99 protein-coding genes, 2 tRNA genes, 1 other RNA gene and 1 riboswitch (1 of these 103 only partly in view) are annotated in these 113,703 nt (G+C 67.9%); of the genes, 44 read left to right on the top strand and 58 right to left on the bottom strand.

The window, feature by feature from the left end:
• On the bottom strand, positions 1-173 hold the 5' end (the start) of the coding sequence (locus tag LWW96_RS06465; protein WP_291485182.1) for a TetR/AcrR family transcriptional regulator. It extends 451 nt beyond the left edge of the window; the window shows 173 of its 624 coding nt (coding positions 1-173); the start codon lies at positions 171-173; its stop codon lies beyond the left edge, outside the window.
• 131 nt (positions 174-304) lie between these two features.
• On the opposite strand from LWW96_RS06465, the gene LWW96_RS06460 reads away from it, so the two are divergent.
• The 5 genes from LWW96_RS06460 to LWW96_RS06440 all read left to right on the top strand — a co-directional run bounded on the left by LWW96_RS06460 (position 305) and on the right by LWW96_RS06440 (position 6,391).
• Positions 305-1,138 carry a metal-dependent hydrolase gene (locus LWW96_RS06460; RefSeq protein WP_291485181.1) on the top strand — a complete coding sequence of 278 codons (834 nt, stop codon included), beginning with the start codon at positions 305-307 and terminating at the stop codon, positions 1,136-1,138.
• A gap of 129 nt (positions 1,139-1,267) precedes the next feature.
• Positions 1,268-2,686: a TolC family protein gene (locus tag LWW96_RS06455; protein ID WP_291485179.1), complete on the top strand. Its 1,419-nt coding sequence runs from the start codon at positions 1,268-1,270 to the stop codon at positions 2,684-2,686.
• 5 nt (positions 2,687-2,691) lie between these two features.
• Complete coding sequence (locus LWW96_RS06450; RefSeq protein WP_291485178.1) at positions 2,692-3,675, top strand: efflux RND transporter periplasmic adaptor subunit; 984 nt, start codon at positions 2,692-2,694, stop codon at positions 3,673-3,675.
• 50 nt (positions 3,676-3,725) lie between these two features.
• Entirely contained in the window at positions 3,726-4,898 is a 1,173-nt protein-coding gene (locus LWW96_RS06445) for an ABC transporter permease (protein WP_291485177.1), read from the top strand.
• 335 nt (positions 4,899-5,233) lie between these two features.
• The gene (locus LWW96_RS06440; RefSeq protein ID WP_291485175.1) at positions 5,234-6,391 is read left to right on the top strand and encodes an ABC transporter permease; all 1,158 of its coding nucleotides are present in this window, start codon (positions 5,234-5,236) and stop codon (positions 6,389-6,391) included.
• Between the two features lie 22 nt (positions 6,392-6,413).
• Here LWW96_RS06440 and LWW96_RS06435 read toward each other — a convergent pair whose 3' ends face one another.
• Entirely contained in the window at positions 6,414-6,950 is a 537-nt protein-coding gene (locus LWW96_RS06435) for an Mpo1-like protein (protein WP_291485173.1), read from the bottom strand.
• Between the two features lie 141 nt (positions 6,951-7,091).
• Here LWW96_RS06435 and LWW96_RS06430 point away from each other — a divergent pair, with 141 nt between their 5' ends.
• From LWW96_RS06430 to LWW96_RS06415, 4 genes are all read left to right on the top strand, one after another.
• Positions 7,092-7,820 carry a Crp/Fnr family transcriptional regulator gene (locus LWW96_RS06430; protein WP_291485171.1) on the top strand — a complete coding sequence of 243 codons (729 nt, stop codon included), beginning with the start codon at positions 7,092-7,094 and terminating at the stop codon, positions 7,818-7,820.
• 93 nt (positions 7,821-7,913) lie between these two features.
• A complete protein-coding gene (locus LWW96_RS06425) occupies positions 7,914-9,347 on the top strand; it encodes an aldehyde dehydrogenase family protein (RefSeq protein WP_291485169.1) in 1,434 nt (477 codons plus the stop codon).
• Positions 9,348-9,438: 91 nt separating this feature from the next.
• Complete coding sequence (locus LWW96_RS06420; protein WP_291485167.1) at positions 9,439-10,050, top strand: DUF2889 domain-containing protein; 612 nt, start codon at positions 9,439-9,441, stop codon at positions 10,048-10,050.
• A 50-nt stretch (positions 10,051-10,100) separates the two neighbouring features.
• Positions 10,101-10,862: an SDR family oxidoreductase gene (locus LWW96_RS06415; protein ID WP_291485165.1), complete on the top strand. Its 762-nt coding sequence runs from the start codon at positions 10,101-10,103 to the stop codon at positions 10,860-10,862.
• 46 nt (positions 10,863-10,908) lie between these two features.
• Here LWW96_RS06415 and LWW96_RS06410 read toward each other — a convergent pair whose 3' ends face one another.
• The gene (locus LWW96_RS06410) at positions 10,909-11,754 is read right to left on the bottom strand and encodes a type IV pili methyl-accepting chemotaxis transducer N-terminal domain-containing protein (protein ID WP_366117932.1); all 846 of its coding nucleotides are present in this window, start codon (positions 11,752-11,754) and stop codon (positions 10,909-10,911) included.
• A 187-nt stretch (positions 11,755-11,941) separates the two neighbouring features.
• Between LWW96_RS06410 and moaA the strand changes: the two genes are divergently transcribed.
• The 4 genes from moaA (at position 11,942) to LWW96_RS06390 (ending at position 15,703) form a co-directional block, all read left to right on the top strand.
• Positions 11,942-13,078, top strand: coding sequence for a GTP 3',8-cyclase MoaA (gene moaA, locus LWW96_RS06405; RefSeq protein WP_291485163.1), 1,137 nt, complete (start codon positions 11,942-11,944; stop codon positions 13,076-13,078).
• Between the two features lie 105 nt (positions 13,079-13,183).
• Complete coding sequence (mobA, locus tag LWW96_RS06400; RefSeq protein WP_291485161.1) at positions 13,184-13,816, top strand: molybdenum cofactor guanylyltransferase MobA; 633 nt, start codon at positions 13,184-13,186, stop codon at positions 13,814-13,816.
• A gap of 58 nt (positions 13,817-13,874) precedes the next feature.
• A complete protein-coding gene (glp, locus tag LWW96_RS06395) occupies positions 13,875-15,230 on the top strand; it encodes a gephyrin-like molybdotransferase Glp (protein WP_291485159.1) in 1,356 nt (451 codons plus the stop codon).
• Between the two features lie 146 nt (positions 15,231-15,376).
• Positions 15,377-15,703 carry a thioredoxin family protein gene (locus tag LWW96_RS06390; RefSeq protein ID WP_291485157.1) on the top strand — a complete coding sequence of 109 codons (327 nt, stop codon included), beginning with the start codon at positions 15,377-15,379 and terminating at the stop codon, positions 15,701-15,703.
• A 92-nt stretch (positions 15,704-15,795) separates the two neighbouring features.
• On the opposite strand, the gene rnhA is transcribed toward LWW96_RS06390, so the two are convergent.
• Positions 15,796-16,245, bottom strand: coding sequence for a ribonuclease HI (gene rnhA / locus LWW96_RS06385; RefSeq protein WP_291485155.1), 450 nt, complete (start codon positions 16,243-16,245; stop codon positions 15,796-15,798).
• On the bottom strand, positions 16,242-17,120 hold the full coding sequence (locus tag LWW96_RS06380) for a methyltransferase domain-containing protein (RefSeq protein WP_291485152.1): 879 nt from the start codon (positions 17,118-17,120) through the stop codon (positions 16,242-16,244). The genes rnhA and LWW96_RS06380 overlap by 4 nt, the downstream gene beginning before the upstream one ends.
• Between LWW96_RS06380 and gloB the strand changes: the two genes are divergently transcribed.
• Together gloB and LWW96_RS06370 are read left to right on the top strand one after the other, a co-directional pair.
• A complete protein-coding gene (gloB, locus tag LWW96_RS06375) occupies positions 17,119-17,895 on the top strand; it encodes a hydroxyacylglutathione hydrolase (protein ID WP_291485150.1) in 777 nt (258 codons plus the stop codon). The two genes, LWW96_RS06380 and gloB, sit on opposite strands and share 2 nt — an antisense overlap.
• Complete coding sequence (locus LWW96_RS06370; RefSeq protein ID WP_291485148.1) at positions 17,892-19,460, top strand: transglycosylase SLT domain-containing protein; 1,569 nt, start codon at positions 17,892-17,894, stop codon at positions 19,458-19,460. The genes gloB and LWW96_RS06370 overlap by 4 nt, the downstream gene beginning before the upstream one ends.
• A gap of 59 nt (positions 19,461-19,519) precedes the next feature.
• Here the strand turns inward: LWW96_RS06370 and LWW96_RS06365 are convergent, their stop codons facing one another.
• The 6 genes from LWW96_RS06365 to dnaX form a co-directional block, all read right to left on the bottom strand.
• Positions 19,520-19,672, bottom strand: coding sequence for a DUF3096 domain-containing protein (locus tag LWW96_RS06365; RefSeq protein ID WP_291485146.1), 153 nt, complete (start codon positions 19,670-19,672; stop codon positions 19,520-19,522).
• Between the two features lie 141 nt (positions 19,673-19,813).
• Entirely contained in the window at positions 19,814-20,872 is a 1,059-nt protein-coding gene (locus LWW96_RS06360; protein WP_291485144.1) for an ABC transporter substrate-binding protein, read from the bottom strand.
• A 156-nt stretch (positions 20,873-21,028) separates the two neighbouring features.
• Positions 21,029-21,454 carry an MAPEG family protein gene (locus LWW96_RS06355; protein WP_291485142.1) on the bottom strand — a complete coding sequence of 142 codons (426 nt, stop codon included), beginning with the start codon at positions 21,452-21,454 and terminating at the stop codon, positions 21,029-21,031.
• A 98-nt stretch (positions 21,455-21,552) separates the two neighbouring features.
• Positions 21,553-22,143, bottom strand: a complete 591-nt coding sequence (recR, locus tag LWW96_RS06350; protein WP_291485140.1) for a recombination mediator RecR — start codon at positions 22,141-22,143, stop codon at positions 21,553-21,555.
• Positions 22,144-22,390: 247 nt separating this feature from the next.
• Positions 22,391-22,723 carry a YbaB/EbfC family nucleoid-associated protein gene (locus tag LWW96_RS06345; protein ID WP_291485138.1) on the bottom strand — a complete coding sequence of 111 codons (333 nt, stop codon included), beginning with the start codon at positions 22,721-22,723 and terminating at the stop codon, positions 22,391-22,393.
• A gap of 219 nt (positions 22,724-22,942) precedes the next feature.
• Entirely contained in the window at positions 22,943-24,904 is a 1,962-nt protein-coding gene (gene dnaX / locus LWW96_RS06340; protein WP_291485135.1) for a DNA polymerase III subunit gamma/tau, read from the bottom strand.
• Between the two features lie 96 nt (positions 24,905-25,000).
• Here dnaX and LWW96_RS06335 point away from each other — a divergent pair, with 96 nt between their 5' ends.
• The 3 genes from LWW96_RS06335 to LWW96_RS06325 all read left to right on the top strand — a co-directional run bounded on the left by LWW96_RS06335 (position 25,001) and on the right by LWW96_RS06325 (position 26,668).
• Positions 25,001-25,552, top strand: coding sequence for a cytochrome b/b6 domain-containing protein (locus LWW96_RS06335; protein ID WP_291485133.1), 552 nt, complete (start codon positions 25,001-25,003; stop codon positions 25,550-25,552).
• Positions 25,553-25,637: 85 nt separating this feature from the next.
• Positions 25,638-25,734: signal recognition particle sRNA small type (gene ffs, locus LWW96_RS06330), an RNA gene on the top strand.
• 232 nt (positions 25,735-25,966) lie between these two features.
• Positions 25,967-26,668: a hypothetical protein gene (locus LWW96_RS06325; protein WP_291485131.1), complete on the top strand. Its 702-nt coding sequence runs from the start codon at positions 25,967-25,969 to the stop codon at positions 26,666-26,668.
• 136 nt (positions 26,669-26,804) lie between these two features.
• Here the strand turns inward: LWW96_RS06325 and LWW96_RS06320 are convergent, their stop codons facing one another.
• The 3 genes from LWW96_RS06320 to LWW96_RS06310 are packed head-to-tail and all read right to left on the bottom strand — an operon-like array spanning position 26,805 to position 34,323.
• A complete protein-coding gene (locus tag LWW96_RS06320) occupies positions 26,805-28,160 on the bottom strand; it encodes a TIGR03862 family flavoprotein (protein WP_291485129.1) in 1,356 nt (451 codons plus the stop codon).
• A 56-nt stretch (positions 28,161-28,216) separates the two neighbouring features.
• The gene (locus LWW96_RS06315; protein ID WP_291485127.1) at positions 28,217-31,720 is read right to left on the bottom strand and encodes a UvrD-helicase domain-containing protein; all 3,504 of its coding nucleotides are present in this window, start codon (positions 31,718-31,720) and stop codon (positions 28,217-28,219) included.
• The gene (locus tag LWW96_RS06310) at positions 31,717-34,323 is read right to left on the bottom strand and encodes a PD-(D/E)XK nuclease family protein (protein WP_291485125.1); all 2,607 of its coding nucleotides are present in this window, start codon (positions 34,321-34,323) and stop codon (positions 31,717-31,719) included. Before LWW96_RS06310 ends, LWW96_RS06315 begins: the two co-directional genes overlap by 4 nt.
• A 110-nt stretch (positions 34,324-34,433) precedes the next feature.
• On the opposite strand from LWW96_RS06310, the gene trxA reads away from it, so the two are divergent.
• The 5 genes from trxA to LWW96_RS06285 all read left to right on the top strand — a co-directional run bounded on the left by trxA (position 34,434) and on the right by LWW96_RS06285 (position 39,920).
• Positions 34,434-34,766 (top strand): thioredoxin TrxA, encoded by a 333-nt coding sequence (gene trxA, locus LWW96_RS06305; protein WP_291485123.1) that lies wholly within the window; start codon positions 34,434-34,436, stop codon positions 34,764-34,766.
• A gap of 255 nt (positions 34,767-35,021) precedes the next feature.
• Positions 35,022-36,284 (top strand): transcription termination factor Rho, encoded by a 1,263-nt coding sequence (gene rho / locus LWW96_RS06300; RefSeq protein ID WP_291485121.1) that lies wholly within the window; start codon positions 35,022-35,024, stop codon positions 36,282-36,284.
• Between the two features lie 207 nt (positions 36,285-36,491).
• On the top strand, positions 36,492-36,746 hold the full coding sequence (locus tag LWW96_RS06295; RefSeq protein WP_044396829.1) for a type B 50S ribosomal protein L31: 255 nt from the start codon (positions 36,492-36,494) through the stop codon (positions 36,744-36,746).
• 106 nt (positions 36,747-36,852) lie between these two features.
• On the top strand, positions 36,853-38,553 hold the full coding sequence (locus LWW96_RS06290) for a hypothetical protein (protein WP_291485116.1): 1,701 nt from the start codon (positions 36,853-36,855) through the stop codon (positions 38,551-38,553).
• Positions 38,553-39,920: an MATE family efflux transporter gene (locus tag LWW96_RS06285; protein WP_291485114.1), complete on the top strand. Its 1,368-nt coding sequence runs from the start codon at positions 38,553-38,555 to the stop codon at positions 39,918-39,920. The genes LWW96_RS06290 and LWW96_RS06285 overlap by 1 nt, the downstream gene beginning before the upstream one ends.
• Here LWW96_RS06285 and phoR read toward each other — a convergent pair.
• The 7 genes from phoR to pstS form a co-directional block, all read right to left on the bottom strand.
• Positions 39,874-41,217 (bottom strand): phosphate regulon sensor histidine kinase PhoR, encoded by a 1,344-nt coding sequence (gene phoR, locus LWW96_RS06280; protein WP_291485112.1) that lies wholly within the window; start codon positions 41,215-41,217, stop codon positions 39,874-39,876. The genes LWW96_RS06285 and phoR overlap by 47 nt on opposite strands.
• 81 nt (positions 41,218-41,298) lie before the next feature.
• Positions 41,299-42,006, bottom strand: a complete 708-nt coding sequence (gene phoB, locus LWW96_RS06275) for a phosphate regulon transcriptional regulator PhoB (protein ID WP_291485110.1) — start codon at positions 42,004-42,006, stop codon at positions 41,299-41,301.
• Positions 42,007-42,029: 23 nt separating this feature from the next.
• Entirely contained in the window at positions 42,030-42,731 is a 702-nt protein-coding gene (phoU, locus tag LWW96_RS06270) for a phosphate signaling complex protein PhoU (RefSeq protein ID WP_291485108.1), read from the bottom strand.
• Positions 42,732-42,822: 91 nt separating this feature from the next.
• Positions 42,823-43,605, bottom strand: coding sequence for a phosphate ABC transporter ATP-binding protein PstB (gene pstB / locus LWW96_RS06265; RefSeq protein ID WP_291485106.1), 783 nt, complete (start codon positions 43,603-43,605; stop codon positions 42,823-42,825).
• A 68-nt stretch (positions 43,606-43,673) separates the two neighbouring features.
• Complete coding sequence (gene pstA, locus LWW96_RS06260; RefSeq protein ID WP_291485104.1) at positions 43,674-44,528, bottom strand: phosphate ABC transporter permease PstA; 855 nt, start codon at positions 44,526-44,528, stop codon at positions 43,674-43,676.
• Between the two features lie 43 nt (positions 44,529-44,571).
• A complete protein-coding gene (pstC, locus tag LWW96_RS06255; protein WP_291485103.1) occupies positions 44,572-45,591 on the bottom strand; it encodes a phosphate ABC transporter permease subunit PstC in 1,020 nt (339 codons plus the stop codon).
• A 93-nt stretch (positions 45,592-45,684) separates the two neighbouring features.
• Positions 45,685-46,707: a phosphate ABC transporter substrate-binding protein PstS gene (pstS, locus tag LWW96_RS06250; RefSeq protein WP_291485101.1), complete on the bottom strand. Its 1,023-nt coding sequence runs from the start codon at positions 46,705-46,707 to the stop codon at positions 45,685-45,687.
• Positions 46,708-46,982: 275 nt separating this feature from the next.
• Between pstS and LWW96_RS06245 the strand changes: the two genes are divergently transcribed.
• Positions 46,983-48,461 carry a Ppx/GppA phosphatase family protein gene (locus LWW96_RS06245; protein WP_291485099.1) on the top strand — a complete coding sequence of 493 codons (1,479 nt, stop codon included), beginning with the start codon at positions 46,983-46,985 and terminating at the stop codon, positions 48,459-48,461.
• 55 nt (positions 48,462-48,516) lie between these two features.
• Positions 48,517-49,017: a hypothetical protein gene (locus tag LWW96_RS06240; RefSeq protein ID WP_291485097.1), complete on the top strand. Its 501-nt coding sequence runs from the start codon at positions 48,517-48,519 to the stop codon at positions 49,015-49,017.
• Positions 49,018-49,067: 50 nt separating this feature from the next.
• On the opposite strand, the gene LWW96_RS06235 is transcribed toward LWW96_RS06240, so the two are convergent.
• Genes LWW96_RS06235 through LWW96_RS06215 form a run of 5 tightly spaced genes read right to left on the bottom strand, consistent with a single transcriptional unit; the run spans position 49,068 to position 54,493 of the window.
• Positions 49,068-49,532, bottom strand: a complete 465-nt coding sequence (locus LWW96_RS06235; RefSeq protein ID WP_291485095.1) for a histidine phosphatase family protein — start codon at positions 49,530-49,532, stop codon at positions 49,068-49,070.
• Positions 49,529-51,700 carry a polyphosphate kinase 1 gene (ppk1, locus tag LWW96_RS06230; RefSeq protein ID WP_291485093.1) on the bottom strand — a complete coding sequence of 724 codons (2,172 nt, stop codon included), beginning with the start codon at positions 51,698-51,700 and terminating at the stop codon, positions 49,529-49,531. Before ppk1 ends, LWW96_RS06235 begins: the two co-directional genes overlap by 4 nt.
• Before the next feature lie 38 nt (positions 51,701-51,738).
• Entirely contained in the window at positions 51,739-52,827 is a 1,089-nt protein-coding gene (locus LWW96_RS06225) for a glycosyltransferase family 1 protein (protein WP_291485090.1), read from the bottom strand.
• Entirely contained in the window at positions 52,824-53,684 is an 861-nt protein-coding gene (locus tag LWW96_RS06220) for a UDP-2,3-diacylglucosamine diphosphatase (protein ID WP_291485088.1), read from the bottom strand. Before LWW96_RS06220 ends, LWW96_RS06225 begins: the two co-directional genes overlap by 4 nt.
• Positions 53,684-54,493: a GNAT family N-acyltransferase gene (locus LWW96_RS06215; protein ID WP_291485086.1), complete on the bottom strand. Its 810-nt coding sequence runs from the start codon at positions 54,491-54,493 to the stop codon at positions 53,684-53,686. Before LWW96_RS06215 ends, LWW96_RS06220 begins: the two co-directional genes overlap by 1 nt.
• A gap of 336 nt (positions 54,494-54,829) precedes the next feature.
• Here LWW96_RS06215 and LWW96_RS06210 point away from each other — a divergent pair, with 336 nt between their 5' ends.
• Positions 54,830-57,055: a bifunctional diguanylate cyclase/phosphodiesterase gene (locus tag LWW96_RS06210; RefSeq protein WP_291485084.1), complete on the top strand. Its 2,226-nt coding sequence runs from the start codon at positions 54,830-54,832 to the stop codon at positions 57,053-57,055.
• 23 nt (positions 57,056-57,078) lie between these two features.
• On the opposite strand, the gene glmM is transcribed toward LWW96_RS06210, so the two are convergent.
• The 4 genes from glmM to LWW96_RS06190 form a co-directional block, all read right to left on the bottom strand.
• On the bottom strand, positions 57,079-58,413 hold the full coding sequence (glmM, locus tag LWW96_RS06205; protein ID WP_291485081.1) for a phosphoglucosamine mutase: 1,335 nt from the start codon (positions 58,411-58,413) through the stop codon (positions 57,079-57,081).
• Positions 58,414-58,505: 92 nt separating this feature from the next.
• Complete coding sequence (gene folP, locus LWW96_RS06200; RefSeq protein ID WP_291485079.1) at positions 58,506-59,336, bottom strand: dihydropteroate synthase; 831 nt, start codon at positions 59,334-59,336, stop codon at positions 58,506-58,508.
• Positions 59,337-59,457: 121 nt separating this feature from the next.
• Positions 59,458-61,377: an ATP-dependent zinc metalloprotease FtsH gene (ftsH, locus tag LWW96_RS06195; protein ID WP_291485077.1), complete on the bottom strand. Its 1,920-nt coding sequence runs from the start codon at positions 61,375-61,377 to the stop codon at positions 59,458-59,460.
• Between the two features lie 175 nt (positions 61,378-61,552).
• Positions 61,553-62,215, bottom strand: coding sequence for an RlmE family RNA methyltransferase (locus tag LWW96_RS06190; RefSeq protein ID WP_291485075.1), 663 nt, complete (start codon positions 62,213-62,215; stop codon positions 61,553-61,555).
• A 33-nt stretch (positions 62,216-62,248) separates the two neighbouring features.
• Between LWW96_RS06190 and LWW96_RS06185 the strand changes: the two genes are divergently transcribed.
• Positions 62,249-62,722: a YhbY family RNA-binding protein gene (locus LWW96_RS06185; protein ID WP_291485073.1), complete on the top strand. Its 474-nt coding sequence runs from the start codon at positions 62,249-62,251 to the stop codon at positions 62,720-62,722.
• Positions 62,722-63,492, top strand: a complete 771-nt coding sequence (locus LWW96_RS06180) for a glycosyltransferase (RefSeq protein ID WP_291485071.1) — start codon at positions 62,722-62,724, stop codon at positions 63,490-63,492. The genes LWW96_RS06185 and LWW96_RS06180 overlap by 1 nt, the downstream gene beginning before the upstream one ends.
• Before the next feature lie 48 nt (positions 63,493-63,540).
• Here the strand turns inward: LWW96_RS06180 and LWW96_RS06175 are convergent, their stop codons facing one another.
• From LWW96_RS06175 to rpsB, 21 genes are all read right to left on the bottom strand, one after another.
• Positions 63,541-63,990: a DUF4149 domain-containing protein gene (locus LWW96_RS06175; protein ID WP_291485209.1), complete on the bottom strand. Its 450-nt coding sequence runs from the start codon at positions 63,988-63,990 to the stop codon at positions 63,541-63,543.
• A 15-nt stretch (positions 63,991-64,005) separates the two neighbouring features.
• The gene (greA, locus tag LWW96_RS06170) at positions 64,006-64,482 is read right to left on the bottom strand and encodes a transcription elongation factor GreA (RefSeq protein WP_291485069.1); all 477 of its coding nucleotides are present in this window, start codon (positions 64,480-64,482) and stop codon (positions 64,006-64,008) included.
• A 185-nt stretch (positions 64,483-64,667) separates the two neighbouring features.
• The gene (gene carB / locus LWW96_RS06165) at positions 64,668-67,913 is read right to left on the bottom strand and encodes a carbamoyl-phosphate synthase large subunit (RefSeq protein ID WP_291485067.1); all 3,246 of its coding nucleotides are present in this window, start codon (positions 67,911-67,913) and stop codon (positions 64,668-64,670) included.
• 14 nt (positions 67,914-67,927) lie between these two features.
• Positions 67,928-68,353, bottom strand: coding sequence for a hypothetical protein (locus LWW96_RS06160; RefSeq protein ID WP_291485065.1), 426 nt, complete (start codon positions 68,351-68,353; stop codon positions 67,928-67,930).
• A 21-nt stretch (positions 68,354-68,374) separates the two neighbouring features.
• Positions 68,375-69,547, bottom strand: a complete 1,173-nt coding sequence (carA, locus tag LWW96_RS06155; protein ID WP_291485064.1) for a glutamine-hydrolyzing carbamoyl-phosphate synthase small subunit — start codon at positions 69,545-69,547, stop codon at positions 68,375-68,377.
• Positions 69,548-69,788: 241 nt separating this feature from the next.
• Positions 69,789-70,562: an RNA methyltransferase gene (locus LWW96_RS06150; RefSeq protein WP_291485063.1), complete on the bottom strand. Its 774-nt coding sequence runs from the start codon at positions 70,560-70,562 to the stop codon at positions 69,789-69,791.
• Between the two features lie 19 nt (positions 70,563-70,581).
• Positions 70,582-71,211 carry a ribonuclease HII gene (rnhB, locus tag LWW96_RS06145; protein ID WP_291485062.1) on the bottom strand — a complete coding sequence of 210 codons (630 nt, stop codon included), beginning with the start codon at positions 71,209-71,211 and terminating at the stop codon, positions 70,582-70,584.
• Complete coding sequence (gene lpxB / locus LWW96_RS06140) at positions 71,177-72,322, bottom strand: lipid-A-disaccharide synthase (RefSeq protein ID WP_291485207.1); 1,146 nt, start codon at positions 72,320-72,322, stop codon at positions 71,177-71,179. The genes rnhB and lpxB overlap by 35 nt, the downstream gene beginning before the upstream one ends.
• Before the next feature lie 23 nt (positions 72,323-72,345).
• Positions 72,346-73,134, bottom strand: a complete 789-nt coding sequence (gene lpxA, locus LWW96_RS06135; protein WP_291485061.1) for an acyl-ACP--UDP-N-acetylglucosamine O-acyltransferase — start codon at positions 73,132-73,134, stop codon at positions 72,346-72,348.
• 18 nt (positions 73,135-73,152) lie between these two features.
• On the bottom strand, positions 73,153-73,593 hold the full coding sequence (fabZ, locus tag LWW96_RS06130; protein ID WP_291485059.1) for a 3-hydroxyacyl-ACP dehydratase FabZ: 441 nt from the start codon (positions 73,591-73,593) through the stop codon (positions 73,153-73,155).
• 16 nt (positions 73,594-73,609) lie between these two features.
• Positions 73,610-74,593, bottom strand: a complete 984-nt coding sequence (gene lpxD, locus LWW96_RS06125) for a UDP-3-O-(3-hydroxymyristoyl)glucosamine N-acyltransferase (protein WP_291485057.1) — start codon at positions 74,591-74,593, stop codon at positions 73,610-73,612.
• Between the two features lie 33 nt (positions 74,594-74,626).
• Positions 74,627-75,145 (bottom strand): OmpH family outer membrane protein, encoded by a 519-nt coding sequence (locus LWW96_RS06120; protein WP_291485055.1) that lies wholly within the window; start codon positions 75,143-75,145, stop codon positions 74,627-74,629.
• Positions 75,145-77,442, bottom strand: coding sequence for an outer membrane protein assembly factor BamA (bamA, locus tag LWW96_RS06115; protein ID WP_291485053.1), 2,298 nt, complete (start codon positions 77,440-77,442; stop codon positions 75,145-75,147). Before bamA ends, LWW96_RS06120 begins: the two co-directional genes overlap by 1 nt.
• Before the next feature lie 45 nt (positions 77,443-77,487).
• Positions 77,488-78,852: an RIP metalloprotease RseP gene (gene rseP / locus LWW96_RS06110; RefSeq protein WP_291485051.1), complete on the bottom strand. Its 1,365-nt coding sequence runs from the start codon at positions 78,850-78,852 to the stop codon at positions 77,488-77,490.
• A 31-nt stretch (positions 78,853-78,883) separates the two neighbouring features.
• Complete coding sequence (gene ispC / locus LWW96_RS06105) at positions 78,884-80,062, bottom strand: 1-deoxy-D-xylulose-5-phosphate reductoisomerase (protein ID WP_291485049.1); 1,179 nt, start codon at positions 80,060-80,062, stop codon at positions 78,884-78,886.
• The gene (locus LWW96_RS06100; protein WP_291485046.1) at positions 80,062-80,916 is read right to left on the bottom strand and encodes a phosphatidate cytidylyltransferase; all 855 of its coding nucleotides are present in this window, start codon (positions 80,914-80,916) and stop codon (positions 80,062-80,064) included. Before LWW96_RS06100 ends, ispC begins: the two co-directional genes overlap by 1 nt.
• Before the next feature lie 50 nt (positions 80,917-80,966).
• Positions 80,967-81,698 (bottom strand): polyprenyl diphosphate synthase, encoded by a 732-nt coding sequence (gene uppS / locus LWW96_RS06095; protein WP_291485045.1) that lies wholly within the window; start codon positions 81,696-81,698, stop codon positions 80,967-80,969.
• A gap of 23 nt (positions 81,699-81,721) precedes the next feature.
• Complete coding sequence (gene frr / locus LWW96_RS06090) at positions 81,722-82,282, bottom strand: ribosome recycling factor (protein WP_291485043.1); 561 nt, start codon at positions 82,280-82,282, stop codon at positions 81,722-81,724.
• A gap of 49 nt (positions 82,283-82,331) precedes the next feature.
• Complete coding sequence (pyrH, locus tag LWW96_RS06085) at positions 82,332-83,054, bottom strand: UMP kinase (protein ID WP_291485041.1); 723 nt, start codon at positions 83,052-83,054, stop codon at positions 82,332-82,334.
• A gap of 66 nt (positions 83,055-83,120) precedes the next feature.
• On the bottom strand, positions 83,121-84,050 hold the full coding sequence (gene tsf / locus LWW96_RS06080) for a translation elongation factor Ts (RefSeq protein WP_291485040.1): 930 nt from the start codon (positions 84,048-84,050) through the stop codon (positions 83,121-83,123).
• Positions 84,051-84,155: 105 nt separating this feature from the next.
• On the bottom strand, positions 84,156-84,908 hold the full coding sequence (gene rpsB, locus LWW96_RS06075) for a 30S ribosomal protein S2 (protein WP_291485038.1): 753 nt from the start codon (positions 84,906-84,908) through the stop codon (positions 84,156-84,158).
• Between the two features lie 242 nt (positions 84,909-85,150).
• Here rpsB and LWW96_RS06070 point away from each other — a divergent pair, with 242 nt between their 5' ends.
• The 3 genes from LWW96_RS06070 (at position 85,151) to LWW96_RS06060 (ending at position 89,425) form a co-directional block, all read left to right on the top strand.
• On the top strand, positions 85,151-86,509 hold the full coding sequence (locus LWW96_RS06070) for an amidase (protein ID WP_291485036.1): 1,359 nt from the start codon (positions 85,151-85,153) through the stop codon (positions 86,507-86,509).
• Positions 86,510-86,558: 49 nt separating this feature from the next.
• Positions 86,559-87,791 (top strand): FAD-dependent oxidoreductase, encoded by a 1,233-nt coding sequence (locus tag LWW96_RS06065; RefSeq protein ID WP_291485034.1) that lies wholly within the window; start codon positions 86,559-86,561, stop codon positions 87,789-87,791.
• Between the two features lie 74 nt (positions 87,792-87,865).
• Positions 87,866-89,425, top strand: a complete 1,560-nt coding sequence (locus LWW96_RS06060; RefSeq protein WP_291485032.1) for an NAD(P)H-hydrate dehydratase — start codon at positions 87,866-87,868, stop codon at positions 89,423-89,425.
• A gap of 189 nt (positions 89,426-89,614) precedes the next feature.
• On the opposite strand, the gene rnr is transcribed toward LWW96_RS06060, so the two are convergent.
• Complete coding sequence (gene rnr / locus LWW96_RS06055; protein WP_291485030.1) at positions 89,615-91,951, bottom strand: ribonuclease R; 2,337 nt, start codon at positions 91,949-91,951, stop codon at positions 89,615-89,617.
• 19 nt (positions 91,952-91,970) lie between these two features.
• Between rnr and LWW96_RS06050 the strand changes: the two genes are divergently transcribed.
• Both LWW96_RS06050 and LWW96_RS06045 read left to right on the top strand, forming a co-directional pair.
• Positions 91,971-92,055, top strand: a tRNA-Leu gene (locus LWW96_RS06050).
• Between the two features lie 198 nt (positions 92,056-92,253).
• Positions 92,254-92,338, top strand: a tRNA-Leu gene (locus tag LWW96_RS06045).
• 149 nt (positions 92,339-92,487) lie between these two features.
• Here the strand turns inward: LWW96_RS06045 and LWW96_RS06040 are convergent.
• Entirely contained in the window at positions 92,488-95,208 is a 2,721-nt protein-coding gene (locus LWW96_RS06040; protein ID WP_291485028.1) for a DUF349 domain-containing protein, read from the bottom strand.
• Between the two features lie 929 nt (positions 95,209-96,137).
• Between LWW96_RS06040 and LWW96_RS06035 the strand changes: the two genes are divergently transcribed.
• From LWW96_RS06035 to nrdR, 3 genes are all read left to right on the top strand, one after another.
• Complete coding sequence (locus LWW96_RS06035) at positions 96,138-96,977, top strand: lytic transglycosylase domain-containing protein (protein WP_291485026.1); 840 nt, start codon at positions 96,138-96,140, stop codon at positions 96,975-96,977.
• Positions 96,978-97,040: 63 nt separating this feature from the next.
• Positions 97,041-97,192, top strand: a riboswitch (ZMP/ZTP riboswitch).
• Between the two features lie 35 nt (positions 97,193-97,227).
• On the top strand, positions 97,228-98,472 hold the full coding sequence (gene glyA / locus LWW96_RS06030) for a serine hydroxymethyltransferase (RefSeq protein ID WP_291485024.1): 1,245 nt from the start codon (positions 97,228-97,230) through the stop codon (positions 98,470-98,472).
• Between the two features lie 18 nt (positions 98,473-98,490).
• A complete protein-coding gene (gene nrdR / locus LWW96_RS06025) occupies positions 98,491-98,940 on the top strand; it encodes a transcriptional regulator NrdR (RefSeq protein WP_291485022.1) in 450 nt (149 codons plus the stop codon).
• 156 nt (positions 98,941-99,096) lie between these two features.
• On the opposite strand, the gene LWW96_RS06020 is transcribed toward nrdR, so the two are convergent.
• A complete protein-coding gene (locus LWW96_RS06020) occupies positions 99,097-100,902 on the bottom strand; it encodes a bifunctional metallophosphatase/5'-nucleotidase (protein WP_291485020.1) in 1,806 nt (601 codons plus the stop codon).
• Positions 100,903-101,043: 141 nt separating this feature from the next.
• The gene (aroC, locus tag LWW96_RS06015) at positions 101,044-102,141 is read right to left on the bottom strand and encodes a chorismate synthase (RefSeq protein WP_291485018.1); all 1,098 of its coding nucleotides are present in this window, start codon (positions 102,139-102,141) and stop codon (positions 101,044-101,046) included.
• 125 nt (positions 102,142-102,266) lie between these two features.
• Between aroC and LWW96_RS06010 the strand changes: the two genes are divergently transcribed.
• Positions 102,267-104,504 (top strand): EAL domain-containing protein, encoded by a 2,238-nt coding sequence (locus LWW96_RS06010; protein ID WP_291485016.1) that lies wholly within the window; start codon positions 102,267-102,269, stop codon positions 104,502-104,504.
• A 33-nt stretch (positions 104,505-104,537) separates the two neighbouring features.
• On the opposite strand, the gene LWW96_RS06005 is transcribed toward LWW96_RS06010, so the two are convergent.
• Complete coding sequence (locus tag LWW96_RS06005; RefSeq protein WP_291485014.1) at positions 104,538-104,987, bottom strand: CBS domain-containing protein; 450 nt, start codon at positions 104,985-104,987, stop codon at positions 104,538-104,540.
• Positions 104,988-105,091: 104 nt separating this feature from the next.
• On the opposite strand from LWW96_RS06005, the gene LWW96_RS06000 reads away from it, so the two are divergent.
• From LWW96_RS06000 to LWW96_RS05990, 3 genes are all read left to right on the top strand, one after another.
• The gene (locus LWW96_RS06000) at positions 105,092-106,405 is read left to right on the top strand and encodes an O-acetylhomoserine aminocarboxypropyltransferase (protein WP_291485012.1); all 1,314 of its coding nucleotides are present in this window, start codon (positions 105,092-105,094) and stop codon (positions 106,403-106,405) included.
• Positions 106,406-106,490: 85 nt separating this feature from the next.
• Positions 106,491-107,309 carry an alpha/beta hydrolase gene (locus tag LWW96_RS05995; protein ID WP_291485010.1) on the top strand — a complete coding sequence of 273 codons (819 nt, stop codon included), beginning with the start codon at positions 106,491-106,493 and terminating at the stop codon, positions 107,307-107,309.
• 152 nt (positions 107,310-107,461) lie between these two features.
• Complete coding sequence (locus LWW96_RS05990) at positions 107,462-107,821, top strand: Mpo1-like protein (RefSeq protein WP_291485008.1); 360 nt, start codon at positions 107,462-107,464, stop codon at positions 107,819-107,821.
• Between the two features lie 61 nt (positions 107,822-107,882).
• On the opposite strand, the gene LWW96_RS05985 is transcribed toward LWW96_RS05990, so the two are convergent.
• Positions 107,883-109,154: a YihY family inner membrane protein gene (locus LWW96_RS05985; protein WP_291485006.1), complete on the bottom strand. Its 1,272-nt coding sequence runs from the start codon at positions 109,152-109,154 to the stop codon at positions 107,883-107,885.
• Between the two features lie 21 nt (positions 109,155-109,175).
• Between LWW96_RS05985 and LWW96_RS05980 the strand changes: the two genes are divergently transcribed.
• The 3 genes from LWW96_RS05980 to LWW96_RS05970 all read left to right on the top strand — a co-directional run bounded on the left by LWW96_RS05980 (position 109,176) and on the right by LWW96_RS05970 (position 111,693).
• Positions 109,176-109,577 carry a DUF2069 domain-containing protein gene (locus LWW96_RS05980; protein WP_291485004.1) on the top strand — a complete coding sequence of 134 codons (402 nt, stop codon included), beginning with the start codon at positions 109,176-109,178 and terminating at the stop codon, positions 109,575-109,577.
• A 193-nt stretch (positions 109,578-109,770) separates the two neighbouring features.
• Complete coding sequence (locus LWW96_RS05975) at positions 109,771-111,192, top strand: FAD-binding oxidoreductase (RefSeq protein WP_291485002.1); 1,422 nt, start codon at positions 109,771-109,773, stop codon at positions 111,190-111,192.
• Positions 111,193-111,225: 33 nt separating this feature from the next.
• Complete coding sequence (locus LWW96_RS05970) at positions 111,226-111,693, top strand: GNAT family N-acetyltransferase (protein ID WP_291484999.1); 468 nt, start codon at positions 111,226-111,228, stop codon at positions 111,691-111,693.
• 122 nt (positions 111,694-111,815) lie between these two features.
• Here LWW96_RS05970 and LWW96_RS05965 read toward each other — a convergent pair whose 3' ends face one another.
• Positions 111,816-112,361, bottom strand: coding sequence for a GNAT family N-acetyltransferase (locus LWW96_RS05965; RefSeq protein ID WP_291484997.1), 546 nt, complete (start codon positions 112,359-112,361; stop codon positions 111,816-111,818).
• 192 nt (positions 112,362-112,553) lie between these two features.
• Between LWW96_RS05965 and LWW96_RS05960 the strand changes: the two genes are divergently transcribed.
• Positions 112,554-113,318, top strand: coding sequence for an SDR family oxidoreductase (locus LWW96_RS05960; protein WP_291484996.1), 765 nt, complete (start codon positions 112,554-112,556; stop codon positions 113,316-113,318).
• The last annotated feature ends 385 nt before the right edge of the window (positions 113,319-113,703 follow it).

Raw genomic sequence — 113,703 nt, 5'->3', positions numbered from 1 at the left:
TCGTAGAAGGTGCGCCGCGAGACACTGGCCTCGCGCACGATGTCGGCAATGGTGGTCTCGGCATAGCCCTTGGTGGCCACGGCGCGGGCCATGCCGTCCAGCAGACGGGCGCGGTGTTCCGTTCCCGCACTGGCGCCGCCGCCTGGGCTGGCATCTTCTTCAACAGCAGTCATCACACCCAAAGTTCCTGATTCTTATCAAGGTACTTGACAGTACCACACCAGGCCTGCATCATTCAAACCCACTCGGTACTGCAACGTACCAATTGCAGCCCCCACGCCGTCCGCCCCCCCGGAGAACGCCCATGACCGAACTTGTTGTCCGACGCCTGCTGATCGACCTGGAGACGCCGTTCGCGCGGCGCTGGTGCGGTGGTGACGCATTTCGCACAGCGCTGTTCAACGCCCTGTCCATGAGCTTTCCAGTGGGCGAGCAGTTTTTTATCGACGCGGTGCGCGCGGGCCACAAGGCCCTGCCGCCCGAAAAGCAGGCGCAGTTTGCCGACGAAGTGCGCGGCTTCATCGGCCAGGAGGCCACGCACCGCCGCCTTCACGCCCTGTTCAACGGCCACCTCGAACAGCAGGGCCTCGTCAATGCCTGGGCACCCCGCGCGCAGGAGCGCATGAAGCTCTTCGAGGGCGCCGACCCGCGCCATCCCCTGGCCGTGACGGCGGCCAATGAGCACTTCACCGCCCTGCTGGCCGAATGGCTGCTGGCCCACCCGGACGTGCTGCAGGGTGCCGAGCCGCGCCTGGCCACGATGTGGCAATGGCACTGCGCCGAGGAGGCCGAGCACAAGAACACCGCGTTCGACCTGTACCAAGCGCTGGGCGGCAACCACGAATGGCGCATCATCTGGTTCCGCCGCATCACCTGGGTGTTCCTGGCCGACGTGCTGCGCCAGACCCTGAGCAACCTGCGCCGCGACGGCGCCCTGGGGCAGTGGCGCACCTGGGCCAGCGCGGCCCGCACCCTGTTCGGCAAGGGCGGCCTGGTGCGCGAGACCTGGAAGCCCTGGCGCCAGTACCTGCAGCCCGGCTTCCACCCCCGCCAGCACGGCAGCGACCGCTCCGAGCGCTGGCTGGCGGAGCACCGCGACGCTTACACCCCGGTGGGATCTCCCGTGGGCGCGGCGTGAAGGCCGGCAGTGCGCGGCCCACCACGGCCGGCCTTTGACCCTGGCAGTCCGTCCTGCTACAACGCCCACTCCTCTGCATCGAACCCTGCTGCCGGCACGGCTGGCGCGCAAGACATCCACCGCTGAACCATGATCTTATTCCCCACGCGCCGGCGCAGCCGCCGCGCAGGCGCTGCCCTGCTATGCCTTGCCGCCGCCACCGCCGTGCCCGCACGGGCAGAACCGCTGGCCTTTGATGCCGCGCTGCAGCAGCTGCAGCAGCGCTCGGACCACCTTGCCGCGTCGCGCTACGCGGTGGAAAGCGCGCAGCTGCGCCGCGACGCCATGCAGCGCCTGGGCGGGCCGGTCGTGAACCTGAGCGGGGCGGCCTACACCTACAACGCCAACCTGGACGTGGACCTGAACCCGCTCAACCGTCTGCTGCCGGGCGTGCTGTCGCAGTTGCCGGCGCCGCTGGCGGGGTCGCTGGCGCAGATGCCGCACCTGCCGTCCAGCTACACCCTCAACCGCAGCAAGAGCGACACCACGGCCTCCGTGTCGGCGGTGTGGCCCCTCTACCTGGGCGGCGCCACGCAAGCGGCGCGCGGCCTGCTGGACGCGCAGACCCAGGAAGCCGGCGCAGACGCCGACAAGACCCGCGACGAGGTCACCACCGTGCTGGTGCAGCGCTACTTTGGCGCCCAACTGGCCGAGCGCGCGGCCGCGCTGCGCGAGGCGGCGCTGTCCACCATCGAACAGCACGACGCCGCGGCCCAGAAGATGCTGGATGCCGGCGTGATCGCCCGCGTGGAGCGCTTGCAAGCCCGCACCGCCCTCGAAGAGGCCCGCCGCAATGCCCGCAAGGCCCGGGACGACGCCGAGCTGGCGGCCACCGCCCTCACGCGCACGCTCCAGGCCGGCGACCGCGTCACGCCCACCAGCCCGCTGTTCGTGCTGAACGGGCCCGTGGAGCCCCTGCCCTACTTCATCGACACCGCGCTGGCGCGGCACCCGGGCCTGGCCAAGGTGGCCGCCAAGAAAGAGCAGGCCACGCAGCTGCACGCCGCGCAGGAGGCGCTGCGCAAGCCCCAGGTGTTCGCCTTCGGCCAGCGCCAGCTCAAGACCGGCCGCGATGCCGACTGGGTGGCCGGTGTGGGCGTGCGCTGGACGCTGTGGGACTCCATCGACCGCAACACCCTGGCCGAATCGTCCAACCGCCAAATCGAACAGGCCGAGCGCACGGGCGCCCAGGCGCGCAGCGACATCGCCCTGCTGGTGGAAAAGCGCTGGCTGGCGCTGGAGCAGGCGCGCCGCGCCTACTTGGCCCAGGCCCCCAGCCTGGAGCTGGCCGACGAGGTGCTGAAGCTGCGTACCGCGGGCCTGAAGGCCGGCACCAGCACCACGCTGGATTTGATCGACGCGCAGGTCAACCAGGCCAAGGCACAGACCGAACGCGCCCAGGCCGCGCACGACTACGTGAAGGCCCTGGCCGACCTGCTGGAGGCCTGCGGCTTGTCGGAAGACTTTGGCAAATACATGGCGCGTGCCGACGCGTTGAGAGTGGAGTGAACACCATGAGCAAGAACAACAAGAATGCCGCCGTCATCGGCACCATCGCCTTCGCGGCCGTCGCTGGATTTGTGGGCTTCGGCCTGTGGAAGGCGTCCCAGCCCGCCCCCGAACTCTTCCAGGGCCAGATGGAGGCGCAGGAGGCTGACATCGCGCCTAAGGTCACCGCGCGCATCGCGCAGATCCTGGTGAAGGAAGGCGAACAGATCGCCGTGGGCGCGCCGCTGATCCGCATGGACAGCCCGGAAGTGAAGGCCAAGCTCGCCCAGGCCACTGCCGCCCAGGAAGCCGCCCAGGCTGTGGCCGCCAAGGCCGAGAGCGGCGCGCGCCCGCAGGAGGTGGAGATGGCCCGCCTGAACTGGCAGCGCGCCGTGGCCGCGGCCGACCTGGCGGAAAGCTCCTTCAAGCGCGTGGACGGCCTGGCGCGCGACGGCCTCGTGGCCGCGCAAAAGCGCGATGAAGCCGAGGCCAACTACAAGGCATCGCGCGACCAGGCGCTGGCCGCCAAGGCGCAGTACGACCTGGCCCGCTCGGGCGCCCGGGCCGAAGACCGCTCGGCCGCCAGCGCGCAGGCGCGCCAGGTGGCGGGCATGGTGGCCGAAGTGGAGGCCGCCCAGGCCGAAACGGAACTGAAGAGCCCCGTGGCTGGCGAAGTGGCCAAGGTGCTGGCCCGCACCGGCGAACTCTCGCCCCAGGGCGTGGCCGTGGTCACGGTGGTGGACCTGAAGGACCAGTGGGTGGTGCTGAACGTGCGCGAAGACCGCCTGGAGCGCTTTGCCATCGGCAAGGAATTCGATGCCACCTTGCCAGCGCTGGGCGGCAAGGCGGTGAAGTTCAAGGTCTACCACACGGCCGCGCTGCCCGACTTTGCCACCTGGCGCGCCACGCGCGCGGGCCAGGGTTTTGATGCCCGCACGTTTGAAGTGCGCGCCCGGCCGGCTGCGCCCATTGAAGGCGCACGCCCGGGCATGACCGTTCTAGTGAACTGAAGTTTGAATAAAAAGTGCCTCCAGCGCTTATCTGACAAGCGCGAGCAGCTATGAATTCAATAGTAAGAAGTTTCCACCGCGAAGCACGCCGCCTGGCAGCCGACCCGTGGGACCTGGCCATGGTCACCTGGGTGCCGCTGCTGGGTGTGGCGCTCTTGTGGTGGATCTTCTCGGCCGGCCTGCCGCGGCACCTGGCCGTGGGCGTGGTGGACGATGACCACTCCAGCCTGTCGCGCCAGCTGGTGCGCATGCTGGACGCCACGCCCGGCATGCAGGTCCGCCGGGAGTTCACCAACACGGCCGAGGCCGAGCGTGCCCTGCGCGCCGTGGAGGTCTATGCCGTGGTCAGCATCCCGCGCGACTTTGCGCGCACGGTGAAGCAAGGCCGCGCCGCCCAGGTCACGCTGCTGCACAACGCGCAGATGGGCACGCATTCGGGCCTGCTGCAGCGCGACGTGCGCGCCGCCGTGGGCACGCTGTCGGCCGGCATTGAGATGGCCGCGCGCAACAAGCGCGGCGAGGCTGCCCAGGCCGTGCACGTCAGCATGGAGCCCATCCGCACGCAGATGGTGGCGCTGTTCAACGTGTCCAGCAACTACGAGCAGTTCCTGGGCGCGGCGCTCATCCCGGCGCTGCTGCACATCCTGGCCATGACGGCCGGCGCCTGGACGGTGGGCCGCGAGCTGCGCGACCGCACGCTGGGCGCGTGGCTGGGCGCAAGTCGGTTCGCGGGCACGGCCGGTGCGCTGCTGGGCAAGCTGGCGCTGCCCTGGGCATCACTCACGCTCACGGGCCTGCTGGCGCTGGTGGGTATCACCTGGGGCCGCGGCTGGCATCCGCCGGGCAACCTGGCGTGGGTGGCGTGCGCGCTGGCGCTGCTGGTGGCCGTGTCGCTCGCCGCCGGAGCAGCCCTGGCAGCGCTGACCCGCTCGCTGCGCACGGCGCTGTCCGGTGCGGGCTTCTTTGCAGCGCCAGCGTTTGCCTTCAGCGGCGTGGCGTTTCCGCTGGCCGGCATGCCCGCCAGCGCCCGCGCCTGGGCCGAGGCCATGCCGTTCACGCACTACATCCGGCTGCAGATCGAGCAACTGCAGATGGGGGCGCCGCTGGCGACCAGCGTGCCCACCATGGCGGGCTTGCTCGTCGCCACGGTGGTGCTCTGGCTGGTGGCGGCCCTCGGGCTGCGCAGTGCCGCCCACCACCCTGCCACGTGGGGGGGCCGCTGAGATGGCGGGGAAGCACGGCCGGCTGAGGGTGGCCCCCTCTCCCCAACCCTCTCCCGCGAGGGGAGAGGGGGTAATGCCTGAGGGCGCCCACAAAGCCCCTTCCCCTCGCGGCGAGAGATTGGAGACAGGGGGGCAATGCCTGAGGGCCTGCAGATGGCGGTCACGCCCACAAAGCCCCTCCCCCCTCGCGGGGGAGGGGTTGGGGAGAGGGGGCAGCCGTGCCCTAGCCGCGCCCGCCACCAGCCCCTCTCCCCGACGCTCTCCCACCAGGGGAGAGGGAGTGAAACCCCAGCACCGCGCGCAAGACACGCGGCGCGCAGCCATCGAAAGCTGAAATGACGGCCCCAGACCCCCACTCTGCTCCGCCCAGCCTGCTGCACGCCTGGCTCGCCGCCCTGGCCGCCGTCGCGCGCGACAAGGGTGTGCTGCTGCTGCTCATCGGCGCGCCCGTGCTCTACGGCTTCTTCTACCCCTGGTTCTATGCCGACGAGGTGCTCACCCATGTGCCCGTGGCCGTGGTGGACCTGGACCACACCAGCCTGTCGCGTCAGATCACGCGGTTTGCCGATGCCGACCCGCGCATCGCGGTGCGCATGGTCACCGGCAGCGAGCGCGACGCGCAGGAGGCCCTGTGGCGCGGCGAGATCGAGGGCTATGCGGTGATCCCTGCCCAGCTCAAGCGCAACGTGGTACGCGGCGAGAACGCCGTGGTCAGCATCGAGGCCAACGGCGCCTACGCGCTGCTCAACAAGGCCGTGCAATTCGGCTTTGCCGAGGCCGTGGGCACTGCATCGGCAGGCATCGAGATCCGCAAGCTGCAGGCCAGCGGCCAGAGCGCACTGCAGGCCCGCGCCAGCCGCGCCCCGGTGCAGTTGCAAACGGTGGCGCTGTTCAACCCTACTGAGGGTTATGGCAGCTTTGTGGTGCCGGCGGTGGCGCTGCTCATCTTGCAGCAAACGCTGCTCATGGGCGCCGCGCTGCTGGCCGGCACCTGGGTGGAGGCCGGGCAGCACCGCGCCAGCGCCACCACCTGGCTGGGCCGGCTGCTGGCGCTGAGCACGCTGGGCTGGGCCAGCGGGCTGTTCTACTTTGGCTGGATCTTCGTGCTGCACGACTACCCGCGCGGCGGCAACCCGCTGGGCGCCCTGGCGCTGCTGGCCTGCTATGTGCCGGCGGTGGCCGCGATGGGGTCACTGCTGGGGCTGTGGTTTGGCAACCGCGAGCGGGCGCTGCAGGTGCTGCTGTGGACCACGCTGCCCATTGCGTTCGTGGCGGGTTTCTCGTGGCCGGTGGAGGCGCTGCCCCAGCCGCTGCAGTGGCTGCGCTGGCTGCTGCCCAGTACCTCGGGCGTGCAGGCCTCGCTGCGGCTCAACCAACTCGGGGCACCAGTCTCGGCGGCCCTGCCCTACCTGTGCGCGCTGGTGGCGCTGTGCGCCGTGTGCACGGCGGCGGTGCTAGCGAAGGCGCGGCCTGTGAACGCAGCGGCGCGGTAAGCCGCGCCGCCGAGCCGTTATTTCATTGCGGATGGGCTGCCGCTTGCGCCCCCGTGCGCAGCCGCACCGGGCCGCTGCGCTGCTCGACGGCCGCTTGCACCTCCTTGCGCAGGCCCAGGGCAAACGCCCACTCGGCCACCACGAAGAGCGGGCCGACGATGAGGCCCACCAGATCGTCCACAAAGGCGGGCTTGCGGCCCTCGTAGTAGTGGCCCACGAACTGGATCACCCAGCCCACCACGAACAGGCCGACGCCCGCGCCCAGCCACACGGCCAGGGGCTGCGCGGCCAGCCACTGCGCCACCGCCAGCATGGCGGCCAGCAGCCCGGCCATGGCCAGGCCGAAGCGCGCGTCCAGCCGCCAGTAGAAAAGGCTGGCCGCCAGCGCGCAGAACAGCGCCGGGCTCACGGGCACGCCACCCAGCATCCACGCGGGGCGCGACAGCAGCACCACCACGGCGAACATGATCATGGGCACGCCCACGAAATGCGTGTGGATATTGCGCGGGTCGCGGTGGTAGTCGGCGTACTGGGAGAGATGATCGATCAGGGTTTTCATGGGTGTCTCCGTCATGGGTTTTGAGCAGGATCAAATGTGGCCCCGCGCGCCAGCCACCGTCTGTCGGACACACGACAAAACCGGCCGCGGCGACGACGCCCCGTTCCCTCGCACACCGCCCGCCCCAACGCCTTGCCCACCGTGACCGCCGCCGCTTTTGCCCCCCTGCCCGCTGCCGAGGCGTTTGCGCCCATCCTGCAATCGGGCCGCTGGTTTGCCCAGTTGCCCCCCGACTTTGCGCAGGCGCTGCTGGCGCTGGGCCAGCTGCGCCAGCTGCACGCGGGCGAGGTGCTGTTCCTGCGCGGCGATGCGCCCTGCGGCCTGTACGCCGTGGTGCGCGGCGCCGTCAGCATCTCGGGCACAGGCGGGCGGGCCGACGAGGCGCGCGCGGCGCTGCTGATCCGGCTGGAGCCGCCGCACTGGTTTGGCGAGATCTCGGTGTTCGACAACTCCGCCCGCACGCACGACGCGCACGCCACCGAGGCCACCACGCTGCTGCACGTGCCGCACGAGCGGCTGCAGCAGTGGCTGCAGGCCCACCCGCAGCACTGGCACGCGCTGGCCCTGCTGCTCACCGACAAGCTGCGCTCGGCCTTCGTGGCCATGGAAGAGCTGGCGCTGCTGCCCGCGCCGCAGCGCCTGGCCCGCCGCCTGGTGATGATGGCCGAGGGCTACGGGCAGTGGACGGCAGGGGGCCGTTCGCGCCGGGTGATCGGCATCTCGCAGGAACAGCTTTCGCTGATGCTGGCCATCTCGCGCCAGACCACCAACCAGATCTTGAAGGACCTGGAGTCCCGCCAGCTGGTGCGCGTGCAGCGCGGCGAGGTGGAAATCCTGGACCTGGCGGCCCTGCGCGCGGCATGCTATTAATTCAATAGCTGCTTGCGCTTGTCGTATGGGCCTCAGAGCCGGATTTCACACAAATACTAAGCACACATTTCATTTCCAGGCACAATCGCGACCATGCAGCTGAACTTCATTGCCAACGCCTCCGTTCCGTCCGCTTCGGGCCGCACGATCCCGGTGATCGACCCGTCCGACGGCCAGCCCTTCGACGAGATCCAGCGCAGCAACGCCGACGACATCGACGCGGCGGTGCATGCGGCCCGCCAGTGCTACCACGCGGTGTGGCAAAAGTTGGCCCCGGTGGAGCGCGGCCGCCTGCTGCAAAAGCTCTCGGCCAAGATCCTGGAACATACGGACGAGCTGACGGCGCTGGAGCAGCGCGACTGCGGCAAGCCCACCAAGCAGGCGCGGGCGGACGCGATTGCACTGGCACGCTACTTCGAGTTCTACGCCGGTGCGTGCGACAAGTTCCACGGCGAGACCATTCCCTACCCCGACGGCTACAGCGTGCTCACCTGGCGCGAGCCCCACGGCGTGACGGGCCATGTGATCCCGTGGAACTACCCCATGCAGATCTTTGGCCGCAGCGTGGGCGGCGCCCTGGCGGCGGGCAATGTGTGCGTGGTCAAGCCGGCCGAAGACGCGTGCCTGTCGCTGATCCGCGTGGCGCAGCTGGCGGCCGAGGTGGGCTTTCCCTCGGGCGCGCTGAACATCGTCACCGGCTACGGCCATGAGGTGGGCGACGCGCTGGCACGCCACCCGGGCATCGACCACATCAGCTTCACCGGCAGCCCCAAGATCGGCACGCTGATCCAGCAGGTCGCCGCCGAGCGCCACTGCCCCGTGACGCTGGAGCTGGGCGGCAAGAGCCCGCAGATCATCTTTGCGGATGCCGACCTGGACGCCGCCATCCCCGTGGTCATCAACGCCATCGTGCAGAACGCGGGGCAGACCTGCTCGGCCGGCTCACGCGTGCTGATCGATTCGCTGATTTATGAACCGCTGCTGGAGCGCCTGGGCAAGGCGTTTGAAAAGCTGCGCGTGGGCCCCGCCGCCATGGACCTGGACGTGGGCCCGCTGATCCGCCAGACGCAGCAGCAGCGCGTATGGGATTTCCTCTCTGACGCACAGGTCGCCGGCATCCCCATGGTGGCCCAGGGCGTGGTGGTGGACGAAGCGCCCGAGACCGGCTACTACCAGGCCCCCACGCTGCTGCGCGACGTGCCGGTGCAGCACCGTCTGGCGCAGGAAGAAGTCTTCGGCCCCGTGCTGTCGGCCATGGCCTTCCAGGACGAAGACCATGCCGTGGAGCTGGCCAACGCCACGCAGTTCGGCCTGGTGGCCGGCGTGTGGACGCGTGACGGCGCCCGCCAGTTCCGCATGGCCAAGCGCGTGCACAGCGGCCAGGTGTTCATCAACAACTACGGCGCGGCGGGCGGCGTGGAGCTGCCGTTTGGCGGCGTCAAATCCAGCGGCTACGGGCGCGAAAAGGGGTTTGAGGCGCTGTACGGCTTCACCACCTTGAAAACCGTTGCCATCAAGTACGGCTGAAGAAGCACGGCAGGGTGTCCCGCCCGCGCACGACGGCGTGGGCAGGCCCCGGTAACCTTGGCCGCTTCTGTACGACGTCTCTTCTTTTGCCATGCCCCTGAGCCCTCCCGCCCCCCGCACCCTGAAGCACGTCCGCCGGGTGAACTACCAGGGCTTTGAACGCGACGATGGTCTGTGGGACATCGAAGGCGAGCTGCACGACAGCAAGGCCTACGACGCCGCATCGTTCCGCGACCCCAGCCAGCAGCGTCTGGCGGGCGAGGCCATCCACCACATGTGGCTGCGGGTGACCGTGAACCGCCAGCTCGTGGTGCAGGCTGTTGATGTGGCCATGGATTCGCACCCGCTGCAAGGCTGCACCGAGGCCCAAGCAGCCCTGCAGCGCATGGTGGGCTGCAGCATGGCGCACGGCTGGCGGCACGCCATCCAGAAGCACCTGGGCGGCGTGGCCAGCTGCACGCACCTGCGCGAGCTGCTGTTCAACCTGGCCACGGCCGCTTTTCAGTCGGTGCCCGCGGTGTTTACTTCGGCCCACCCGGATGAGCCGCCGCGCCATCTGGGCCAGTGCACAGGGTGGGACTTCAACGGCCAGGGCGTGAAGGAGTTCTTCCCCCAGTTCTACGGCCGTGTGCCGCAGGCTGCCAGGGCTGCAGAACCAGCGGCAGCTACAGAAAATTTTGCCAAATCGGCCTCTAGCGCTTGATAGTCAAGCGCCAGCAGCTATCAATTTTGAGTCATCCAAGGAGCCATCCCATGCGCGTGCAGAACAAATCCATCATCGTCACCGGCGCCGGCAACGGCATTGGCGAGGGCATCGCCAAGCGCCTGGCCGCCGAGGGCGGCCAGGTCATCGTCAACGACATCAACGAAGCCGGCGGCCAGCGCGTGGTGGCCGAGATCACCGCCGCGGGCGGCACGGCCGCTTTCTTCAAGGCCGACGTGACGAAGTCCGCCGAGGTGCAGGCCCTGGTGGAAAAGGCCGTGCAGCTGTACGGCCGCCTGGACGTGGTGGTGAACAACGCCGGCTGGACGCACCGCAACCGCCCCATGCTGGAGGTGAGCGAGGAAGAGTTCGACAAGGTCTATGCCATCAACATGAAGAGCATCTACCTCTCGGCCATCCACGCCGTGCCCGAACTGCGCCGCGCGGGCGGCGGCAGCATCATCAACATCGCCTCCACGGCCGGCCTGCGCCCCCGCCCGGGCCTGACCTGGTACAACGGCTCCAAGGGCGCGGTGATCATCACCAGCAAGTCCATGGCCGCCGAGCTGGGCCCCGACAACATCCGCGTGAACTGCATCAACCCCGTGTTCAACCCCGACACGGGCCTGGCCGCCGATTTTGCGGGCGGCCCCATCGACGAGGCGCGCCGCGCCAAGTTCCTGGCCACCATCCCGCTGGGCCGCTTCTCCACCGCGCTGGACGTGGCCAACGCCGCGCTCTACCTGGCCAGTGACGAGGCCGCCTTCGTCAGCGGCGTGTGCATCGAGGTGGACGGCGCGCGCTGCGTCTGATGTCGCGGCGCCCCGCGCCGTCCGCGGCGCGAGCGCGGGGACGGCCCTATCCCAGCACTTCCCGCAGGGCCGCTTCGTACAGGCTGGTGAGCTTGTCCATCACCGTCAGCAGGCGCTCGCTGGTGGTGGCCACGGCGCTCAGGCCCTGCTCGTCGGCGGGGCGGCGCAGGGCCGACTCGAAGAACAGCCATTGCGAGCCCGCCAGCTCCAGCTCGTTGCGGATGGCCGCGGTGGACACGGGCGTGGCGCCCAAGGTCTGCAGCGCCTGGCGGAAGTCGGCCGCGTCGGCAGCCAGCTGGGCTTGCACGATCTTGGACTCCGCCTTGGCTGCGGTGAGGAAGTAGTTCTTGGCCAGCCGCTGCGACAGCATGCGCTGGCGGCCTGCCAGGCTCACCAGGCGGGCGCTGGGCGCCTGCGCCAGCTTCTCGATGGCTTCGGTCACCGCCTGGGCGATGAGCAGCGTGCGGTCGGCCTGCTCGGACGCCGCCACCACCGCCGCCGTTGCTGTGGCGGGTGTGGACGTCATCTGGTTGAGCAGGGCAAACTGCTTTTGCACCTCCTGCAGCTGGCGCCCGACTTCGGCGGGCCACTGGCCGGACTGCATGCCCTTGGCCAGCTCGCTGCTGCCCACCTGGACCATCTTGCGCGCCAGGCCCATCACGTCCACCGCCGCGCTGGGCAGCACTTGCAGGTATTGCTGGCAGTAGGCCTTGGCCATGCGCTGCGACAGCGCGCGGAACCAGCCTGCGTAGTTGATGGCGCCCGACAGGCCCATTTGCGCCTGGGCGCCGGTGGCCCAGGTGGGCAGCAGCACGCTGGCCGCCACCCATTGCACCGCCGTGCGGCGCTGGCATGTCGCGCCCAGCACCGGTACGTCGCGCATTTCCTGCATGTTGTTCTCCTGAAACGAGGTGCGCCCATTGTTGCGACGCAGCACCGGCGCCTGGCTGCGCCATGTCAAAGGCCGCTTCTGCGCCCTCGGCGCCCTTCCGTGCCCGCTGCGCATAACTTGACCGCGATCAACTTTCCCCATGGGGTCTTGTCCCTGCCGGAAGGGGCCATGCGGCAAAATCCGGGGCATGTCCGAACGTGTGATTCCCCTGGTGGACCAACGCCTTGCCGCCTTGGCGGCGCAGGTGCCCGCGCATGCCGCCGCGCCCACCGGTGTGCTCACCGACACCCTGGGCCGCCCGCTGCGCGACCTGCGCATCAGCGTGACCGACCGCTGCAACTTCCGCTGCAACTACTGCATGCCCAAGGAAGTGTTCGACAAGGACTATCCCTACCTCCCGCACGGCGCGCTGCTGAGCTTTGAAGAGATCACGCGGCTGGCGCGGCTCTTCCTGGCCCACGGCGTGCGCAAGATCCGCCTCACGGGCGGCGAGCCCCTGCTGCGCAAGAACCTGGAAGAGCTGGTGGCCCAACTGGCCCAGCTGCGCACGGTGGACGGCGTGGCGCCCGACCTCACGCTCACCACCAACGGATCGCTCCTGGCGCGCAAGGCCCGGGCGTTGAAGGACGCCGGGCTGAGCCGCGTGACGGTGAGCCTGGACGGCCTGGACGACGCCGTGTTCCGCCGCATGAACGATGTGGACTTTCCGGTGGCCGACGTGCTGGCCGGCATCGACGCGGCGCAGGCCGCGGGCCTCACGCAGATCAAGGTCAACATGGTGGTCAAGCGCGGCACCAACGAGCACGAGATCCTGCCCATGGCGCGGCACTTCCGCGGCACGGGCACCACGCTGCGCTTCATTGAATACATGGACGTAGGCGCCACCAACGGCTGGCGCATGGACGAGGTGCTGCCCTCGGCCGAACTCATCGAGCGCCTGCGCGCCGAGCTGCCCCTGGTGCAGCTCGACCCTAGCAGCCCCGGCGAGACCGCCGAACGCTGGGGGTACACCAACGCAGCGGGCCACCACGACCCGGCGCTGGGCGAGATCGGCGTGATCAGCAGCGTGACCCAGGCCTTCTGCCGCGACTGCAACCGCGCCCGCCTGTCCACCGAGGGCAAGCTCTACCTGTGCCTGTTTGCCACGCAGGGCTACGACCTGCGCACCCTGCTGCGCGGCGGCGCCACGGACGAGGCCATTGCCTCGGCCATTGCACCCATCTGGCAGCAGCGCAGCGACCGGTACTCGGAGCTGCGGGGCAGCCTGCCGGCCGACGAATCGCGCGGCGTGCGCCGGGTGGAGATGAGCTACATCGGCGGATAGCACGTGACCCCTCCCCCTGAGTCGCCTTCGGCGTGCGCCGGCCGGCGCCGTGCCAGTTCCAAGACCGTCAAAAGCCCCCCGTCCACGCCCCTTTGAAGATCACGAATGATTGATACCCAAGACATCACCGGCCTGGTCCTTGCCGGGGGCCGCGGCTCCCGCATGGGCGGGGTGGACAAGGGCCTGCAGAACTTTCGCGGCATTCCGCTGGCGCTGCACACGCTGATGCGGCTGCAGCTGCAGACCGGCGCCGTGATGGTCAATGCCAACCGCAATCTGGCCGCCTACGAAGCGTTTGGCGCACCGGTGTGGCCTGACGTGCTGGCCGACTATGCCGGGCCCTTGGCCGGTTTTCTGACGGGGCTGGAGCGGTGCGAAACGCCCTGGCTGCTGACGGTGCCCTGCGACACGCCGCTGTTTCCGCTGGACCTGGCGGCGCGCCTGGCCGCGGCGGCCGACGCCCAAGGTGCCGACATCGCCATGGCCGCCGCGCCCGAGGACGATGGCACGGGCCGCACCACCGTGCGCACCCAGCCGGTGTTCTGCCTGCTGCGCGTGGGCCTGCTCGAAAGCCTGGTGGCCTTCACCCAGGCCGGCGGCCGCAAGATCGACGCGTGGACAGGCCAGCACCGCTGCGCCATCGTGCCCTTCGACCAGCCGGGCGACGATCCGCAGGCCTTCTTCAACGCCAACACCCTGGCCGAGCTGCAGGCGCTGGAAGGTGCCGCTTCGCAATGACCCGGGCGGGCCACCAGTCTGCCGCCGCCCACACCACCGCCCTACTTCGCCTATCTCCATGAAGACCATTGCCCAGATCGCCGCCGAGCTGCAAGGCTACGACCCGCAGGCCCTGCGTGCGGACGATGTGAACGCCTTTTTGCACCACCTGGTGGAGCCCGTGCGCGCCACCGAGGAGCTGCCCCTGTTCAGCGCCCTGGGCCGCGTGCTCGCGCGCGACGTGGTGTCGCCCGTGAGCGTTCCGCCGCACGACAACTCGGCCATGGACGGCTATGCCTTCGCCGGCGCCCAGCTGGTGCCGGGCCAGCCCCTCACGCTGCGCGTTGTGGGCACGGCGCTGGCCGGCAAGGCCTGGGCAGGCACGGTGGGCGCGGGCGAGTGCGTGAAGATCATGACCGGCGCCATCATGCCCGCGGGGCTGGACACCGTGGTGCCGCAGGAGTTCACCACGGCGGCCGCCGAGGGCCACGTCACCATCGCCGCCGATGTGCTGCGCCCCGGCGACAACCGCCGCTTCAAGGGCGAGGACCTGGTGGAAGGCGGCGTGGCGCTGGCCCAGGGCGCGCTGCTCACGCCTGCCGCGCTGGGCCTGGTGGCCAGCCTGGGGCGGCCCACCGTGACCGTGTTCCGCCGCCTGCGCGTGGCGTACTTCTCCACCGGCGACGAAATCCTGAGCCTGGGCGAGCCGCCGCGCGAGGGCGCGGTGTACGACAGCAACCGCTACACCGTGTTTGGCCTGCTGACCCGCCTGGGCGTGGAGGTGGTGGACCTGGGCGTGGTGCGCGATGAGCCTGCGTTGCTGGAAGCCGCGTTTCGCGACGCGGCGCAGCGTGCCGACGCCATCATCACCAGCGGCGGCGTGAGCGTGGGCGAGGCCGACCACACCCGCACCATGATGAAGCAGCTGGGCGACGTGGCCTTCTGGCGCATCGCCATGCGCCCGGGCCGGCCCATGGCCGTGGGGCGCATTGCGGGGGAGCCATCTCAAGAAAAATCAGCGTCCAGCGCATATGCAGCAAGCGCTAGCAGCTATCAAAATGATAGTAATCGCACACCCGGCGGCGCCGTGCTGTTCGGCCTGCCCGGCAACCCGGTGGCGGTGATGGTGACCTTCCTGGCCTTTGTGCGCCCCGCCTTGCTGCGCATGATGGGCTGCACGCACCCCGCGCCCCCGCTGCTGCGGGCCACCTGCACCGAAGCGCTGCGCAAGAAGCCCGGCCGCACCGAGTACCAGCGCGGCTGGGTCACCACGGCCGCCGACGGCACGCTGCAGGTGCGCACCACGGGCAACCAGGGCTCGGGCGTGCTCAGCTCCATGGTGCAGGCCAACGGGCTCATCGTGCTGCACCACGGCCAGGGCAACGTGGCGGCGGGCGACGGCGTGGACGTGATGATGTTTGACGGAATGATCTGACGTGGCCCCGGGCGGGCGCCCGTCACCGCCGGCGGCGGGTTTTTGGTAAGGTCAAGCCCAGCACTTCCGCGCAAACCTAACCTGCCTGACGCGCCCCGCACCTCGGCTTGGTCCGCGCCGCCGTCGGCTTCACACCTCTGCACGCCATGCCCTACTCCGCCCAGCACCTTGCCCAGCCCCCTTCCCGCGACGATGTGGACCGCCTGCCCGGCGCCACGGTGGTCGAATTCGGCACGCCCTGGTGCGGCCATTGCCAGCGGGCCCAGCCGCTGATCGAGGCCGCCTTGAAGGACCAGGCCGGCGTGGCCCACGTCAAGGTCGAGGACGGCCCGGGCCAGCGCCTGGGCCGCAGCTTCGGCGTCAAGCTCTGGCCCACGCTGGTGTTCCTGAAAAACGGGCAGGAAGTGCAGCGCCTGGTGCGCCCGCAGGACGGCCAGGCGCTGCAGGAGGCCGTGCAGGCACTGTCTGCCTAAGAACGTGTTTACGGTCTAAGCCTCCCCCGCGACGAAAAAAATAGGGCCCGGACGGGCCCTTTTTGCTGCTGGTGGGTGCTGCTTCCGCCCGGCTACCGGCGGCCCAGGGCCTGGTCCACGCCCCGGTTGGCCAGCGCGTCGGCGCGCTCGTTGCCGGGATCGCCGGAGTGCCCGCGCACCCAGCGCCACTCAATGCGGTGGCCGGCCGTCGCCACCAGGGCATCCAGGCGCTGCCACAGCTCGACGTTCTTGACGGGCTGCTTGGACGCCGTGCGCCAGCCCTTGGCCTTCCAGCCATGGATCCACTCGGTGATGCCCTTGCGCACATATTCGCTGTCCAGGTACAGCGTCACGGCGCAAGGCCGCTTGAGGGCGGACAGCGCCTCGATGACGGCCATGAGTTCCATGCGGTTGTTGGTGGTGCCCAGCTCGCCCCCGAAGAGCTCTTTCTCTGTCGTGCCCGAGCGCAGCAACACCCCCCATCCGCCGGGGCCGGGGTTGCCTTTGCAGGCGCCATCTGTGTATATCTCTACCTGGTTCAAATCGAAGTCCTGTTTCTGGTTCTGGTTCTGGTTCTGTCGGTGCCGCCGCCCGCCACCGCTCGCGGCAGCCGGGCGGCGCTGTGGGGCGCCGGGGTCCGGTTGGCAACGGGCACGGTGGCGGCGGACCGCTGCCGTGCCGAGCGCCACGCGGGCTCCAGCAGGCGCATGCCGTGCACCCGCTTGACCGCCACGAGGAAGTAGGCGGCGCCGAAGATCGGCCACCACTTTTCTCCCAGCGGGTCCATGAAGCCGAAGCGGTCCAGCCACTGGGTGCTGCGCACCGCGGGACGATAACAGCCAAACCGGGCCGATTCGACCTCGAAGTTCAGCAGGCGCAGCCAGTCGCGCAAACGCCGGTACCCGATGAACTCGCCCAGGTCGGGAAGGTACAGCGTCCCCCGGCCGGCCCGCCGCAGCAAGCGCGCGCGCCACTGCCGCAGCCCCCAGAGGCTGGTGGGGTTGAGCCCGCTGATCACCACCCGCCCTTCGGGCACCAGCACCCGCTCCACCTCGCGCAGGGCCGCGTGGGGGTCGCTGCTGAGCTCCAGCGTGTGGGGCAGCACCAGCAGGTCCAGGCTGGCCGGCGCAAACGGCAGCGCCGCGGGCTCGGCCAGCAGGTGCACCGCCCGCAGCGGCGGCGGCTGTGCGCCCGGCATCCCCGCTTCCCGCGCAAGCCCTTCCTGGCCGAGCGCGAACCACTGGTGCGGCATGCGGTTGGCGCGCAGCCCGTCCAGCAGCGGCATGCCCAGCTGCAGGCTGTGGTAGCCGAAGATGTCGGCCACCGCCTCGTCAAAGCGCGCCTGCTCCCACGCCAGCAGGTACCGCCCGGGGGGGGAGTCAAACCAGTGGTGCAAACCTATAATTTGATCGCTCATGAACTTGCTGCCGCTACCTGCCTTTACCGACAACTACCTCTGGATGCTGCATGACGGCCGCCAGGCGATCGTTGTGGACCCGGGGGACTCCGTGCCCGTGCTGCAGGCGCTGCAGCAACTGGGCGTGCAGCTGCAGGCCATTCTAGTCACGCACCACCACCCCGATCATGTCGGCGGCGTGGACGTGCTGCGCAACGCCACCGGCGCGGTGGTCTACGGCCCGGCGCGCGAAGACATCCCCGCGCCCGTGCGCCCGCTGGCCCACGGCGACACGGTGGAGGTGCTGGGCCTGCGCTTTGAAGTGATCGACGTGCCAGGGCACACGGCGGGCCACATCGCCTACTTCTGCGAGGCCGTGGACGCAGAGCCGGTGCTGTTCTGCGGCGACACGCTGTTTTCCGGCGGCTGCGGGCGGCTGTTCGAGGGCACGCCGGCGCAAATGCTGGCGTCGCTGGACCGCCTGGCCGCCCTGCCCGGCAACACCCGTGTGTGTTGTGCGCACGAATACACACTTTCCAACCTTCGGTTTGCCCGCGCGGTGGAACCCGACAACGCAGCACTGATCCACTACACCGACCAGTGCGAGGCACTGCGGTCCCGCCACCAGCCGACGCTGCCTTCGCGCATCGCGCTAGAGCGGGACATCAACCCCTTTCTGCGCGTACGCCAACCCGCGGTGGCCCAGGCCGCCCGCAATCACGACGTGCAGGTGAACCCAGGCGATGCCGTGGCCGTCCTGGCCGCGCTGCGCCAATGGAAGAACGAGTTTCGATGAAAATTCTGCACATTGCCTGCGTGGCGTGCATGCTGTGGCTCACCGGCTGCGCGACCACCACGCCCTCGCCCGACGAAGCGTCCGGCAGCACCCCCACCTCAGGAAGCACGCCCCCCTACCGCAGCGGCCACACCCCCATCATCCCCAACGGCCCCCTGAAACCCATCACCGCCGCCCAGGCAGCGGGCGGCGAGGTGGCCTCGCTGTCGGCCCCCGCGGACCTGTGGGACCGCATCCGCCGCGGCTTTGCCATGCCCGACCTGCAAAACGAGCTGGTCCAGGACCGGGAGCAGTGGTATGCCACCCGGCCCGACTACATGCAGCGCATGACCGAGCGCTCCAGCAAGTACCTCTTCCACATCGTCGAAGAGCTGGAACGGCGCGGCATGCCCACCGAGCTGGCCTTGCTGCCCTATATCGAAAGCGCCTTCAATCCCCAGGCCGTCTCCAGCGCCAAGGCCGCGGGCATGTGGCAGTTCATGCCCGCCACGGGCAACTATTTCGACCTCAAGCAGAACGCCTTCCGCGACGACCGGCGCGATGTGCTGGCCTCCACGCGCGCCGCGCTGGACTACCTGCAAAAGCTCTACAACATGTTCGGCGACTGGCACCTGGCCCTGGCTGCCTACAACTGGGGCGAAGGCAGCGTGGGCCGCGCCATTGCGCGCAACCAGAAGCTGGGCCTGGGCACCAGCTACACCGACCTGAACATGCCGGCCGAGACGCGCATGTACGTGCCCAAGCTGCAGGCGGTGAAGAACATCGTGGCCAACCCCGACGCCTTCCGGACCGAGCTTCCGCTCATCGAGAACCACCCCTATTTCCAGACGGTGGACATCACGCACGACATCGACGTGTCGCTGGTCGCCACGCTGGCCGGCATCCGCGAGGAGGACTTCCGTGCGCTCAACCCGTCGTACCACAAGCCCGTGATCCTGGCCGCCGGCACGCCCCAGATCCTGCTGCCCTGGGACAACGCCAAGGTCTTCCAGCGCAACCTGGAGGCGCGCCGCGACGGCCAGTACGCCAGCTGGACCGTGTGGTCCGTGCCCACCACCATGACGGTCGCCGAGGCCGCCCAGCGCGCCGGCATGAGCGAAAACGACCTGCGCAGCATCAACAACATCCCCCCGCGCATGCTCATCAAGGCCGGCTCGGCCCTGATGGTGCCGCGCTCGGCCGCCATCCGGGAGGACGTGTCCTCGCACCTGGCCGACAACGGGCAGGTGGCTTTTGCCCCGGAAATCGTCACGCGGCGCACCACGGTGCGCGCCCGCAAGGGGGAAACCGTGGCCAGCATTGCCCGGCGCTACCAGCTGGCCGCCGCCAGCGTGGCCGACTGGAACGACGTTCGCGCCACTGCGGCCTTCAAGGCCGGGCAGCAGGTGGTCGTGTACCTGCCCGTGCGGCAGGGAGCGCAAGCGCGCGGACCGAGCCCCCAGGCACGGGGCCAGAACGCGCACGGCCGCAGCAGCCCGGCGGCACGGCCCGCCACCGCTGGCAAACGCCCCGCCGTGGTGCCCACCCGCCGCGGGGGCACCCCCTCGAAGGTCAAGCGCCGCTAAGGAGGCTGGGGGGGCGCCAGCGGTCCCCCTCGCCCCATCGGCGGGGCTGCGGTGCCGGCTCAGAGCTTCAACGCGTGCATTCCCAGCAGGCCCAGGATCCCCATGATGATGAGGTACAGCGCCACGATGGTGCTGAGCAGCCGGGGCATGACGAGGATGAGGATGCCCGCGATGAGGGAAACGAGCGGGCCGATGCTGAGGGAGAAGGTCATGGTGCAATCCTTGGAAGACACAGGGGTCGGCCAAGACTAAGGCCAACCGGCAGCGGCCGAATGTAAGTCATCGGCGCGATTGCACGGACGAACCCCGCGCAGCGCCTTGCCGCTCGGGCGGCCCTCCTCAGAAGACGCCGATCAGAGGGTGAATTTCTGGCGCGCCTTGCGCACAAAGTCGTTGGTGTAGGTGCGCGCAAGATCCGCCTTGAGGTCCGCCAGCTCCGCATGGGCCCGCGGCAGCACGCGCAGCGCCGTGGCGGGCCCTTCCTCCGGCATGGCTCCATTGGGAGAATAGGTCTCGCGCACGCGATTGAACGCGGCGAGGTACAGCCCGCGGTCGCCCATCAGGTAGCCCGTGGGCACGGCCTTGGCCAGATCGGCCGGCGCGGCGGTCTGCAGCCACTTGAGCGCGTGCACGATTCCGTTGGCCAGCGCCTGGGCCTGGGCCGGCTGCTTTTGCAGAAACGCCTGGGGCGCGTACAGGCACCCGGCGGGCATGGCGCCGCCAAACGCCTCCTGGGCCGACTTGAGCGAGCGCATGTCGGCAACGATGCGGGTGTCGGCCTTTTGCTCCAGCAGCGTCATGAGCGGGTCGGCGTGGCACAAGGCGTGCACCTGGCCCGAACGCAGGGCGTTCATGGCGCCGACGCCGGAGCCCACGCTGACAAAATTGACCTCACGCGGGCCCAATCCTGCGCGACCCAGGACAAGACTGGCAGCCATGTGGGTGGACGACCCCACGGACGACACGCCGATGCGCCGCCCCTGCAGGTCGCCAAGATCCTTGTAGGCGGGAACGGCCCGCAGGGACACCCCCAGCGCCAGCTGGGGCGCCCGCCCCAGCACCACGAACGAGCGGAAGGCCTGGCCCCGCGCCTGCTGGCGCAGCGTGTGTTCGAACGCTCCGGCGCACACATCGGCCGTGCCGTCCTGCACCGCCTGCAGCGCCAGCGCCCCCGCCGGCAGGTCGCGGATGGTGACGTCCAGCCCCTCGGCGCGGAAGTAGCCCAGCTGGTCCGCCAGCACCAGCGGCAGGTGGTACAGCACGCCCTGCCCGCCCACGGCGATGGTCACGCGGCCCAGCGCGGCTTCGTCCGCCTGGGCCCGCACCAGGGCGGGCGCAAGCACCGCCGCTGCGGACAGGGCGGATACGGAGCCGAAGGCACGGCGGGTCAACAGGGGCGAGCGGGGGAGCATGGAATGGGGCAAAACGGGCAATGCTGCACCGCAACAATCGTGCCGCAGAGCGGGGAAACCCGCATCAGGGTGAATCCCAGCGGGTTTCTACGTACCCAGAGCGGCAGAGCAAGGCGCCCGGACTGCCCGGGCTGTCCGGGCGGGGACGGCCGCCGCTCAGCGGTATCCGATGAAGAGAATGGCAATGTTCACCAGAAAGCCCGCGGCCCACACGGCGCTGCGCACCGTGGGCATGTCGGACACGTACATCAGGATGTAGAAGATGCGCAGCATCACGTACAGCAATGCCAGCATGTCCAGCAGGGTTTGGCCCGCCCCGAGCAGGTGCGCAATGATGACGGCACCGATGAAAAACGGCAGGCCCTCGAAACTGTTGGCCTGGGCGGCATTGGCCCGGGCCCGCCAGTCGGTCTGCCGGGCCATCCAGGCGCGCGGGTCATGGTTGTCGAAACCGCCGTCCTTGCGGGACTTGCCGAAGCTGCCGCTCTTGGCGAGCCAGGCGCAGCCCATGGGCAGCAGTGCCGCGATCAGCACGCACCAGTAAGCCACGGTAAACCTTGCGAGGTGCAGGGTGGTGTTCATATTTTGAGCCTTTTTGGCCTCCAGCGCTTGATGGGTAAGCGCTGGCAGCTATCAATTTGTGAGTTTTCCCGAGGGGCGGCTGCTTGCGTGCCGGCGCGTTAGCGGCGGTCGACCAGCGCATGGGCGATCGTACCCAGGTCCACGTATTCCAGCTCGCTGCCCACCGGCACGCCGCGGGCCAGCCGCGTCACCGGCACGCCCCGCGCCTTCAGCGCCTCGCTGATCACATGGGCCGTGGCTTCTCCCTCCGCGGTGAAGCTGGTGGCCAGAATCACCTCCTGTACCGCGTCCTCGCCAGCCCGCTCCAGCAGCTTCTGGAGACCGATGTCCTTGGGCCCGACACCGTCCAGCGGACTGAGCCGGCCCATCAGCACGAAGTACAGCCCCTTGAACGCCCCGGTGCGCTCCAGCGCCGCCAGGTCGGCCGGGGTCTCCACCACGCACAGCCGGGTGGCGTCGCGCGCGGGATCCAGGCAGGTGCTGCAGACCTCGGCCTCGGTAAAGGTGTGGCAGCGCGCGCAGTGGTGCACCGTCCCCACGGCCTCGTGCAGCGCCCGGGACAACAGCTCCGCCCCCGCGCGGTCATGCTGCAGCAGATGGAACGCCATGCGCTGCGCAGACTTCACCCCCACGCCCGGCAAACGGCGCAGTGCCTGGATTAGAACGTCGAGGGAGTTGGTGGTGGACATGGACGGGGTGGTGAAGGCAAACAGCTTGGGAGAAGGGGGCGGCGGAGCCGGGCGTCGACAAGCTCCGCCCGCACGGACTTACGAAGAACCACGGGAATATGCCCTGCTGTCAGCCCCCATCCTCCAGGGCGTAGCGAGCGGGATCAGCTGCCAGGCGGACGGAGCACAGGAACCGGAACGTACTTCCTGTACGTGAGGATTCCGGGCACCGCCCAACGACGCAGATGACCCGCGCAGTAGCCAGCCCTCAGAAAGGGAACTTCATGCCGCCGGGGAGGCCTGGCATCCCCGCCGTGAGCTTGCCCATCTTCTCGGCCGACGTTTCCTCGGCCTTGCGCACGGCGGCATTGAAGGCCGCCGCCACCAGGTCTTCCAGCATGTCCTTGTCGTCGGCCAGCAGGCTGGGGTCGATGGTGACGCGCTTGACGTCGTGCTTACAGGTCATCAGCACCTTGACCAGGCCCGCGCCCGACTCGCCTTCCACTTCGATGAGTGCCAGCTCGTCCTGCGCCTTCTTCAGGTTGTCCTGCATCGCCTGGGCTTGCTTCATCAGGCCGGCGAGTTGTCCTTTGTTGAACATGGTGTGTTTCCTTTGCTTTCTTGCTTTCTGGTGGATCGGTTCCCACAACGGGGTTGAATTCGGTCTTTGCGGTATTCGCGTTCACGTCACGCCACATCACGCCACATCACGCTATTGTGCGCAACGCCAGCAACCTTCAAAACGGGCGCGCCCAAATCCCGGGGGCCCTCCCGCACAGCGATAGAGGGGGAAGGCGCCAAAGGCGACTCAGGGGGAGCTTTATACCGGTTTAATGCTGCCCGGCACGATTCTGGCGCCGTAGTCGCGCACCAGGGACTGCACGTAGGGATCGTTGTTCACGATTTCCTCCGCCCGCCGCTGCCGCTCGGCTGCAGCGGCCGCATTGCGCCGCGCCGGGCTGTCGATGACCACGCCCACTTCCACGCTGATCTGGGTGGCATGGCCCGCCGCCTCCAGCGCGGTGCGCAGGCGTTCGCGCGCCGTGGGCTGGTTCAGGGACTCGCGCTCCACGCGCAGCAGCCAGTGCCCGCCGTCGCGCGCCACCAGCTGCGACTGCAGGGCCAGCTCGCGCACCAGGGCGGTGATGGCCTCGGCCGCCACGAGCTGCTGCACCGTGGCATGCCAGACATCGCCCTCGGGGGTGGGCGTGTAGCGTGCGGACACCGGCGCCGGAGACGACAGCGGCAGGGGCTGCAGCCGCTCCCCGGGCTCGGGCACCTCACGCACCGGGATTGCTACAAACTGAGGAGCACCCGGCGCTTTCTGGGCGGGCTCTGCGTGCTGATTTTGCTGCGAAAGGTCGTCCACCGTCCGCACCGGCAGCGCCGTGGCACCGGCGGCCGCTGGCGCCGCGGGAGACCGGTCATCGGGCTCCTCCGGTCCGGGCCAGGGGGGCGGCTCGGAGTCGCCAACCGCCTCGGCGGGCGGCGGCGACACGGCAGGCGCGGCCACTGCGGCTGGCGCTGGTGCCAAAGCGGCAGGAGGGACCGCCGCGGGCGGCACCGTTGCGCCCGGCGCGGGCATGCGCGTCCCTGCAGACGCGGGCGCAGCCGCCGCGGACCCGGGTTCAGGCCGCGTCAGAGTTTTTTTTTCAGCCGGGGCGCTGGAGGGGTCTTGAGGCTTGAAAGCCAGCAGCCGCAGCAGCACCATGGTCAGCGCGGCATATTCGTCGGGCGCCAGGCCCAGTTCGCCGCGCCCGTGCAGGCACAGGCTGTAGAGCAGCTGGGTTTCGTCGGCAGGCATCAGGCCGGCCAAGCGGGCGGTCTCGGCGGCCTCGGGGTCATCGGCATCCACCGCGCCTGCCATCTGCGGCACGGCCTGGAACACGGCCATGCGCTGCAGCACGGCACTCATCTCTTCCAGCGTGGACGCGGCCGACAGGCCGTTCATGCGCAGCGCGTCCGAAGTCTCCACCACGGTCTTGCCATCGCCCTGGGCGAGCGCATCGATGAGGCGGAACACGTACGAGCGGTCCACCGCGCCCAGCATCTGCCGCACGCCGGCTTCCTGCAGCTGGCCGCTGCCAAAGGCAATGGCCTGGTCGGTGAGCGACAGCGCGTCGCGCATGGAGCCGCGCGCCGCCCGGGCCAGCAGGCGCAGGGCCTGGGGCTCGGCAGGCACGTTCTCCTGGGCCAGCACGCGGGTCAGGTGCTCCAGCACGGTCTCGGGCGCCATGGGCCGCAGGTTGAACTGCAGACAGCGCGACAGAACGGTGACCGGCACCTTCTGCGGATCGGTGGTGGCCAGCACGAACTTGAGGTACTCCGGCGGCTCCTCCAGCGTCTTGAGCATGGCGTTGAACGCCGTGTTCGTGAGCATGTGCACTTCGTCGATCATGAAGACCTTGAAGCGGCCCTGCACCGGCTTGTACACCGCCTGCTCCAGCAGGCTTTGCACCTCGTCCACACCGCGGTTGGAGGCCGCGTCCAGCTCGGTGTAGTCCACGAAGCGGCCGCTGTCGATGTCGGTGCAGGCCTGGCACACGCCGCAGGGCGTGGCGGTGATGCCGCCGTTGCCATCGGGCCCCTGGCAGTTCAGCGACTTGGCCAGGATGCGCGACACCGTGGTCTTGCCCACGCCGCGGGTGCCGGTGAACAGGTAGGCATGGTGCAGCCGCTGCTGCGTGAGCGCGTTGGACAGCGCCTGCACCACATGCTCCTGCCCCACCATTTCGGTGAAATTGCGGGGGCGGTACTTGCGGGCGAGCACGAGGTAGGACATGGACGTGATTCTATGTTGCGCCCGCGCCCGCTCGCCTGCGGCTTCAGGCAGCTTTCAGGATCGGGAACCATCATGTTTCCTTTACCTGGAACAGAAATGACACCTCGACTCCCTTCCTCGCGCTTCAACGGCTGGTCCATTGCCCTGCACTGGCTCATGGCGGCGCTACTCGTGGCCACAGCAGCCACCATGGAACTGCGGGGCATGTACCCCAAGGGCAGCGACGCCCGCGAGCTCATGAAAACGGCCCACTACACCCTGGGCGTGGCGGTGTTCGCGCTGGTGTGGCTGCGCCTGCTGGCACGCGCGCTGCAGGCGACCCCGCCGATCACGCCCGCGCCGCCCGCGTGGCAGTCCGGGATGGGCCGCGCCATGCATGGAGCGCTCTACGCCCTGATGATCGGGTTGCCCTTGCTGGGCTGGCTGGCGCTGAGCGCCAAAGGCACGCCCGTCGGCTTGCTCGGCGGCCTGCAGTTGCCGTCCGTCCTGGCGGAGAACCCCGACACCTCGCACTGGCTCAAGGAAATCCACGAAGCAGGAGCCACCGCAGGCTACGTGCTGGTGGCGCTGCACGCTGCTGCGGCACTGCTGCACCACTATGTGGTGCGCGACAACACACTGCTGCGCATGCTGCCCGGCCGGCGCTGAGTTGGCCTGGCTGCAGACCCCATGATGGCTCGGATTCACGAGGGTTATGCCGGCCGCACCTGGGCTATGGCTTACAATTGGCGGTGACGGGCCTCCCCGCATGGTGAAGCGGCCAACCGGGTCAGGTGGGGAACCAAGCAGCCCTAACTGTGGAGCCAGTGCCGGGGGTAAGGCTCGTCAACTTTCTTTTCTTGCGAGCGCGACTCACGCCCACGGCGGCTGACGCGCCTGCGGGCACATCGCCCCAACCCTCCCCCTCCCATCAGCATTCCCTGCACGGCCGCACTGGCGGCCGCCGGCACGGCTGTCAGTGCGTTCCCACGCCATGTTGAGGTTTTGAGCCGCTTGGCACCGGCGGCACGGCGGGCACACTTTGTTGCAGCCCCACTGCCCCTTCCTGTTGCCGGTGCCGCCATGCCCCAGCCCCTGTCCTTCCGATTGGTTTGCTGTTCCCGCCGCTCGCCGCTGGGGCTCGGCTGCCTGGCCCTGGCGGCCGGTGCGGCGTGGGCCGAGGAGGCTCCGCTGGCCGAGGATGCAAAGGTCGCCCTGCAGCACGAAACCGCCGCCCTCGGCGCCGCGCAGAACGTCGAGATCAACAGCCGCATCCTGCCCATGGCGGCGGACTCCGCGCCAGCGGCCCATGGGGTGCCGCCGGGCTATGCGGGTAGCGGTGCCACCCAGACCCAGCACCTCGACATCACACGCTGGCTGACGCCCGCGTCCTCCGGCGCGTGGGGCCAGTTCGGCCTGTCCCTGGGGGTGAGTGCCCCCAGCCCCGGCGCCGCCGCGCCCGCACTCGCGCCAGGCAGCGGCTCCCCCGCCAGCCTGGATCTGGGCATGCGCTGGCGATCGCGCCTGGACAATGGCCGCCACCTGGACATCGCAGCCTGGGCCCAGGCCCCGCAGTGGGGCCAGCCGCAGGATGCGATGAACCTGATCTGGCAATCGCAGCAGCCGGCGTACGGCACGCGGGTGGAGATGCAATGGGCGTCGTCGCGCACCCGGGGCCTGGTGCCCGAGTTTGGCGCCATTGGCGTGCAGCTACAGGGCGGATCGCGCCTGGTGCTGCGGGCGCGCAAAGGGGGGCCGATGCTGTACTACCGGGCGAAGTTTTGAAGCCCCCCTGAGCCGCTGCGCGGCTTCCCCCGCAGGGGGACGCCTCCAGGGGACCGGCAAGGCGGGATCCACGGAGGCCCGGCGTGGAATGCGCCAGTTGCGGGCGCCGCACACACCCGGAGAACCGATGGCCTGTTCAATCTCCGCTGCGACGCAGCCAGCGGAGCGCGCCTTCTCCCGCCACGCGCCCGCTGGCCATGCTGGCCGTGAGCAGGTAGCCCCCGGTCGGCGCCTCCCAGTCCAGCATTTCGCCCGCGCAGAACACGCCCGGCACGGCGGTCGCCATGAGGTGGGCGTCCAGCGCCTCCAGCGCCACGCCGCCGGCGGTGCTGATGGCTTCGTCCAGCGGGCGGGCTGCCACCACGGTGATGGGCAGCGCCTTGATGGCCTGGGCCAGTGCCACCGGGTCGTTCATGCCGTCCTTGCCCAGGTGTTCGTACAGCACGCCGGCCTTGATGCCGTCCAGGCCCAGCCGGCCCTTGAGGTGGCTGGACAGCGAGCGCGAGCCGCGGGGGTGGCGCACTTCCACCAGCACACGCTCGGGCGTGTGGTCTGGCAGCAGGTCCAGGTGGAACGTGGCGTGCCCATGTGCTTCGATCTCGTCGCGCAGCAGGTGCGACACGGCGTAGACCAGGCTGCCTTCCACGCCCGTGGCCGTGGCCACGAATTCGCCGCGGCGGTGGAAGGCGCACCCCTGGCTGTCGGTGAAGGACAGCGCCACGGTCTTGAACGGCTGGCCGGCAAAACGCTGGGCGAAATGCGGCGTCCAGCCGACGGCCGGTGCCGGCGACTGCCCCAGGAGCTCCTGCAGGAAGGCGCGGCGCGTCTCCCCAGCGGGCGCCTGCGCACACAGCACGTCGAACCCGCAGTTGGCGGGCCGCAGGGGTGCGATGGCAATGCCGCGCTCGGCCAGCAGGGGCACCCAGGCCCCGTCCGAGCCCAGGCGCGACCAGCTGCCGCCCCCCAGCGCCAGCACCGTGGCGCGGGCAGGCACCCGCACCTCGCCCGCGGGGGACTGGAACCGCAGCGCGCCGTCGCCCGCCCAGCCCAGCCAGCGGTGCCGCATATGAAAGGCCACGCCCTGCCCGCGCAGGCGCTGCAGCCAGGCGCGCAGCAGCGGCGCAGCCTTCATGTCGGCGGGGAAGACGCGGCCCGACGTGCCCACGAAGGTCTCGACGCCCAGGCCCTGGGCCCAGGCCCGGATTTCCGGGCCGCCAAACGCCGTGAGCCACGGGGCCACCTGCGCCTGCCGCACGCCATAGCGCTCGGCAAAGGGCGCGAGGGGCTCCGAGTGCGTGAGGTTCAGTCCCCCCTTGCCCGCCAGCAGGAACTTGCGCCCCACCGAGGGCATGGCATCAAAAAGATGCACCGCCACCCCCGCCTGCGCCAGCACCTCGGCAGCCATCAGCCCGGCCGGGCCGCCGCCGATGATGGCCACGTCGCAGGACGCGGCAGGAACGGTGGGCAGTGCGGATGAGGGGGCTGAGGACACGGGGAGAACCTTGTAAATGAGGGGCGACGGAGAGAGGCGAAACGGGAGTGGCCCGCTCAGAACAGCGAGCCCTGCCGCGGCGGGGCGGCATCCGCCACGGAGGAGGCCGGTGCGGGCGAGCGGGCACGGGTCGACGCCGGCTGCACCCCCTGCGCCAGGGCGCCGGGGGCGGGAGTATGCCCCAGCCCGGGCGGCACCGCGCCGTCCACCGGCACCAGGCGCCCGTCGCCGGTGAGGAAGGCGGCATGCACCGCCTCGCCCGGCATCAGGGCCGCCACTGCCTCACGGTAGCGCTGCAGCTGCGCCACCAGGGCCTGCTGGCGCTGGGGCTGCGTGGCGCTTTTGTAGTCCAGCACCCACCAGCCCGCCAAGGCATCGCCGGCCTGCACGGCGCGGCGCTGTACCAGCCGGTCGATGCGCAAGCTCTGGCCCTGGTAGTGCAGCGGGGCTTCGTTGATCGCGGTCTGGACCAGCGCCGGGTCCCACGCCCAGGCGCCCTCGCCCGCCAGAATGGCCTGCGCCATCCGGGCCGCCTGCTCGGCGGCGGCGGGCGTGATGTCGTGGTCGGCGGCCAGGCGGGCCAGGCGCGCGGCGGGCCAGCCGTGCGCGCGCGCATCGGCCAGCGGGGCACCAGCCACGCCCGCCTGCTCCAGCAGCTGGTGCATGGCATCGCCCTGGCGCGAGAGCGGAGTCGATTCCGCATCGCCCGGCATGGCCACGGGCGCGTCGCCCGCCAGCCCGGCGGCGGTGTGCACGCGGGCGGTTTGCAGCGCCTCGGGCAGCGCGGGCAGGCTGGGGATGGTGAAGGTCGCGGCGGGAACGGCGGCTTCTGCGCCGTGCTCTGCCGGGGCCAGGGCTTGCAGATCAACCTCCGTGACCAGCGGGGCGAGCCGGTTCCACCAGCTGCCGGGGGCCGGGTTGCCGGGTTGCACCGACGACAGCGCCAGGCAGTGCTTGGCGCGCGTCATGGCCACGTAGAGCATGTTCAGCTCCTCGCGGCTGCGGGCCTGCTGCTCGGCGGCCAGCGTGGCCTCGGCGCTGGGCGGCGGGTTGGATTCGCTGGCCAGAAAGATGAAAGCCGAGGGCGCGGGCTGCTCGCCGGGCCAGTCCACCAGCACGCCCATGGTTTCAGCCTTTTGCGGGCGGGTGTCGGTGTCCAGCAGCAGCACGCAGTCGGCCTCCAGACCCTTGGCACCGTGCACCGTCAGCAGGCGGATCGCCTGCGCATCGGCCCGACCGGGGGCGCGCACGCCGCCCTTCTTCATGGCGCGCACAAACGCATAGGGCGTGAGGTAGCGCCCCCCGTCGTGTTGCAGCGCGGCGGCCAGCAGCGCGCGCAGGTTGGCCTGCACGGCCTGGCGCTGCGTGACGGGCGCGGCAGCGGCAAAGCGGGCCAGCACGTCGCCCTGCTCATAGATGGCGTGCAGCGCATCGTGCGGCGGCAGGCGCTGCACCCAGCCCTGGTATTGAACCAAAACAGGCCCCAGCGCTTGTAAATCAGGCGCGAGCAGCTCACTTTTCAATAGCAAATCAAACCAGCTGCAGCCCGCATGCTCAGGCTGGCGGCGCAGCACGGCCAGCGCCACCAGGGCGTCATCGCCCAAACCAAACAACGGCGACTTGAGCGCGCGCGCCAGCGACAGGTCGTGCGTGGGCGAGACCAGCGCATCGAGCAGCGCCACCATGTCCTGCACCTCAGGCGCGTCGAACAGGTCCGACTTTTCGGGCTGCACGCAGGGCAGGTGCAGGGCGCGCAGGGCCTCTTGCATGGTGGCCAGGCGGTCGCGTTTGCGGGCCATCACCAGCACCTCTTTGGGCGGGGTGCCGCTGGCGATCTGCGCGGCCACCCAGGCGGCGGCCTGCGTGCATTCGCGCATGCGCTGGGTTTCTTCGGCTTCGTGGCGGGGTTCGGTCAGGCTGTCGCGCCAGGCCAGCGGGTCGCGGGCGGTGCTACCTCCATCGCCCGCATCGTCGTCATCGGTGATGGCGGGCAGGCGCAGCAACTGGCCCGTGTGTTTCGATTCAGTGGTGTGGTCACGGAAGCCTGTGGTCTCGTGCTGCGCCTGGGCCTGCCCCATGACGGCGTTGACGGCGGCAATCACACCCTGCGCGTTGCGGCGCGTGTGGTCGCAGCTCAAGAGGTCACCACCCAGGCCATCGCGCACAAAGGCCTGCGCGGCAATGAACACCTGCGGCTCAGCCCGGCGAAAACGGTAGATGCTCTGCTTGGGGTCGCCCACGATGAACACGCTGGGCGCAGCCGACCCGCCGCCCGAGCCCGCATAGCCCGCCAGCCACGCATGCAGCGCCTGCCACTGCAGCGGGTTGGTGTCCTGAAACTCATCGACCAGCAGGTGGCGGATGCGCGCATCCAGACGCTCCTGCACCCAGCCGGAGAGGACGGGGTCGGCCAGCATGACCAGGGCCGTGCGTTCCACATCGTTCATGTCCACCCAGCCGTGCTGCTGCTTGACGGCGGCAAACTGCCCGATCAGGCAGCGCGCCAGCCGGGCCATGCGCTGCTGGTGCTGCCAGGCCTCGTGCTGGCGGCGGGCCGTGAGCAGGCGCTGCAGCTCGGGCTCGGCATCCTGCGCGGCGGGGCACTTCTCCAGGTTCTTCGACAGGCGGTCTTCCTTGGCGACGAACAGGGCTTTGCGCAGCATGTCCAGGCGCTGGTTCAGGTCAGCGCAGGCCAGCGCGTCGATGATGGCGTCCGCCGCCTTTTGCGGGGTCTTGTTGGGCTCGGCCCCCAAAGCGCTGGCACGGCTGCGCCAGCGTTGCAACGCGGCGTCGGTCTGCAGGGCCTCGGCGGGCTCGGCCAACGCAGCCAGTTCGGGGTACGCCTGCTGGAAGGGCGGCACCGAGGCATCGACCACGCCTTCCGCATCGGCCAGGTCAAACTCCACCCGCTTGGCCAGTGCCGCTGCCAGCGCCTTGTGCGTTTGCGAGCGGCCATGGCGGGCCACCACGGCTTCGTAGTCGGCACGCAGGCTGGCGCTCTCGGCCACGGCCTGCAGGAACGGCGGCCAGACTTCGCGCACCGCCTCGGCATCGTCTTCGAGCAGCTCAAAGTGCGCGGGCAGGCCTTGCTGCTGCAGCAGCGCCAGCGGGGCGGTGCCCAGCAGCGCGGCAAACCAGCTGTGAAAGGTGCGGATCTGCACCGGACGCCCCGCCTCCAGCAGCTGGCGGTATAAATTTTGTAGCGCCTCGCGCTTGTCCAGAGCGCCTTGGGGGCTGATTCCGCGTGCAATCAGCTCGGCGGTGAGTTCCTCCAGCGGCTTGTGGCTGAACTGCTCCAGCCACTCTTGCAGGCGCTGGCGCATCTCGCCCGCGGCCTTTTTGGTGAAGGTGATGGCCAGGATTTCGTGCGGCGCGCAGCCGTCCAGCAGCGCCCGCAGCATGCGCGAAACCAGCATCCAGGTCTTGCCCGCGCCCGCGCAGGCTTCCACCGCCACGCTGCGGGCCGGGTCGCAGGCAATGGCGTAGAAGGCCTCGCGGGAGACGGTGCGGCCGTTGTGCTCGTAGGCGGCCTGCATGGGTTGGGAAAGGCTCTCGGTCATGGCATCTCTGGCGCGGGCAACGCCTGCTCGGCATCTGCCCAGTAGTCTTTGCGGCACAGGCCGCGCACGGCGCAGAACTCGCACACCGAGCCCTCGCCCAGCGCGGGCAGCGGTGCACCGGCAGCAATGCGGGCCATGTCGTGCTGGATGCCTTCGACCAGCACGTCGCGCAGGTGCACCACCTCGTCCTGTTCATGCAGTTGCGTCTCGCCGCGCTCCCCCACGTTGACGTAGGCGGCGCGCAGCGTGTCGTGGTGCAGCAGGGCGGCGTAGAAGGGCAATTGCGTGTCTTCCGCACCGCTCTTGACGCGCTGGCGGGTGACGCTGTCGCTTTCGGTTTTGTAGTCAATCACCAGCACCGTAGGCTCGCCGGTGCTGGAGACCCCGTCGATGCGGTCGATGGTGCCGATCAGCTCCAGGTCGCCCAGCGGCTGGCGGGCCTTGACCTCGGCCTGCCGGAAGGTCGCGCCCTGCTGCTCGTGCCCGGCCAGCCAGTGCAGGTAGCCGTCGCGCAGCTGCGCCCAGCCTGCGGCATAGGGCAAAAAGTCGCCGTCCTGCAGGCGCTGCTCGCGCGTGACGGCCTCGGCGGCGGCATCCATGCGGGCGCTGCGCTCGCCCGCGTCGTCCGTGGGCTGATCGCGCAGGTCTTCGTGAAAGCGCTGCAGCACCGCGTGCAGCCAGTTGCCAAAGTCGCGCTTGTCCACTTCGGCGTCCAGCTCATCAGCCTCGCGCAGGCCGAGCTGGCGCTGGGCAAAGAAGCGGTAGGGGCAGTGGCGCAGGTCGGAATAGGCGGTGGACGAGAGTTGCAGCACGGGCAGGGCCTGGCCCACGGGCAAGGGGCGCAGCGTGGGCGCGGCCTGCACCGTGCGGGGCGGGCGGGCGTCGGTGCCCTGGGCCGCGTCGCCTTGCAGTTGCAGGGCCAGCACCAGGGCACTGGCCAGCAGCGGCTCCCCGCCCTCATCGCTGGTGCGCCACAGCACGTCCACCACGGGCGTGCGCAGGGCGTTGGCCCAGGCGGCGCGCTGGGCGGCCTCCAGCGTCTGCCGCGTGGGCAGGCCCCAGGCCTCGCGCTGGGCCTGCGACCAGTCGCCCGAGGGCTCGGGCGCAGGCTGCAGGCGCTTTTCATCGCTGCCCGGCAGCACGGCGGCGGCAAACGGGCGGCCCAGCAACTGGGGCATGGGCAACACCACCACGGGCGCGTCGGCGGATTGGGACGCCACGTAGCGCCCGGCCTCCAGCACGTCCTTCACCCAGCGCGTGAATTCGGCCAGCGCCATGCGGCGGCCGGCGCTCTCGCCCCAGCCCGCCAGCTCGGCCTGCTGGCCGTCTTGCAGGCGCAGTGCGGCCAGCACGCGCATGCCCGCCGGGTCGGCCTGCAGGCCTTGCCACTGGCCCGCCTGCTCCAGCACGGAGCGCAGCGCCGTCAGCCACTGCGGCAGCGGCCGTGCGGCGCGCAGGGCGTCGCGCCAGCCCTCCACCGTGGCCACGGTGCGGGCCAGGGCGGGCTGGGTGCTGACATCACGCGCGGCGGCGGCGCTCCACTGCGGCACCACGTTGCGGCGCAGCCATTGCTCCAGGCGGTTGACGTCGCCCGGAGTCAAGGCGGGGGTGTGCTTGAGCCAGTCCAGCACCACGTTGGACGATGCGTTCCACGCAGCCGCTTCCAGCGCGGCCATCAGGCGCGCGGCCGAACGGGTGGTGGAGAGAATCCAGCCGCTTTCATCGCGCACCAGCACGCCCTGGCTGTCCAGGTGGGCCAGCACGCGGCGGACCAGGGCCCGGTCGGTGGCCGCCAGCGCCACCGGGATGCGGCCCTGCTCGACGTGGCGCAGCACACACGCAGCGGCGCGGTGGGCTTCGTCCTCGGCATCCGCCGCCGCATGCAGTGCAACGTGGGACGGGGCCGGCGCGAAGACATCGCCCGGCTCGGCCTGCCACAGCGCCACGCAGCAGGCGCTGGCGCCCCAGTGCTGCACCAGGGCGCGGTTGAAAGCATCGGACTGGAAGCCCTCCAGCACCACCAGCGCGTCCACCGCGGCACGCACGCCGGGCTCGAACAGCACATCGGTGGCATGGCGCGAGGCCAGCACCCATTCCAGCGCCAGGCGGGCCACCAGGGCTTCGTAGTGCAGCGCACTGCCCGCCTCGGCCGCGGGCAGCAAGGCGCGGGCGGCATCGCCCCAGGCGGCGCGCCGCTCGGGCGGCACCGCCGCCACCACCGGGGCCAGCTGGGCCGCGGCCTCCTGCAGCGGCGTGGCCAGCACATCGCGCTGGGCGCCCTGCCCCACGCGCTCCAGCAAGGCGCGCGCAGTGAGCGTGTCGCGCGCCACGTCGCCGGCAAAGTCGTCGCCGGCGGGCTCAAACCCTTGCAGCTGGGCAGCCCAGTTGCGCGTGGTTTCAAAACGCGGTGCAAACCCCTGCGGAAACTGCTGCGCCCAAAAGCGTTGTGCCCAGGGCATGAGCTGGGCGTAGGGCACCAGCACCACGGTGCGCGCAAGGTGGGCCTGCAGCGCCCCGGCGTGGGCCGCCACCTGCGCCAGGGCACGTTGCCACACTGCGGCGCACGGCGCGCTGTACTGATCGCTTTTCGCTATGACTGTCATAGCACCGCGCGGCCCGGCCACACCGGTGAACGTGGGATTGGTTTCTGTCACAATGCCTGCACTTTAAACGTACACCGGTTGCAACCCGCTGAAAAACAAGGAATCCCGCCATGGCCAGCGAACTCATCAAACATGTCTCCGACGCCAGCTTCGAAGCCGACGTGCTGCAACCCGGCACCGCAGTGCTGGTGGACTACTGGGCCGAATGGTGCGGCCCCTGCAAGATGATTGCCCCCATCCTGGATGAAGTGGCGGGCACGTACCAGGGCAAGTTGCAGATCGCCAAGATGAATGTGGACGAGAACCGTGAGATCCCTGCCAAGTTCGGCATCCGCGGCATTCCCACGCTGATGCTGTTCAAGAACGGCCAGCTGGCCGCCACCAAGGTGGGCGCCATGAGCAAGGCGCAGCTGACGGCCTTCATCGACCAGCAGCTGGCCTGATTGCCCGCCCAAGCCGTCCGCACCCCGCACCTGCACACCGCGTGCAGGTCTGTGGCGGGGTAGGCGGCACCCCACCGAAAGCGGCTTGGCAAGCCCGCCGCATTTTTTTCCTGTCATAATTCCTGCCGATCACCGGCCCGCACGATTGGCGGCCGGGCCAAGATCCCTGGCATGCCGGGCCTGCAAACAGCAGCCCTCGCGGCATCAGCCCTTCCCCCCCAAAGATTCATACCCGCTCCGCCAAGGAGTCTTTCCATGCACTTAAACGAACTCAAGGCACTGCACGTGTCTGAAGTCCTGAAGCAGGCCGAAGAACTCGAAATCGAAAACACGGGCCGCATGCGCAAGCAGGAGTTGATGTTTGCCATCATCAAGAAGCGCGCGAAAGCGGGTGAACAGGTGTTTGCCGACGGCGTGCTGGAAATCCTGCCCGACGGTTTCGGGTTCTTGCGCAGCCCCGACACCAGCTTTACCGCCAGCACGGACGACATCTACATCAGCCCCAGCCAGGTGCGGCGCTTCAACCTGCACACGGGCGACATGATCGAAGGCGAAGTGCGCACGCCCAAGGACGGCGAACGCTACTTTGCCCTGACCAAGCTGGACAAGGTCAACGGCGGCCCGCCCGAGCAGAACAAGCACAAGGTGATGTTCGAAAACCTCACGCCCCTGTTCCCCAAGGAGCAGATGCGGCTGGAGCGCGACATCAAGGGCGACGAGAACATCACGGGCCGCATCATCGACATCATCGCCCCCATCGGCCGCGGCCAGCGCGCGCTGATCGTGGCCCCGCCCAAGAGCGGCAAGACGGTGATGATGCAGCACATCGCCCACGCCATCACGGCCAACAACCCCGACGTGCACCTGATGGTGCTGCTGGTGGACGAGCGCCCTGAAGAAGTGACGGAAATGCAGCGCACGGTGAAGGGCGACATCATCGCCTCCACCTTCGACGAGCCCGCCGCCCGCCACGTGCACGTGGCCGAGATGGTGATCGAGCGCGCCAAGCGCCTGGTGGAGCTGAAGAAGGACGTGGTGATCCTGCTGGACTCCATCACCCGCCTGGCCCGCGCCTACAACAACGTGGTGCCCTCCAGCGGCAAGGTGCTGTCCGGCGGTGTGGACGCTGCCGCACTGCAACGCCCCAAGCGCTTCTTCGGCGCGGCCCGCAAGGTGGAAGAAGGTGGCTCGCTCACCATCATCGCGACCGCACTGGTGGACACCGGCAGCCGCATGGACGAAGTGATCTTTGAAGAATTCAAGGGCACGGGCAACTGCGAAATCCACCTGAACCGCCGCCTGTACGAAAAGCGCGTGTTCCCCGCCATCGAACTCAACAAGAGCGGCACCCGCCGCGAAGAGCTGCTGCTGGCGCCCGAGATCCTGCAAAAGACCCGCATCCTGCGCCAGTTCATGTACAACATGGACGAGATCGAATCCATGGAACTCATGATCAAGAACATGAAGGCCACCAAGACCAATGTGGACTTCTTTGACATGATGAGAAGGGGTGGGTGACATCCCCCTGGGGCGCTTGGCGCCTCGGTGCGTCCGCCAGAGAGGCCCTTGCGCGGCGGTTCCAGCCTGGGCCGGGACGGTTGCTAAAAACCCTGGCAAACCCAAAATTGAAGAAATCGCCGTCTGTGCAATAATCGAGGGCTTTTTCTTGCGGAAAGTACATCGGACTGGCCGGTGCGGCTCCCGCAGTTGACTCAAAGGAAGATCATGAAAGAAGGCATTCACCCCAACTACCGCGAAGTTCTGTTCGTGGACCTGTCCAACGGTTTCAAGTTCGTCACCCGTTCGTGCGTGAACACCAAGGAAACCGAGACCTTCGAAGGCAAGGAATACCCGCTGTTCAAGCTGGATACCTCTTCTGAATCGCACCCTTTCTACACTGGCACGCAAAAGTCCGTGGACAACATGGGTGGCCGTGTGGAGCGCTTCCGCAACCGTTTCGGCAAGACCGCAGCGAAGTAATTCGCCTTCTGCGATCGCGCCACAAGGGCAGCCCGGGCAACCGGGCTGCCCTTTTGTTTGGTTTTGCCCTTATTCTCAGTGGCTCCGTTGTGCCGCCTTCCGACGCGTGAATCTACCCACCCCCGCCATCGTCTCCCAGGACGCTGTCAGCCCCCTGCCCCGCTGGGCGCTGATCCTGCTGTGCATTGCCTACGTCGTCCCCGGCTTCGTGGGCCGCGACCCCTGGAAAAACGCCGACGTCACCGCCTTTGGCTACATGCTGGAGCTGTCCCAGGGCCGCACGCCCTGGCTGAGCCCGCTGCTGGGGGGGCTGCCCCCCGAAACCGAAGGCCTGTTGCCGTACTGGCTGGGCGCCTGGGCCATCCAGGCCGCGCCCTCGTGGATTTCGGCGGAGATGGCCGTGCGTATCCCATTTGCCGCGCTGCTGGTGCTGACGCTGGCCGCCACCTGGTACGCCGCCTACTACCTGGCCCGCAGCCCGGGGGCCCAGCCGGTGGCCTTCGCCTTCGGCGGAGAAGCGGCGCCGCGGGACTACGCCCGCGCCATTGCCGACGGCGCGCTGCTGGCCCTGATCGCCTGCCTGGGGCTTGCGCAGCTTTCCCATGAGGTCACCAGCTACCTGGTGCAGCTCAGCTGCACGGCACTGGTCTTTTTTGCGGTGGCCGCCCTGCCGTACCACACGCTTGTCCCCGCAGTGGCGCTGGGCGTCGGCATGGCCGGCCTTACGCTGGCTGGCGCCCCGGCACTGACGGCGCTGCTGGGTGTGGGCAGCATGGCCGTGATCGTCTACGCCCCGGGCAGCGGCACCGACCGGCGCCTGCGCTGGGTGCTGGCCCTGGCGGCCGCCACGCTGGCGGCCGCCCTTCTGGCAGGGGCCCTGGACCTGTGGCGCTGGCGCATCGTGGGCGTGGCATCGGGCGGCAAGGAGTGGCAAAGCCTCACGCGGCTGCTGCTGTGGTTCGGGTGGCCCGCCTGGCCGCTGGCCCTGTGGACGCTGTGGCGCTGGCGCCGGCAGATCTTCAGCCCCCGGGGCCATCGCCACCTGTGGCTGCCGCTATGGTTCTCCATGGTGTCCATCGGCGCCACGGTGACCACCCAGCCCGCAGACCGGGCCCTGCTCCTCGGGTTGCCGGCCCTGGCGGCCCTGGCCGCCTTCGCGCTGCCGACGCTGCGGCGCAGCGTGGGTGCGCTGATTGACTGGTTCACCCTGCTGTTCTTCACGGTGTCCGCGCTGGCGATCTGGGTGATCTGGGTGGCGATGCAGACCGGGGTGCCCGCCAAACCGGCCGCCAACGTGGCCCGGCTGGCGCCCGGCTTTGTGCCGCAGTTCTCGCTGATCGCGCTATTGGCAGCCCTGGCCGCCACGGCGGGCTGGTGCGCCCTGGTCTGGTGGCGCGCCGCCCGCAACCGCGCCCCCATCTGGAAGAGCCTGGTGCTGCCGGCCGGCGGCGCGGCGCTGGGGTGGCTGCTGCTGATGACGCTGTGGCTGCCCCTGCTGGACTACGCCCGCAGCTACCAGCCGCAGGTGCGCAGCGTGGTGGCGGCGCTGGGCCCGTCGCCGGGCTGCGTGCAGACCGTGGGGCTGAGCCGCGCCCAGGTGGCCGCACTGCAGTACCACGGCGGCCTGTCACTGCAACGGGCGCGGCTGCAGGACGATTGCAACTGGCTGGTGGCCGATCTGGCCGCGTGGCCCGCTTCGGAACGTCTGGTCCGGGCGTCCCAGTGGGAGCTGCAGGCCACCATTGCCCGCCCCACCGACAAGAACGACCACCTGCTCGTGTTCCATCGCGCGGAACCTGCGCGCTGATGTCCGAGCGGTCGATCATCGCCCGCCACGCGCTCACCGTGCTGGCGGGCCAACTGGCCGTGATGGCGTTCGGCGTGGCGGACACCATTGTCGCGGGCCGGCATGGTGAGGCTTCGCTGGCCGCGCTGTCGGTGGGCAGCGCCATCTTCATCAGCGTGTATGTGGCGCTCATCGGCGTTTTCCAGGCGCTGCTGCCCGTCTGGGCGGAGCAGCGCGGCGCACGCCAGACCGCCGCCCTGGGCCGCAGCCTGCGGCAGGCGCTCTACCTGTGCGCCGCCGCCTCGCTGGCGGGCGTGTGCCTGCTGCTCTCGCCCGGCCCCCTGTTGCGATGGACCGAAGTGCCGCCCGCCCTGCGCGGCGACGTGGAGCGCTATCTGGCCGTGCTGGCGCTGGCCCTGCCGCCCGCCCTGCTCTTTCGCATGTACAGCACGCTCAACCAGGCGCTGGGGCGCCCCAAGCTGGTGACCTGGCTGCAGGTGGGCTCCCTGTTCATCAAGCTGCCGCTGTCCGTCTGGTTCACGTTCGGGGGTGCCGGCCTGCCGGCCCAGGGCGTCGTGGGGTGCGCCTGGGCCACGCTGGTCGTCAACTGCAGCATGCTCGCGGTCGCGGTCTGGCTGCTGCGCACCCAGGACCTGTACGAGCCTCTGCAGATCTGGCGCCGCCTGGAGCCGCCGCATGGCCCCACGCTGGCCGCGTTCGCCCGGCTGGGCGTGCCGGCGGGGCTGGCCGTCATGGTGGAAGTGACCTCCTTCACGCTGATGGCGCTGTTCATTGCCCGCCAGGGCACGACGGCCGCTGCCGCCCACCAGATCGCCGCCAACGTGGCCGCCGTGCTCTACATGGTGCCCCTGTCGCTGGCCATTGCCACCAGCGCCCGCACCAGCTACTGGCTGGGCGCCGGGGAGCCCTCGCGGGCCCGCCATGCCGTCTGGACGGGCTTAAGGCTTGCAGCGCTTTGTGGGTGCGCGCTTGCAGCTATATTATTCATAGCAAAAGACGGCGTGGCACATCTCTATTCGCACCAGCCCGGGGTGGCCGCCGCGGCCGCGGGCGTGCTGGCCTGGGTGGCCGCCTACCACGCCGCCGACGCACTGCAGACCCTGTGCGTGTTCGTGCTGCGCTGCTACCGCATCACGGTGGCGCCGCTGGCGGTGTATTGCGTGCTGCTGTGGGGCGTCGGCCTGGCGGGCGGCTACCTGCTGGCATACCGGGGGCTGGGTCCCTGGCCTGCGACCCCGTCGCCCGCAGCCTTCTGGGCCGCCAGCGGCGCGGCGCTGGGCGTGACGGCCGCGTTGTTCCTGGCGCTGCTGCGCCGCGCCGTCAGCCCGGCAGGGAAAAGCCGCGCAGGCGGTTCGCCGGGAAGGTGACCGAAAACACCGAGCCCTTGCCCAGCGTGCTGGCAATGTCCAGCGTGGCGCCGTGCCGCTGCAGCACGTGCTTGACAATGGCCAGCCCCAGCCCGGTGCCCCCGGTTTCTCGGGAACGGCTGCGGTCCACCCGGTAAAAGCGTTCCGTCAGCCGCGGAATGTGCTCGGGAGCGATGCCGGGCCCGGTGTCCTGCACCGAAAACACCGCCCGGCCATCGGCAAGGCGCTGCCACCCCACCGTGATCGTGCCCCCGGCCGGGGTGTAGCGCACGGCGTTGCTGATGAGGTTGGACAGGGCGCTCTGCAGCTCGGCCGGCACGCCGGCGATCTCGCCTTCGGCCCGCAGCGCGTCGGCAGAGGGAAACACCATGGTGTGCGGCCGGGGCTGGTTCTGTGTGAGCAACCCCGACAAGGCGCGGCCGTCCTCCTCGCAGCGGTGCATCAGCGCGAACACGGGCGTCCATTCGGCCATGCCGGGCGGCGGGCTGCCCTCCAGCCGCGACAGGGTCAGCAGGTCTTGCACCACGCTTTGCATGCGCAGCGCCTGCTGGGCCATCATGCCCAGGTAGCGCGAGCGCTCTTCCGCGCTCAGGGGCAGGGTCTGCAGCGTTTCCACAAAGCCCATCAGCACCGTGAGGGGCGTGCGGATCTCATGGGACACGTTGGCCACGAAGTCGCGCCGCATGGCCTCGGCCTGCTCCAGCGCAGTGACGTCGCGCGACAGCAGCAGGGTGCGGCCGTCTCCGTAGGGATGCAGGTGCACCGACAGGCGCACCGGGCGCGAGGGCGTGCTCAGGCGCCCTTCCAGCACCACATCGTGGGTGAAGTCCTGTGCCGCCAGATAGGCGGTGAACTCCGGGTCCCGCACCAGGTTCCCGATGGACTGCATCATGTCGCGCTGCGCGTCAAACCCAAAGTGGCTGGCTGCCATCTGGTTGCACCATTCGATGCGGGCCTGGGCGTCCAGCAGCACCACGCCGTTGGGCGTGGCCTGCAGCGCCGCCAGGATCTCTTGCAGGCGGCTGTCGCTACTGCGGATTTCGGCCTCCTGCCGGCGCAGCAGGCGCCGTGCGCGGTCTGCGGCCTCGCCCCACATGCCCCGCATGGCGGGAACATCCGTCAGGTCCCCCGTGCGCAGCCAGCGCAGCACCCGCGCGCCGCGCAGCAGGTCCCAGGCAAACCAGACCCAGCCCGCGAGGGCCGCGCCCAGGGCGGCGCCCCACGGCCCGCCTTCCCACCAGCCCAGCCCCCCGCCCACCACCTGCCAGAGCAGGAAATACGTAATTCGCCACAGCATGCGCTCAGCCAAGCCTTCCCGGTCCAAAAACCCAGGGCGCCACGGGTGCGCCCACCATTCCCCGCGCCCGATCGACCTCGATCAGGCCTGCAATTGCACCTGGGGCTGGGCCGTGAGCCGGTAGCCTGCACCGCGCACCGTTTCCACCATCACCGATGCGGCGCCCAGCGCCTCGCGCAGGCGCTTGACGTGCACGTCCACCGTGCGCTCCTCGATGAAGACGTGGTCGCCCCACACCTTGTCCAGCAGCTGGGAGCGGCTGTGCACGCGCTCGGCATGCTTCATCAGGAAGTGCAGCAGCTTGAATTCGGTGGGGCCGACCTTGAGCGGCTGCCCCTGGAAGCTCACGCGGTAGGTCCCCGCGTCCAGCACCAGTTCGCCAATGGTCACGCTGTCGCTCACCTGCTCGGGCGCGCGGCGGCGCAGCACCGCGCGGATGCGGGCCAGCAGCTCCTGTGTGGAAAACGGCTTGGTGATGTAGTCGTCCGCGCCGGCATCCAGCCCTGCCACCTTGTCCGGCTCGTCGCCGCGCGCGGTGAGCATGAGGATGGGGATCGGCTTGGTCCGGGCGTCCGCGCGCCATTTGCGCGCCAGCGACAGGCCGCTCTGGCCGGGCAGCATCCAGTCCAGCAGGATGACGTCCGGCAGCACGGCATCCAGCTCGCGCTGGGCGGAATCGCCGTCTTCCGACCAGAAGGGCTGGAATCCGTTGTGCCGCAGGTTGACGGCAATCAGCTCGGCAATCGCGGGTTCGTCCTCGACGATGAGGACGCGTGGGAGCTTTCTCATAACAGTGCCAAAGCCCTTTCTTCTTACAGCACGGCCGATTCGATCTCGTCGAGGGCAGTGTGGCGCACATCCTTGCCCTTGACCAGATAGATGATCAGCTCGGCCACATTCTTGGAATGGTCTCCGATGCGCTCGATCGCCTTGGCCAGGAACAGCAGGTCCAGGCTGGGCGAGATGGTGCGGGGGTCTTCCATCATGTAGGTGATGAGCTTGCGCACGAAGCCGTCGAACTCCTTGTCGATGAGGTCGTCCTCCTTGAGGATGGCCACGGCCGCCTTCACATCCAGCCGCGCAAACGCGTCCAGCGTCTTGCGCAGCTGGCCCGAGGCGAGCTCGGCCGCCGTGCGCAGGTCGCTGGAGGGCAGCGAGCGCGGCGCCCCGCCTTCAATGATGGAGCGCACCATGCGGGCCATCTTGTTGGCCTCGTCGCCCATGCGCTCCAGGTTGGCCGTGGCCTTGGAAAAGGCCAGCAGCAGGCGCAGGTCGCGCGCGGTGGGCTGGCGGCGGGCGATGATGGAAGACAGCTCCTGGTCGATCTCGACCTCCATCGCGTTGATGCGGGTTTCCATGGCGGCCACGGTGTCCACGGCCTCCAGGCTGAACTGCGAGAGCGCGTACACGGCCTGGCGGATCTGGGACTCCACCATGCCGCCCATCTCCATCACGCGGGCGGAGACGCTGTTGAGTTCGCTGTCGAACTGCGAGGAAAGGTGTTTGTCTGGCATTTGGCGTACAACCTCACGGTTATGAATCAAATTGGCCGCTAGCGCTTATCCATCAAGCGCAAGCAGCTATAAATAATGTAGCAATCGCCCATCAGCCGAAGCGGCCGGTGATGTAGTCTTCCGTTTCCTTGCGCTCGGGCTTGAAGAAGATCTGCTCGGTGGCGCCGAACTCGATCATCTCGCCCAGGTACATGTAGGCGGTGTAGTCGCTGCAGCGTGCGGCCTGCTGCATGTTGTGGGTGACGATGGCAATGGTGTAGTCGTGCTTGAGCTCGTCGATCAGCTCTTCGATCTTGGCGGTGGACAGCGGGTCCAGCGCCGAGGTGGGCTCGTCGAGCAGCAGCACCGAAGGCTTCACCGCCACGCTGCGCGCAATGCACAGGCGCTGCTGCTGCCCGCCGGACAGCGACAGGCCGCTCTGGTGCAGCTTGTCCTTCACCTCGGTCCACAGCGCCGCCTTGGACAGCGCCCATTCCACGCGGTCATCCATCTCGCTCTTGCTCAGCGTCTCGTACAGCTTCACGCCAAACGCGATGTTGTCGTAGATGGACATGGGGAACGGCGTGGGCTTCTGGAACACCATGCCGATGCGGGCGCGCAGCAGGTTGATGTCCTGCTTCGGGTCCAGGATGTCCTGGCCGTAGAAGCTGATGGTGCCCTCGGCGCGCTGGCCCGGGTACAGGCTGTACATGCGGTTTAAGGTGCGCAGCAGGGTGGACTTGCCGCAGCCGGACGGGCCGATGAAGGCCGTGACCTTGTGCTCGGCGATGTTCAGGCTCACGTTGCGCAGGCCCTGGAACTTGCCATAAAAGAAATTCAGGTTGCGCAGCTCCAGCGCATTCTTGCTGGCAGTGGCGGTAGCGGTGGCAGTCATTGTCAAATCCTGGAAATGAAGGCGTTGTGTGTGTCTGCGGGACGAAGGAAGAGGAAGGCCCTGCGGGCTCAGGCGTGGCTCTTCTCACGCAGGAAGACGCGCGCCACCACATTGAGAATCAACACGGACAGCGTGATCAGCAGCGCGCCGCCCCAGGCCAGCCGCACCCAGTTTTCATACGGGCTCAAGGCGAACTGGAAGATCACCACCGGCAGGTTCGCCATGGGCGCGTTCATGTTGGTGCTGAAGAACTGGTTGTTGAGCGCGGTGAACAGCAACGGAGCCGTCTCGCCGCTGATGCGGGCCACGGCCAGCAGCAGCCCGGTCATCACGCCGCTGCGGGCCGCGCGCAAGGTGACCATGGTGGAGACCTTCCAGCGTGGCGCACCGAGGGCAAAGGCGGCTTCGCGCAGGCTGCCGGGCACCAGGCGCAGCATGTTCTCGGTGGTGCGCACGACCACCGGCACGGCGATCAGCGACAGGGCCAGGCTGCCGGCCCAGCCGGAAAAATTGCCCACGGTGGCCACGGCGATCGCATAGACGAACAGCCCCAGCACGATGGAGGGCGCCGACAGCATGATGTCGGTGACGAAGCGGGTCAGCTCGGCGACCTTGCTCTGCCCGCTGTACTCGGCCAGGTACACGCCGGCCAGCACGCCGATGGGCGTGGACACCAGCACGGTGAACCCCACCATCATCAGGCTGCCGACGATGGCATTGGCCAGACCGCCGCCTTCGGACCCCGGGGCGGGCGTGGACTGCGTGAACATGTTCCAGTCCAACGCCGCGAAGCCGTTGGTGAGCAGGACGCTCAGGATCCACAGCAACACGAACAGGCCCAGCGCCATCGCACCCAGCGACAAGGTGAGGCCGATGGCATTGGAGCGCTGGCGCTTTTTGTAGAGTTGTTGATTGAATTGCATGGAGCAGGTCTCAATAGGGATGAGATGCGCAGAAGGCAGGGGCTCAGAGGCCCTTGGCCTTCTCGGCGCGCAGCAGCATGATCTTGGCGGCCGACAGCACCACGAACGTGATCACGAACAGCAGGAAGCCCAGCGCGAACAGCGTGGACAGGTGGAAATCCGCGGCTTCGCCGAATTCGTTGGCCAGGGTCGAGGCAATGGAGGTGCCCGGCGAAAACAGCGAGGTGGGCATGCGGTTGGCGTTGCCGATCACAAAGGTGACGGCCATGGTCTCGCCCAGCGCGCGGCCCAGGCCCAGCATGACGCCGCCGATCACGCCTTTTTGCGTGTAGGGCAGCACCACGCGGCGCACCACTTCCCAGGTCGTGCAGCCCAGGCCGTAGGCGGACTCGCGCAGGATGGGCGGCACGATCTCAAACACGTCGCGCATCACGGCGGCCACAAAAGGCAGCACCATGAAGGCCAGCACGATGCCCGCCGCCAGGATGCCGAAGCCATTGGTGCTGCCGCCGAACAGGAAGCCCACCAGCGGCATGGAGCCCAGCAGCTTTTGCACCGGCACCTGGAAATAGTCGGCAAACAGCGGAGCAAACACAAACAGCCCGAACATGCCGTAGATGATGGACGGCACGGCTGCCAGCAGCTCCACCGCCGTACCGAGCGGCCGGCGCAGCCACACGGGGCAGGTTTCGGTGAGGAACAGCGCAATGCCGAACGCCAGCGGCACGGCAATCAACAGCGCGATGCCGGCACTGGCCAGGGTGCCCACGATGGCGATCGCGGCACCGAATTCCTCATTGACGATGTCCCATTCCACGCGCCAGATGAACTGGAGGCCGAACTTGTGGAAGGTCGGCCAGGCATAGACGAACAGCGAAACAATGATGCCCAGCAGAGCTGCCAGCACCAGCAGGGAGAGGCTCTGGGTCAGCCGGTGAAAAAGGATGTCCTGCAGGCGCTGCCGCTTGGCAATCGAGACCATGGTCTCGGTGGGGGCGCCCGCCTTCTTGACGGACACGGGTTGCGAACTCATGGTGGTTCCCACGCTCATGTTGACTCCCATCTGGCTTCTGGAGGCCCCACAAACCAGCGCCCATCGGCCAGACCAGCCGGCCGATGGGGCGTATTCTGGGGCAGACCGCTCTGGTGGCGGAAATTACTTCTTGATCTGCGACCAGACCTTGGACCGGATCTCGGCCGTCAGGCTGTCAGGCAGCGGCACGTAGTCCAGCTCGCTGGCCATGGTCTTGCCGTTCTTGAAGGCCCAGTCAAAGAACTTCAGCACTTCGGCGGACTGCGCCTTGTCGGCAGGGTCCTTGTACATCAGGATGAACGACGCGGTGCTCACGGGCCAGCTGTCGGCACCCTTGGCGTTCACCATGGAGATGCCCATGCCCGGCACGCTGAACCAGTCGGCGCTGGCGGCCGCAGAGGCAAACGTCTTGTCATCGGGGCTCACGTACTTGCCGTCAGCATTTTGCAGCTGCAGGAAGGTCATGTGGTTCTTCTTGACGTAGGCGTATTCCACGTAGCCGATGGCACCCTTCACGCGGGTGACGTTGGCGGCCACGCCTTCGTTGCCCTTGCCACCCACGGACGAGGGAGCAGGCCACTTCACGGCAGCGCCCTTGCCCACGGTGTCCGCCCACTCCTTGCTGACCGAGGTCAGGTAGTCGGTCCAGTTGAACGTGGTGCCGGAACCGTCGGCGCGGTGCACGATGGTGATGTTCTGGTCAGGCAGGCTCTTGCCGGGGTTCAGGGCCGCCAGCTTGGCATCGTTCCACTTGGTGATCTTGCCCAGGTACATTTCGGCCAGCACGGGCCCCGTCACGCGCAGCTCGCCCGGCTTGAAGCCGTCCAGGTTCACCACCGGCACCGTGCCGCCGATGATGGCGGGGAACTGCACCATGCCATCCTTGTCGAGCTCGGCACCCGACAGCGGCGCGTCCGATGCGCCAAACGCCACGGTCTTGGCGCGGATCTGGCGGATACCGCCCGAAGAACCGATGGACTGGTAGTTCAGGCCGACACCGGTTTCCTTCTTGTAGGCCTCAGCCCACTTGGCGTACATGGGGAAGGGGAAGGTGGCGCCAGCGCCCGTGATGTCCGCCGCGAAGGCGCTGCCAGTGGCCAGTGCAGCCAGAGCGACGGCGACAGTCTTGAGAAATGTGCGTTTCATTATTCAGTACCTTGTTGACGAGGGTTGACAGGAACAGCACGAACTCTAGAGCGCCAACGTGACAGTTCAGTGACAAAACAACATGCACTGTCCGCCACCTCCTCCCGTAGCGCCCGGCAGGCTTTGGGTCAGCTGCCTGACACTGTCATGGAGCTGTCATGCACGCGCGGGACACTGGCGGCCCGGCCCACGGGTGTGCCCGGCCCCTGCGGCTTGCAGCCTTCGCACGCAGGCGTCCGCGGTACGATGCCGACAGACGCTATCCACCAGATCCCATGCAAAACGGCACCCGACTCGCCGCAGTCGACCTCGGCTCCAACAGTTTTCGCCTTGAAATCGGGCGCTATGAATTCGGCCACATCCAGCGGGTGGAATACCTCAAGGAAACCGTGCGCCAGGGCAACGGGCTGGACGAGGACCGCAACCTCACCCGCGAAGCCATGGAGCGCGGCTGGGCCTGCCTGGCCCGCTTTGGCGAGCGCCTGGCCGGGTTCCCGCGCGCGCAAGTCCGCGCCGTGGCGACCCAGACACTGCGCGAAGCCCGCAATCGGGACGAATTTCTTGCGCGCGGCAGCCAGGTGCTGGGCTACCCGATCGACGTGGTTTCCGGCCCCGAAGAAGCCCGGTTGATCTACCAGGGCGTGGCCAGGCTGCTGCCGCAGTCCGATGAACGACGGCTGGTGGTGGACATCGGCGGCCGCTCCACCGAACTCATCCTGGGTCAGCAATTCGTGCCCCATGCGGTGGCGTCGTACCGCGTGGGAAGCGTGGCATGGTCGCAGCGCTATTTCGCCACGGGGGAATTCACTGCGCAGGCGTTCCTTGCCGCCGAGATCGCTGCCAAGGCCGTGCTGGACGAAGCGCTGGAAACGTTCCGCCCGGACACCTGGGAGGTGGCCTACGGCTCGTCTGGCACTGCCGGGGCCGTGGGCGATGTGCTGGCCGCTGCCGGCGGGCCGGAGGGCCTGATCACGCGCGAAGGCCTGCAGTGGCTCTATGAGCGCCTGCTGCGCGCACAATCGGCCGACCGCATCCGCATGGAGGGGCTCAAGGAAGAGCGCCGCGCCGTCATCGGCGGAGGCATCAGCGTGCTGCGGGCGGTTTTTGACCTGCTGAACATCGAGCAAATGCAGGTGGCCCAGGGCGCGCTGCGCCAGGGCGCGCTGTACGACCTGCTGGACCGCGAGCAGCCTGAGACCGACTTGCGCGCGAGCACCGTCAATGGCCTCATGCAGCGGTTTGCCGTGGACACGGAGCATGCCGACCGCGTGGCCCGCACGGCCTGCGCGCTATTTGACCAAGCGGCGCCGGCGGGCAGCGAGCGTGCTTCCCGCAAGCTGGAATGGGCCGCGCGGCTGCACGAGATTGGCTGCCACATCTCGCACAGCGACTACCACCGCCACGGCGCCTACATCCTGGACAACACCGATGCGGCCGGCTTCGCCGTGCCGGAGCTGCACCGGCTGGGCCTGCTGGTTCTGGGCCAGCGCGGCAAGGTGCGCAAGCTCGACGCGGACCTGCAGGACCCGGTCTTTGCCCTGCAGCTGCTGAGCATTCGCCTGGCCGTGGCCCTGTGCCACGCCCGCCGTGAACCGGACACGGGCGCCCTCGTCCTTCGGGCCCAGGGAAACCGTTTTCTGCTGGAGGCCCGCCGCGGATGGGCGACGTCCTTTCCGCAATCAGCACACCTGCTGCGCGAAGAAATGCAGGCCTGGCAAAAGACTCCCTGGGAGCTGGTGGTTGACCTGCCGTGACGGGTCGCAATAAACTATATAAACTGTTTATATCGTTTATTGCCCGTCTGCCACCATGACCACCTCCCCCACTCCCGCAGCCGTTCCGTCCGCAGTTCCTGCCGCCAAAGCCGCCGCCAAGCCGCTGGCGCCCAAGGCCAAGCCCTCCAGCAAAGCCGCTGTGGCAAGCAAGAAGCCCGCAGAAACGGCAAAGCCCGCCAAAGCTCCCCGCAGCAAGCTGCCGGCCGCAAAGCCTGCCGCCACCACCGCTGCGCCTGCCGCCAAGGACGCCAAAGCCAAGAAGCCCAAGCTGGTGCGTGACAGCTTCACGATTCCAAAGGACGAGTACGCGGCCATCGACACGCTGAAGCAGCGGTGCGCAACCCTGGCGCAGCCCGTGAAGAAGAGCGAGCTGCTGCGCGCCGGGCTGAAGGTGCTGGCCGCCATGGACGACGCCGCGCTGCGCGCCGCCGTCCAGGCCGTGCCCTCGATCAAGACCGGGCGCCCCAAGGCCGACGCAGCCGCCGCCCCGGTACAGCCCGCAGCCCCGAAGGCCGCCAAGGCAACGCGCAAGTAGAAAAACCGGCGCCGCCCGCCGCTACAGGCAGGACCGCAGCCGCGCCGGGTTCACAGAAACTCGGGCGACTGCACCGCTATCAGCAGCGTCTGGCTCTGCTCCAGCCGTTGGCGTTGCCGGAGCCACCAGACAGCGCCCTTGCGCACCGCGCATTCCGAGGCCTGCAGGCCCATCAGCTGCGCAATCGTCTGCCCCAGCATCGGCTGGTGGCCCACCACCAGGACGGCGCCCTTGGCGCGCGGCCACTGGGCAAGTTCCAGCAGGTCCTGCGGGGTGCCGCCCGGCAGCAGTTCCGCACGCACCTTGAACTTGCGGCCCAGGGCGCTGGCCGTTTGCTCGGTCCGGCGTGCGGGGCTGGCGAGCACCCGCAGCCCTTCCGGCAACTGGCGGTCCAGCCAGGCGGCCATGCGCGCGGCCTGCTTCTCCCCGCGGGGGGTCAGGGCCCGCGCCAGGTCGTCCGCGCCATCGGCGGCCTCTTCCGCCTCGGCATGCCGCCACAGAATCAGGTCCATCATGCCTTCCCCTGGTCCACGGCAGCCCCCGGGGCGGCGGGACCGTAGCGCACCATCAGCGCATCCTGCGCGCCCAGGCCGTCCAGCGGATGCGGCGCGCGCTGGTAGGAACCGTCTGCATTCAGGGTCCAGGCATCCCGGTCGTCGTGCAGGTAGGCCACCAGGCATTCGTCCACGATCTGCTGCCGCAGGCTTGCATCGGTCACGGGCCACGCCAGCTCCACCCGCCGCATCATGTTGCGGTTCATCCAGTCGGCGCTGGAGAGGTACAGATCCTCTTCGCCAGCGCTGCGAAAGTAGAAAACCCGGGTGTGCTCCAGGAACCGGCCGATCACCGAACGGACGCGGATGTTGTCGGTGGCGCCCGGCACCTGGGCCGCCAGCATGCACGCCCCGCGCACGATGAGGTCGATGCGTGCGCCGCGCTGCCCGGCCACGATCAGGGCGCGCATCAGCGCCTCGTCCGTCAAGGCATTCATCTTGGCCACGATGCGGGCGTCCTCCCCGCGGGCGGCCGCCAGCCCGACCTGCTCGATCTTGTCCAGCAGGCGCCGGTGCAGATGGAAGGGCGCCAGCATCAGCTTGCGCAGCTTGGGGGGGCGGTTTTGGCTGGCCAGGTGGTTGAACACGCCATCCATGTCCGCCGTGGTGTCCTCATCGGCGGTGAGGTAGCTCAGGTCGGTGTACAGCCGGGCGGTGCGCACGTTGTAGTTGCCGGTGGACAGGTGACCGTACCGCCGCAGCTTGCGCCCTTCCCTGCGCGTGACCAGCAGCATCTTGGCATGGGTCTTGAGCCCGACGACGCCGTAGACCACCTGGGCACCGATGGACTCCAGGGCCTCTGCCCAGTTGATGTTGGCCTCTTCGTCAAAACGCGCCTTGAGCTCCACGACCGCCATCACCTCCTTGCCCCGGCGAACCGCTTCCGTGAGCAGCTCCATGAGCTCGGAGTCCGCCCCGGTGCGGTAGATGGTCTGCTTGATGACCAGCACATCCGGGTCGTTGACGGCTTCGCGCAGAAAGGCCAGCAGCCCGTCGAAGCTCTCGAAGGGCTGGTGGATCAGCACGTCGCGCCGCCGCAGCTGCTCCATGATCGAAACGCCGGCTTGCAACTGGCGCGGCCATGCCGAATTCCACGGCGGAAACAGCAGGTCCGGAGCATCCACCAGATCGATCAACTGTGTCAGGCGCACCAGATTGACGGGACCTGGCACGCGGAACAGCGCGGCAGCAGGCAAGGCGAACTGCGCGAGCAAAAAGTCCGAAAGGAACTGCGAGCAGCCGGCCGACACCTCCAGGCGCACGGCCTGCCCATAGTGGCGGTGCTGCAACCCTTGGCGAAGCGCGGTCCGCAGGTTGCGCACGTCTTCCTCGTCCAAGGCCAGGTCCGAGTGGCGGGTCACCCGGAACTGGGAGAACTCCGTCACTTCGCGTCCGGGGAACAGATCCTCCAGATGCGAGCGCACGATGCTTGAGAGACTGACGAAAAGCGCCTCGCCGGCAGCGAGCCGGGAAGGCATGCGAATCAACCGGGGCAGCGCGCGGGGCACCTTGACGATGGCGATCTCGTTTTCGCGGCCGAACGCGTCCTGCCCCTTGAGCCGCACGATGAAGTTCAGCGACTTGTTGGCCACCTGGGGGAAAGGATGCGCGGGGTCCAGCCCCACGGGAATCAGCAAGGGCCGAACCTCGTCCACAAAATAGTCGCGCACCCAGCGCTTCTGCGCCGGCGAACGCTCGCCGTGGCCGAGGATGCGGATGCCATGGGCGGCAAAGGCGGGAACCAGGGAATCGTTGTACAGCGCGTACTGCCGCTGCACCAGGTCGTGCACCTTGGCGGCCATGGCCTCGAATGAGGCGGTCGAATACAGACCCTGGGTCTCGCCCTTTTGGGCTGCGGTGATATGGGGTGCTGCTCGCACCTCAAAGAATTCATCCAGGTTGGAAGAGACGATGCACAGGTAGCGCAAGCGTTCCAGTAGCGGAACATCGGTGCGCACCGCCCAATCGAACACCCGCTCGTTGAACGCCAGGATGCTGTGGTCCCTGTCCAGATGGCTGTAGGGCGCAGCCGCAGGGGCCGGCGCGGCTGGTGGCGGCACGGTGGTGTCAGACGGGCCGCTGCCTGCGCTCACGGCAGCGGCACCGTCATGGAAAGGCGTGGGCAACATGTATACGCAAAAGCGGCAAACCTCGATCTCTGCAGTATTTAACGTCCAGATGACAGAGATGTGACAGATTTTGTGACAGTCACATCCCGCCCGCGATTGGGCTGGGCGGGCACCAGGTACTGTTCAAACAGCCGCGCCGCATGGGCCCAGGTGAAGTCCAAGGCACGGGCGCGGGCCTCCGACCGGGGGACGGCCAGCGCCTGCTGGGCCGCGGTGCGCAAATCGCCGTGCAGAACCCCGCCACGTGGCGGTTCCCCGCCGTGGGCGCCCAGGACGGCCATGGGCCCATCCTCGGGAAAGGCTGCAACCGGGGTCCCACAGGCCATGGCTTCCAGCATCACCAGGCCAAAGGTTTCCGACCGGCTGGGAAAGACAAACACGTCGGCAGCCGCGTACACCTGCGCCAGCGCCGCACGGTCCAGAATGCCCAGCCAGCGCACATGCGGGTATTTGGCCTGCAGGCGGGCCTGCAGCGGCCCGACGCCGCACACCACTTTGGAGCCCGGCAAGTCCAGCTGCAAAAAGGCCTCAATGTTCTTCTCGTACGAAATCCGCCCCACATACAGCGACACGGGATGCGCCAGGGCGCCGGTCAGCGGGCTTGGCGTCGCAGCGCCGTGAAAAGAAAAGGCCTCGGTATCCACCCCATGCGTCCACGCGCGCAGGTTGCGAAATCCCCGCGACGCGAGCATATCCAGGACCCCTTGCGTGGGCACCATGACGCCCGAGGACGGCCGGTGGAAATGCCGCAGCCACGCATAGCCCCAGCCCAGCGGCACACGCAGGGCGGCATACAGGATGTCCGGAAACCGCGTGTGAAACGCCGTGGTGAACGCCAGCCCGCGGCGAAGGCAGTAGCGGCGCCCCGCCCAGCCCAGAGGGCCTTCCGTCGCCAGATGGATGGCGTCCGGCGCTGCCGCGTCCAGGATTGCCGCAAGGCCGTTGCCCGGCCGCACTGCCAGATCAATGCCAGGGTAGCCAGGGCAGGGACGGGTGCGGAACTGACCCGGATGGACCACCTGCACTTCGTGCCCGAGCGCCTGCAACTCGCGCACCAACTCCAGCAGCGTGGTCACCACGCCATTGACCTGGGGCAGCCAGGCATCCGTCACCAGGGCGATTTTCATGACACGGTGGCGGCTTGCGCCCGGGATGCGGGAACCAAGGCGGGATGCCAGGTCAGCAGTTCCAACCGCCCGTCCAGGTGCTCGACCAGCGCCGTGTGGCTCTCGACCCAGTCGCCATCATTGCAGTACAGCGTGCCGCCGATCTCGCGCATTTCGGCCCGGTGGATGTGCCCGCACACCACGCCGTCATGTCCCCTGCGGCGCGCCTCCGCGGCCACGGCCTCTTCAAAGTCCATGACGTAGTTGAGCGCCTTCTTCACCTTGCCCTTGAGGTAGGCCGACAGCGACCAATAGGGCAAGCCCATGCGACGGCGCAGGGAGTTGAGGTGGCGATTGAGCTTGAGGGTGAACTCGTACAGGTTGTCGCCCAGGTACGCCAGCCATTTCGCACACTGGATGACGCCGTCGAAATGGTCCCCGTGGGTCACCCACAGGCTGCGCCCGTCCGCCGTGGTGTGCACGGCATCCTCGCAGACCTCGATGCCGCCGAAAGAGTGGCCGATGAAGCCGCGGGCAAATTCATCATGGTTGCCAGGCACGAAGACCACCCTGCACCCCTTGCGCGCACGGCGCAGGAGCTTTTGCACCACATCGTTGTGGGCCTGGGGCCAGAACCACCTTCGCCGAAGCTGCCAGCCGTCGACGATATCCCCCACGAGGTACAGATGGTCGCTGGGATGGTGCTTGAGGAAGTCCAGCAGGGCCGCCGCCTGGCAGCCGGGCGTTCCCAGGTGGACATCCGAGACGAACACAGCGCGAAAGCGCCGCCGCCCCGGGGCCGCAGTGCTTTCCTCTCGGCACTCCGGGCCCATGGAAGACTCCAGGAACGGCCCCAGGGCGTCGAAAGCGGTGCGCATCAGGCCCCCAGAAAGTGCTTGCGGTACCGGGGGTGCAGGTCCGCCAGCCGCATCAGCATGGGCAGGTCGGCGGTGTTGAAGTCGGGGTCCCAGGCGGGTGCACCCAGCACGCGGGCGCCCAGGCGCAGATATCCCTTGATGAGTGCCGGCGGCTCGACGCTCACGGAGCCGTCGAGTTGCTCTACCGGCAAGGGCAGCCTCGGCCGCACGCGGTGTTCGATCGGTGCCAGGTGCGTGCGGGACACCTGCTGCCAGATGCTGGCGGCGGCGTCCCCGCTGACCACTCCATTGAACAGCATGGGGATGCTGGCGCAACCAATCATTGTGTCCAGCTGGTTGCGCACCATGAAATCCGCCAGCGCGCCCCACAGGGCCATGATGACGCCACCATGGCGATGCTCGGCATGGACACAGCTGCGCCCCAGCTCCACCATGCGCGGTCGCAGCGAGCGCAGGCGCGTGAGGTCGAACTCCGTATCGCTGTACGTGCTGCCGATGCGCCGCGCCTGGGCCGGAGTGAGCACCCGGTAAGTCCCAATGACTTGCTGGGTCTGCACATCGCGCACCAGCAGGTGCTCGCAGTAGCTGTCGAACAGGTCGACATCGTGGCCGGGAATGGGGGTCGTCAATCGAGCGCCCATCTCGCCTGCGAACACGTCGTACCGCAACCGCTGCGCCTCGCGCACTTCGTCCTCGTGGCGCGCCCAGGCGACCTGGATGCCTCCACGTTCAGGCGCCTGCGGCAGGGCGGCGCGCTGCAAAGTGCCATCCACGGGAGACGATGGCGTCAAAAGGGTCAGCTCATTCATGGTCCAGCATCTCCTCGCATCAGCGACAAACAGTAGGTAGGGATGCAGGTGGCTGCGGGCAACAGACCTGCTCCCTGCGGGCAGTGTGGAAGCCCACGATGACGCAGACGTGTCGGCGGAATGTCAGAACCATGACGGCCACCCGAAGCTCCCGGCAGAAGCAATCACAGCCGGAGCCCCACCCCCCACACAGGGCGAGCGAACTCCCGGCTGCGGGCCGCCCTGGCCGGTGTACGGGTATGGCGCCACCGGGCGCCTCCGCGGCACCCGCGCTGCTACACTTTGGTACAAATGATCGCGGGCCGTCCGGCCCTCCCCTGCCCCGTACCGGTCTCCATGTTTGCGCCGTACAGCGCTCCAGAGCTGCAGCGAACTGGAGTAGCCCCTGACGTCCCCCTGCAGCGCGCTTTGCGCGAACAGCAAACCCTGCTCGACAGTGCCGGGGTGGGCATCGTGTTTCTGCGCCAGCGCAGCGTGGTGCGTTGCAACCAGCGGTACGCGGAAATTTTCGGCCATTCAGCCGCCCAGGATCTGGTGGGGGTCAGTACCGAAACGTTCTACCCGTCGCGGGACGCTTTCCGGGAGTTGGGGCGCATGGCCTACCCGGTGCTGGCACAAGGCCAGACCTTCCGGGTGGAGCGCCAGTTGCGCCGATGCGACGGCAGCCTCTTCTGGGGCAGCCTGACCGGCCGGCTCATCAATCCCCAAGACACGGCCGAGGGCTCCATCTGGATCCTGGACGACATTGACGAGCAAAAACGCGCCCACGCGGAGCTGGGGGCCGCCGTGCGGGAGAAGCAGCTGTTGTTCGACAGCGCCATGGTGGGCATCGTCTTCCTGAAAGACCGGAACCTGACCCGCTGCAACCGGTACTTCGAGCAGATGCTCGGCTACTGCGCGGGTGAGCTGGCGGGCAGCTCGTCACGCCGGTGGTACGGGAGCGAAGCCGCGTGGAAGGACGCGGGCCGCCGGTGCTATCCCGTCCTGGCCGCAGGCCAGACCTATGCGGGCGAACTGGAGCTGTGCCGCAAGGACGGAACCCCCGTGGTCTGCGATGTGCGGGCCAAGTCCATTGACCCTGCCGACCCGTCCCTGGGGTCCATCTGGATTGCCGTGGACATTACCGAGCGCAAGCGGGCGCAGGCACTGCTGGCCAGCGCCCATGAGGACCTTGAGCGGCAGGTGCAGGACCGTACGCGCGAATTGCGCGAAACCGTGGACAACCTGCACCGGGAGATCAACGAACGCAAGGCCGACCAGGAACGCATTTACTGGCTGGCGCACTACGACGCGCTCACCGGCTTGCCCAACCGCACGTTGCTGGCCGAGCGTGCCCAGCAGGCCATCCGCGTGGCGCAAGAAGGCCAAACACCCCTGGCCCTGATCTTCCTGGACCTGGACCACTTCAAGCATGTGAACGACTCCCTCGGCCACCGGGTGGGCGATGCGCTGCTGGTGGAGATCGCGAAGCGGCTGCGGGCCGTGGTGCGCGAGCGCGACACGGTATCGCGGCTGGGAGGGGACGAGTTCATCCTGCTGCTGCCGGGGGCCAACGCACATGGCGCCGCACGCGTGGCGGGCAAGCTGCAGGAGGCGTCGCGCCAGCATTACCAGATCGGCCACCACGAACTCACCATGGCGCCTTCCATGGGCATTGCACTGTTTCCCCAGGACGGCACGGACTTCGACACCCTCACGCAGTCGGCCGACGTGGCCATGTACCGGGCCAAGCTGGACGGGCGCAACACCTTTAAGTTCTTCACCCCGGAAATGCAGGCGCAATCGGTGCGGGCGCTGCAGCTGGAGAATGCCCTGCGGCGCGCGCTGGAGCGCGACCAGCTGCACTTGCACTACCAGCCCCAGATGAGCCTGACTACGGGGGCGGTGCGCAGCGTGGAGGCCCTTGTGCGCTGGCAGCACCCGCAGCTGGGCAATGTGTCGCCCGCCGAGTTCATCCCCATTGCCGAGAACAGCGGCCAGATCCTGCAGATCGGAGAATGGGTGTTGCGCACGGCGCTGGCGCAGCTCAAGGACTGGCATGCCAAGGGGTTCTCGGGCCTGACCATGGCGGTGAACCTGTCGGCCATCCAGTTCCGCCAGCCGCAACTGCCCGAGCTGGTCAGCCGCACGCTCGCCGAATTCGACCTGCCCGCGCAGTCCCTGGAACTGGAGTTGACGGAAGGCGTCGCGGTAGACGACCCGCACACCGCCGTATCGACCATGGACCAGCTGCATGCACGCGGCGTGCGCATGTCGATGGACGATTTCGGCACCGGCTACTCGTCACTGAGCCAGCTCAAACGGTTCCAGATCTTCAAGCTGAAGATCGACCAGTCCTTTGTCCGCGACCTGAGCGATGACGGGAATGACCGCGCCATCGTGAGCGCCATCATCCGCATGGCGCAGGCATTGGGCATGCGCACCACGGCCGAGGGGGTGGAAACGCCGGGCCAACTGGCCTTTCTGCGCGAGCAGGGATGCGACGAGGCGCAGGGCTACCATTTCAGCCGGCCGCTTTCGGCCCAGGAACTGGAAGCGTTCATGCGCACGCTGCCGCACTGACGGGCGGCGCGGACGCAGCCCCGCTATCCCGCGCGGGCCGCGTCGGCAAGCCGCTGAGCGCAGGAGTTCGCCACCTGAGCGTCACGGGCTTCCACCATCACGCGCAGCAATGGCTCCGTGCCACTGGCCCGGATCAGCACCCGGCCGGAGGATCCCAGCTCGCGCTCCACCGCCTGCGTGGTTTCGGCCAGCAACCCATTGGCCTTCCAGTCCTGCCCGGGCGCCAAGCGCACGTTGAGCAGCACCTGCGGAAACAACGCCACGTCCGCAAGCAGTTGCCCCAGCGTGCGCCCGCTGCGCACGCAGGCCTGCAGCACCTGCAGGGCGCTTACCAAGCCATCCCCGGTGGTGTGCCGGTCCAGCACCAGCAGGTGCCCCGAGCCTTCGCCGCCCAGAACCCAGTGGTGCCGCGCCAGTTCTTCCAGCACATAGCGGTCTCCGACCTTGGCCCGCACAAACTTCACGCCCCGCTGCTGCAGTGCCACTTCCACGGCCATGTTGGTCATCAGGGTGCCGACCACGCCGGGAACATGCTCGTCACGCCCCATGCGGTCCGCGGCCATCAGGTACAGCAGCTCGTCGCCGTTGTACAGCCGACCGGTGGCGTCCACGATCTGCAAGCGGTCGGCGTCGCCATCCAGCGCAATGCCGTAGTCGGCATGGTTGGCGCGCACCGCACGCACCAGCGCATCCGGGTGGGTGGCACCCACCTCGTGGTTGATGTTGAGGCCGTCGGGCGCACAACCGATCGACAGCACTTCGGCACCCAGTTCGTGGAACACTTTCGGGGCCACCTGGTAGGCCGCGCCATGGGCTGCGTCCACCACGATCTTCAGGCCCTTGAGGGTGAGGTCCTGCGGAAACGTGCTCTTGCAAAACTCGATGTAGCGGCCGGCCGCGTCGTCCAGCCGGCGTGCTTTGCCCAGGCTGGCGGAATCGGCCCACACGGGGGGCTCATCCAGGGCAGCTTCCACCGCCTGCTCCCACGCGTCCGGCAACTTGGTTCCCTGCGCGCTGAAGAACTTGATGCCGTTGTCCGGGTAGGGGTTGTGGCTGGCGCTGATGACCACGCCCAGGCTCGCACGTTGCGCGCGCGTCAGGTAGGCGACGCCCGGGGTTGGCAGGGGCCCCAGCAGCACGACGTCGACACCCGCGGAGTTGAACCCCGATTCCAGCGCGCTTTCCAGCATGTAGCCGGAGATGCGGGTGTCCTTGCCAATCAGTACCGTGGGGCGCTCTTCGGTGCGGCGCAACACCCGCCCAACCGCATGGGCCAGCCGGAGCACAAAGTCCGGCGTGATGGGCGGCTGCCCAACCGTGCCACGAATTCCATCGGTTCCAAAATAGCGGCGTGTCATGGGGGTGGTCTCCTCGCGAGAATCTCGTTGTAGGTAGTGGGCGTGGCTCCGCAGGTGGGGCGCCTGCACAGCGGGACGGCTCCGGAAAAAACTCAAGGGGCGCTGCGCATCGCATTCCACACGGCCAGCGCCGCCACGGTCTCGCGCACGTCATGCACGCGCACCACGGCCGCTCCGCGCTCTGCGGCCAGCACGGCAGCGGCCACGCTGGGCACCATGCGCTCTTGCACCGGCCAGCCGGTCACTGCACCCAGGGACGATTTGCGCGACCAGCCCGCCAGGAGCGGATAGCCGGCTGCCCGCAAGGCCGGCTGCCGGGCGAGCAACGCAAAATTTTGCTCCACCGTCTTGCCAAAGCCAATGCCGGGGTCCAACACGATCCGATCCTTGGAGACCCCCAGCCCTTGCAACGCCTGCGCAGAGCGCTTCAAAAATGATAGTACCTCCGAAACCACGTCGCCCTCCATCGGGGCCGTCTGCATGGTCTGGGGATCGCGGTGCATGTGCATCAGGCAGACGCCGCACCGGGGATGCGTTGCCACCGCCTGCGCAGCCCCCGGCTGGCGCAGTGCCCAGATGTCGTTGATGATGTCCGCCCCCGCATCCAGCACGGCCCGCATGACTTCGGGCTTGTAGGTGTCCACGGAGATCGGCACGTTGAGCGAGACGGCGCCCCGCACCACGGGCAGCACGCGCGCCAGTTCCTCGTCCAGCGGCACCGCCGGGCTGCCCGGGCGTGTGGACTCGCCCCCGATGTCCAGAATGTGGGCGCCCTCGCGGAGCAACTGCTCGCAGTGCCGCAAAGCCGCCGCCGCCGTACCGTGCTGTCCACCGTCGGAAAACGAGTCCGGCGTCACATTGACAATGCCCATCACCCGGGGCGAAGAAAGGTCGATGGAAAAACGGGAGGTCTGCCAGGTCATTGGCGATCCAGGGAAGTGCAGGCTGGTCCGGCCCCGGCAGGGCCCGCGCCCTGCTGCGGCGGGAACGAAAAACGGGGCGCAAAGGCCCCGTCGAAACGGACTGGAGTCAATCCCCCACCGCTCAGGCCGCCGAAGGGGCTGTGCCTGTGGTCACCGCGGGAGTGCCGCCGCTGGAGTTGTCACCCCCCGAGGGCGGCGTGCGCGGCGTCCAGTCCTTGGGCGGACGCGGTGCCTTGCCAGCCATGATGTCGTCGAGCTGCTCGGTATCGATGGTTTCCCACTCCAGCAGGGCCTTGGCCATGGCGTGCATCTTGTCGCTGTTCTCTTCGATCAGGCGACGGGCCAGGTTGTACTGCTCGTCGATGATGCGGCGCACTTCGCTGTCCACCTTCTGCATCGTCTGTTCGCTCATGTTGGTGGTCTTGGTCACCGAGCGGCCCAGGAATACCTCGCCTTCGTTCTCCGAGTAGACCATCGGGCCCAGAGCCTCGGTCATCCCGTAGCGCATCACCATATCACGGGCGATGTGCGTGGCGCGTTCGAAGTCGTTGCTCGCTCCCGTGGTCATCTGGTTCATGAACACTTCTTCAGCAATCCGGCCGCCAAACAGCATGCTGATCTGGTTGAGCATGTACTCGCGGTCGTAGCTGTAGCGGTCCTGCGCGGGCAGGCTCATCGTCACGCCCAGGGCGCGGCCGCGGGGAATGATGGTGACCTTGTGCACGGGGTCGCACTTGGGCAGCAACTTGCCGATGAGGGCGTGGCCCGCCTCGTGGTAGGCCGTGTTGCGGCGCTCCTCCTCGGGCATGACCATGCTCTTGCGCTCAGGGCCCATCAGGATCTTGTCCTTGGCCTTTTCGAAGTCCTGCATCTCCACCGTGCGCGCATTGCGGCGGGCTGCCATCAGCGCGGCTTCATTGCACAGATTGGCCAGGTCGGCACCGCTCATGCCGGGGGTTCCGCGGGCAATGATGCCGGCGTTCACGTCCTGGCCAATCGGGACCTTGCGCATGTGCACGTTCAGGATCTGCTCGCGGCCGCGGATGTCCGGCAGCGTCACATACACCTGGCGGTCGAAGCGGCCCGGACGCAGCAGGGCCGCATCCAGAATGTCCGGGCGGTTGGTGGCAGCCACCACGATCACGCCCAGGTTGGTTTCAAAACCGTCCATCTCGACCAGCATCTGGTTCAGCGTCTGCTCGCGCTCGTCATTGCCGCCGCCCAGGCCTGCGCCACGCTGGCGGCCCACGGCGTCGATTTCGTCGATGAAGATGATGCAGGGCGCGTTCTTCTTGGCGTTCTCGAACATGTCGCGCACGCGGGCAGCACCCACGCCCACGAACATTTCCACGAAGTCGGAGCCGGAGATGCTGAAGAACGGCACTTTGGCCTCGCCCGCAATGGACTTGGCCAGCAGCGTCTTGCCGGTGCCCGGGGGGCCGACCAGCAGCAGGCCGCGGGGAATGCGGCCGCCGAGCTTCTGGAACTTCTGCGGGTCTTTCAGGAAGTCCACGACTTCCTTGACTTCTTCCTTGGCCTCGTCGCAGCCGGCCACGTCGGCAAAGGTAACGGTGTTGTTGTTCTCGTCGAGCATGCGCGCCTTGCTCTTGCCGAAGCTGAAGGCGCCGCCCTTGCCGCCGCCCTGCATCTGGCGCATGAAGTACACCCACACGCCAATCAGCAGCAGCATGGGGCCCCAGCTGACCAGCAGCGTCGTCAGCAGCGAGCCTTCCTCGCGGGGCTTGACGTCGAACTTGACGTTGTTGTTGATCAGGTCGCCCACCAGGCCGCGGTCGAGGTACGTGGCCGTAGTGCGGATCTTGCGGTCATCGTTGGTGACGGCCACGATCTCGGTGCCGCCCTGCCCTTCCTGGATGGTCGCGCTCTTGATGCGGTTGCTGCGGACTTCCTCAAGGAACTCCGAGTAGCCGATGTGGCCTGCACTGGCGCCGGCACGGGTGTCAAACTGTTTGAACACCGTGAACAGCACCATGGCAATGACCAGCCACACGGCAATTTTTGAAAACCACTGATTGTTCAAGCGGAGCTCCAGTTGCGGACTACAGAAAACGGACACATGCCCGTCACGGCACGCATGTGCGGCCCATTTTAGGTCTTTCAAGCGGGCGGACCATGCCTAATCCCACTAGCGGCCATGGAAACAGCGCGGGCTTTGGGCCCCTGCCCGGCGTCTTCTTGACCTGAGGCAAGGCGCCTCAGGAAGGCTTTTTCAACCCCATCCCCACCAGGAAGGTCTCGGCGGACCGGTCGCGCGATGCCTTGGGCTTCATCGGCTTGACCACCCGGAAGGTCTGCTTGAACAGCGTCACCAGGTCGCTGTACCCGCTGCCATGGAAGAGCTTGACCACCAGGGCGCCCTCCGGCTTCAGGTGGTGGCAGGCAAAGTCCACGGCCAGTTCCACCAGGTGGGCGATGCGCGCCGCATCGGCCGACTCGATGCCCGACAGGTTGGGGGCCATGTCCGAGACGACGACGTCCACGGCCCGCCCTTGCAGCGCGGCCTCCAGTTGCGCCAGCACGGACTCCTCGCGGAAATCGCCGTGCAGGAAGGTGACTCCCTCGATCGGCTCCATGGGCAGGATGTCGAGCGAAATGATGGCGCCGTTGAGCTCGCCCACCGCGGCGCCGCCCGGCGACAGGCGCCGCCGCACGTACTGGCTCCAGGCACCGGGGGTGGAGCCCAGGTCCACCACCGTGGAGCCGGGTTTGATCAAGCCCAGTTGCTCGTCGATTTCCTTGAGCTTGTAGGCGGCGCGGGCCCGAAAACCCTCTTTCTGGGCCAGCTTGACGTAGGGGTCATTCACATGGTCGTTCAGCCATGCCTTGTTGACCTTCTTGCTTTGGGTTTTGACTTTCATTGCGATTTTCTTTCAGCCTCGATAATACGGCCCATGCCCCAAATTCAATTGACTCCCGCGGAGCGCCGGGAACACCGCGCCAATGCCCACCATCTCGACCCCGTGGTGCTGGTGGGCGGCGACGGCCTGACCCCAGCGGTCAAGAAGGAAATCGACGCCGCCCTGAATGCCCACGGGCTCATCAAGGTTCGCGTTTTCAACGACGACCGCACCGCGCGGGAGCAGATGTACCAGGAACTCGCCGCCGACCTGAACGCGGCGCCGATCCAGCACATCGGCAAACTGCTGGTGCTCTGGCGTCCGCAGCCGCCCAAGGCCCGCACGGTCGACGAGGACCGCATGCCCGGGCCGCGCGACGTCAAGGTGCTCAAGTTCAGCAAGCGCGGCGGCCAGCGCCCCGAGATCAAGCAACTGCGCGTGCTGGGGAACCAGCGCCTCACCTCGGGCGGCCAGATCAAGCGCGCCAAGCCCAAGCAAAAATCGGTCAAGAAACGCCAGGCTGACTGATGGCTTCCGCGGCAGCCTCTGAAGCCCTTTGCGGCACCGCGGTCCGCACGCGCCACATTCTTTGCATGAAGTGGGGCACGAAATACGGCCCGGAATACATCAACCGGCTGTACGCCATGGTGCGGCGGCACCTGAGCGGCGACTTCCGCTTTGTGTGCCTGACGGATGACAGCACCGGCATCCGCAGCGAGGTCGAGTGCCTTCCCATTCCCCCGCTGGACCTCCCCGCGGGCATTCCGGAGCGCGGCTGGACCAAGCTCGCCACCTTCACCAAGGATCTGCACGGCCTGCGCGGCACGGCACTGTTCCTGGACGTGGACGTGGTCATCACCGGCCCGCTGGACGATTTCTTCACCCTGCCCGGGGAATTCCGGATCATCCACGACTACAAGCGCCCCTGGCGGATCACCGGCAACTCGTCGGTGTACCGCTTCGAGCTGGGCGCGCACCCGGATGTGCTGGAGTACTTTCGCGGCCACTTTGAAGAAATCCGCCGGAAGTTCCGCAATGAACAAGCCTACCTGTCGGACTTTCTGCACCGGCAGGGCAAGCTGCAGTACTGGCCCAAGGAATGGTGCCCCAGCTTCAAGTACCACGGCATTCCGCCGTGGCCCAGCAACTACTGGCGTGCACCGTTTGTTCCCGTGGGGGCGCGCATCGTGATCTTCCACGGAGAATGCAACCCCCCCGATGCCTTGGCCGGCCGGCGCAACCGCCGGTTCCGCTACATCCGCCCGGCCACCTGGGTGGCAGAGCATTGGCGCGAGTAGGCGGACAAGCTGGCGGGCGGGCCGAAACGCGCTGTGCCGCGCGCTCCGTCAGGCGCCCGGCCCTTCGCCCTGGTGCGCAGAACGCGATGGCCCCGCGCCCAGCGTGCGCCACAGCACGGCCAAGGCGCAACCCCATTGGGCCAGGTACATCACCGTTCCAACGCTGTGCCACAGGCGCAGGTCCTGCCGCGCCACGATGCGCGGCGCCACGCCAAACTGGCTGAGCAGTGCCAGCAGCAGGCCTCCCAGTATAAAAACCATAGCAGCTTGCGCCCATGGTTCCTGGGCTAGCGCCTGTTTTTGCCTTGAAATCAGTAGCAGCACGAGGCCGCAGGCCACGGCCACCCAGGTCTGGGCCGCGAACAGCTGGGCGGCCATGTTGCCCGCCATCGCGGGAGACGGAAGGCGGGCAAACAGCAGCGGCACCACCAGAAAACCGGTGGTGCTCAGGCTGCCCCACCACAGGGCGGCCACGAGGGCCGGAAGACGGGTGCGCAACTGCTGCATGCCGGGTCACTGGTAGCGCACGGCCACCACTTCGTAGCGGCGGATTCCGCCGGGAGCCTGCACCTCGGCCGTATCGCCCTCTTCCTTGCCGATGAGTGCGCGGGCGATGGGGCTGGAGATGTTGATGAGCCCCTGCTTCAGGTCGGCCTCGTCTTCCCCCACGATCTGGTACTTCACGGTGTCGCCGGTGTCCTCGTCTTCGAGCTCGACCGTGGCACCAAAGACCACCTTGCCGCCACCGTCCACGGCGCCGGGGTCGATGATCTGCGCGACGGAGAGCTTGCCTTCGATCTCCTGGATGCGCCCTTCGATGAAGCCCTGCCGGTCCTTGGCGGCATCGTAGTCGGCGTTTTCGCTCAGGTCCCCCTGGGCTCGGGCTTCTGCGATGGCGGCGATCACGGCGGGGCGCTCTACGGTCTTGAGGCGGTGCAGCTCATCCTTGAGCATCTCCGCACCGCGTTTGGTAATGGGAATCGTGGCCATCCTGTTGCGTCTCCATAAGTCAAAACGGTGAAAGCGCCGAAAGCACTTCCACCGGTCAGTCGTCCCTGTCGGGGCCGTGCCTGCATGCACGGCGCCAAAAACAGCGGGTCTACAAAGCGAAACCGCCGCACGTTGCCGCGCGGCGGTGTCTGGTCAAGGGGCGATTATGCCGCCTTTGCCGCGGTTTACGCCACCAGTTGCGCGTGCAGTTCCTGCACCGAGTACACGTCGAGCTTGTCCAGGTACTTCATGCCCTCGACGGCCGCCTCGGCACCGAAGATGGTGGTGAAGGTGGTCACGCGGGCCTGGAGCGACGAGGTGCGGATCGCACGCGAATCGGCGATGGCGTTGCGCCGCTCTTCCACCGTGTTGATGACCATCACAATCTCGTTGTTCTTGATCATGTCCACGATGTGGGGGCGGCCTTCGGTGACCTTGTTGACCACCGCCACCGGCACGCCGGCATCGGCAATGGCGGCAGCCGTGCCCTTGGTGGCCACCAGCTCGAAGCCCAGCGCCACCAGCTGGCGTGCGATGTCGACCGCCCGCGGCTTGTCGCTGTTCTTCACCGTGAGGAACACCTTGCCCGAAGTCGGCAGCTTGGTGCCGGCGCCCAGCTGGCTCTTCACAAAGGCCTCGCCAAAGGTCTTGCCCACGCCCATCACTTCGCCGGTGGACTTCATCTCGGGGCCGAGGATGGTGTCCACGCCCGGGAACTTGACGAACGGGAACACGGCCTCCTTCACGCTGAAGTACGGAGGCGTCACTTCCTTGGTGATGCCTTGCGAAGCCAGCGTCTGGCCTGCCATGCAGCGTGCCGCCACCTTGGCCAGCTGGATGCCCGTGGCCTTGGAGACAAACGGCACCGTGCGCGAAGCGCGGGGGTTCACTTCCAGCACGTAGATCACGTCCTGGCCATCCACCTCCTGGATGGCGAACTGCACGTTCATCAGGCCCACCACATTCAGGCCTTCGGCCATGGCGGCGGACTGGCGCTTGAGCTCGTCCACGGTGGCTTGCTTCAGGTAGTACGGCGGCAGCGAACAGGCCGAGTCACCCGAGTGCACGCCCGCCTGCTCGATGTGCTCCATCACGCCGCCGATGAAGGTCTTGCCTTCGGGGTCGCGCAGGCAGTCCACGTCGCACTCGATGGCGTCGTTCAGGAACCGGTCCAGCAGCACGGGCGAGTCGTTGCTCACCTTGACGGCCTCGCGCATGTAGCGCTCCAGATCGCGCTGCTCGTGCACGATCTCCATCGCACGGCCGCCCAGCACGTAGCTGGGGCGCACCACCAGCGGGTAGCCCAGCGTGGCGGCCTTTTCCAGGGCTTCCGCCTCAGTGCGCGCCGTGGCGTTGGGTGGCTGGCGCAGGCCCAGGTCGCCCAGCAGCTTCTGGAAGCGCTCGCGGTCCTCGGCGGCATCGATCATGTCGGGGCTGGTGCCGATGATCGGCACGCCCTCGGCCTCCAGGCCCAGCGCGAGCTTGAGCGGCGTCTGCCCGCCGTACTGCACGATGACGCCGGCCGGCTTTTCCTTGTCCACGATCTCGAGCACATCTTCAAGCGTGAGCGGCTCGAAGTACAGGCGGTCGGAGGTGTCGTAGTCGGTCGAGACGGTCTCGGGGTTGCAGTTGACCATGATGGGCTCGTAGCCGTCTTCGCGCATGGCCAGCGCAGCGTGCACGCAGCAGTAGTCGAACTCGATGCCCTGGCCGATGCGGTTGGGGCCACCGCCCAGCACCATGATCTTCTTCTTGTTGGTGGGCTCGGCTTCGCACTCTTCCTCATAGGTGGAGTACAGGTAGGCCGTGTTGGTGGCGAATTCCGCGGCGCAGGTGTCCACGCGCTTGTACACGGGGCGCACGTTCAGTGCGCGGCGGGCTTCGCGCACTGCCTTCTCGCTGGTCTTGAGCAGCTTGGCCAGGCGGCGGTCGGAGAACCCCTTCTTCTTGAGCGCGCGCAGCGTGTCGGCGCTCAGCGCTGCCAGCGCCGACGCGCCCTTTTCAGCGGCAAGCTTGTCCAGATCCAGTTCGATCTTCACGATCTCTTCGATCTGCACCAGGAACCACTTGTCGATCTTGGTCAGGTCATGCACCTCGTCCACAGACAGGCCCATGGCGAAGGCGTCGCCCACGTACCAGATGCGCTCGGGGCCAGGCTCGCCCAGCTCCTTTTCGAGCAGTTCGCGGTCCTGGGTCTTCTCGTTCATGCCATCCACGCCCACTTCCAGGCCGCGCAGGGCTTTCTGGAAGGATTCCTGGAAGGTGCGGCCCATGGCCATGACCTCGCCCACCGACTTCATCTGCGTGGTCAGGCGGCTGTCGGCCGTGGGGAATTTCTCGAACGCAAAGCGCGGGATCTTGGTGACCACATAGTCGATGGAAGGCTCGAACGACGCGGGCGTGGCGCCGCCGGTGATCTCGTTCTTCAGCTCGTCCAGCGTGTAGCCCACGGCCAGCTTGGCCGCCACCTTGGCGATGGGGAAGCCCGTGGCCTTGGAGGCGAGCGCCGACGAACGCGACACGCGCGGGTTCATCTCGATCACGATCATGCGGCCATCCTTCGGGTTCACCGAGAACTGCACGTTGGAGCCGCCCGTGTCCACGCCGATCTCGCGCAGCACTGCGAGCGACGCGTTGCGCATGATCTGGTATTCCTTGTCGGTCAGCGTCTGCGCAGGCGCCACGGTGATCGAGTCGCCAGTGTGAACGCCCATGGGGTCCAGGTTTTCGATGGAACAGATGATGATGCAGTTGTCCGCCTTGTCGCGGACCACTTCCATCTCGTACTCCTTCCAGCCGAGCAGCGACTCTTCGATCAGCAGCTCGTTGGTGGGCGAGGCTTCCAGACCGCGCTTGCAGATGGTCTCGAATTCCTCGGGGTTGTACGCAATGCCGCCGCCCGTGCCGCCCAGCGTGAAGCTGGGGCGGATCACGGTGGGGAAGCCCACGTGCTTTTGCACCGCCCAGGCTTCTTCCATGCTGTGGGCAATGCCCGAGCGCGCGGAGCCCAGACCGATCTTGGTCATGGCGTCCTTGAACTTGAGGCGGTCTTCGGCCTTGTCGATGGCCTCGGGGGTCGCGCCGATCAGCTCGACCTTGTACTTGTCGAGCACGCCGTTGCGCCACAGGTCCAGGGCGCAGTTCAGCGCGGTCTGGCCACCCATGGTGGGCAGGATGGCGTCGGGGCGCTCCTTGGCGATGATCTTCTCGACCGTCTGCCAGGTGATGGGCTCGATGTAGGTGACGTCGGCCGTGGCCGGGTCGGTCATGATCGTGGCGGGATTGCTGTTGATCAGGATGACCTTGTAGCCTTCTTCGCGCAAGGCTTTGCAGGCCTGCACGCCGGAATAGTCGAACTCACAGGCCTGGCCGATGATGATCGGGCCGGCGCCGATGATGAGGATGCTTTGGATGTCTGTACGTTTTGGCATGGTGCGTGCGTCGATCAGTCGACCGTGGGTTCGGCTGCCGGTGAGGGGAGGGACGGCGCGGAGGCGGCCGCGTCGGCCACGGCGGAGCGCCGCGTGGCCAGCTTGGCGAGCAGTGCCTCCACCCGTTCGGCGGGAATGTTTTTCTGCATCAGCTGCAGCAGGCCGTCGCCCTGGATCAGCGGGCGCAGGACCTCTTCTTCCGCTTCATAAAACGTCACTTCCCACTCTTGCAGCAGCTCCGCGAACGCAGCGTCGTCCATGGTCTTGCCCTTGGCGACCAGGGTGACCAGGGGCATGGCCTTGTTCTCCACGAACGCCTTCTTGTAGGGCTTCTGGGCCCAGCGCTCGGTAAACCACTCCTTGTGGGGCGAAGGCAGGGTCAGGACGCGCTTGTGGATCGCTTTTTCCAGCGACGCAAGGGGAAAGCTGAACAGTTTCATGGTGGCTATTCCTTGCGGGGCTCAGCCGGCTTTCGCCACGCGCATCGCCTCGGTGAACCGGTCGAAGAGATAGGCGATGTCGTGCGGGCCGGGCGAGGCCTCGGGGTGGCCCTGGAAGCAGAAGGCCGGCTTGTTCTTGTGGACCAGCCCTTGCAGGGTGCCGTCAAACAGGCTGACGTGCGTGGCCCGCAGGTTGGCGGGCAGCGAATCCATGTCCACCGCAAAGCCGTGGTTCTGGCTGGTGATGCTCACGCGGCCGGTGTCCAGGTCTTTGACGGGGTGGTTGGCGCCGTGGTGGCTGTTGGCCATCTTGAAAGTCTTGGCGCCAGCGGCCAGGGCCATGATCTGGTGCCCCAGGCAAATGCCGAAGGTGGGCACACCGCTGTCCACGATGGCACGGGTGGCGGCAATGGCGTAGTCGCAGGGTTCCGGGTCGCCAGGGCCGTTGGAGAGGAACACGCCATCGGGATTCAGGGCCAGCACCTCGACGGCGGGCGTCTTGGCCGGCACCACGGTGACCTTGCAGCCGCGCTCGGCCAGCATGCGCAGGATGTTTTTCTTCACGCCGAAGTCGTAGGCCACCACGTGGAATTGCGGGGCCGTCAGCTCACCGTAGCCGGAGCCGAGCTTCCACTCGGTCTGCGTCCATTCGTAGCGCGACGGGGTGGTGACCACCTGGGCCAGATCCAGGCCGGCCATGTTGGGCGCAGCCTTGGCCTGGGCAATGGCGTCGTCGATCAGCGCCTGCGTGACGGCCTGACCGGCAGCCAGGCCGATGATGGCACCGTTCTGCGCACCCTTGCTGCGCAACAGGCGCGTGAGCTTGCGGGTGTCGATGTTGGCGATGGCGACGGTGTTTTCACGCACCAGGTACTGCGACAGCGTTTCCGACTGGCGGAAGTTGCTGGCCAGCAAGGGCAGGTCTTTGATGATGAGGCCTGCGGCATGGACCTTGTCAGCTTCGATATCTTCGCCATTGACGCCGTAGTTGCCGATGTGCGGATACGTCAACGTGACGATCTGCTGGCAGTAGCTGGGGTCGGTGAGGATTTCCTGGTAGCCGGTGATGGCGGTGTTGAACACCACTTCGCCGACGGTGGTGCCGGTGGCACCGATCGAATTGCCGATAAAGACCGTGCCGTCTGCGAGCGCCAGGATGGCGGGCGGGAAGGTTCCCTGTAGAGACAAAAGCACTGGGTTCTCCGGATGGTTACGGTCGCCCGGCGCCTGCAGTCCACTCGTACGCGTGGCGCACGGAAGTGGGGGTGGCTGCTCTCAGAGGGGTTGTTGCTTTGGGTGCGGTCGGGCGACGCTGTTGCGAGAAAAGCTCCCGATTATATCCTTGCTGCTGCCCCGCACGAAATGCACATCTTGCATAACCCTGCCACCGCGCAGGTGCGAGGCCGGGGCGCAAGCCCGCTGGCCTGCCGCCCGCTCAGCGCGCCGCGCCGCTCGCGTGCAGGCAAATGGCGGCGGCCGCGGCAACGTTCAGCGACTCTTCGCCACCCGGCTGCGCGATGCGGATGCGCAGTGTGGCCTGCGCTTCCAGCACCGGTGAAACCCCCTGCCCTTCGTGCCCCATCACCCAGGCACAGGGCCAGGGCAAGGCAGCGCGGTGCAGCCATTCGCCCTCATGGGAGCTGGTGACCAGCAGCGGCACGCGCAGCGCCTGCAGTGCCGCAGGGTCCAGCCCCTCCAGGAGGTTGAGCGCAAAGTGCGCCCCCATGCCGGCCCGCAGCACCTTGGCAGACCACAAGGCGGCGCTGCCCTTGACCGCCACGACCTGGCGGAAGCCGAAGGCCGAGGCACTGCGCAGGATGGAGCCCACATTGCCCGCGTCCTGCACGCGGTCCAGTACCACCGTGGCGGCGCCAGCGTCCAGCGTCCGCGGCGCGGGCAGGTCCACGATGAAGCCCATGCGCGCAGGCGACTCCAGACCGCTGACATCGGCAAACAGCGCATCGGGGAGCACTATTATTTTAGGAGCTGCTTGCGCCCATTCCACCTGGGCTAGAGGCCAATTTGACTCGCAAAATACGGCCACGGACGGCCGCTGCCCGCGCTCCAGCGCGGCGCGGCACAGATGGTCCCCTTCCAGCCACACCCGGCCCTGCTTGCGGTACGCCGTGCTGTCTTGCGCCAGGCGGCGCAAGTCTTTCACGAAGGCGTTGTCCCGGGAATGAATGGCGGTGACGGCAGGAGAGGTCATGTAAAAAGCTTGCAGCGGGTCAGGCGCTTTGCAGCGTTTCGGCCACGGGTGCGAACGTGCGCCGGTGGTACACGCAGGCGCCGTGCTCGCGCAGGGCGGACAGGTGCAGCGCCGTACCGTACCCCTTGTGTCCGGCAAAGCCGTACTGCGGGTATTCCGCATGCACCTGCTCGCACCAGCGGTCGCGGTGCACCTTGGCCAGGATGGAGGCGGCCGAGATCGAAGGCACCAGGGCGTCGCCCTTGACAATGGCCTCGGCCTGGATGCCCAGCGTGGGAAGGCGGTTGCCGTCCACCAGCACCATCACGGGCTTGAGGCGCAAACCCAGCACGGCACGGCGCATGGCCAAAAGGGTGGCCTGCAGGATGTTGAGCTGATCGATCTCTTCCACGCTGGCTTCGGCGATGCTGCAGCACAGCGCCTTGGCGCGGATTTCGTCGTAGAGCTTCTCGCGCCGCGCGGGCGTGAGCTTCTTGGAATCTGCCAGCCCGGCAATGGGGTTCAGGTCGTCCAGGATCACGGCGGCCGCCACCACCGGCCCCGCCAGCGGACCGCGCCCGGCCTCGTCCACGCCGGCCAGCAGACCGGGCGGCTGCCAGGGAAGGCAGGCTTGCTCAGGCACCTTGGTGGAGGACTTTCTGGATCGCATCGGCAGCCAGTTGGGGAGTGTTGCGAAGCAGGCTTCGGTGCAACGCCTCAAAGCGCTGCTCCAGAGCGGTGATTTTCTCGGGATGGTGCTGGCGAGCATCCAGCCACTGCACGGTGGCCTCGCACAAAGCCTGCGGAGTGGCCGCGTCCTGGATCAGCTCCGGCACCACGAACTCACCCGACAGGATGTTTGGCAGCCCCACCCAGGGTTGCAGCTGCTTGCGCCGCATCAGCCACCAGCTCAACGGGTGCATGTGGTAGCCGATGACCATGGGGCGCTTGAACAAGGCCGCCTCCAGCGTGGCGGTGCCGCTGGCGATGAGCGTGGCATCGCAGGCGGCCAGCACGGCGTGCGACTGCCCGGTGACCACGCGCACCACACCCCGCAGCCCCGCGGCAAGCACCAGTTGTTCGATCCGGCCCTGCAATGCAGGCACGGCGGGAACTATGAATTTTGTAGCAGGCCGCGCTTTATGGATCAGCGCTGCAGCCGCAAAAAAGGGTGGAGCAATGTATTGGATCTCGGCCGACCGGCTGCCCGGCAGGATGGCCAGCACCTCGTCCTCGTCCTCGGCCGCGAGGCCCAGCGCCGTGCGGGCCGCGCTGCGGTCCGGTGCCATGGGGATGACGCTGGCCAGGGGATGCCCCACATAGGTGGCCGCAATGCCATGGCGCGCCAGCAGTTCCGGCTCGAACGGGAAGATGCACAGCACATGGTCGGCGCTGCGCCGGATCTTCTCGACCCGGTGGGCGCGCCATGCCCAGATGGACGGGCAGACAAAGTGCACCGTCTTGATTCCCGCGGCACGCAGGTCGGCCTCCAGCGCGAGGTTGAAATCGGGCGCATCCACGCCAATGAAAACATCGGGCCGCTCGGCCAGCAGGCGCGCGCGCAGCTGCTTGCGGATGCCGAGCAATTCGCGCAGGCGGCGCAGGACTTCAAGGCTGTAGCCGTGCACGGCCAGCTTGTCGCTGGGCCAGCGGGCATCAAAGCCGCGCCGCACCATCTGCGGCCCGCCGATGCCAAAGGACTGCAGCGTCGGCCAGCAGGCCTGGAGCCCATCCAACAGCAGGCCGGCCAGCAGATCGCCAGACGCCTCGCCCGCGACCATCGCGAACCGGGGTTCCACGGCAGTCAGCGGGCAATGCCGCGGGTGGCGGCCGCAAGGAAGCCGCTCATCGCGGCCACGTCCGCTGCGGCATGGGGCGCGGACTGCGCCAGCGCCTCGATCGCGCCGCGCGCTTCAGCCAGCGTGCGCCCCTCACGGTACAGCAGCTTGTGCATCTGCTTGATCACCGCGATGCGCTCATTGCTGAAATCGCGCCGGCGCAAGCCCACGGTGTTGATGCCATGCACCGCGAGCGGGTTGCCGTCCACCAGCAGGAACGGCGGCACGTCCTGCGAGACGGCGCTCGCAAAACCCACCATGGCATGGGCGCCCACCTTCACGAACTGGTGAATGCCAGCCAGGCCACCCACCGTGACCCAGTCGCCCAGCTCCACGTGGCCGCCCAGCGTCGTGTTGTTGGCCAGCGTGGTGTGGTTGCCCACCACGCAATCGTGCGCGATGTGCGTGTAGGCCATGATCCAGTTGTCGCTGCCCACGCGCGTGACGGACTTGTCCTGCACCGTGCCCACATGGAGCGTGCAGAACTCGCGGATCGTGTTGCGGTCGCCGATGACGAGCTCACACGGCTCGTTGCGGTATTTCTTGTCCTGGTTGGCCGCGCCGACCGAGGCAAACTGGAAGATGCGGTTGTCCTGCCCGATCGTGGTGTGCCCTTCCACCACGCAGTGCGGCCCGATGACCGTCCCGGCGCCGACCTTCACGTGCGGGCCGATGACGGTGTAGGGCCCGACCGTGACGGTGGGGTCCAGAACAGCGCCTTCTGCCACCAGGGCAGTGGGATGGATATTGCTCACGTTCGACAACAACCCTTGTCAGCCCACGCTGCGCATGGTGCACATCAGTTCGGCCTCGCAGGCCACATCGTCGCCCACGCTGGCAACGCCCTTGAACTTCCAGATGCCGCCGCGCACGCGGTCGATGGTGATGGACAGCACCAGCTGGTCCCCCGGCTCCACCGGGCGCTTGAAACGCGCACCGTCGATGCCCACGAAATAGTAGATGTTGTTTTCGTCGGGCACCTTGCCCATGGCGTCAAAGGCCAGCAGCCCGGCCGCCTGGGCCAGGGCCTCCAGTATCAGAACGCCCGGCATCACCGGCCGGCCTGGAAAGTGGCCCATGAAGTAAGGCTCGTTGAAGGTCACATTCTTGATGGCCTTGATGCGTGCATTGCTCTCCAGCTCGATCACCTTGTCCACCAGTAGAAACGGGTAGCGGTGGGGCAGTTGCTTGAGAATTGCGTGGATATCCATCATCGAATTGTTCTTCCGTTCATGCTGCTTTCAGTGCCTGCTCCAGCGCCTTGATGCGCTCGCGCAAGCTGTGCAATTGTTTGAGTGTCGCAGCGTTCTTTTCCCAGCGCGCATTGTCGTCGATGGGAAACATGCCGGTGTACTGGCCCGGCTGCGTGAGCGAACGCGTGACCACCGTGGCGGCCGAGATGTGCACATGGTCGGCCAGCTCCAGGTGGCCCAGCACAATCGCCCCGCCACCCACGGTGCAATGGGCGCCAATGGTCGCACTGCCGGCCACGCCCACGCACCCGGCCATGGCCGAGTGCTTTCCGATGCGAACGTTGTGGCCGATCTGGATGAGATTGTCGAGCTTGACGCCGTCTTCGATCTCCGTGTCTTGCAGCGCACCGCGGTCGATGCAGGTGTTGGCACCGATCTCCACGTCGTCGCCGATGCGCACGGCACCCAGCTGCTCGATCTTGACCCAGCGGCCCTGCTCGGGAGCAAAGCCAAAACCATCGGCACCGATCACCACGCCCGCATGCACGATGCAGCGTTCGCCAATGCGGCAGTCCTCGCCCACGGTGACCCGGGACTTCAGCACCGTGCCAGCACCGATGACAGCGCCCCTCTCCACCACGCACAGCGGGCCGATGCTGGCGCTGGGATGCACCTGCGCAGACGGGTCCACCACCGCACTCGGGTGAACGCCGGCTTGGCGCACCCCAGCCGGCCCTTGCTGGCGCCACAGTTGCGTTGCGCGGGCAAAGTACACGTAGGGGTTGTCGGCCACGATGCAGGCCCCGCGTGCCAGTGCCGCGCCCCGCAGCGCGGGCGCCACAATGACACAGGCCGCCCGGGTGGCGGCCAGTTGCTGCTGGTAGCGCGGATTGCTCAGGAAACTGAGGTCACCTGGACCGGCAATCTCCAGGGGCGCGATGCGGGAGATGACCACATCGCGCGCTCCCCCTTCCAGCGTTCCCCCGAGGGCATCGACAATGTCCCCAAGTAGCAGGCTCACGCGCCACCTACCCAGCGCTGCGACGCTGCTGCCTTACTTGCCAGCGGAGGCATTCAGCGCCTTGATCACCTTGTCGGTGATGTCGTGCTTGGGATTGATGTACACCGCCTCTTGCAGGATCACGTCGTACTTCTCGGTCTCGGCAACTTGCTTGACGACCTTGTTGGCACGCTCGAGCACCTGCGAGAGTTCTTCGTTCTTGCGTGCGCTCAGGTCTTCCTGGAATTCACGGCGCTTGCGCTGGAACTCGCGGTCCTGGTCCACCAGCTGGCGCTGACGGGTGGTGCGCTGGCTTTCGGCCATGGTGGGGGCTTCCCGTTCGAACTTTTCGGAGGCGGTCTTCAGGGTATTGCCCATGTCCACCAGCTCCTTCTCACGGCGAGAAAATTCCTGCTCCAGCTTGGCTTGCGCAGCCTTCGCGGTATTGGCCTCGCGGAAGATGCGGTCCGTGTTGACAAACCCAGCCTTGAACTCCTGGGCCTGCACAGGAGCTGCCAGGGCCACCGAGCCCAGCAGCAGGGCCAAAGAAATATGGCGAGAAAAGGATTTCATTAGAAAGACGTTCCGATCTGGAATTGCAGTTTCTGGATTCTATCGCCGGCAAACTTGCGCACCGGTTGCGCAAAGGCCAGGCGCAGCGGACCGAGCGGGGAAATCCAGCTCAAGCCCACACCCACGGAGGAACGCATGTCGCTGAACGAGACCTTCTCGTTCTCTCCGTACACATTGCCCACGTCGACGAAAGTGAAGACACGCAGGGTCCGGTCATTGCCCGCCCCCGGGAAGGGCGCGATCAATTCCGCATTCAGGGTCACCTTCTTGGGGCCGCCCAGCGATGCGCCGGTCACGTCGCGCGGCCCCAGCGTACCTTGGTCAAAGCCGCGCACCGAGCCCAGGCCGCCCGAATAGAAGTTCTTGAACACCGGGAAGGGGCGGCCGTTCAAGCCCTTGCCCAGCCCCAGTTCGCCATTGAAAGCGATGGTGAAGCGCTTGTTGAGGGGCACGTACTGCTGGTACTGGTAGTTCGCGCGCACGTAGCGGGCATCACCCGCCACCGACCACTCGGAGTTCAGGCGCTGGTAGCGGCCCGAATTGGGCGCCAGGGCGCTGTCCCGGTCGTCCCGCGACCAGCCGACGGTCAGGGGAATGGAGGTGCTGCTGTAGCCGAACTGGTCGGCATAGGCCAGGTAGGTCGCGGGGATGTTGGTGCCGGGCTTGATCTTGGTTTGCTCCAGCCCGCCCCCGAAGAACACCGTGTCGGTTTCGCTGAAGGGCACGCCGAAACGCACCGAGGTCCCGGTGGTGACCAACTGGTAGTTGCCACCCTGGTCTTCGTACGGCTTGTCCGTGCGGTAGTACACGTCCAGCGTGCGCGAAATGCCTTCAGGGGTGAAGTACGGGTTGGTGGTGCTGAACACCAGGGTGCGGCGGTACTTGCTGGTATTGACGTCGATGCCCAGGTAGTTGCCCGAGCCAAAGATGTTTTCCTGCTTGATGCCGAAGGACAGCGACACCTTCTCGGCACTGGAGAAGCCCACGCCCATCTGCAGCGAGCCGGTGGGCTTTTCCGCCACGTTGACCACCAGGTCCACCTGATCGGGAGAGCCCGGGACTTCCTGGGTCTCCACGTTCACTTCCGTAAAGAAGCCCAGGCGGTCCACGCGGTCGCGCGAGAGGCGGATCTTCTCGCCGTCGTACCACGAGGCTTCGTACTGGCGGAACTCACGCCGGATCACCTCGTCCCGCGTGCGGTTGTTGCCGCTCACATTGATGCGGCGCACGTAGGCCCGGCGCGACGGCTCGGCCTGCAGGACGAAGGCCACCCGGTTGTTGACGCGGTCGATCTCCGGCACGGCTTCCACGCGCGCAAACGCAAAGCCGAAACGGGAGAAGTATTCGGAAAAGGCCTTGGTGGTTTCGGTGACCTGGTCAGCGTTGTAGGGCTCACCGGCGCGGATCTTGACCAGGGACTTGAACTCGTCCTCGCGGTCCAGGTAGTTGCCCTCCAGCTTCACGCCCGACACCACGTAGCGCTCGCCTTCCGTGACGTTCACGGTGATGGAGATGTCCTGCTTGTCCGGGGAGATGGCCACCTGGGTGGAGTCCACGCGGAACTCCAGATAGCCGCGCTGCAGGTAGTACGAGCGCAGGGTTTCCAGGTCCGCGTTGAGCTTGGCACGCGAGTAACGATCGGACTTGGTGTACCAGCTGAGCCAGCCGCCCGTGTCCTGGTCGAAAAGCCCCGTGAGCGTGGATTCACTGAAAGCCTTGTTGCCCACGATGCGGACTTCCTTGATGCGGGCAGGCTCGCCCTCCACCACGGTGAAGGTCAGGTTCACCCGGTTGCGCTCGATAGGCGTCACGGTCGTGACCACTTCGGCGCCGTACAGGCTCTTGTTGATGTACTGGCGCTTGAGCTCCTGCTCCGCGCGGTCGGTCAGTGCCTTATCGTAGGGCCGTCCCTCGGTCAGGCCCACGTCCCGCATGGCCTTCTTGAGCACGTCCTTGTCGAATTCGCGCGTGCCGGCAAAGTCCACGTCGGCGACGGTCGGGCGCTCTTCCACCACCACGACCAGCACGTTGCCAACGGCCTCCAGGCGCACGTCCTTGAACAGGCCCAGGCCGAACAATGCCCGAATGGCGGCGGCGCCCTTTTCGTCGTTGTAGTCGTCACCGACCCGCAGCGGCATGGACGCAAACACGGTGCCGGGCTCCACGCGCTGCAAGCCTTCGACGCGGATATCCTGCACCTTGAAAGGCTCCAGGGCCCATGCCGCATTGGCGGCAAAAACCATGGCTGCAACGGCCGATGCGGTGCGTACGCCCAGTCGATTGATGTGTTTTTTCATGAATGAAGCGGGTGCCGCGCTTGCAGTGCAAATGCGGCAGAAGTGTTAGCCAAAGAGCCGGGTGATATCGTTGAAGAGGGCGATGGACATCATGAGCAGCAAGACAGCAACGCCTCCACGCTGGAGGCGCTCCATCCAAGCGTCCGAGACCCCCCTGCCGGTCACACCCTCCCAAAGATAATACATCAGGTGCCCCCCGTCCAAGACGGGCAACGGCAGCAGGTTCAACACGCCCAGGCTCACGCTGATCAGGGCGAGGAACATCACGTATTGCGAGATCCCCAGGCTGGCGGAACGGCCCGCGTATTCGGCAATCGTCAAGGGGCCGCTCAGGTTCTTGACCGACGCTTCGCCAATGACCATGCGCGCCATCATGCGAAGCGTGAGCAGGGACACGTCCCAGGTCTTGGCGGCGCCCGCCCAGGCGCCCTCCAGCGCGCCGTATTCCACGGTGACCAGCTCGGGCGCAGCGCCCACGTAGGCGCCAATGCGGCCTACGGTGACGCCAGGTTCCGACTTCACCTCCGGCAGCACCTCCAGCGTGAGCATCTGGCCGGACCGGTCCACGCGCCACGCCTGTGCCAGGGGTTCCTGCCCCCGCACCGACTGGCGGATCAGCTCGCGCAGCTGCTGCCCGTCCACCACGTCGGTTGCACCGATCTTGAGCACCACGTCCCCCTGGCGCAGGCCGGCACGTTGGGCTGCGCCGTCGGGCATGACTTCACCGATCACCGGCCGCGTCCACGGCCCCAGGATGCCGATCTTGCGGAACAGCTGTGCGTCGGCCTCGCGGCTGTCGATGCGGGACATGTCGAGCAGGACTTCCCGGTGCGCGCCTCCGGATTGCGGCTTCACGTCCAGGCGGACGTTGGTGCCCTCCAGGGCGCCACGGGTCAGCAGCCAGCGCAGATCCTCGAACGACCGCACGGGCTCCATGGCATCCGAGCCCAGCGCGGCCTGGGCCACCAGTTCGCCTCCCCGCAGCCCCGCGTTCTGCGCGACGGAGCCAGCCACCGGGCTGGCCAGCACGGCACGGGGCTCGTCCACCCCGCTCCAGTTGACGGCGGAATACAGCAGCACGGCAAGCAGCAGGTTTGCCAGCGGCCCGGCGGCCACGATGGCGGCGCGGGACCGCAACGGCTGGGTGTTGAAGGCCAGGTGCCGCTCTTCGGGTGCCACTGGCGCTTCCCGCTCGTCCAGCATGCGCACATAGCCGCCCAAGGGGAATGCGCCCAACACGAACTCGGTGGGCGAGCCCTTGGGCTGCCAGCGCAGCAGCGGCTGGCCGAACCCGACCGAAAAGCGCAGCACCTTCACGCCGCACGCCACGGCCACGCGGTAGTGCCCGTACTCGTGCACGGCAATCAGGACGCCCAGGGCGACGACAAAGGCAACAACAGTGAGAAGCATGGGCGTCGGGTCGGTACAGGGCGGTGGAGGATCAGGCCGCCAGGCGGTCTGCGGCGCGCTCGGCCGCACTGCGCGCCTGCGCATCCAGATCCAGCAGGGCATCCAGCGAATCCGGCTTGGAGGGCGCGACCGCGTCCAAAGTTGCAAGGTTCACCGCATGAATATGGTCGAACCGCAGCCGGCCTGAGAGGAAGGCGCCCACGGCCACCTCGTTCGCGGCGTTGAGCACCGCCGTCGTGCCTTCGGCCGCCTTGAGCGCCTGCCAGGACAGGTGCAGGCCGGGGAAACGGCGGGCGTCAGCGTCCTCGAACGCCAGCGACGCCAGCTTGGAAAAGTCCAGCCGGCTGGCACCGCTGGCGATGCGCTCGGGCCACGCCAGGCCGCAGGCAATGGGCACGCGCATGTCGGGCGTGCCCAGCTGGGCGAGGATGGATGCGTCTTTGAACTGCACCATCGAGTGGATGATCTGCTGGGGGTGGATCACCACCTTGATCTGGTCAGGGTGCAGATCAAACAGCCAGCGCGCCTCGATCACTTCGAGGGCTTTGTTCATCATCGTGGCGGAATCCACCGAGATCTTGCGCCCCATTGAGAAATTGGGATGCGCGCAGGCCTGGTCGGGGGTGATCTGCGACAGCGTGGCGGGATCGCGCTGGCGGAACGGCCCGCCCGAGGCCGTCAGCAGAATGCAATCGACCCGGTCGGCCCAGGTTGCGGGGTCTTCCGGCAGGCACTGGAAAATGGCGGAATGCTCGCTGTCGATGGGCAGCAGCGTGGCGCCGCCCGAACGCACCGTCTGCATGAACAGGCCACCGCCCACCACCAGGGCTTCCTTGTTGGCCAGCAGCAGGCGCTTGCCCGCCCGCGCCGCAGCCAGGCAGGGCGCCAGGCCCGCCGCACCGACGATGGCGGCCATGACCGCATCCACGTCCGGATGGCTTGCTATCACTTCAATAGCATCTTGCGCTTGCAGGACCTGCGTTGGAAGCCCATTTGCCTCGATTTTTTCAGCCAGCACCTGCGCGTGGGCTGGGCTGGCCATCACGGCAAAGCGGGGCTTGAACTGGGCGCACTGGGCCAGCAGCAGGTCCACCTGGGTGGCCGCACTCAGCGCAAACACCTCGAAGCGCTCGGGATGGCGGGCCACCACGTCCAGCGTGCTGGTGCCGATGGATCCCGTGGAACCCAGTACCGTCAGTCGTTGTTTCATCATTGCGTTGTCAGGCTGGTGAGCATCATGGCCAGGGGCAGCGTGGGCAGCAAGGCATCCACCCGGTCGAGCACGCCGCCGTGCCCGGGCAGCAGGCCGCTGCTGTCCTTGACGCCGGCGCTGCGCTTGATGAGCGACTCCACCAGATCGCCGGAGACGCTCATGGCCACCATGAACAGTGCCGCAATCACCAGCAGCCACCACCCTTGCTGCGCCATGCGGGTGTAGAAGCTGGGCACCGCTGCCTGCCAATGGGTGTCGGCCGCAACCCAGGCAAACGCCAGCACCATGACGCCCGCCAGCCCGCCCCACACCCCTTCCCAGCTCTTGCCGGGGCTGATGGAGGGCGCGAGCTTGCCCTTGGTGAAACGCAGGCCGAAGGCGCGCCCGGCGAAGTAGGCAAAGATGTCAGCCACCCACACCAGTACCAGCACCGACAGCAGAAAGTTGATGCCGACCTTGCGCGCCTGCACCACGGCCAGCCAGGCCAGCCACAAGGCCAGCACGCCGGCCACCAGGCGCACGGCCGAGGGGATCCGCGGCCAACCGGGCACGCCCGCCCGCAGCAGCCAGGCCGCCGCCAGCACCCAGAGGCCGCCCCCGGCGACCCACAGGCCCGGCAAGGGCCGGTCCAGCCACCCGCCAGCCCACGAAAGGGCGCACAGCGCCACGCAGGCCGCGCCCACGGCGAGGGAGCCCGCAGAACCGAACCCGCTCAGGCGCCCCCACTCCCACGCACCCGCCGCCATGAGCACCAGCACCACCAGGGTGAAGGGCTCCGTGGAGGTGTAGAAAAGTGCGGGCAGCAGAATGGCCAGCAACACCAGGGCCGTGATAACGCGCTGTTTGAGCATGGGGCCTTTCAGAACCAGTTGAACGTCTTGGGGCGGCGCACCACCCGCTCTCAGCCCGGCATCGGTTGGGGTTGCGCCGCCAGGATCTGTTCGGAGGTTTTGCCAAAACGGCGCTCGCGGCTCGCAAAGGCCGCGATGGCTTCGTCCAGCGCCGATTCGTCGAAATCCGGCCACAGCCGGTCGCTGAAGTAGAACTCGGAGTATGCCGCCTGCCACAGCAGGAAATTGCTGATCCGCATTTCTCCGCCGGTGCGGATCACCAGGTCGGGGTCGGCTACATGGGCCAGGCCCATCGTAGCATTCAGGCTGGCTTCGGTGATCGGTTCGCCCCGCGACGCCAGCACGGCGGCGGCCTGTGCGATGTCCCAGCGCCCGCCATAGTTGAAACACACATTGAGCACGAGGCGGGTGTTCTCCGCCGTGGCGGCCTCCGCCTGGGCCAGGCCCTCACGCACCTTGGACGAAAGCGTGGCGCGCTCCCCCACGAAGTGCAGCCGTACTCCGTCTTTCTTCAACTGCGGCACTTCGCGCGCCAGCGCCTTGGCCAGCAGTTCCATCAACCCCGACACCTCGTCGGCGGGCCGGTTCCAGTTTTCGGAGGAGAAGGCGAAGACGGTCAACACCCCCACGCCGCGGTCCACGCAGGCGCGTGCGCAGCGGCGCAGGGAATCCACCCCTTGCTTGTGACCCGCCAGGCGGGGCAGAAAGCGGCGCGTCGCCCAGCGGCCGTTGCCATCCATGACGATGGCGATGTGGTGGGGCACCCCGGGATTTTTGGACATGGAAACGGTCAAGCCCCGGGGGCTCAAACGGCCATGATTTCCTGCTCTTTGGCGGACACCAGCGCATCGATCTCGGCGATGTGCTTGTCGGTGAACTTCTGCACGTCGGCTTCCGCACGCTTCTGATCGTCTTCCGAGGCGAGCTTGTCCTTCACCAGCTTCTTGACGGCTTCGTTGGCATCGCGGCGCAGGTTGCGCACGGCGATCTTGGCGCCCTCGCCCTCGTTGCGCGCCAGCTTGGTCATTTCCTTGCGGCGCTCTTCGCTCATGGGCGGCATGGGCACGCGGATCAGGTCGCCCATGGAGGCGGGGTTCAGGCCCAGGTCGCTTTCGCGGATGGCCTTCTCGATCTTGGCGCCCATGCCCTTTTCCCAGGGCTGGACGCTGATGGTGCGCGCATCGATCAGCGCCACATTGGCCACCTGGGAGAGGGGCACCATCGAGCCGTAGTACTCCACCTGCACGGCGTCGAGCAGCGCGGGGTTCGCGCGCCCGGTGCGGATCTTCGCCAGGTTGTTCTTGAACGCGGTGATGGACTGGTCCATCTTGGTTTCTGCGTTTTTCTTGATGTCGGCAATCGTCATGTTTTTCTCCTGGGGCCGGCCCGCATTTCGCGCAGGCCCTGCAACGTCGTCAAGCGTAAACCAGCGTACCTTCGTCTTCACCCATCACCACGCGCTTGAGGGCGCCATGCTTGACGATGGAGAACACCCGCACGGGAAGCTTCTGGTCCCGGCACAGTGCGAACGCGGTGGCATCCATGATGCCCAGGTTGCGGGACATGGCTTCGTCGAAGCTGAGCTTCGTGTAGCGCGTGGCCGCAGGGTCTTTCTGGGGGTCGGCAGTATAAACGCCGTCCACCTTGGTGGCCTTGAGCACCACTTCGGCGCCGATCTCGGCCCCGCGCAGCGCGGCGGCGGTGTCGGTGGTGAAAAAGGGGTTGCCCGTGCCCGCGGCGAACACGACCACCTTGCCCTCTTCCAGGTACTGCAACGCCTTGGGGCGCACATAGGGCTCCACCACCTGCTCGATGGCGATGGCGGACATCACGCGGGCGGTGAGCCCCTGCTTGTCCATGGCATCGGCCAGGGCCAGCGCGTTCATGACGGTGGCCAGCATGCCCATGTAGTCGGCGGTGGCGCGGTCCATGCCCACGGAGCCGCCCGCCACGCCGCGGAAGATGTTGCCCCCACCGATCACCACCGCCACCTGGACGCCCAGGCGGGTGACTTCGGCAATCTCCTCGACCATCCGGACAATGGTGGCGCGGTTGATGCCGAAGGAGTCCTCCCCCATCAGCGCCTCACCAGACAGCTTGAGCAGGATGCGCTTGTGGGCTGGTGCGGCGTGGGACATGGGCGATTTCTCCAAAGGCAATACGGCAGTGAACGGCGGTGGGAACAAACGGGACGGTACTGCCGGTCAGGCAGCAGCGGCCTTGGCGGCAGCCACCTGGGCAGCCACTTCGGCGGCGAAGTCGTCGGCCTTCTTCTCGATGCCTTCGCCCACGACGTAGAGCGTGAAGCCCTTCACGTTGGTGTTGGCTGCCTTGAGCATCTGGGCCACGGTCTGCTTGCCGTCGGCGGCCTTCACGAAGACCTGGTCGGCCAGCGAGACTTCCTTGAGGTACTTCTGCACGGCGCCGTCGATGCGCTTGGCCGTGATTTCGGCGCTCTGCGCGGGCTTGCCGGCGGCCACGAGTTCCTTGTTGGCTTCTTCAGCCTTGCCTTCGGCCACCGAGCGCTCCTTGGCGATCAGTTCGGCAGGCACGTCGGCGCTGGTCAGGGCCACGGGCTTCATGGCGGCCACGTGCATGGCGACGTCCTTGGCGGCAGTAGCGTCACCGTCGAACTCCACCACCACGCCAATGCGCGAACCGTGCAGGTACGCGGCCAGGTTGGAGCCGCTGAAGCGCTTGAAGCGGCGGAACGACATGTTCTCGCCGATCTTGCCGATCAGGCCCTTGCGCACGTCTTCCAGCGTGGGGCCGAAGCTGTCCTGCTCGTAGGGCAGCGCGCCCAGGGCTTCGATGTCGGCAGGGTTGTGCTCGGCCACCAGCTTGGCAGCGGCGTTGGCCATGGCGATGAAGCTGTCGTTCTTGGAAACGAAGTCGGTTTCGCTGTTGACTTCGATCAGCGCGCCCACGTTGCCGTTGATGAAGCTGGCCACCACGCCTTCAGCCGTCACGCGCGAGGCGGCCTTGCCAGCCTTGGTGCCCAGCTTGACGCGCAGCAGTTCTTCCGCCTTGGCCATGTCGCCATCGGCTTCGGTCAGTGCCTTCTTGCATTCCATCATGGGAGCGTCGGTCTTGCCACGCAGTTCTGCCACCATGCTTGCGGTAATTGCAGCCATCTTTGTTCCTTCAGTGTTCAGTTCAGTCGATACAGATTCGGGCTAAAAAAAAGGGGGCTCACCAGGGGCCCCGCTTTTGTCCGCGACGGATCGCGCAGCCGGGTCTTAGGCGGCGGCTTCTTGCACTTCCACAAATTCGTCAGCGGTTTCCGAGGCTGCTGCCTTGGCCACGTCGCTCACCGCGTTGGCGCGGCCTTCGATGATGGCGTCGGCGATGCCGCGGGCGTACAGCGTCACGGCCTTGGCCGAGTCATCGTTGCCGGGGATCACGTAGTCGATGCCTTCGGGCGAATGGTTGGTATCCACCACGCCGATCAGCGGGATGCCCAGCTTCTTGGCTTCTGCCACGGCGATCTTGTGGAAGCCCACGTCGATCACGAAGATGGCGTCCGGCAGCGCAGCCATGTCCTGGATGCCGCCGATGTCCTTCTCGAGCTTCTCGATTTCGCGAGCGAACGTCAGCTGCTCTTTCTTGCTCAGGTTGTCGAGGCCGGCTTCTTGCTGGGCCTTCATGTCCTTGAGGCGCTTGATCGAGGTCTTCACGGTCTTGAAGTTCGTCAGCATGCCGCCCAGCCAGCGCTGGTCCACAAAAGGCACGCCAGCGCGTTGCGCTTCCGTTGCCAGGATTTCACGGGCTTGGCGCTTGGTGCCGACCATCAGGATCGTGCCGCGGTTGGCCGTCAGCTGCTTGGCGAACTTTTGTGCTTCCTGGAACAGCGGCAGCGTCTTTTCCAGGTTGACAATGTGAATCTTGTTGCGATGGCCGAAGATGTACGGGGCCATCTTGGGGTTCCAGAAGCGGGTTTGGTGGCCGAAGTGGACACCGGCTTCCAGCATTTCGCGCATGGTGACGGACATAAGGAGACTCCAAAGGTTAGGTCTAAAATCAGCCCCTGAATTTGCAATGCCGTGTTTCTTCATGCTGCACGGCGCCACAACACCTTGACGGGGCTGCTTTGCGATTGATTTGCCGCAAGGACCACCGGAGACGCGACTCCTGCAAAGGGCACTTGGCGATATTGCAATATCCCCCAAAATGCCCTTGCAGACTGCGCCGGCGGCTACTGCTCCCAGCAAAACCCAAAGATTCTAGCACACCCATGCTTCCAGACCTGATCGCCACCCGTGAGCAACTGCGGGGCGGCGCCACCACGCCCGCCGCCGAGCTGGAGCGCTGCATCGACGCAGCGCAGGCCGCCAGCAACACCCACAGCTTCGTGCACACCCTGTTTGACAGCGCGCGTGCCGCCGCGGCCCGCCCCGGCCTGCCGGAGCTGCCCCTGGCGGGCCTGGCGGTGTCCGTGAAGGACCTGTTCGACATCGCGGGCCAGCCCACCCCCGCCGGCTCCACCGTGCTCAAGGACGCCGCGCCAGCGCGGCAGGACAGTCCGGCCGTAGCGCGGCTGCGGGCGGCGGGCGCCACCCTCATCGGGCGCACCAACATGGTCGAGTTCGCCTTTTCCGGCGTCGGCGTCAACCCGCACTACGGCACGCCCGCGGCCTGGGACGCGCGCTTCGGTGCGATCCCGGGGGCGCCGCGGGTTCCCGGGGGATCGTCCTCGGGCGCGGGGGTTTCGGTGGCCACCGGGGCGGCTTTCATCGGGCTGGGATCGGATACGGGCGGGTCCATCCGGATCCCGGCCGCGCTCAACGGCATCGTGGGGTTCAAGAGCACCGCCCAGCGCGTGCCCACCGCCGGCGCGGTGCCGCTGTCGACCACGCTGGACACCGTCTGCGCCATGACCCGCAGCGTGCGCGACGCCCTGCTGGCCCACGAGGTGCTGGCGGCGCGCCGCGTGACGCGCAGCCTGGCGCCGCTGTCGCAATACCGGCTGGCCGTGCCCTCCACGCTCTTTCTGGACGGGCTGGATGCCACCGTGGCGCGGGCGTTTGAGCGCAGCCTCCAGGTCCTGCGCCAGGCGGGTGCGCAGATCGACACCATCGACCTGCCGGCCGTGCAGGAGCCGCCGGCCTACGGCTTTGCCGCGCCCGAGAGCTATGCCTGGCACCGCAGCTTGCTGCAGCAGGCGGGCGGGCAGTACGACCCGCGGGTGCGGACCCGCATTGAAAAGGGCGCCTCGTTGATGGCCTGGGAGTACATCGACCTGCTGCACGCGCGCCAGCACTGGATCGCGCGCATGCTGGATGGCATGGCGGCCTACGACGCGCTGCTGTCCCCCACGGTACCCATCGTTGCCCCCTTGCTGGCCGACGTAGCGCCCGCCCATGGCACCGACCCAGCGCAAGACGCCGCCCGGGATGCGGAATTCTTCCGGGTCAACAACCTGCTGCTGCGCAACACCAGCGTGGTCAATCTGCTGGACGGCTGCGCACTGTCCCTGCCCTGCCACCAGCAGGGCGAACTCCCCGTCGGGCTGATGGTGTGGCACGGCGCACTGCGGGACGACACCGTGCTGAATGTGGGCCTTCAAATCGAAAAAGCACTACAAAAACAATAGCTGCTGGCGCGCGATAATATTGCGCTGAACGCCAAAATCACTCCCATCCATGAAGATCGCCATCGTGGGCGCCGGCATCACCGGCGTCACCACTGCGTACGAGCTGGCCAGCGACGGCCACGAAGTCACCGTTTTTGAACAACACAGCGCTGCAGCCGAGGAGGCCAGCTTTGCCACGGCGGGCCTGCTGGCACCGCACCTGACCAACCCCTGGGCCCTGCCGGGCTTCGGCCCTGCGCTGCGGCTCATGGGCGCCCACGCCACCCTGCGCCTGGCCGGCGGCTGGAGCCGCGCCAACCTGGTCTGGCTGCGCCGCTGGCGCCAGGCCGCGCGCACGCGCAGCGCCCCGGCCGCCGCACTGGAACGCCTGGCCCAGTACAGCCTGGCGCGCCTGCAGGCCCTTGCCAGCCAGCACGAACTGGACATCGAAGGCAGCGAGGGCCGCCTGCTGCTGCTGCGCACCGAACAGGAACGCGCACAGCTCCAGCCAGCGCTGGACATCCTGCGCGAAGCCGGCGTGGCCTGGCAGGAGATGGATGCCGACGCCGCACGCCGCACCGAACCAGGCCTCTCGCCCGAATCGCCGCTGGCCGCCGCCATCCACCTGCCCGGCGCCGCTGCGGGAAACTGCCGCCTGTTGGCCCAGCAGTTGCGCCAGGGCCTGCAAGGGGCCACCGTGGAATTTGCCTTCAACACCCGCGTGGAGCGGATCGGCACCTCCCCGCTGGCACTTTCCCTGCAGGGGGAGCCCCAGGTTCGCCGTTTTGACGCCGTCGTGCTGTGCGCGGGCCTGGCGTCTGCCGCGCTGGCGCCGGCGCTCGGCTTGCGGCTGCCCATGGCCGCCGTGTACGGATACTCCGTGAGCGCACCCTTGCGCGAGGCCACCCACGCGCCGCGCGGCAGCATCGTGGACGTGGCACAGCAGATCGCCATCACCCGCCTGGGCCAGCGCGTGCGCATTGCCGGCGGCGCCGAGCTGGCGGGTGCTGGCGCCGCGCACCACACGCCCACCTTGCAACGCCTGTACCGCACGCTCAACGACTGGTTCCCCGGGGGCGCGCAGTTGTCCTCCGGCCTGCAGGTGTGGCGCGGCGCGCGCCCGCTGCTGCCCGACGGCGCCCCCGTGGTCGGCCCCGGCAGCGCGCCCGGCGTGTGGATCAACACCGGCCACGGCGCGGGCGGCTGGGCCCTGGCCTGCGGCTGCGCGCGCGCGCTGGCGGACCTGGTCGCGCAGCGGGAGCCCGAGGTCTCGCTGGACGGCCTGGGCCTGCGCACGTTCTGACCCACGGCACGGCGGTGCGCCGGCGCACAATGGCGGCCATCACAGCCCCGGCCGGCGTCCCGCCGCTGAGTCCCATGTACCGCATCACCGCCCAACAGCCGCAGCCCCTGCACGACACCGCAGCCACACGGCGCCTGGAGCAGGCGGCCGCCGCCACCCTGCCCCCGCACACCTTGATGCAACGCGCCGGCAAAGCCGTTGCGCGGCTGGCGCTGGCCTTGGCGCCCCACGCCCGCACGGTCTGGATCGCCTGCGGCCCGGGCAACAACGGCGGGGACGGGCTGGAAGCCGCCGCACACCTGCAGCGCGCGGGCCGGCAGGTGGTGGTGACATGGCTGGGCCAGCCAGACACCGCCCCCGCCGACGCGCGTGCGTCCTGGTCCCGGGCGCAGGCGGCGGGCGTGCAGTGGGCCGATGCGCCGCCGGCCGACCTCACCCCCCACGACCTGTGCATCGATGCCCTGCTGGGCATTGGCGTCTGCGCTTCGCCCACAGCCCCCGCCCGCCCTGCCCCGGTGCGGCTGCAGGCTTGCCTGCGGGCACTGCACCACGCCGCGGCCCCGGTCCTGGCCGTGGACCTGCCCAGCGGGCTGGACGCCGACACCGGCCAGTTCGCCCCCGGCCTGGCCCCCGAGACCCCGCTCCACCCCACGCCGTCCGTGCGCCCGGCGCGGTACACGCTGAGCCTGCTCACCCTGAAGCCCGGGTTGTTCACCGCCGCCGGGCGGGATGCGGCGGGCCAGGTCTGGTGCGACGACCTGGGCGTGCCCGCCGGCAACGAGCCTCCCAGCGCCTGGCTGTGCGGCCCCGCAGCGCCGGCCCCGCGCGCCCACGCCAGCCACAAGGGCACCTACGGCGACGTGGCCGTGGTGGGCGGCGAAGGGCTTGCCGCGCGCGGCCTCGGCATGGCGGGCGCCGGTCTGCTGGCGGCATCGGCCGCGCTGCACGGCGGCGCAGGGCGGGTGCTGGTGGCGCTGCTCGACCAGGGCCACCAGGAGATCGATCCGCTGCAGCCGGAGTTGATGTTCCGGCGCTTTGACGCCCTGGCACTGGAGCAGCTCACGGTGGTCTGTGGCTGCGGCGGAGGCCAGGCGGTTGCGGCCATGCTGCCAGAGGTTCTGACCCGATCAGCCCGGCTGGTGCTGGACGCCGACGCGCTCAACACCATCGCCAACCAGGCCGCGCTGCACGCGCTGGTGGTGGCACGCGGCCAGCACGGGCAGAGCACCGTGCTCACCCCCCACCCGCTGGAGGCCGCGCGCCTGCTGGGCCTGACCGCAGCCGAGGTGCAGGCCGACCGGCTGGGCGCCGCCCGGCAACTGGCGGCGCAGTTCAACTGCGTGGCAGTCCTCAAGGGCTCCGGCACCGTGATCGCCGCACCCGACCGCATCCCTGCCATCAACCCCACCGGCAATGCGCGGCTGGCCACAGCGGGCACGGGCGATGTGCTGGCAGGCATGGTGGGCGCTGGCTTGGCGGCAGGCGCCAGCAGCTTCCGCGCGGCCAGCGAAGCGGTGTACCGGCACGGACAGATCGCCGACCACTGGCCTGCGGGGCGCGCACTCACGGCCAGCGAACTGGCGCGGCACGCGGGGCCGGCGGAGCACCTGGGCAGCACCGCAGCCTCCCTCTGACACGCCACGCCCCTCCCGCAGGGCGCGCAGACCCTGCGCCGCCTGGCGCCCGCAGCGCAGGGAGGGACGGCAGAGCCGCCCCGGGAGTCGGAACAGGGATGAAAATGGCCTCCAGGCCTTATCCATCAAGCGCAAGCAGCTATAAAAACAATAGCGAATCTCGCGCCTGGATGGGCTCTCAGCCGCCGTTCACCCGCGGCGTGGCTTGCGCGCCTTGCCCTTGCCGGGCTTGCCGGCGGCCGGCATCTTTGCGGGCGCCTTGCGCGTTGGCGCTGGCGAACGCGCGGCGCGCTCGCGCGTCAGACCGGCCAATTCGGAGGCACTGGGGGCCGCAGGCTTGTCGGCCTTGCCGGCCTTGCGCCCGCCCCCAGCCTTGCGGGCACCGCCGCTGCCACCCTCGCTGCCCATGCCCTTGTCCTTGAGCGCACGGCCCAGCAGCTCTTCGCCTTCGCGCACCAGGCGGAAGTCGATCTTGCGGCCGTCCAGGTCCACGCGGCTCACCTGTACGCGCACGCGGGTGCCAATGGAGTAGCGGATGCCCGTGCGCTCGCCGCGCAGTTCCTGGCGCGCCTCGTCGAACTTGAAGTACTCGCCGCCCAGTTCGGTGATGTGCACCAGCCCTTCCACATACATCGCATCCAGCGTGACGAAGATGCCGAAGCTGGTGGCGGCGCTGACCACGCCGCTGTATTCCTCGCCCAGGTGCTCGCGCATGTACTTGCACTTGAGCCAGGCTTCCACGTCGCGGCTGGCCTCGTCGGCGCGGCGCTCGTTGGCGCTGCAGTGCAGGCCGGCGGCCTCCCAGGCCTGGGTGTCGCGGCTGGCCGGCTTGGCGTCTTCGCGGCGCAGCTTGGTGCCCGGGGCCGCCACGCGCGCGGCAAGGCGCTTGGCCAGCTTGGCATGGGCCTCGCCCGGCGTGGGCAGCGTGGGCAGCTGGTAGCGGGTCTTGTTCAGGATGGCCTTGATCACGCGGTGCACCAGCAGGTCCGGATAGCGGCGGATGGGACTGGTGAAGTGCGTGTAAGCCTCGAACGCCAGGCCGAAGTGGCCGCTGTTGATGGGCGTGTAGATGGCCTGCTGCATGGAACGCAGCAGCATGGTGTGGATCTGCTGCGCGTCGGGCCGCTCCTTGGTGGCCGTGGCAATGGCCTGGAACTCGGCCGGCTTGGGGTTGTCGCCGATCGTCATCCCTACGGCCATGGCCTTGAGGTAGTTGCGCAGGATCTCCTGCTTCTCCGGCGTGGGGCCTTCGTGCACGCGGAACAGGCCCGGCTGGCCGCCCTGGGCGATGAAGTCGGCGCTGCACACGTTGGCGGCCAGCATGGCCTCTTCGATGAGCTTGTGCGCGTCGTTGCGGGTGCGGGGCACGATCTTCTCGATGCGGCCGTTCTCGTCGCAGACGATCTGCGTCTCGGTCGTTTCAAAGTCCACCGCGCCGCGCTGCTGGCGGGCAATCAGCAGTGCTCGGTACACGTCGTGCAGGTTCAGCAGGTCCTTCACGCGGTCCTTGCGCTTGCTGGCCTCGGGCCCGCGCGTGTTGGCCAGGATGGCCGCCACCTCGGTGTACGTGAAACGCGCGTGGCTGAACATCACGGCCGGGTAGAACTGGTAGGCGTGGATCTCGCCCTTGGCGGTGATCAGCATGTCGCACACCATGCACAGGCGCTCCACCTCGGGGTTCAGCGAGCACAGGCCGTTGCTGAGCTTCTCGGGCAGCATGGGGATCACGCGGCGCGGAAAGTACACGCTGGTGGCGCGGTCGTAGGCGTCGATGTCGATGGGGCTGCCGGTCTCCACGTAATGGCTCACGTCGGCAATGGCCACCAGCAGGCGCCAGCCCTTGCTGCGGCCCACCTTAGCAGGCTCGCAATACACGGCATCGTCGAAGTCGCGGGCGTCTTCGCCGTCGATGGTGACCAGGGGCACATCGGTCAGGTCCACGCGGCGCTTCTTGTCCTGTGCGCGCACCTTGTCGGGCAGCGCCTTCGCCTCGGCCAGGCAGGCCTCGGAAAACTCGTGCGGCACGCCGTACTTGCGCACGGCGATCTCGATCTCCATGCCGGGGTCATCCACTTCTCCCAGCACTTCGGTGATGCGGCCCACGGGCTGGCCGAACAGGGCGGGCGGTTCGGTCAATTCAACCACCACCACCTGCCCCGGCTTGGCGGCGCCCGTCGCGCCCTTGGGAATCAGCACATCCTGGCCGTAGCGCTTGTCCTCCGGCGCGACCAGCCACACGCCACTTTCCTGCAGCAGCCGGCCAATGATGGGCTGCGGCGGGCGTTCGATGATTTCCACAACGCGGCCTTCCGGGCGGCCGCGGCGGTCCTGCCGCACGATGCGCACGCGCACCCGGTCCTTGTGCAGCACGGCCCGCATTTCGTTGGGGGGGATGTAGATGTCACCTTCGCCGTCGTCGCGGATGACGAACCCGTGCCCATCACGGTGCCCCTGCACGCTGCCTTCGATCTCTTGCGACACATGCGCAGACGGTTGCGATCCGGGGATGGTTTTTTTGATATACAATCTAAGTCTTTCCTGAAATGCCCAGGTGGCGGAATTGGTAGACGCACTAGTTTCAGGTACTAGCGAGTAACATCGTGGAGGTTCGAGTCCTCTCCTGGGCACCAAGTTTAACGAGAGCCTGATGCAGGTTTTCAAAATTAAAGAGCCGCTGCGACCACAGCGGCTTTTTGCTTTGTGGTCCCCGGCGTTCCGCACCGAGGCAGGAGCCCACCCAACACGGCGGTTCGCACTTTTTCAGAATTTCTTCGGCAAGTTTTCAAACCACCGAAAAATTTGCTCTATAATTCGAGGCTGATCTGAAAGCCCAGGTGGCGGAATTGGTAGACGCACTAGTTTCAGGTACTAGCGAGTAACATCGTGGAGGTTCGAGTCCTCTCCTGGGCACCACAACATTAAAAAGCCGCTGCATCCGCAGCGGCTTTTTTGCTTTTGCACGGCCGTTGGGGCATCAGGCCATCGGGCGCCCCCCCCCTGATGCAGCGCGGTGCCGCCGCCCGGCAGCGGCACCTCCATTCCCCGACCGGCTGGCCGGCGCCCTACTTGCGCAGCAGCGCCTTCAGGACATTCTGCAAACGGCGGGCGCTGCCCGCGTCGCTGGCGCTGGCCAGCACCCGGGCCACGTCCTGCCCCCACGTCTGCGCGGGTGCGGGGTCGTTGCGGCGGGTCAGCAGCTGCAGTTGCAGCATGCGCCGGGCCGCAATGTGCTCCGCGGGCGTGGGCACTTCGGCCGCCATTTCCAGGCGCAACAGCGCTTCTGCCGCGTCCCCCTGGGGGCCGGACGACAGGGCCTGCACCCAGGCGCTGCGCGCCGGCGCCGCCACAGCGCCTCCCAGGTCGGCCGCTGCGGGCACCAGGGCCGCATCGCGCTTTTCCCAGGCGGTCAGCAACTGGGTCAGCGCCTCGCCATGGGCTTGCGCCGCCAGCTTCTTCAACGCCAGCTGTGCGTGCTCCATGGCCTCCCGCTGGGCTCGGAACGCCGCATCGCCCAGGCGGGGGCCACGGTCTTCCTGGGCTGCACCTCGATCGCCGAAGCGGCCGCCGCGGTCGCCAAACCGGCCTTCCGCCCGCGCGCCACGGCCGGCGTCACGGTCGCCAGGGCGGCCGTCACGGCGGTCACCGGGGCGCGCGCCGCGGCCGGCCGGCGCCGGCGCGTCTTTTTTCATCCCCGGGCGATCATCGCCCCGCACCGCCACCACGGGCCGCACCGCCGGCTTGGCAGGGGCCGCAGCAGCCGCCTGCGATGGCTCCGCACTCTCTGCGGCGCCCTCGGCAGCTGGTTCGGCGGGTGCAGCGGACGCGCCGCTGGAAGTGGCCGCAGCCGCCGCCGCGGCCTCCTGCGCCTGGGCTTGTCCGCGCAGCGCGGCCTCCAGGGCCTGCATGGCCGCACGGATCTGCTGGGCGTCCCCGGTCGCGTTGGCCGCTTCGAGCGCCTTGGAAGCGTCAAGCACCGCACGGTCACGCACGCTCAATTCGGTGTCGGCACGTTCGCGGTCCGCCGACTTGCGGTGGAAGGCTTCGTCGATCGGCTTGCGGAACGCATCCCACAATTTCTGCTCGTGCTTGCGGTCCAGCGGCACCGACTGGGCCTCCGCCTGCCAGCGCTGCTGCAGGGCCTTCACCGCATCAATGCGCAGGGCCGCCGCAGCACCCAGGGCAGTGGCCTCTTCGATCATCGCGTGGCGGCGGGCCAGGCTTTCCTTCTGGGCTGCTTCGAGCGGCGCCGCCGCAGCAGCAATGGCCTGCTTCCACAGGGGCTGCAACTCGGCAAAGATCTTTTCCCCCACGTGGCCGCCCTCGCGCCAGCGGTCTCCGAACTGGTGCAGCGCCCGGTTGATGGCCTTCCAGTCCCCCGAGGCGCCGTGTTCCTGCGCCCAGGCCTTGACCTCTTCAATCAGCGCCAGGCGCTGCGCCTTGTGCTCGGCGGCCTCGGTGCGGATCTTGTCCAGCCACACCTCCACCACCTTGTGCGCTGCATTGCAGGCTTCGTCAAACTTCTTCCACAGTGCATGGTTGGGCGCGCCGCCCTGATCTGCCTGCTTCCACTGGTCGCGCAGGGCGCGCAAGGTTTCCTGCATCTTGCGGCCGCCCAGGGCTTGGCCCTCGGGGCGGTTGAGCAGTGCCTCGGCCTTGGCCACCAGTTCCTCGCGGACCTGGTCGGCGCTCCAGCGCTGCCAGCCCTGCAACTCGCCTGCAGCCACCAGCGCCGTGTGGACCTGCTGCTCCAGGGCGTTGTCGATGTGCCGGCCATGGACCTTGAGCACGGCCCGCAAGGCCGCGGCGGCGCCGGAACTGGCCTTGCCATGGCCCTCGGCGGTTTCCTTTTCGAGGACGGCCAGGGCCTCCCGCACGCTTTGCACGGCCTTTTCGACCACCTCGGGCGCCACCTTGGGCTTGGCGGCACGCGGAGCCTTGGGTGCCGCAGCTGCCGCGGCGAGCGCTGCCTCGGTGGGCAGCCCGCGCGCAGCCCGCAGCTCGTCCGCCCACACGGGCACGGGAGGCAGCGGTGCGTTGGCATCCTCCGCCGCGGCGGCGGCCTGGGCCAGTGCCGCCTGGAAAGCATCCCACACCACCAGCAACTGGGTGCGCGAGGCGTCCAGCAGCGGCGGAAAGCGTGCTTCCACGCTCACCCAGCTGGCATCGCCCACGAGTTCCTGCGCCTGCTCCTGCCAGCGGGCCACGTCAGCGCGCAACAGGTCAACCGCGCCCTGGGCGTCGCGCCAGGGCTTGGTGGACAGCACTTCAATACGCTGCGCCAGAAGCACGGCGGCCTCGCGCTGCACCTGCACGCGGTGCTGCAGGTCTTCGATGACCTTGACGCGGTCGGACAGCTGCACCTTGAGCACGGACAGCGGCTCGCGCGACAGCGGCGCTCCCGCCTTCGCGGCGTCGCGCTGCCAGGCCAGGGCGTCTGCAATATTGAGCTTGGGCGCGGCGAGCAAGGCCTGCGCCTTTTCCGCCCACTCCGCGGCAATCACCTCCTGGCCCTTGGCGCGGCGGAGTTCGTCCAGGCGCTCGCGCACAGCGCGCGCAGCCCCCTTGTCGCGTCCGCTCAGCTCCTTGAACACCTCCTGCAGCTGCTCGGGCGCGGGCTGGGTGGCCAGCCACTCGCGAATGCGGGAGGCCCGCTCCCCGGAGGTGGCGGCGGAAAAAGCGCCGCCTGTCAGCGCATCGAGTGGATGCGGCTCATGGGTTTTGGCCGGGGCCGGGTTCACTTCAGATGCGTCGGACATTTTGCTGCGGGAAAAAAAAGGAAACATGGGTCCAGTGGATGACAAAGGAAGGCGCGCCACCCAGGGCGCGGCCTTGCGGCCACCCCGGCTGACTAGCCAGCGCCAGGGTCACAAAGCTGCTATTTTCACCGGGTTTGGCCTCCAGGCGGCGCGGCGTGCGCACGCCCGGCCCGAGAGAGTGACCTGGCACAAAACTGCTGCGCGGCGACTGTGGGCCGGCACGGCTCCCAGCCGGGCAATCGGCTGCAGCGCGAGCGCGCCGCTCCATTATCACCACGCGCCTCGCCTTCCGCCGCAGGCTGCCGCAGAAGGCTGGCGTGAAAAACAGAAAGCCCGGTGGGCGGGGCTCAAGGCCTGCCCACCGGGCTTGACGGCTGACACAACGGTCTTTGCCATCAGTCCGCATGCGGAGATGAACGTCCACATGGCGGGGAGGCAAGGTATTGCCTCCAGGGGTTTGCCAGGGAAAGCCGCGCCTGCTGCACCAGGGGCACTGCATGCCCATCGGAGGGAGACTGACTTCGTCTGGCGATGCCTGAAAACTACAGGCACCTGCACCTTACCAAACCCCGCAAGCCAACTCAACCCGCGTTTTCAATGGTGTCTGAAGGGGCGATTGAATTTGGCAAGCGGGCCACGCCGACACACGGAAACCCGCAGCCTTTTTACGCCCAAAACCTGGGTTTTCTTACAGATTTTTCATAACTTATCGATCTTAAAAATTGAAATGTTAGTATTGACTCTGCATTTAGTGAACTTCTAGAATCCGCCAGCCCCAAAAACCGGGGCTGGTAACCACCTACCCTCGCTGCCGACCCCGGCTAAGTCAGTGCAGGCCCCACGCCCATCGCAGATGAGCCGCCGCACTTGATGGCGTACCAATCCAGGCGACCCGCAGAGACCCGACCGCCCTCCAGGGCGGCCCCGCTTTTGCGGTGCCTCAGAAAGGAAGAGCTATGACAGCGTCAGGAAAATTGATCTCCGGCGTGCGGACTTTTGTGTCCGATGTGACCGAAGGTTTTCTTGAAATCACCCACAACAGCTTTGCGCTCATCGGCCTGGCTGTGGCTTTTGTCGTGATCACCCTCACGGCACGGCCCGACTTGCGCGAAGCCGGCGAAACCGAGCTGATGAACTGGCTGCAGGCGCGCCAGGTCCAGATGCTGGGCATGCCCATCGAGCCGGAGGCCAGCGAACGCGCCACGGCGGGCAATCCCAAGGATCTGCCCAAGGAGCAAGCGGCCGTCGCGTTCTGGCTCAGCAAGAAGTACCGTGTCGCGCCCGAGCCGCTGAGCGTTCTCGTGTCCGAGGCTTATGACATTGGTGCGCGCACCAAGATCGACCCCACGCTCATCCTGGCCATCATGGCCATCGAGTCCAGCTTCAATCCCTTCGCGCAAAGCGCGGTGGGCGCCCAGGGGCTCATGCAGGTCATGACCACGGTCCACACGGACAAGTACCAGAACTTTGGCGGGCAGTTTGCGGCGTTCGACCCGGTGAGCAACCTGCGCGTGGGCGCGAAGGTGCTGCAAGAGTGCATCGCCCGCGCCGGCTCGGTCGAAGGCGGCTTGCGCTTTTATGTGGGTGCGGGCAACCAGGCCGACGATGGCGGCTATGCGGCGAAAGTGATGGCCGAGCATTTCCGGCTGCGCCAAGTGGCCAACGGCCGCTCCATGCCGACCGCGCCGCCGCCCGTGCTGTCCACCCAGGCGCCTGCGCTGTCGGTGCCGGTGGCAGCCCCGGCCACCGCGGCGCCGCTGCACGGCGACAAGGTTGCCATGCTCTCCGGGCTGTAAGAACGTGTTTACGTTCTAAGAAGCTGCTCAAGACAATCCGCCCGCCGAGGTGTGGGATACACTAGCGGGGTACGCGACTGGCGATAGGCGCTGCATCCACACACAGGATGTTGCCGCTGACGTGGAAACCAGCAAGAAGCCACTTCTTGTTAACCACTGGGAAGCGTGCCGCACGGGCCACCCGCTGCGTTCAGCCGTTCGCCTGGGCAGCCCTTGTTTCAAGGGACACAAGTTCATAGGACTGCCAATCATGTACGACCGCAAAATTCTTGTCGAACAGACCGATCCCGAACTCTTTGCTGCCATCCAGGCCGAAAACGCCCGGCAAGAGCACCACATCGAGCTGATCGCCAGCGAGAACTACGCCTCCCCCGCCGTGATGTGGGCGCAAGGCACCCAGCTGACCAACAAGTACGCCGAGGGCTACCCCGGCAAGCGCTACTACGGTGGCTGCGAGCACGTGGACGTGGCCGAACAGCTGGCCATTGACCGCGTGAAGAAGATCTTCGGCGCCGACGCTGCCAACGTGCAGCCCCACTGCGGCGCCTCTGCCAATGAGGCCGTGTTCCTGGCCTTCCTCAAGCCCGGCGATACCATCATGGGCATGAGCCTGGCCGAAGGCGGCCACCTGACGCACGGCATGCCGCTGAACATGTCGGGCAAGTGGTTCAACGTGGTCTCCTACGGCCTGAACGCCAAGGAAGAGATCGACTACGACGCTATGGAAGCCAAGGCCCGCGAGCACAAGCCCAAGCTGATCGTGGCTGGCGCCTCGGCCTACAGCCTGCACATCGACTTCGCCCGCTTCGCCAAGATCGCCAAGGAAATCGGCGCGATCTTCATGGTGGACATGGCCCACTATGCCGGTCTGATCGCGGCCGGCGTGTACCCCAACCCCGTGCCGCACGCCGACGTGGTCACCAGCACCACCCACAAGAGCCTGCGCGGCCCGCGCGGCGGCATCATCCTGATGAAGGCCGAGCATGAGAAGGCCATCAACAGCGCCATCTTCCCCGGCCTGCAAGGCGGCCCGCTGATGCACGTGATTGCCGCCAAGGCCGTGGCGTTCAAGGAAGCGCTGACGCCCGAGTTCAAGGCCTACCAGGAACAGGTGGTCAAGAACGCCAAGGTGGTGGCCGAGACGCTGACCCAGCGCGGCCTGCGCATCGTCAGCGGCGGCACGCAAAGCCACGTGATGCTGGTGGACCTGCGCGCCAAGGGCATCACCGGCAAGGAAGCCGAGGCCGTGCTGGGCGCCGCCCACATGACCATCAACAAGAACGCGATCCCCAACGACCCGGAAAAGCCGATGGTGACCAGCGGTGTGCGCATTGGCACCCCTGCCATGACCACGCGGGGCTTCAAGGAAGAAGAGGCCCGCATCACGGCCAACCTGATCGCCGATGTGCTGGACAACCCGCGCGACGAGGCCAACATTGCCGCCGTGCGCGAGAAGGTCAACGCACTGACGGCCCGCTTCCCCGTCTACCGCTAACCCAGCGTCTGCGCTCCCATGAAGTGCCCCTTCTGCAGCCACCTGGAGACGCAAGTCGTTGAAACACGGGTGTCTGAAGACGGGGACTTCATCCGGCGCCGCCGCCAGTGCAGCGCCTGCGACAAGCGCTTCACGACGTACGAACGGCCGGAAGTGAATTTCCCGGCCATCGTGAAGAAGGATGGCCGGCGCATCGAATACGAGCGCGGCAAGCTGCTCGCCTCGTTCAACCTGGCGCTGCGCAAGCGCCCGGTGAGCACCACGCAGATCGACACCGCCATCGAGCGCATCGAGGAAAAGCTGCTCAACCTGGGCCAGCGCGAAGTGCTCTCCAGCCGCATCGGCGAACTGGTGATGCGCGAGCTCAAAAAGCTGGACAAGGTGGCGTACATCCGCTTTGCCAGCGTGTACCGCAGCTTCGAGGACATCGACGACTTCCGCGCGATGGTGGACGAAGTCCGCAAGTAAGTGCGGCGCGCCGCCGGGCCGGACGGCGGCGCGGCCTCCAAACGCTCATTTTTTGATAGCTGCTTGCGCACTATCCACGGGCGCTAGCGGCACTTTTTCTTTAAAACGCGGCGCACACGTCTGTGCACCGCCAGCCACCGCCAGCCCGCCGGCCGCTCAGTGCGCGGTGCGGCCCGCGGACGTGATGCGCCCCAGGGCCGGGACGGCCACCGGGCTGCGGTCCCGGAAGTAAGCCTCCAGCGCGTCCAGGTCCAGCGGCCCCACCCTGCGCTCCTGGCCCTGGGCCAGCACGGTGAAGTGGTCCCCGCCGCTGTCAAGGTAGCTGCTCAGCACCACCCGCACGGGCATGTCATCGCGCAGCGGCGCGCCGTGCAGCGCCATGGCGCTGATGCGCGCGCCGGGCGGCTGCGACAGGTCGTACCGGTACGAAAACCCTTCCGACACCGACAGCACGCGCGGCCGCTGCACGGTGTTGCTGCCGCTGGCGAACTGCTGCTCCAGCACGGCGCGGATCTGCGCCCCCGTGAAGGTCTTGACCACGAGCTGGTTCCCAAAGGGTTGCACGGCGTAGAGCTGCCCGTAGCGCACCAGGCCCTGCCCGTCGGGCACCAGGTCGGCCCGCAGCCCGCCAGGGTTCATGAACGACAGCTGGGCGCCCCCGTGCTCCGGCGCCCGCGTGGCATGCAGCTGCGCATCCGCCACCAGATTGCCCAGCGCGCTTTCGTGCGAAGGCGACGGCGTGCGCCGCAGCGGCCCGGCCGCCTGGCCCACGGGCCGCTGCGCCAGGGGCACGGCCGCGGCGCGGTAGGTTTCGATGATCGACTGCACCTGGGGGTCGGGCGCAAAGGACGGCACCACGCTGGTCATGGGGACCCGGCCTTGCGCTCCGGTGAACGCCTCGCCCTGCACGATGACGTTGCGCGCCACCTTGCGCACCACACGGCGCGTGCGGGTGTCCACCCGCAGCTGGATGTCGGTGACCAACGTGCCGTACTGGCCGGCGCTGGTCAGCAGGAAGGGCTTGGCCGGGTTCACGCGGCTGTAGTCGCACACATACGCCTGGTGGGTATGGCCCGACACGACCACATCCACGGCGGGGTCCAGCCGCTCCAGGATGGGCACGATGTCGCCCGAAAGGCCGGCACAGCTCGTCTCCTGCACGCCCGCCGTGGTGCTGCCGCCCTCGTGGATGACCACGGCGATCACATCGGCGCCCTGGACCTTGAGCTGCGGCACCAGGGCGTTGGCGGTGGCGGCCTCGTCCTCGAACCGCAGGCCCGCCACCCCGGCCGGGCTGACCATGGACGGGGTTGCGCGCAGCGTGAGCCCGATCACCCCCAGCGTCACCGTGGCTCCGCCTTGTTCAAAGCGCTTGAGGCCGGTGGCCGGCAGCAGCGTGCGGCCGTCCTCCTCCCGCACGGTATTGGCAGCCAGGAAGCCAAACTGTGCGCCCGCGAAGGGCTGGCGGATCTGGCACGGCTGGCGGGCGGTGAACTTTTCGCAGCCCCCCTGCTGCAGGCGCAGCAGCTCACGCCAGCCGCGGTCGAATTCGTGGTTGCCCACGGCATTGAAGTCGATGCGCATGGTGTTGACGGCTTCGATCGTGGGCTCGTCCAGGAACAGCGAGGACACCAGCGGCGAAGCGCCCACCATGTCGCCTGCCGAGACCACGGCATGGTGCGGGCCACGGGCCTTGAGGGCCGCAATGGCGCTTGCCAGGTACGCCATGCCGCCCGCGGGCACGGCCACCGGCCCCGCAGGGCCGGGGACCGTGTGCGCCATGCGCGGCGGCTCCAGGTTGCCGTGCAGGTCGTTGAAGCCGATGAGCGTGATGTCGAGATGGTCCGGCCGAGCCTCGGGCACCGGCGCGGGCACGGGCGCAAGAGCCCCGCACCCCGCCAGCAGGGCCGCCGCCACGTACACCGTGGCCACCCGAGCCGTCCTGCCACACCCTTCGTGCATGCTCCTTGCTGCCAGAGCCCCCCAACGGTTCATGACTTCCCCTTCTTTTTCCCTGCTTCACGCCACAACAAAAAGGCGCGCATTCCTGCGCGCCCTGCCTGTCCGCCTTGCCTGCCGGTGCCGGCCGCCCTGAGCCCCTTTTTAAAGAAACGAGGCCTGGATGGGCGGCACGGGCGGCGCCACATCGCCACACTGCGCCCGGTGGCGCAGCGCGTGGTCCATCACCACCAGCGCCAGCAGGGCCTCGGCGATGGGCGCGGCACGGATGCCCACGCAGGGGTCGTGGCGCCCCTTGGTGACGACTTCGGTGCTGTTGCCGTGGATGTCGATGGACTGGCGCGGGCTGATGATGGAACTGGTGGGCTTGATGGCAATGCTCACCTCGATGTCCTGGCCGGTGCTGATGCCGCCCAGCACGCCACCCGCGTTGTTGCTCTGGAACCCCTGGGGCGCCATCGAGTCGCCATGCGTCGTGCCGCGCTGCGCCACGCTGGCAAACCCCGCGCCGATCTCCACCCCCTTGACGGCATTGAGCCCCATCATGGCGTAGGCGATATCGGCGTCCAGCTTGTCGTACAGCGGCTCGCCCAGCCCCACCGGCACGCCCGTGGCCTGCACCCGGATGCGGGCGCCGCACGAATCGCCGGCCTTGCGCAGGGCATCCATGTAGTCTTCGTACGCGGCCACATCGGCCACGGGGGCGAAGAAGGGGTTGCGCTGCACGTGGTCCCAGCTCTCGAACGGGATGGGCAGCTCGCCCAGCTGCGTCATGCAGGCGCGGAACTGCACGCCGTGGCGCAGCGCCAGCCACTTCTTGGCCACGGCTCCGGCCGCCACCGTGGGCGCGGTCAGGCGGGCGGACGAGCGGCCGCCGCCGCGCGGGTCGCGGATGCCGTACTTGTGCCAGTAGGTGTAGTCGGCATGGCCCGGCCGAAAGCTCTCGGCGATGTTGCTGTAGTCCTTGCTGCGCTGATCGGTGTTGCGGATCAGCAAGGCGATGGGTGTTCCGGTGGTCTTGCCCTGGTACACGCCCGACAGGATCTCCACCGCGTCGGGCTCGTTGCGCTGCGTCACGTGGCGGCTGGTGCCGGGGCGGCGGCGGTCGAGGTCGGCCTGGATGTCGGCCTCCTCCAGCGGCATGCCGGGGGGGCACCCGTCGATCACGCAGCCGATGGCCGGGCCGTGGGATTCACCAAAGTTGGTGACTGCGAATAGGGTTCCAAAGGTATTGCCGCTCATGGCGCGGGATTATCCCAGAGCAGCCGCCACCCAACGGGGACCAGGCGCCCGCCCCGCCTTGCCACAAACGCGCTTGGCACGCGCGCAGGCGCTTGCTAGCATGCAGCAGCCACTTCGGGACGCCCATGCCGCTTTCTTCCCCGCCACCGCCCGCCCCTGCCCCGGCTCCGCGCAGCAGCGTCCCCTTGCCGCCGCCCCTGGGGGATGCGCCCCTGCGCTGCGCGCTGGATGCCAGCGACAACGCCATCGTGCTGAGCAACGCGGCCAAGCGGGTGGTCTATGTGAACGGGGGGTTTACCCGCCTGTTCGGATTCGGCGCCGGCGAAGTGCTGGGCCAGTACCTGAGCGATGTGCTGCTGGGCCCCCACTCCGACCCGGGACTGCTGGGCGAGATCCACAGCGGCCTGCAGGCGCAGGGGCATTTCCATGTCGAGACCCTGCTCTACAGCAAGTCCGGCCAGCCCCGCTGGGTGTCGATGATGATCAACGCGTCCGACGAGGCCTCCGGCGGGCCGGGCGGCAGCGTCACCCTGCTCACGGACATCACGCTCACCAAGATGCACGAAGTGCTGCAAAAGCGCGTGCTGGAGGGCATGGTCAACGAACTGCCGCTGACCGACCTGATGGCACTGGTCTGCCGCGAGGTGGAACGCATCGCCCCCGAGGTCACGGCGTCCATCCTGGCCGTGGATGAACAGGGCCTGCTGCACCCGCTGGCAGCACCCAGCCTTCCGGCAGACATCTGCCGGGCGCTCGACGGCCTGGCCATCGGTCCGAACGTCGGCTCGTGCGGCACCGCGGCCTACCGCGGCGAGCCCGTGGTGGTGACGGACATTGCCACCGATCCCCTGTGGGCGGACTACCGCGACCTGTTTGCGCCCAGCGGAATGCGAGCCTGCTGGTCCAGCCCCATCAGCGACCACCGGGGCAAGGTGGTGGGGACCTTCGCGTTCTACTTCCGCGAGCCCCGTGGCCCGGACGCGCTGCACCACCGACTGGTGGATGTCTGCCTGCACCTGTGCGCCGTGGCCATCGAGCGCCATTCCACCCGCCAGCGCATTCACCAGCTGGCGTTCTTTGACGAACTCACCGGCCTGCCCAACCGCGCGATGTTCCGCACCAGCGCCGAGCGCGCACTGGCCGGCCTGCGCCAGGACGGCCTGCCCGGTGCGCTGCTGTTCATTGACCTGGACCGCTTCAAGCAAGTGAACGAGACCCAGGGCCATGCCGCCGGCGACGCGCTGCTGTGCGAGGTGGCCAACCGGCTCACGCAATGCCTGCGCGCACGGGACCTGGTGGGACGCCTGGCGGGCGACGAGTTCGTGCTGCTGCTGTCGGACTGCGGCACCGACCAGGCCGTGCAGGCGGCGCACCGCCTGCTGGAGGAACTGGCCCGCCCCATGGAGATTTCCGGGCAGGCGCATGTCTGCCGGGCCAGCATCGGCATTGCCATGTTTCCGGACGACGGCGACGGCATCGACACGCTGCTGCGCCACGCGGGCCAGGCCATGGCCCAGGCCAAGAGCGACCACCTGCACAGCCTGCAATTGTTCAGCGCCGAGATGAACCGGTGTGCGCAGGAGCGCGCGGCAATGGAGCGCGCCCTGCGCCAGGCGCTGGCGGCCCGCAGCCTGTTCCTGGAGTACCAGCCGCAGGTCCTCAGCTCGTCACCGACCACGCTGCACGGGCTGGAGGCCCTGGCGCGCTGGCAGCACCCGGAATGGGGCCTGGTGCCGCCCAGCCAGTTCATCCCCGTGGCGGAAGAGGCGGGCCTGATCCACGAACTCACGCTGTGGCTGCTGGACGAGGCCTGCGCCCAGCTGGCCGCCTGGCGCACGGCGGGGCACGGGATTCCTTGCGTGGCGGTCAACCTGTCGGGACGCAGCTTCCACCAGGCCGAATTTGCGCAGCAGGTCTGCGCCGCGCTGGAGCGGCACGGGCTGCGCCCCCACGACTTGCTCCTGGAGATTACCGAGAGCGTGATGATGGACGCGCGCCCCGTGACGCGCGCCAACATCGAAGCGCTGCACCACAGGGGCTTCAAGCTGTCGCTGGACGACTTTGGCACCGGCTACTCCAGCCTGAGCTACCTGCACCGCCTGCCGATTTCCGAGCTGAAACTGGACATGGCCTTCGTGCGCGACCTCACCACCAGTTCCACCGCACGCGCACTGACCGTCTCGGTGCTCAGCATCGCCCACAGCCTGGGCATGGTGGTGGTGGCGGAGGGCGTGGAAACCCCGGGCCAGCAGCAATGGCTGCAGGCGCACGGGTGCCCCGTCATGCAAGGCTATCTGTTTGGCAAGCCCATGCCGCCCGGGGACGTGGCGGGCTGGCTGCGCACCGCCCGCGGCAGCGCCTGAACAGGCGCCCGGGCACCGCACGCGCGCCGCGGCTCAGGGCGCGGTCTTTTCCTCAGGCCAGTCGCGGATGTAGGCCTTGAGCATCTTGTTCTCGAAGTTCTGGCTGTCCACCACGGCCTTCGCCACGTCGTAGAAGCTGATCACGCCCATGAGCATGCGGCGGTCCATCACGGGCATGTAGCGGGCATGGCGGTCCAGCATCATGCGGCGCACTTCGTCCATGTCGGTTTCCAGCGTGCAGGTCAGAGGCGCATCGTCCATGGCCGTGCGCACCAGCATCGTGCCCACGCTGCCGCCGTTCTTGACCAGGGCCTGGATGACTTCCCGGAAGGTGAGCATGCCCACCAGGTCGCCGTGCTCCATGACGACCAGCGAGCCAATATCCCGCTCGGCCATCACCGCCACCGCACCCGACAGCGGCTCGTCCGGCGTGGCGGTGTACAGGGTGTTGCCTTTGACGCGAAGAATGTCGCTGACTTTCATGGTGCTGGGTCTCCGAGGGGGCAGCGGCGCGTGCCGCAGTCTGAATGATCGATGGGAATATAGCCCACAATCCCCGCTGCACTGACAACATGGGAGACACCCCGATGCCCGGCTATTCCGACCCCGGCTTTGACACGCTGGCGCTGCATGCAGGCGCCAGCCCCGACCCCGCCACCGGCGCACGCGCCACGCCCATCCACCTGACCACCTCGTTCGTGTTCGAGTCCAGCGACCACGCGGCGTCGCTGTTCAACCTGGAACGCGGCGGCCATGTGTACAGCCGCATCAGCAACCCCACCAACGCCGTGCTGGAGCAGCGCGTGGCCGCGCTCGAAAGCGGCGTGGGCGCCATCGCCACCGCCAGCGGCCAGGCCGCCCTGCACCTGGCCGTGGCCACGCTGATGGGCGCGGGCAGCCACATCGTGGCCAGCACAGCGCTGTACGGCGGTTCGCAAAACCTGCTGCACTACACGCTGGCGCGCTTCGGCATCGAAACCACCTTTGTGAAGCCCGGCGACATCGACGGCTGGCGCGCCGCCGTGCGGCCCCATACCAAGCTGTTCTTTGGCGAAACCGTGGGCAACCCCGGCCTGGACGTGCTGGACATTCCCACCGTGTCGGCCATCGCGCACGAGGCCGGCGTGCCGCTGCTGGTGGACTCCACGCTCACCTCACCCTGGCTGATGAAGCCGCTGGAGCTGGGCGCCGACCTGGTCTACCACTCGGCCACCAAGTTCCTCTCGGGCCACGGCACCGTGGTGGGCGGCATCGTGGTGGACGGCGGCAGCTTTGACTGGGACGGCCCCAAGTCGCAGGGCAAGTTTGCCGAGCTGACGCAGCCCTATGACGGCTTTCACAACATGGTGTTCACCGAAGAAAGCACCGTGGGCGCCTTTTTGCTGCGCGCGCGGCGCGAGGGCCTGCGCGACTTTGGCGCGTGCATGAGCCCGCACACGGCCTGGCTGATCCTGCAGGGCATCGAGACCCTGCCGCTGCGCATGGAGCGGCATGTGCGCAATACCGAGAAGGTGGTGGAGTTCCTGGCGGCGCAGCCCTTCGTGGCGCGCGTGGGCCACCCGCTGCTGCCTTCGCACCCCAGCCACGCGTTGGCGCAAAAGCTGCTGCCGCGCGGCGCGGGCTCGGTGTTCAGCTTCGACCTGAAGGGCAACCGCGCGCAAGGCAAGAAGTTCATCGAAACGCTCAAGGTCTTCAGCCACCTGGCCAACGTGGGCGACTGCCGCAGCCTGGTGATCCACCCGGCCAGCACCACGCACTTCCGCATGAGCGACGAGGCGCTGGCAAATGCCGGCATCACGCAGGGCACGATCCGCCTGTCCATTGGCCTCGAAGATGCGGACGACCTGATCGACGACCTCAAGCGCGCCCTGAAAGCCGCAGAAAAGGCAGGAAACCCATGAACCCCCACGCTCTTCACTTCGTGTATTCGCTGCCCCCCAAGGGGGCGCAGGCCTCCCTTGGGGCGGCCCGGCGGGAGGCCTGACCATGCACATCCAAGTCAACGGAGCCGCCATCTACTGCTACACCGGGGGCAAGCCTTTTGATGCCGCCAAGCCCACCGTGGTGTTCATCCACGGCGTGCTCAACGACCACAGCGTGTGGGCCCTGCAAAGCCGCTACATGGCCCACCACGGCTGGAACGTGCTGGCCATCGACCTGCCGGGCCACTGCAAGAGTGGCGGTGATGCGCCGGCCACGGTGGAGCAAGGCGCGGACTTCATCGGCGCGCTGCTGGATGCCGCGGGCCTGCAGCGCGCGGCGCTGGTGGGCCACAGCTGGGGCTCGCTGATCGCCATGGAAGCGGCCGCGCGCCTGAAGGACCGCATCAGCCACCTGGTGCTGGTGGGCACGGCCTTCCCGATGAAGGTCTCGCCCGCGCTCATCGACGCCTCCCAAACCGATCCTGAGAAGGCGCTGCGCATGGTCAACGTGTTCTCGCGCAGCACGCTGGCCGCGCCGCCCTCGGCCATCGGCCCGGGCACCTGGGTGTTTGGCGCGGGCATGGCGCTGGGGCGCAAGGTGCTGCGCAGCAACCCCCACGTCAACGTGTTCCACCGCGGCTTTGTGGCGTGCGACAGCTACGCGGGCGGCGAGGCGGCCATGGCCCAGCTCACCTGCCCGGTGCTGTTTGCGCTGGGCAGCCAGGACCAGATGACGGCGCCCAAGGCCGCGCAGGGCCTCATCAACGCAGCCCGGGCGGCCGGCCAGCAGGTGCAGGTGGCGCAGCTGCCCGTGGGCCACAACCAGATGACCGAGGCGCCGGAGGAGACGCTGTTCGCGCTGCGCGACTTCCTCGCGCGCTGAGGCGCCCGCACGCGCCGCGCAGGAGCCCCTGGGTTTTCCCCACCCCCGAATGTCGGCCATGCGACGGTGCGGGGATTCCCCGGGGCCCTAGACTGCGCAGCTGGCGAGGCCGGCCCCTTCCGGCCCGGCCACCCCACGAAGGAGACAACGCCATGGACCTCAGCACACCCCACCCTGCACCGGCCTCCGCCGCCGACGGCAAGCCCGATCCGCGCACCTTCAAGACCTTCGCGGAGTTCTACCCGTTCTACCTCAGCGAGCACAGCAACCGCACCTGCCGGCGGCTGCACTTTGTGGGCTCCACGCTCAGCCTGGTCTGCCTGGGCATGCTGGTGGCCACCGGCAAGCCGCAGTACCTGCTGTACGGGCTGCTGTGCGGCTACGGCTTTGCATGGGTGGGCCACTTCGGGTTTGAAAAGAACAAGCCCGCCAGCTTCAAGCGCCCGCTCTACAGCTTCATGGGCGACTGGGTGATGTACAAGGATCTGTGGACGCGCAAAGTCCCATTTTGAACAAAATCAGGCTGCAGCGCCCGCCCATCAAGCGCAAGCAGCTACCAAAATAATAGCAAATTCAAGCCAACTGCGGTGCTGGCACGTCGCCCAGCACGTCTGCCAGCCGCAGCGACTCCAGCCCCGAGCGCTGCCACAACGGCCCCAGGCTGGGCGCGCGCTCCAGCAGCAGCCGGCGCACCAGGGGCGCCAGCGGGGTGGATTGCGGGTCGGCCAGCAGAATGCAGCGCGGCTCCCCCTCGTCCGAGGCCCCCTGGGCCGCGGTGTCCGCCACCTCGCCCACCCAGTCCAGCGCGGTCAGCGCTTCCAGCACGGGCTCCAGCTGCAGGCCATCCACCCGCAGCGCCTGCGCCAGCTGGCCCGGCCGCAGGCCTTTGGCGGGGGACTGGCGGGCGCGGTGCAGTTCTTGCAGCACCTCCACCGCCAGCTGAAACGTCCAGCCTGCCACCGTGCCGCGCCGCGCCACGCCCGCCAGCAGGCTGGGCAGGTAGGCAGTGACCACCGCGCCCAGCAGCACGATGACCCAGGCCACGTAGATCCACACCAGCAGGATCGGCAGCGTGGCAAACGCGCCATACACCACCGAATAGGTGGGCACGGTGCCCAGGTACAGGGCCAGCACCTTCTTGGCCGCCTCGATGCACACCGCCACGAACAGCCCGCCCGTCCAGGCATGGCGCCATTTCACCGGCGTGTTAGGCACATAGTGGTAGAGCGACGCCATGCCGCCGGCCAGCACCGCGAACTGGATCGAGTCGAACAGCAGTTGCACGCCGTCCGGCAGCCGCTTGACCAGCCCGCCCGAGGCTGACATCACATACGAGGTGAGCGCCAGGCTGGCCCCCATGAGCAGCGGCCCCAGCGTGATGGCCGCCCAGTAGATGAGCACGCGCTGGCCGAGCGGGCGCAGGCGCTGCACGCGCCAGATATCGTTGAGCGTGCGGTCGATGGTGAGGATCAGCGCCAAGGCCGTGGCCATCACGATGGAAAAGCCCGCCACGCCCAGCCCGCTGGCCTTGGCGGCAAACTGGCTGAGGTAGCCCAGCACCTGGCGCGAGATGCTGTCGGGCACCAGGCTGGTCACCAGCCACGTCTGCAGCGCCCCCTGCAGCTTGCCAAAGATGGGGAATGCCGTGAATACCGCCAGCGCCACGGTGAAGAACGGCACCAGCGCAAGCATGGTGGTGAAGGTGAGGCTGCTGGCCGTGAGCCCCAGATGGTCCTCGCGGAAGCGCTCGCGCAGCGTTTGCGCGGTGGTGCGCCAGGGAAAGTGCGACAGCTCGGCCACCAGCGCTTCAAAGCGCTGCACCGCTGTCTGTAAGGTCAAGGACATGGCCGATATGATGCCAGCCCAATGACCGCATCCTCAGCCACCCCGCCCCTGCCCGCATCCACCCCTCCCGCGCCGGCCGTGGCCGCCACCCGCTGGCTGGCCGCGGGCAGCCTGCTGGCGCTGGTGGCGCTGTGCTTGGCGTGGGAGCTGGCGCTGGCGCCGGTGCGGCCCGGCGGCTCGTGGCTGGCCGTCAAGGCGCTGCCGCTGTGCATTCCGCTCGCGGGCATCCTCAAGAACCGCATGTACACCTACCGCTGGGTGAGCCTGGTGATCTGGCTGTACTTCATCGAAGGCGTGGTGCGCGGCTGGGGCGACAAGCCCCCGTCGCAATGGCTGGCCTGGGCCGAGGTGGCGCTGTGCCTGCTGCTGTTCACCGCCTGCACGCTGCACGTGCGGCTGCGCCAGCGCAATGCAAGGAAATGACCCCCACACCCCTGAGGCCCTTCGGGCCTTCCACCGCTCTCGCTTGGCTGTGCCATGCGGGCAGGGGAACGCAGCTAGCGCACGCGAGCGAAGCTCCGCATGCGCGGCTTGGCGGCCCTGGCGCGGCCGCACTCGCTCAAGCCGTGCCGGTTTCACAGGCTGCTGAATCACTGACATCGACGCAATCCAAACCATGACCCAACTCATCGACACCCTGCGCGCCATCGTCGGCCCCACCCATGTGATCACCGAGGGCGACCTCACCGCCTGGGAACAGGACTGGCGCCGCCGCGTGCGCGGCAAGGCCCTGGCCGTGGTGCGCCCGGCCAGCACCGCCGAGGTCGCCGCCGTGGTGAAAGCCTGCGCTGCCAGCGGCACCGCCATCGTGCCGCAAGGTGGCAACACCGGGCTGGCGGTGGGCTCCACGCCCGACGAATCCGGCACACAGGTCGTGCTGAGCCTCACGCGCATGAACGCCGTGCGCAGCGTGGACACCGACAACCTCACCATGACGGTGGAGGCCGGCTGCATCCTGCAGAACCTGCAGGAGGTGGCGCGCAACGCGGGGGTGCTGTTTCCGCTGTCCCTCGCGGCCGAGGGCAGCTGCACCATCGGCGGCAATCTGGGCACCAACGCCGGCGGCACGCAGGTAGTGCGCTACGGCAACACCCGCGAGCTGTGCCTGGGCCTGGAGGTGGTCACGCCCCAGGGCGAGGTGTGGGACGGCCTCAAGGGCCTGCGCAAGGACAACACCGGCTACGACCTGCGCGACCTGTTCATCGGCAGCGAGGGCACGCTGGGCATCATCACCGCGGCCACAATGAAGCTCTACCCCCAGCCCGCCGCCAAGCTCACCGCCTGGGCTGCCGTGCCCTCCATGGAGCACGCCGTGGCCCTGCTGGGCCTGGCGCACAAGCAACTGGGCGCGGGCCTCACGGGCTTCGAGGTGATGGGGCAGTTTGCGCTCAGCCTGGTGGGCAAGCACATGCCGCAGCTGCGCGTGCCTTTCCTGGGGCAGGACGATGCACCGTGGTGCGTGCTGCTGGAGAACTCCGACAGCGAATCCGAAGAACATGCCCGCGCGCGTTTTGAATCGCTGCTGGAGACGGCGTTTGAACTGGGCTGCGTGACCGATGCCGTGGTGGCCGAAAACCTCACGCAGGCGCACCAACTCTGGCACATCCGCGAGAGCATCCCTCTGGCCCAGGCCGAAGAGGGCCTGAACATCAAGCACGACATCTCGGTGCCCATCTCGCGCATCCCCGCCTTCGTGGCGCACACCGACGCAGTGCTGCAGCGCGAGATTCCCGGCGTGCGCCTGGTCAACTTCGGCCACCTGGGTGACGGCAACCTGCACTACAACGTGCAGGCCCCGGCGGAGGGCGATGCCAAGGCCTTCCTGCGCGAGCACGAAGCGCAGGTGAACCACCTGGTCTACGAAGCCGTGGCCGAGTTCGGCGGCTCCTTCTCGGCCGAACACGGCATTGGTGAACTCAAGGCCGACAAGCTGGAGAAATACCAGTCGCCCGTGGCGCTCGGCATGATGCGCGCCATCAAGCAGGCGCTGGACCCGCAGGGCATCATGAACCCCGGTCGGGTGCTGCAAAAGGCCTGAGACGAAAGCCCTCCACCACCGAAAGCCCCACCCATGCCCGCCGCAGTTTCCGTGCGTCCCGTCTCGCCGGGCGACTACGCCGCCTGGCGCCCGCTCTGGGACGGCTACAACGCCTTCTACGGCCGCTTTGGCGCCACGGCACTGCCGGAGCCCATCACCGAAGCCACATGGCAGCGGCTGCACGATCCGGCAGAACCGGTGTTCGGCCTGGTGGCGCAGGACGCCGGCAGCGGCCAGCTGCTGGGCCTCACGCATTACCTCTTTCACCGCAACACCACGCGCCTGCAGCCCGTGTGCTACCTCAGCGACCTGTTCACCCGCGAAGCTGCGCGCGGCCGGGGCGTGGGGCGGGCCCTCATCCAGGCCGTGTACGCCGCGGCACGCGCTGCCGGCTCCTCACGCGTGTACTGGCAGACGCACGAGACCAACGCTGCCGGCCGCCTGCTGTACGACAAGCTCGCCAAGCACCACGGGTTCATCGTGTACGCGCAGGAACTGTGACGACAGCCTGGAGTTCACTACCAAAACAATAGCTGCCAGCGCTTGCAAACAGGCGCTTTCAGCTGCCTTTTGCTGAAATTTCGTCCGGCACGCGCGGCAGCGTCCGCAGCGGTGCACGCCGGTCAGAGCCGCTTGCTCAGGGGCTGCGCCCACAACCCGGCCCAGGCCTTCGCCGCCCCCGCCGGTGCATACCCATTGCGGCGGTAAAAGCCCTGCGCCGTGCGCGTGCTGTCCAGCGCCAGGACCGGCGCTCCGCACTGCCGGGCCCCCGCCTCCGCCGCCTGCAGCAGCGCGCGGCCCACGCCCTGGTACAAGACCGCGGGCACCGCATAGCACAGCGCCAGCGTGGCCGGAGGCAAGAGCAGGGCAAAGCCCACCATGGGCGCGTGTACGCCTGCGTCTGCATCCACGCCCTCGCCGCGGTAAGCGGCCCAGGCCATCGCGCCGGGGGCAGACAGCCAGGCGGTGAACTGGGCAGGCGTCTTGTTCGCCAGCCACGCGCCCAGCACGGCCGGGTCGTCGCCATGGTCGGCCGCGCAGCAGCGGGTGATGGATTCACGCACCACGGCGCAGGCCTGCACAGCGAGGCCCGGCAAGGGCTCCGCTACGCGGTGGATGGTGAATGCGGCCACAGCGCCCTCAGGCGGCGCGGGGGGAGACAGGCCCATGCTGGTGCGCTCCTCGTTTCTTGGCGCCAAGGGGTGGCGCCCGCCCCGCATCGCCCAATCGCAGGTCCGGATCCGGCGCGACGCTGCCATGCATTCTGCCGAGACTCTGCACCGGACTTTCTTGCTTCGGGCGGCGCTGAATTCGTCTTTGCGCAGCGTTGCCTTCACCTCATTTTCGACAGGAGCAGATCCATGAAGGTATTGGCGGACAAAGTGGCCATCGTGACGGGCGCAAGTTCAGGCATCGGACGCGCCGCGGCACTGCTGTTTGCGCAGCACGGCGCGTCCGTGGTGGTGGGCGCACGGCGCCAAGGCGCGTTGGACGACTTGGTGCAGCAGATCCGCGCCGCCGGCGGGGCAGCGCACAGCGTGGCCGGCGACGTCCGGGACGAGTCGTTCGCGCAGCGCCTGGTGGCGCAGGCGGTCGAGCACTTCGGCGGGCTGGACATCGCCTTCAACAACGCCGGCACCCTGGGCGAAAGCGGCCCCACGCCCGGCATCTCGGCCGCCGGCTGGCAGGACGCGCTGGACACCAACCTCACCAGCGCCTTCTTTGGCGCCAAGCACCAGATTCCCGCCCTGCTGCAACGCGGCGGCGGCTCCATCGTGTTCACCTCCACCTTCGTGGGCCACACGGTAGGGTTCCCCGGCGTGGCCGCCTATGCCGCCAGCAAGGCGGGCCTCATCGGCCTCACCCAGGCCCTGGCCGCCGAACTGGGTCCGCAAGGCGTGCGGGTGAACGCGCTGCTGCCCGGCGGCACCCTCACCCCCATGGCCCACGCCATGAACGGCAGCCCCGAAGCGCTGGCCCAGGTGGCCAGCCTGCACGCACTCAAGCGCCTTGCGCAACCCGAGGAACTGGCCCAGGCGGCCTTGTACCTGGCCTCGGACGCGTCGTCGTTCATGACCGGCACCGCCATGCTGGTGGACGGCGGGGTGTCGATTAACCGCACCTAAGAAACCTCTGCACGAATCGAGCGGCAAGTGGGCACTGCGGATCGGGAGGGGCTGCAAGGCGCAAAACGCAGCAATAGCCGCAGCTATTGCGAGGATTTGCAACGCAGCAGACCGCCCGAGGCCGCAGATGCCCACGGCGCGGTGATTCGTGCAGAGGTTTCCTAAGCACGCCGCCGGCACCGTCACGCAGCACGCCTCCCAGCCTCCCGCGCGCAGCCCCCGCAGCCCTCCGGTGCGGGGGGCCTAGGAGTCTGCGCGGCAGAAGGCATCGAAGCGAAACGCGCGAAAACCGAGGATCGCGTGGTGCTACCGACAAGCCCAGGGTGGCCCCCTGGGCGCAGGAGGTAGCACCGCGCGAGACCGGTTTATCGCGCGTTGCAGCCGA

This window comes from Acidovorax sp., assembly GCF_021287135.1.
In the GTDB taxonomy this organism is placed as follows: Bacteria; Pseudomonadota; Gammaproteobacteria; order Burkholderiales; family Burkholderiaceae_C; genus Acidovorax.
The sequence above is the reverse complement of the archived record's forward strand: the minus strand, read 5'-3'. Positions and strand labels throughout refer to the sequence as shown.

Coding starts and splice junctions, on each gene's coding strand:
- LWW96_RS06460 (WP_291485181.1), top strand. CDS start 305: ATGACCGAACTTGTTGTCCGACGCCTGCTGATCGACCTGGAGACGCCG.
- LWW96_RS06455 (WP_291485179.1), top strand. CDS start 1,268: ATGATCTTATTCCCCACGCGCCGGCGCAGCCGCCGCGCAGGCGCTGCC.
- LWW96_RS06450 (WP_291485178.1), top strand. CDS start 2,692: ATGAGCAAGAACAACAAGAATGCCGCCGTCATCGGCACCATCGCCTTC.
- LWW96_RS06445 (WP_291485177.1), top strand. CDS start 3,726: ATGAATTCAATAGTAAGAAGTTTCCACCGCGAAGCACGCCGCCTGGCA.
- LWW96_RS06440 (WP_291485175.1), top strand. CDS start 5,234: ATGACGGCCCCAGACCCCCACTCTGCTCCGCCCAGCCTGCTGCACGCC.
- LWW96_RS06435 (WP_291485173.1), bottom strand. CDS start 6,950: ATGAAAACCCTGATCGATCATCTCTCCCAGTACGCCGACTACCACCGC.
- LWW96_RS06425 (WP_291485169.1), top strand. CDS start 7,914: ATGCAGCTGAACTTCATTGCCAACGCCTCCGTTCCGTCCGCTTCGGGC.
- LWW96_RS06420 (WP_291485167.1), top strand. CDS start 9,439: ATGCCCCTGAGCCCTCCCGCCCCCCGCACCCTGAAGCACGTCCGCCGG.
- LWW96_RS06415 (WP_291485165.1), top strand. CDS start 10,101: ATGCGCGTGCAGAACAAATCCATCATCGTCACCGGCGCCGGCAACGGC.
- LWW96_RS06410 (WP_366117932.1), bottom strand. CDS start 11,754: ATGCAGGAAATGCGCGACGTACCGGTGCTGGGCGCGACATGCCAGCGC.
- moaA (WP_291485163.1), top strand. CDS start 11,942: ATGTCCGAACGTGTGATTCCCCTGGTGGACCAACGCCTTGCCGCCTTG.
- mobA (WP_291485161.1), top strand. CDS start 13,184: ATGATTGATACCCAAGACATCACCGGCCTGGTCCTTGCCGGGGGCCGC.
- glp (WP_291485159.1), top strand. CDS start 13,875: ATGAAGACCATTGCCCAGATCGCCGCCGAGCTGCAAGGCTACGACCCG.
- LWW96_RS06390 (WP_291485157.1), top strand. CDS start 15,377: ATGCCCTACTCCGCCCAGCACCTTGCCCAGCCCCCTTCCCGCGACGAT.
- gloB (WP_291485150.1), top strand. CDS start 17,119: ATGAACTTGCTGCCGCTACCTGCCTTTACCGACAACTACCTCTGGATG.
- LWW96_RS06380 (WP_291485152.1), bottom strand. CDS start 17,120: ATGAGCGATCAAATTATAGGTTTGCACCACTGGTTTGACTCCCCCCCC.
- LWW96_RS06370 (WP_291485148.1), top strand. CDS start 17,892: ATGAAAATTCTGCACATTGCCTGCGTGGCGTGCATGCTGTGGCTCACC.
- LWW96_RS06365 (WP_291485146.1), bottom strand. CDS start 19,672: ATGACCTTCTCCCTCAGCATCGGCCCGCTCGTTTCCCTCATCGCGGGC.
- LWW96_RS06360 (WP_291485144.1), bottom strand. CDS start 20,872: ATGCTCCCCCGCTCGCCCCTGTTGACCCGCCGTGCCTTCGGCTCCGTA.
- LWW96_RS06355 (WP_291485142.1), bottom strand. CDS start 21,454: ATGAACACCACCCTGCACCTCGCAAGGTTTACCGTGGCTTACTGGTGC.
- recR (WP_291485140.1), bottom strand. CDS start 22,143: ATGTCCACCACCAACTCCCTCGACGTTCTAATCCAGGCACTGCGCCGT.
- LWW96_RS06345 (WP_291485138.1), bottom strand. CDS start 22,723: ATGTTCAACAAAGGACAACTCGCCGGCCTGATGAAGCAAGCCCAGGCG.
- dnaX (WP_291485135.1), bottom strand. CDS start 24,904: ATGTCCTACCTCGTGCTCGCCCGCAAGTACCGCCCCCGCAATTTCACC.
- LWW96_RS06335 (WP_291485133.1), top strand. CDS start 25,001: ATGACACCTCGACTCCCTTCCTCGCGCTTCAACGGCTGGTCCATTGCC.
- LWW96_RS06325 (WP_291485131.1), top strand. CDS start 25,967: ATGCCCCAGCCCCTGTCCTTCCGATTGGTTTGCTGTTCCCGCCGCTCG.
- LWW96_RS06315 (WP_291485127.1), bottom strand. CDS start 31,720: ATGACCGAGAGCCTTTCCCAACCCATGCAGGCCGCCTACGAGCACAAC.
- LWW96_RS06310 (WP_291485125.1), bottom strand. CDS start 34,323: ATGACAGTCATAGCGAAAAGCGATCAGTACAGCGCGCCGTGCGCCGCA.
- trxA (WP_291485123.1), top strand. CDS start 34,434: ATGGCCAGCGAACTCATCAAACATGTCTCCGACGCCAGCTTCGAAGCC.
- rho (WP_291485121.1), top strand. CDS start 35,022: ATGCACTTAAACGAACTCAAGGCACTGCACGTGTCTGAAGTCCTGAAG.
- LWW96_RS06295 (WP_044396829.1), top strand. CDS start 36,492: ATGAAAGAAGGCATTCACCCCAACTACCGCGAAGTTCTGTTCGTGGAC.
- LWW96_RS06285 (WP_291485114.1), top strand. CDS start 38,553: ATGTCCGAGCGGTCGATCATCGCCCGCCACGCGCTCACCGTGCTGGCG.
- phoR (WP_291485112.1), bottom strand. CDS start 41,217: ATGCTGTGGCGAATTACGTATTTCCTGCTCTGGCAGGTGGTGGGCGGG.
- phoB (WP_291485110.1), bottom strand. CDS start 42,006: ATGAGAAAGCTCCCACGCGTCCTCATCGTCGAGGACGAACCCGCGATT.
- phoU (WP_291485108.1), bottom strand. CDS start 42,731: ATGCCAGACAAACACCTTTCCTCGCAGTTCGACAGCGAACTCAACAGC.
- pstB (WP_291485106.1), bottom strand. CDS start 43,605: ATGACTGCCACCGCTACCGCCACTGCCAGCAAGAATGCGCTGGAGCTG.
- pstA (WP_291485104.1), bottom strand. CDS start 44,528: ATGCAATTCAATCAACAACTCTACAAAAAGCGCCAGCGCTCCAATGCC.
- pstC (WP_291485103.1), bottom strand. CDS start 45,591: ATGGGAGTCAACATGAGCGTGGGAACCACCATGAGTTCGCAACCCGTG.
- pstS (WP_291485101.1), bottom strand. CDS start 46,707: ATGAAACGCACATTTCTCAAGACTGTCGCCGTCGCTCTGGCTGCACTG.
- LWW96_RS06245 (WP_291485099.1), top strand. CDS start 46,983: ATGCAAAACGGCACCCGACTCGCCGCAGTCGACCTCGGCTCCAACAGT.
- LWW96_RS06240 (WP_291485097.1), top strand. CDS start 48,517: ATGACCACCTCCCCCACTCCCGCAGCCGTTCCGTCCGCAGTTCCTGCC.
- LWW96_RS06235 (WP_291485095.1), bottom strand. CDS start 49,532: ATGATGGACCTGATTCTGTGGCGGCATGCCGAGGCGGAAGAGGCCGCC.
- ppk1 (WP_291485093.1), bottom strand. CDS start 51,700: ATGTTGCCCACGCCTTTCCATGACGGTGCCGCTGCCGTGAGCGCAGGC.
- LWW96_RS06225 (WP_291485090.1), bottom strand. CDS start 52,827: ATGAAAATCGCCCTGGTGACGGATGCCTGGCTGCCCCAGGTCAATGGC.
- LWW96_RS06220 (WP_291485088.1), bottom strand. CDS start 53,684: ATGCGCACCGCTTTCGACGCCCTGGGGCCGTTCCTGGAGTCTTCCATG.
- LWW96_RS06215 (WP_291485086.1), bottom strand. CDS start 54,493: ATGAATGAGCTGACCCTTTTGACGCCATCGTCTCCCGTGGATGGCACT.
- LWW96_RS06210 (WP_291485084.1), top strand. CDS start 54,830: ATGTTTGCGCCGTACAGCGCTCCAGAGCTGCAGCGAACTGGAGTAGCC.
- glmM (WP_291485081.1), bottom strand. CDS start 58,413: ATGACACGCCGCTATTTTGGAACCGATGGAATTCGTGGCACGGTTGGG.
- folP (WP_291485079.1), bottom strand. CDS start 59,336: ATGACCTGGCAGACCTCCCGTTTTTCCATCGACCTTTCTTCGCCCCGG.
- LWW96_RS06190 (WP_291485075.1), bottom strand. CDS start 62,215: ATGAAAGTCAAAACCCAAAGCAAGAAGGTCAACAAGGCATGGCTGAAC.
- LWW96_RS06185 (WP_291485073.1), top strand. CDS start 62,249: ATGCCCCAAATTCAATTGACTCCCGCGGAGCGCCGGGAACACCGCGCC.
- LWW96_RS06180 (WP_291485071.1), top strand. CDS start 62,722: ATGGCTTCCGCGGCAGCCTCTGAAGCCCTTTGCGGCACCGCGGTCCGC.
- greA (WP_291485069.1), bottom strand. CDS start 64,482: ATGGCCACGATTCCCATTACCAAACGCGGTGCGGAGATGCTCAAGGAT.
- carB (WP_291485067.1), bottom strand. CDS start 67,913: ATGCCAAAACGTACAGACATCCAAAGCATCCTCATCATCGGCGCCGGC.
- LWW96_RS06160 (WP_291485065.1), bottom strand. CDS start 68,353: ATGAAACTGTTCAGCTTTCCCCTTGCGTCGCTGGAAAAAGCGATCCAC.
- LWW96_RS06150 (WP_291485063.1), bottom strand. CDS start 70,562: ATGACCTCTCCTGCCGTCACCGCCATTCATTCCCGGGACAACGCCTTC.
- rnhB (WP_291485062.1), bottom strand. CDS start 71,211: ATGCGATCCAGAAAGTCCTCCACCAAGGTGCCTGAGCAAGCCTGCCTT.
- lpxB (WP_291485207.1), bottom strand. CDS start 72,322: ATGGTCGCGGGCGAGGCGTCTGGCGATCTGCTGGCCGGCCTGCTGTTG.
- fabZ (WP_291485059.1), bottom strand. CDS start 73,593: ATGATGGATATCCACGCAATTCTCAAGCAACTGCCCCACCGCTACCCG.
- LWW96_RS06120 (WP_291485055.1), bottom strand. CDS start 75,145: ATGAAATCCTTTTCTCGCCATATTTCTTTGGCCCTGCTGCTGGGCTCG.
- bamA (WP_291485053.1), bottom strand. CDS start 77,442: ATGAAAAAACACATCAATCGACTGGGCGTACGCACCGCATCGGCCGTT.
- rseP (WP_291485051.1), bottom strand. CDS start 78,852: ATGCTTCTCACTGTTGTTGCCTTTGTCGTCGCCCTGGGCGTCCTGATT.
- ispC (WP_291485049.1), bottom strand. CDS start 80,062: ATGAAACAACGACTGACGGTACTGGGTTCCACGGGATCCATCGGCACC.
- LWW96_RS06100 (WP_291485046.1), bottom strand. CDS start 80,916: ATGCTCAAACAGCGCGTTATCACGGCCCTGGTGTTGCTGGCCATTCTG.
- uppS (WP_291485045.1), bottom strand. CDS start 81,698: ATGTCCAAAAATCCCGGGGTGCCCCACCACATCGCCATCGTCATGGAT.
- frr (WP_291485043.1), bottom strand. CDS start 82,282: ATGACGATTGCCGACATCAAGAAAAACGCAGAAACCAAGATGGACCAG.
- pyrH (WP_291485041.1), bottom strand. CDS start 83,054: ATGTCCCACGCCGCACCAGCCCACAAGCGCATCCTGCTCAAGCTGTCT.
- tsf (WP_291485040.1), bottom strand. CDS start 84,050: ATGGCTGCAATTACCGCAAGCATGGTGGCAGAACTGCGTGGCAAGACC.
- rpsB (WP_291485038.1), bottom strand. CDS start 84,908: ATGTCCGTCACCATGCGCGAAATGCTGGAAGCCGGTGTCCACTTCGGC.
- LWW96_RS06070 (WP_291485036.1), top strand. CDS start 85,151: ATGCTTCCAGACCTGATCGCCACCCGTGAGCAACTGCGGGGCGGCGCC.
- LWW96_RS06065 (WP_291485034.1), top strand. CDS start 86,559: ATGAAGATCGCCATCGTGGGCGCCGGCATCACCGGCGTCACCACTGCG.
- LWW96_RS06060 (WP_291485032.1), top strand. CDS start 87,866: ATGTACCGCATCACCGCCCAACAGCCGCAGCCCCTGCACGACACCGCA.
- LWW96_RS06040 (WP_291485028.1), bottom strand. CDS start 95,208: ATGTTTCCTTTTTTTTCCCGCAGCAAAATGTCCGACGCATCTGAAGTG.
- LWW96_RS06035 (WP_291485026.1), top strand. CDS start 96,138: ATGACAGCGTCAGGAAAATTGATCTCCGGCGTGCGGACTTTTGTGTCC.
- glyA (WP_291485024.1), top strand. CDS start 97,228: ATGTACGACCGCAAAATTCTTGTCGAACAGACCGATCCCGAACTCTTT.
- nrdR (WP_291485022.1), top strand. CDS start 98,491: ATGAAGTGCCCCTTCTGCAGCCACCTGGAGACGCAAGTCGTTGAAACA.
- LWW96_RS06020 (WP_291485020.1), bottom strand. CDS start 100,902: ATGCACGAAGGGTGTGGCAGGACGGCTCGGGTGGCCACGGTGTACGTG.
- aroC (WP_291485018.1), bottom strand. CDS start 102,141: ATGAGCGGCAATACCTTTGGAACCCTATTCGCAGTCACCAACTTTGGT.
- LWW96_RS06010 (WP_291485016.1), top strand. CDS start 102,267: ATGCCGCTTTCTTCCCCGCCACCGCCCGCCCCTGCCCCGGCTCCGCGC.
- LWW96_RS06005 (WP_291485014.1), bottom strand. CDS start 104,987: ATGAAAGTCAGCGACATTCTTCGCGTCAAAGGCAACACCCTGTACACC.
- LWW96_RS06000 (WP_291485012.1), top strand. CDS start 105,092: ATGCCCGGCTATTCCGACCCCGGCTTTGACACGCTGGCGCTGCATGCA.
- LWW96_RS05995 (WP_291485010.1), top strand. CDS start 106,491: ATGCACATCCAAGTCAACGGAGCCGCCATCTACTGCTACACCGGGGGC.
- LWW96_RS05990 (WP_291485008.1), top strand. CDS start 107,462: ATGGACCTCAGCACACCCCACCCTGCACCGGCCTCCGCCGCCGACGGC.
- LWW96_RS05985 (WP_291485006.1), bottom strand. CDS start 109,154: ATGTCCTTGACCTTACAGACAGCGGTGCAGCGCTTTGAAGCGCTGGTG.
- LWW96_RS05980 (WP_291485004.1), top strand. CDS start 109,176: ATGACCGCATCCTCAGCCACCCCGCCCCTGCCCGCATCCACCCCTCCC.
- LWW96_RS05975 (WP_291485002.1), top strand. CDS start 109,771: ATGACCCAACTCATCGACACCCTGCGCGCCATCGTCGGCCCCACCCAT.
- LWW96_RS05970 (WP_291484999.1), top strand. CDS start 111,226: ATGCCCGCCGCAGTTTCCGTGCGTCCCGTCTCGCCGGGCGACTACGCC.
- LWW96_RS05965 (WP_291484997.1), bottom strand. CDS start 112,361: ATGGGCCTGTCTCCCCCCGCGCCGCCTGAGGGCGCTGTGGCCGCATTC.
- LWW96_RS05960 (WP_291484996.1), top strand. CDS start 112,554: ATGAAGGTATTGGCGGACAAAGTGGCCATCGTGACGGGCGCAAGTTCA.